General features: G+C 66.9%; 103 protein-coding genes and 5 tRNA genes. 46 read left to right on the forward strand and 62 right to left on the reverse strand.

The window, feature by feature from the left end:
- Positions 1-88: 88 nt before the first annotated feature.
- Both BST44_RS30410 and BST44_RS13105 read right to left on the reverse strand, forming a co-directional pair.
- The gene (locus BST44_RS30410) at positions 89-226 is read right to left on the reverse strand and encodes a hypothetical protein (protein WP_167380198.1); all 138 of its coding nucleotides are present in this window, start codon (positions 224-226) and stop codon (positions 89-91) included.
- A 297-nt stretch (positions 227-523) separates the two neighbouring features.
- Positions 524-727: a cold-shock protein gene (locus BST44_RS13105; protein ID WP_007166408.1), complete on the reverse strand. Its 204-nt coding sequence runs from the start codon at positions 725-727 to the stop codon at positions 524-526.
- Positions 728-1,069: 342 nt separating this feature from the next.
- Between BST44_RS13105 and BST44_RS13110 the strand changes: the two genes are divergently transcribed.
- Positions 1,070-1,882, forward strand: coding sequence for a DUF732 domain-containing protein (locus tag BST44_RS13110; RefSeq protein WP_083177551.1), 813 nt, complete (start codon positions 1,070-1,072; stop codon positions 1,880-1,882).
- A gap of 48 nt (positions 1,883-1,930) precedes the next feature.
- Here BST44_RS13110 and BST44_RS13115 read toward each other — a convergent pair whose 3' ends face one another.
- From BST44_RS13115 to BST44_RS13125, 3 genes are all read right to left on the reverse strand, one after another.
- The gene (locus BST44_RS13115; RefSeq protein WP_142274480.1) at positions 1,931-2,791 is read right to left on the reverse strand and encodes a DUF4383 domain-containing protein; all 861 of its coding nucleotides are present in this window, start codon (positions 2,789-2,791) and stop codon (positions 1,931-1,933) included.
- Between the two features lie 169 nt (positions 2,792-2,960).
- A tRNA-Thr gene (locus BST44_RS13120) sits at positions 2,961-3,035 on the reverse strand.
- A gap of 28 nt (positions 3,036-3,063) precedes the next feature.
- The gene (locus BST44_RS13125; RefSeq protein WP_083177553.1) at positions 3,064-3,780 is read right to left on the reverse strand and encodes a hypothetical protein; all 717 of its coding nucleotides are present in this window, start codon (positions 3,778-3,780) and stop codon (positions 3,064-3,066) included.
- A 157-nt stretch (positions 3,781-3,937) separates the two neighbouring features.
- Here BST44_RS13125 and phoP point away from each other — a divergent pair, with 157 nt between their 5' ends.
- Together phoP and BST44_RS13135 are read left to right on the forward strand one after the other, a co-directional pair.
- Positions 3,938-4,657 carry a two-component system response regulator PhoP gene (gene phoP, locus BST44_RS13130; protein ID WP_007166403.1) on the forward strand — a complete coding sequence of 240 codons (720 nt, stop codon included), beginning with the start codon at positions 3,938-3,940 and terminating at the stop codon, positions 4,655-4,657.
- Positions 4,658-4,698: 41 nt separating this feature from the next.
- Positions 4,699-6,141 carry a sensor histidine kinase gene (locus BST44_RS13135; RefSeq protein ID WP_083177554.1) on the forward strand — a complete coding sequence of 481 codons (1,443 nt, stop codon included), beginning with the start codon at positions 4,699-4,701 and terminating at the stop codon, positions 6,139-6,141.
- On the opposite strand, the gene BST44_RS13140 is transcribed toward BST44_RS13135, so the two are convergent.
- The 10 genes from BST44_RS13140 to BST44_RS13185 all read right to left on the reverse strand — a co-directional run bounded on the left by BST44_RS13140 (position 6,129) and on the right by BST44_RS13185 (position 15,141).
- Positions 6,129-6,533 (reverse strand): HIT family protein, encoded by a 405-nt coding sequence (locus BST44_RS13140; protein WP_083177555.1) that lies wholly within the window; start codon positions 6,531-6,533, stop codon positions 6,129-6,131. The two genes, BST44_RS13135 and BST44_RS13140, sit on opposite strands and share 13 nt — an antisense overlap.
- Positions 6,534-6,570: 37 nt before the next feature.
- A complete protein-coding gene (locus tag BST44_RS13145) occupies positions 6,571-6,990 on the reverse strand; it encodes a ketosteroid isomerase family protein (protein WP_083177556.1) in 420 nt (139 codons plus the stop codon).
- Positions 6,991-7,006: 16 nt separating this feature from the next.
- Complete coding sequence (locus BST44_RS13150) at positions 7,007-9,061, reverse strand: FAD-dependent oxidoreductase (protein WP_083177557.1); 2,055 nt, start codon at positions 9,059-9,061, stop codon at positions 7,007-7,009.
- A gap of 22 nt (positions 9,062-9,083) precedes the next feature.
- Positions 9,084-10,211, reverse strand: coding sequence for an NDMA-dependent alcohol dehydrogenase (locus BST44_RS13155; protein ID WP_083177558.1), 1,128 nt, complete (start codon positions 10,209-10,211; stop codon positions 9,084-9,086).
- 142 nt (positions 10,212-10,353) lie between these two features.
- Entirely contained in the window at positions 10,354-10,893 is a 540-nt protein-coding gene (locus BST44_RS13160) for a hypothetical protein (protein WP_083177559.1), read from the reverse strand.
- Positions 10,893-11,102: a ferredoxin Fdx gene (gene fdx / locus BST44_RS13165; RefSeq protein ID WP_167380199.1), complete on the reverse strand. Its 210-nt coding sequence runs from the start codon at positions 11,100-11,102 to the stop codon at positions 10,893-10,895. The genes BST44_RS13160 and fdx overlap by 1 nt, the downstream gene beginning before the upstream one ends.
- Before the next feature lie 6 nt (positions 11,103-11,108).
- On the reverse strand, positions 11,109-12,464 hold the full coding sequence (gene cyp51 / locus BST44_RS13170; RefSeq protein WP_083177561.1) for a lanosterol 14-alpha demethylase: 1,356 nt from the start codon (positions 12,462-12,464) through the stop codon (positions 11,109-11,111).
- Positions 12,461-13,288, reverse strand: a complete 828-nt coding sequence (locus BST44_RS13175; protein WP_083177562.1) for an SDR family oxidoreductase — start codon at positions 13,286-13,288, stop codon at positions 12,461-12,463. Before BST44_RS13175 ends, cyp51 begins: the two co-directional genes overlap by 4 nt.
- Complete coding sequence (locus tag BST44_RS13180) at positions 13,289-14,506, reverse strand: cytochrome P450 (protein WP_083177563.1); 1,218 nt, start codon at positions 14,504-14,506, stop codon at positions 13,289-13,291.
- A complete protein-coding gene (locus tag BST44_RS13185; RefSeq protein ID WP_083177564.1) occupies positions 14,503-15,141 on the reverse strand; it encodes a TetR/AcrR family transcriptional regulator in 639 nt (212 codons plus the stop codon). The genes BST44_RS13180 and BST44_RS13185 overlap by 4 nt, the downstream gene beginning before the upstream one ends.
- 210 nt (positions 15,142-15,351) lie before the next feature.
- Between BST44_RS13185 and BST44_RS13190 the strand changes: the two genes are divergently transcribed.
- From BST44_RS13190 to purD, 5 genes are all read left to right on the forward strand, one after another.
- Entirely contained in the window at positions 15,352-16,818 is a 1,467-nt protein-coding gene (locus tag BST44_RS13190; RefSeq protein ID WP_083177565.1) for an aldehyde dehydrogenase, read from the forward strand.
- 18 nt (positions 16,819-16,836) lie between these two features.
- On the forward strand, positions 16,837-17,586 hold the full coding sequence (locus tag BST44_RS13195) for an SDR family oxidoreductase (protein WP_083177566.1): 750 nt from the start codon (positions 16,837-16,839) through the stop codon (positions 17,584-17,586).
- A complete protein-coding gene (locus BST44_RS13200; protein WP_083177567.1) occupies positions 17,583-18,440 on the forward strand; it encodes an NAD(P)-dependent oxidoreductase in 858 nt (285 codons plus the stop codon). The genes BST44_RS13195 and BST44_RS13200 overlap by 4 nt, the downstream gene beginning before the upstream one ends.
- Positions 18,440-18,874: a carboxymuconolactone decarboxylase family protein gene (locus tag BST44_RS13205; protein ID WP_083177568.1), complete on the forward strand. Its 435-nt coding sequence runs from the start codon at positions 18,440-18,442 to the stop codon at positions 18,872-18,874. Before BST44_RS13200 ends, BST44_RS13205 begins: the two co-directional genes overlap by 1 nt.
- A gap of 99 nt (positions 18,875-18,973) precedes the next feature.
- Positions 18,974-20,242, forward strand: coding sequence for a phosphoribosylamine--glycine ligase (gene purD, locus BST44_RS13210; protein ID WP_083177569.1), 1,269 nt, complete (start codon positions 18,974-18,976; stop codon positions 20,240-20,242).
- On the opposite strand, the gene BST44_RS13215 is transcribed toward purD, so the two are convergent.
- Together BST44_RS13215 and BST44_RS13220 are read right to left on the reverse strand one after the other, a co-directional pair.
- Positions 20,239-21,822, reverse strand: a complete 1,584-nt coding sequence (locus BST44_RS13215; protein WP_083177570.1) for a gamma-glutamyltransferase family protein — start codon at positions 21,820-21,822, stop codon at positions 20,239-20,241. The two genes, purD and BST44_RS13215, sit on opposite strands and share 4 nt — an antisense overlap.
- Positions 21,823-21,898: 76 nt before the next feature.
- The gene (locus BST44_RS13220) at positions 21,899-22,816 is read right to left on the reverse strand and encodes an alpha/beta hydrolase (protein WP_083177571.1); all 918 of its coding nucleotides are present in this window, start codon (positions 22,814-22,816) and stop codon (positions 21,899-21,901) included.
- Positions 22,817-22,889: 73 nt separating this feature from the next.
- Between BST44_RS13220 and BST44_RS13225 the strand changes: the two genes are divergently transcribed.
- Entirely contained in the window at positions 22,890-23,552 is a 663-nt protein-coding gene (locus tag BST44_RS13225) for a TetR/AcrR family transcriptional regulator (protein ID WP_083177572.1), read from the forward strand.
- Here BST44_RS13225 and BST44_RS13230 read toward each other — a convergent pair.
- Complete coding sequence (locus BST44_RS13230; protein ID WP_083177573.1) at positions 23,486-24,232, reverse strand: DUF429 domain-containing protein; 747 nt, start codon at positions 24,230-24,232, stop codon at positions 23,486-23,488. The genes BST44_RS13225 and BST44_RS13230 overlap by 67 nt on opposite strands.
- A 44-nt stretch (positions 24,233-24,276) precedes the next feature.
- On the opposite strand from BST44_RS13230, the gene purB reads away from it, so the two are divergent.
- Positions 24,277-25,695 carry an adenylosuccinate lyase gene (purB, locus tag BST44_RS13235; protein ID WP_083177574.1) on the forward strand — a complete coding sequence of 473 codons (1,419 nt, stop codon included), beginning with the start codon at positions 24,277-24,279 and terminating at the stop codon, positions 25,693-25,695.
- Positions 25,692-26,939: a cytochrome P450 gene (locus BST44_RS13240; protein WP_083177575.1), complete on the forward strand. Its 1,248-nt coding sequence runs from the start codon at positions 25,692-25,694 to the stop codon at positions 26,937-26,939. The genes purB and BST44_RS13240 overlap by 4 nt, the downstream gene beginning before the upstream one ends.
- Before the next feature lie 51 nt (positions 26,940-26,990).
- On the opposite strand, the gene BST44_RS13245 is transcribed toward BST44_RS13240, so the two are convergent.
- Positions 26,991-27,611: a hypothetical protein gene (locus BST44_RS13245; RefSeq protein WP_007166379.1), complete on the reverse strand. Its 621-nt coding sequence runs from the start codon at positions 27,609-27,611 to the stop codon at positions 26,991-26,993.
- 64 nt (positions 27,612-27,675) lie between these two features.
- Here BST44_RS13245 and BST44_RS13250 point away from each other — a divergent pair, with 64 nt between their 5' ends.
- Positions 27,676-28,563 (forward strand): phosphoribosylaminoimidazolesuccinocarboxamide synthase, encoded by an 888-nt coding sequence (locus BST44_RS13250; protein ID WP_007166378.1) that lies wholly within the window; start codon positions 27,676-27,678, stop codon positions 28,561-28,563.
- Positions 28,560-30,713 (forward strand): S9 family peptidase, encoded by a 2,154-nt coding sequence (locus BST44_RS13255; RefSeq protein WP_083177576.1) that lies wholly within the window; start codon positions 28,560-28,562, stop codon positions 30,711-30,713. The genes BST44_RS13250 and BST44_RS13255 overlap by 4 nt, the downstream gene beginning before the upstream one ends.
- 64 nt (positions 30,714-30,777) lie before the next feature.
- Here the strand turns inward: BST44_RS13255 and BST44_RS13260 are convergent, their stop codons facing one another.
- Complete coding sequence (locus BST44_RS13260) at positions 30,778-32,397, reverse strand: DHA2 family efflux MFS transporter permease subunit (RefSeq protein WP_083177577.1); 1,620 nt, start codon at positions 32,395-32,397, stop codon at positions 30,778-30,780.
- Between the two features lie 238 nt (positions 32,398-32,635).
- The gene (locus BST44_RS13265; protein ID WP_244184807.1) at positions 32,636-34,249 is read right to left on the reverse strand and encodes a DHA2 family efflux MFS transporter permease subunit; all 1,614 of its coding nucleotides are present in this window, start codon (positions 34,247-34,249) and stop codon (positions 32,636-32,638) included.
- Between the two features lie 134 nt (positions 34,250-34,383).
- On the opposite strand from BST44_RS13265, the gene BST44_RS13270 reads away from it, so the two are divergent.
- Positions 34,384-35,088 (forward strand): DUF2334 domain-containing protein, encoded by a 705-nt coding sequence (locus tag BST44_RS13270; protein ID WP_083177579.1) that lies wholly within the window; start codon positions 34,384-34,386, stop codon positions 35,086-35,088.
- 48 nt (positions 35,089-35,136) lie between these two features.
- On the forward strand, positions 35,137-36,804 hold the full coding sequence (locus BST44_RS13275; protein ID WP_083177580.1) for an FAD-binding dehydrogenase: 1,668 nt from the start codon (positions 35,137-35,139) through the stop codon (positions 36,802-36,804).
- A 20-nt stretch (positions 36,805-36,824) separates the two neighbouring features.
- Here BST44_RS13275 and BST44_RS13280 read toward each other — a convergent pair whose 3' ends face one another.
- On the reverse strand, positions 36,825-37,463 hold the full coding sequence (locus BST44_RS13280) for an MBL fold metallo-hydrolase (protein ID WP_083177581.1): 639 nt from the start codon (positions 37,461-37,463) through the stop codon (positions 36,825-36,827).
- Between BST44_RS13280 and BST44_RS13285 the strand changes: the two genes are divergently transcribed.
- The 3 genes from BST44_RS13285 (at position 37,440) to purQ (ending at position 39,146) form a co-directional block, all read left to right on the forward strand.
- The gene (locus BST44_RS13285) at positions 37,440-38,174 is read left to right on the forward strand and encodes an ATPase (RefSeq protein WP_083177582.1); all 735 of its coding nucleotides are present in this window, start codon (positions 37,440-37,442) and stop codon (positions 38,172-38,174) included. The genes BST44_RS13280 and BST44_RS13285 overlap by 24 nt on opposite strands.
- Before the next feature lie 61 nt (positions 38,175-38,235).
- Entirely contained in the window at positions 38,236-38,475 is a 240-nt protein-coding gene (gene purS / locus BST44_RS13290; RefSeq protein WP_046184307.1) for a phosphoribosylformylglycinamidine synthase subunit PurS, read from the forward strand.
- On the forward strand, positions 38,472-39,146 hold the full coding sequence (gene purQ, locus BST44_RS13295; RefSeq protein ID WP_083177583.1) for a phosphoribosylformylglycinamidine synthase subunit PurQ: 675 nt from the start codon (positions 38,472-38,474) through the stop codon (positions 39,144-39,146). The genes purS and purQ overlap by 4 nt, the downstream gene beginning before the upstream one ends.
- Positions 39,147-39,294: 148 nt before the next feature.
- Here the strand turns inward: purQ and BST44_RS13300 are convergent, their stop codons facing one another.
- Positions 39,295-39,762 carry a hypothetical protein gene (locus BST44_RS13300; RefSeq protein ID WP_083177584.1) on the reverse strand — a complete coding sequence of 156 codons (468 nt, stop codon included), beginning with the start codon at positions 39,760-39,762 and terminating at the stop codon, positions 39,295-39,297.
- Positions 39,763-39,876: 114 nt separating this feature from the next.
- Positions 39,877-40,695 (reverse strand): Rv0792c family HTH-type transcriptional regulator, encoded by an 819-nt coding sequence (locus tag BST44_RS13305; protein WP_083177585.1) that lies wholly within the window; start codon positions 40,693-40,695, stop codon positions 39,877-39,879.
- A 143-nt stretch (positions 40,696-40,838) separates the two neighbouring features.
- Here BST44_RS13305 and BST44_RS13310 point away from each other — a divergent pair, with 143 nt between their 5' ends.
- Positions 40,839-41,246 carry a VOC family protein gene (locus BST44_RS13310; RefSeq protein ID WP_083177586.1) on the forward strand — a complete coding sequence of 136 codons (408 nt, stop codon included), beginning with the start codon at positions 40,839-40,841 and terminating at the stop codon, positions 41,244-41,246.
- Here the strand turns inward: BST44_RS13310 and BST44_RS13315 are convergent.
- From BST44_RS13315 to BST44_RS13345, 7 genes are all read right to left on the reverse strand, one after another.
- Positions 41,243-41,698: a cupin domain-containing protein gene (locus BST44_RS13315; RefSeq protein ID WP_083177587.1), complete on the reverse strand. Its 456-nt coding sequence runs from the start codon at positions 41,696-41,698 to the stop codon at positions 41,243-41,245. The genes BST44_RS13310 and BST44_RS13315 overlap by 4 nt on opposite strands.
- Positions 41,699-41,701: 3 nt before the next feature.
- On the reverse strand, positions 41,702-43,156 hold the full coding sequence (locus BST44_RS13320) for a dihydrolipoyl dehydrogenase family protein (protein ID WP_083177588.1): 1,455 nt from the start codon (positions 43,154-43,156) through the stop codon (positions 41,702-41,704).
- A gap of 27 nt (positions 43,157-43,183) precedes the next feature.
- Complete coding sequence (locus tag BST44_RS13325) at positions 43,184-43,864, reverse strand: haloacid dehalogenase type II (RefSeq protein ID WP_083177589.1); 681 nt, start codon at positions 43,862-43,864, stop codon at positions 43,184-43,186.
- 146 nt (positions 43,865-44,010) lie between these two features.
- Complete coding sequence (locus BST44_RS13330) at positions 44,011-45,057, reverse strand: zinc-binding dehydrogenase (RefSeq protein ID WP_083177590.1); 1,047 nt, start codon at positions 45,055-45,057, stop codon at positions 44,011-44,013.
- 140 nt (positions 45,058-45,197) lie between these two features.
- On the reverse strand, positions 45,198-45,872 hold the full coding sequence (locus BST44_RS13335) for a TetR/AcrR family transcriptional regulator (RefSeq protein ID WP_083177591.1): 675 nt from the start codon (positions 45,870-45,872) through the stop codon (positions 45,198-45,200).
- On the reverse strand, positions 45,869-46,558 hold the full coding sequence (locus BST44_RS13340; protein ID WP_083177592.1) for a TetR/AcrR family transcriptional regulator: 690 nt from the start codon (positions 46,556-46,558) through the stop codon (positions 45,869-45,871). The genes BST44_RS13335 and BST44_RS13340 overlap by 4 nt, the downstream gene beginning before the upstream one ends.
- Positions 46,559-46,635: 77 nt before the next feature.
- Positions 46,636-47,508: an alpha/beta fold hydrolase gene (locus BST44_RS13345; protein ID WP_083177593.1), complete on the reverse strand. Its 873-nt coding sequence runs from the start codon at positions 47,506-47,508 to the stop codon at positions 46,636-46,638.
- A 189-nt stretch (positions 47,509-47,697) separates the two neighbouring features.
- On the opposite strand from BST44_RS13345, the gene BST44_RS13350 reads away from it, so the two are divergent.
- The gene (locus tag BST44_RS13350) at positions 47,698-49,395 is read left to right on the forward strand and encodes an MOSC and FAD-binding oxidoreductase domain-containing protein (protein ID WP_083177635.1); all 1,698 of its coding nucleotides are present in this window, start codon (positions 47,698-47,700) and stop codon (positions 49,393-49,395) included.
- 69 nt (positions 49,396-49,464) lie between these two features.
- On the opposite strand, the gene BST44_RS13355 is transcribed toward BST44_RS13350, so the two are convergent.
- Both BST44_RS13355 and BST44_RS13360 read right to left on the reverse strand, forming a co-directional pair.
- Entirely contained in the window at positions 49,465-50,262 is a 798-nt protein-coding gene (locus tag BST44_RS13355; protein ID WP_083177594.1) for a family 1 encapsulin nanocompartment shell protein, read from the reverse strand.
- On the reverse strand, positions 50,259-51,269 hold the full coding sequence (locus BST44_RS13360) for a Dyp-type peroxidase (protein WP_083177595.1): 1,011 nt from the start codon (positions 51,267-51,269) through the stop codon (positions 50,259-50,261). The genes BST44_RS13355 and BST44_RS13360 overlap by 4 nt, the downstream gene beginning before the upstream one ends.
- Positions 51,270-51,435: 166 nt before the next feature.
- Between BST44_RS13360 and BST44_RS13365 the strand changes: the two genes are divergently transcribed.
- Positions 51,436-52,692 carry a M18 family aminopeptidase gene (locus BST44_RS13365; RefSeq protein ID WP_083177636.1) on the forward strand — a complete coding sequence of 419 codons (1,257 nt, stop codon included), beginning with the start codon at positions 51,436-51,438 and terminating at the stop codon, positions 52,690-52,692.
- A 17-nt stretch (positions 52,693-52,709) separates the two neighbouring features.
- Here the strand turns inward: BST44_RS13365 and BST44_RS13370 are convergent, their stop codons facing one another.
- Both BST44_RS13370 and BST44_RS13375 read right to left on the reverse strand, forming a co-directional pair.
- Positions 52,710-53,078 carry a DoxX family protein gene (locus BST44_RS13370; RefSeq protein ID WP_083177596.1) on the reverse strand — a complete coding sequence of 123 codons (369 nt, stop codon included), beginning with the start codon at positions 53,076-53,078 and terminating at the stop codon, positions 52,710-52,712.
- A 48-nt stretch (positions 53,079-53,126) separates the two neighbouring features.
- A complete protein-coding gene (locus BST44_RS13375; RefSeq protein WP_083177597.1) occupies positions 53,127-53,576 on the reverse strand; it encodes a nitroreductase family deazaflavin-dependent oxidoreductase in 450 nt (149 codons plus the stop codon).
- 417 nt (positions 53,577-53,993) lie between these two features.
- Here BST44_RS13375 and BST44_RS13380 point away from each other — a divergent pair, with 417 nt between their 5' ends.
- The 5 genes from BST44_RS13380 to BST44_RS13400 are packed head-to-tail and all read left to right on the forward strand — an operon-like array spanning position 53,994 to position 59,347.
- Complete coding sequence (locus BST44_RS13380) at positions 53,994-54,416, forward strand: hypothetical protein (RefSeq protein ID WP_083177637.1); 423 nt, start codon at positions 53,994-53,996, stop codon at positions 54,414-54,416.
- Entirely contained in the window at positions 54,413-55,942 is a 1,530-nt protein-coding gene (locus BST44_RS13385; RefSeq protein WP_083177598.1) for a multicopper oxidase family protein, read from the forward strand. Before BST44_RS13380 ends, BST44_RS13385 begins: the two co-directional genes overlap by 4 nt.
- Before the next feature lie 43 nt (positions 55,943-55,985).
- Positions 55,986-56,333 carry a VOC family protein gene (locus tag BST44_RS13390; RefSeq protein WP_083177599.1) on the forward strand — a complete coding sequence of 116 codons (348 nt, stop codon included), beginning with the start codon at positions 55,986-55,988 and terminating at the stop codon, positions 56,331-56,333.
- Between the two features lie 49 nt (positions 56,334-56,382).
- On the forward strand, positions 56,383-58,692 hold the full coding sequence (gene purL, locus BST44_RS13395; protein ID WP_083177600.1) for a phosphoribosylformylglycinamidine synthase subunit PurL: 2,310 nt from the start codon (positions 56,383-56,385) through the stop codon (positions 58,690-58,692).
- 19 nt (positions 58,693-58,711) lie between these two features.
- The gene (locus BST44_RS13400) at positions 58,712-59,347 is read left to right on the forward strand and encodes an Rv0804 family intramembrane glutamic endopeptidase (protein WP_208619790.1); all 636 of its coding nucleotides are present in this window, start codon (positions 58,712-58,714) and stop codon (positions 59,345-59,347) included.
- Here the strand turns inward: BST44_RS13400 and BST44_RS13405 are convergent.
- Positions 59,329-60,528 (reverse strand): MCE family protein, encoded by a 1,200-nt coding sequence (locus BST44_RS13405; RefSeq protein WP_439330720.1) that lies wholly within the window; start codon positions 60,526-60,528, stop codon positions 59,329-59,331. The genes BST44_RS13400 and BST44_RS13405 overlap by 19 nt on opposite strands.
- Positions 60,529-60,562: 34 nt before the next feature.
- On the opposite strand from BST44_RS13405, the gene BST44_RS13410 reads away from it, so the two are divergent.
- The 3 genes from BST44_RS13410 to purM all read left to right on the forward strand — a co-directional run bounded on the left by BST44_RS13410 (position 60,563) and on the right by purM (position 63,784).
- Positions 60,563-60,952, forward strand: coding sequence for a sterol carrier family protein (locus tag BST44_RS13410; RefSeq protein ID WP_083177602.1), 390 nt, complete (start codon positions 60,563-60,565; stop codon positions 60,950-60,952).
- A gap of 139 nt (positions 60,953-61,091) precedes the next feature.
- Positions 61,092-62,618, forward strand: a complete 1,527-nt coding sequence (purF, locus tag BST44_RS13415; RefSeq protein WP_083177603.1) for an amidophosphoribosyltransferase — start codon at positions 61,092-61,094, stop codon at positions 62,616-62,618.
- Positions 62,619-62,689: 71 nt separating this feature from the next.
- Positions 62,690-63,784, forward strand: a complete 1,095-nt coding sequence (gene purM / locus BST44_RS13420) for a phosphoribosylformylglycinamidine cyclo-ligase (protein WP_083177604.1) — start codon at positions 62,690-62,692, stop codon at positions 63,782-63,784.
- A gap of 61 nt (positions 63,785-63,845) precedes the next feature.
- Here the strand turns inward: purM and BST44_RS13425 are convergent, their stop codons facing one another.
- Positions 63,846-64,031 (reverse strand): DUF3073 domain-containing protein, encoded by a 186-nt coding sequence (locus tag BST44_RS13425; protein ID WP_083177605.1) that lies wholly within the window; start codon positions 64,029-64,031, stop codon positions 63,846-63,848.
- A gap of 144 nt (positions 64,032-64,175) precedes the next feature.
- Positions 64,176-65,270: a CAF17-like 4Fe-4S cluster assembly/insertion protein YgfZ gene (gene ygfZ, locus BST44_RS13430; RefSeq protein WP_083177606.1), complete on the reverse strand. Its 1,095-nt coding sequence runs from the start codon at positions 65,268-65,270 to the stop codon at positions 64,176-64,178.
- A 99-nt stretch (positions 65,271-65,369) separates the two neighbouring features.
- Between ygfZ and BST44_RS13435 the strand changes: the two genes are divergently transcribed.
- Positions 65,370-66,242, forward strand: a complete 873-nt coding sequence (locus BST44_RS13435) for an aminodeoxychorismate lyase (RefSeq protein WP_142274485.1) — start codon at positions 65,370-65,372, stop codon at positions 66,240-66,242.
- 241 nt (positions 66,243-66,483) lie between these two features.
- Here the strand turns inward: BST44_RS13435 and BST44_RS13440 are convergent, their stop codons facing one another.
- From BST44_RS13440 to lmeA, 8 genes are all read right to left on the reverse strand, one after another.
- On the reverse strand, positions 66,484-67,998 hold the full coding sequence (locus BST44_RS13440; RefSeq protein WP_083177608.1) for a sensor domain-containing protein: 1,515 nt from the start codon (positions 67,996-67,998) through the stop codon (positions 66,484-66,486).
- A 142-nt stretch (positions 67,999-68,140) separates the two neighbouring features.
- Positions 68,141-70,516, reverse strand: coding sequence for a hypothetical protein (locus BST44_RS13445; RefSeq protein WP_083177609.1), 2,376 nt, complete (start codon positions 70,514-70,516; stop codon positions 68,141-68,143).
- Positions 70,517-70,633: 117 nt separating this feature from the next.
- Positions 70,634-71,311 carry a heme-binding beta-barrel domain-containing protein gene (locus tag BST44_RS13450; protein WP_083177639.1) on the reverse strand — a complete coding sequence of 226 codons (678 nt, stop codon included), beginning with the start codon at positions 71,309-71,311 and terminating at the stop codon, positions 70,634-70,636.
- A gap of 169 nt (positions 71,312-71,480) precedes the next feature.
- Positions 71,481-71,783: a DUF1416 domain-containing protein gene (locus tag BST44_RS13455; protein ID WP_083177610.1), complete on the reverse strand. Its 303-nt coding sequence runs from the start codon at positions 71,781-71,783 to the stop codon at positions 71,481-71,483.
- Between the two features lies 1 nt (position 71,784).
- Entirely contained in the window at positions 71,785-72,627 is an 843-nt protein-coding gene (locus tag BST44_RS13460; RefSeq protein WP_083177611.1) for a sulfurtransferase, read from the reverse strand.
- A gap of 35 nt (positions 72,628-72,662) precedes the next feature.
- A complete protein-coding gene (locus BST44_RS13465; protein ID WP_083177612.1) occupies positions 72,663-73,133 on the reverse strand; it encodes a DUF4395 domain-containing protein in 471 nt (156 codons plus the stop codon).
- A gap of 107 nt (positions 73,134-73,240) precedes the next feature.
- Positions 73,241-73,405: an Ms5788A family Cys-rich leader peptide gene (locus BST44_RS31525; RefSeq protein WP_369332977.1), complete on the reverse strand. Its 165-nt coding sequence runs from the start codon at positions 73,403-73,405 to the stop codon at positions 73,241-73,243.
- Between the two features lie 14 nt (positions 73,406-73,419).
- Positions 73,420-74,232, reverse strand: a complete 813-nt coding sequence (lmeA, locus tag BST44_RS13470) for a mannan chain length control protein LmeA (protein ID WP_083177613.1) — start codon at positions 74,230-74,232, stop codon at positions 73,420-73,422.
- Between the two features lie 175 nt (positions 74,233-74,407).
- On the opposite strand from lmeA, the gene BST44_RS13475 reads away from it, so the two are divergent.
- The 6 genes from BST44_RS13475 to pstB all read left to right on the forward strand — a co-directional run bounded on the left by BST44_RS13475 (position 74,408) and on the right by pstB (position 80,165).
- Entirely contained in the window at positions 74,408-75,184 is a 777-nt protein-coding gene (locus tag BST44_RS13475) for a winged helix-turn-helix transcriptional regulator (RefSeq protein WP_083177614.1), read from the forward strand.
- Positions 75,181-76,092: a mycothiol synthase gene (gene mshD, locus BST44_RS13480; protein ID WP_083177615.1), complete on the forward strand. Its 912-nt coding sequence runs from the start codon at positions 75,181-75,183 to the stop codon at positions 76,090-76,092. Before BST44_RS13475 ends, mshD begins: the two co-directional genes overlap by 4 nt.
- A gap of 166 nt (positions 76,093-76,258) precedes the next feature.
- Entirely contained in the window at positions 76,259-77,386 is a 1,128-nt protein-coding gene (gene pstS / locus BST44_RS13485) for a phosphate ABC transporter substrate-binding protein PstS (RefSeq protein WP_083177616.1), read from the forward strand.
- Between the two features lie 46 nt (positions 77,387-77,432).
- Positions 77,433-78,464, forward strand: a complete 1,032-nt coding sequence (gene pstC / locus BST44_RS13490; protein ID WP_083177617.1) for a phosphate ABC transporter permease subunit PstC — start codon at positions 77,433-77,435, stop codon at positions 78,462-78,464.
- Complete coding sequence (gene pstA / locus BST44_RS13495; RefSeq protein WP_083177640.1) at positions 78,461-79,375, forward strand: phosphate ABC transporter permease PstA; 915 nt, start codon at positions 78,461-78,463, stop codon at positions 79,373-79,375. Before pstC ends, pstA begins: the two co-directional genes overlap by 4 nt.
- Positions 79,376-79,388: 13 nt before the next feature.
- On the forward strand, positions 79,389-80,165 hold the full coding sequence (gene pstB / locus BST44_RS13500) for a phosphate ABC transporter ATP-binding protein PstB (RefSeq protein ID WP_007166324.1): 777 nt from the start codon (positions 79,389-79,391) through the stop codon (positions 80,163-80,165).
- A gap of 16 nt (positions 80,166-80,181) precedes the next feature.
- On the opposite strand, the gene phoU is transcribed toward pstB, so the two are convergent.
- The 5 genes from phoU to BST44_RS13525 form a co-directional block, all read right to left on the reverse strand.
- On the reverse strand, positions 80,182-80,850 hold the full coding sequence (phoU, locus tag BST44_RS13505) for a phosphate signaling complex protein PhoU (protein ID WP_083177618.1): 669 nt from the start codon (positions 80,848-80,850) through the stop codon (positions 80,182-80,184).
- Between the two features lie 57 nt (positions 80,851-80,907).
- The gene (locus tag BST44_RS13510) at positions 80,908-82,908 is read right to left on the reverse strand and encodes an LCP family protein (protein ID WP_083177619.1); all 2,001 of its coding nucleotides are present in this window, start codon (positions 82,906-82,908) and stop codon (positions 80,908-80,910) included.
- Between the two features lie 225 nt (positions 82,909-83,133).
- A complete protein-coding gene (gene dusB / locus BST44_RS13515; protein WP_083177620.1) occupies positions 83,134-84,267 on the reverse strand; it encodes a tRNA dihydrouridine synthase DusB in 1,134 nt (377 codons plus the stop codon).
- 5 nt (positions 84,268-84,272) lie between these two features.
- Complete coding sequence (locus tag BST44_RS13520; RefSeq protein WP_083177621.1) at positions 84,273-85,295, reverse strand: acyl-ACP desaturase; 1,023 nt, start codon at positions 85,293-85,295, stop codon at positions 84,273-84,275.
- A 177-nt stretch (positions 85,296-85,472) separates the two neighbouring features.
- The gene (locus BST44_RS13525; RefSeq protein ID WP_083177622.1) at positions 85,473-86,078 is read right to left on the reverse strand and encodes a TetR/AcrR family transcriptional regulator; all 606 of its coding nucleotides are present in this window, start codon (positions 86,076-86,078) and stop codon (positions 85,473-85,475) included.
- 67 nt (positions 86,079-86,145) lie between these two features.
- Between BST44_RS13525 and BST44_RS13530 the strand changes: the two genes are divergently transcribed.
- Positions 86,146-87,195 (forward strand): oxygenase MpaB family protein, encoded by a 1,050-nt coding sequence (locus BST44_RS13530; protein ID WP_083177623.1) that lies wholly within the window; start codon positions 86,146-86,148, stop codon positions 87,193-87,195.
- Positions 87,196-87,201: 6 nt separating this feature from the next.
- On the opposite strand, the gene BST44_RS13535 is transcribed toward BST44_RS13530, so the two are convergent.
- From BST44_RS13535 to BST44_RS13545, 3 genes are read right to left on the reverse strand one after another with little or no spacing between them, the layout of a single operon-like run.
- Positions 87,202-87,402: a zinc transporter Slc39a7 gene (locus BST44_RS13535; protein WP_083177624.1), complete on the reverse strand. Its 201-nt coding sequence runs from the start codon at positions 87,400-87,402 to the stop codon at positions 87,202-87,204.
- A 13-nt stretch (positions 87,403-87,415) separates the two neighbouring features.
- Entirely contained in the window at positions 87,416-87,805 is a 390-nt protein-coding gene (locus BST44_RS13540; protein ID WP_083177625.1) for an ArsR/SmtB family transcription factor, read from the reverse strand.
- Positions 87,806-87,851: 46 nt separating this feature from the next.
- Complete coding sequence (locus BST44_RS13545) at positions 87,852-88,352, reverse strand: nucleoside deaminase (RefSeq protein ID WP_083177626.1); 501 nt, start codon at positions 88,350-88,352, stop codon at positions 87,852-87,854.
- 91 nt (positions 88,353-88,443) lie between these two features.
- Here BST44_RS13545 and BST44_RS13550 point away from each other — a divergent pair, with 91 nt between their 5' ends.
- The 3 genes from BST44_RS13550 (at position 88,444) to BST44_RS29565 (ending at position 92,393) form a co-directional block, all read left to right on the forward strand.
- Complete coding sequence (locus BST44_RS13550) at positions 88,444-89,343, forward strand: class I SAM-dependent methyltransferase (protein ID WP_083177627.1); 900 nt, start codon at positions 88,444-88,446, stop codon at positions 89,341-89,343.
- A 309-nt stretch (positions 89,344-89,652) separates the two neighbouring features.
- The gene (locus BST44_RS30100; RefSeq protein WP_023900268.1) at positions 89,653-90,108 is read left to right on the forward strand and encodes a Het-E N-terminal domain-containing protein; all 456 of its coding nucleotides are present in this window, start codon (positions 89,653-89,655) and stop codon (positions 90,106-90,108) included.
- A 257-nt stretch (positions 90,109-90,365) separates the two neighbouring features.
- Positions 90,366-92,393 carry an NACHT domain-containing protein gene (locus BST44_RS29565; RefSeq protein ID WP_142274481.1) on the forward strand — a complete coding sequence of 676 codons (2,028 nt, stop codon included), beginning with the start codon at positions 90,366-90,368 and terminating at the stop codon, positions 92,391-92,393.
- Positions 92,394-92,405: 12 nt separating this feature from the next.
- Here BST44_RS29565 and BST44_RS13565 read toward each other — a convergent pair whose 3' ends face one another.
- From BST44_RS13565 to BST44_RS13590, 5 genes are all read right to left on the reverse strand, one after another.
- Complete coding sequence (locus BST44_RS13565; protein WP_083177641.1) at positions 92,406-93,809, reverse strand: tyrosine-type recombinase/integrase; 1,404 nt, start codon at positions 93,807-93,809, stop codon at positions 92,406-92,408.
- A gap of 253 nt (positions 93,810-94,062) precedes the next feature.
- Positions 94,063-94,722, reverse strand: a complete 660-nt coding sequence (locus BST44_RS13575; RefSeq protein WP_083177629.1) for a recombinase family protein — start codon at positions 94,720-94,722, stop codon at positions 94,063-94,065.
- A 94-nt stretch (positions 94,723-94,816) separates the two neighbouring features.
- Positions 94,817-95,689: a hypothetical protein gene (locus BST44_RS13580; RefSeq protein ID WP_083177630.1), complete on the reverse strand. Its 873-nt coding sequence runs from the start codon at positions 95,687-95,689 to the stop codon at positions 94,817-94,819.
- Positions 95,690-95,887: 198 nt separating this feature from the next.
- On the reverse strand, positions 95,888-97,162 hold the full coding sequence (locus BST44_RS13585) for a DUF3631 domain-containing protein (protein WP_083177631.1): 1,275 nt from the start codon (positions 97,160-97,162) through the stop codon (positions 95,888-95,890).
- Positions 97,163-97,229: 67 nt separating this feature from the next.
- Complete coding sequence (locus BST44_RS13590) at positions 97,230-97,439, reverse strand: hypothetical protein (RefSeq protein WP_083177632.1); 210 nt, start codon at positions 97,437-97,439, stop codon at positions 97,230-97,232.
- A 466-nt stretch (positions 97,440-97,905) separates the two neighbouring features.
- Here BST44_RS13590 and BST44_RS13595 point away from each other — a divergent pair, with 466 nt between their 5' ends.
- Positions 97,906-98,391, forward strand: coding sequence for a hypothetical protein (locus BST44_RS13595; RefSeq protein ID WP_142274483.1), 486 nt, complete (start codon positions 97,906-97,908; stop codon positions 98,389-98,391).
- Positions 98,392-99,080: 689 nt separating this feature from the next.
- On the opposite strand, the gene BST44_RS13600 is transcribed toward BST44_RS13595, so the two are convergent.
- Positions 99,081-99,350, reverse strand: a complete 270-nt coding sequence (locus BST44_RS13600; RefSeq protein WP_244184808.1) for a DNA-binding protein — start codon at positions 99,348-99,350, stop codon at positions 99,081-99,083.
- Positions 99,351-99,567: 217 nt separating this feature from the next.
- Between BST44_RS13600 and BST44_RS13605 the strand changes: the two genes are divergently transcribed.
- Positions 99,568-100,743 (forward strand): hypothetical protein, encoded by a 1,176-nt coding sequence (locus BST44_RS13605; protein WP_083177634.1) that lies wholly within the window; start codon positions 99,568-99,570, stop codon positions 100,741-100,743.
- Positions 100,744-101,099: 356 nt separating this feature from the next.
- Here BST44_RS13605 and BST44_RS29570 read toward each other — a convergent pair whose 3' ends face one another.
- Both BST44_RS29570 and BST44_RS13610 read right to left on the reverse strand, forming a co-directional pair.
- Entirely contained in the window at positions 101,100-102,170 is a 1,071-nt protein-coding gene (locus BST44_RS29570; protein WP_132160400.1) for a hypothetical protein, read from the reverse strand.
- 779 nt (positions 102,171-102,949) lie between these two features.
- A tRNA-Lys gene (locus BST44_RS13610) sits at positions 102,950-103,025 on the reverse strand.
- Between the two features lie 124 nt (positions 103,026-103,149).
- Here BST44_RS13610 and BST44_RS13615 point away from each other — a divergent pair.
- The 4 genes from BST44_RS13615 to BST44_RS13630 all read left to right on the forward strand — a co-directional run bounded on the left by BST44_RS13615 (position 103,150) and on the right by BST44_RS13630 (position 104,551).
- Positions 103,150-103,222 (forward strand) — tRNA-Glu (locus tag BST44_RS13615).
- A 29-nt stretch (positions 103,223-103,251) separates the two neighbouring features.
- Positions 103,252-103,328, forward strand: a tRNA-Asp gene (locus BST44_RS13620).
- Between the two features lie 26 nt (positions 103,329-103,354).
- Positions 103,355-103,431 (forward strand) — tRNA-Phe (locus BST44_RS13625).
- 247 nt (positions 103,432-103,678) lie between these two features.
- Entirely contained in the window at positions 103,679-104,551 is an 873-nt protein-coding gene (locus BST44_RS13630) for a HipA domain-containing protein (RefSeq protein ID WP_224113137.1), read from the forward strand.
- Positions 104,552-104,758 lie beyond the last annotated feature (207 nt).

The following is a 104,758-nucleotide window of genomic DNA, read 5'->3' on the forward strand; positions in this document are numbered from 1 at the left end:
GGAGCGGGCGGCCCCCCGCCCGCTCCGGTACCCCCACCTGGACAGTAGCCGGGGTGGGCCGAACGCCGCGCCGGGGCGGTCAAGTCATCTACGACGTTGTCGCAGCGGCGGGATCGTTATTGGGGCGGTCGGAGAACGTCGGAAGTTGCACCGGCTCGCCATCGCCGCTGGCGGGTGAGGCGACCTCGGGCTCGTAGCGATGCGAGAACAGATCGGACGATGTCATGGAACGGGGTCCTCAAGTTGGTTCGGCTTCAGCCCGATGCCGTCGGCTGGGGTGAAGGGCGATCGATTCGTAGCTGTGCTCATCTGCACAGATATTTGGCTACGGGGCAGTGCTAACACGAACTGCTCTCACCAATCTACACGCCGGCGCTCTCCGGGACGTCTCGACGAGCGGCCGGCGGCGTCCAGCAGCCGCTGAAACCGCGACCGTGCGCGCACCGGAGGAGAAGGCCGGACCCCTGAACGCGTAGTGGGCTGGTGGGATCCACCCACCAGCCCACATGGAGTACAACTCGCGCTAGACGGCCGTCACTCCGACCGCCTGCGGGCCCTTGGCGCCCTGCTCGACATTGAACTCGACTCGCTGGTTCTCCTCGAGCGACCGGTAGCCGTTGCCCTGGATTTCCGAGTAGTGGACGAACACATCTGCTGCGCCGCCATCCGGAGCGATAAAACCGAAGCCTTTTTCGCTGTTAAACCACTTCACAGTTCCCTGTGTCATACCTTCAACTTCTCTCATTTTGAACGGATGCCGACGGGCATCCCCGCCAAAGCGTAGCACGTGCCACCCTATCGGCCCGTAATAAACTGGGGCAGAACGGGTTCAGCGCCTTTTGCGAGGCTGCGATCAGGTGGTCGGTCGTGCGGTCTCCAAGGGCTTCGGGCGCCGCGCGCCATCCGCTGCCAACGCGGCAGCCGGCGCAGGGTGGGACCCCGCGCCGAACCGCACGAACCGCAGCGCGGTCCCGGGAGCCCCCGACCGGATTCAGCCCGCTAACGCACGTCTCGTGGCCGGTACGGCCGGGGCTTGTGACATCGTCGGGACGGGCTCAAACTGGTTGATATGCGCGACCGCGAGACGATCGATGCCGAATTGCGGCGCATCGCTCTTGGCCGCCGCTCGGTTCGCGACGGCGGTGGCCCTTCGTCCCGGGAGCTCGACGAACTGCTCGACGAGCTCCTGGCGCACACCACAGGGTCGCCCCTGACGCATCCGAACGTCTGCGAACCCGAGGTCGGCACCGGCACCTTGCCGCGCCGCGCCAAAGCCGTCCGCAAACCTCGCCGTCGTCACGGTGTACCGCGTCAGTTGGGCCTTCTCGCGGCGCTGCCGCTGTCTCTGGTCGCCGTCGCCGCCGCGGGGCTGGTGATGTTGGGGACGCCCAACCGGGATTCGTCGGCGCAGCCGGCGGAAACACCGCCCTCGGTTGCGCCGCCCAAACCGATTGCGCCGCCCAAACCGATTGCGCCGCCCAAACCGGTTGCGCCGCAGGCACCCGCTTCGCGGATTGCGGTTGCCGACGCGGCGTTCATCGCCGCGCTGAAGCACGAGGGCGTGCCCCTTCCCAGCCAGGAATACGCGATGACCCAAGGCCACGCGGTCTGCGACTTCCTGGCGCAGCGGCCCAATTTCGCCGACGCGGTCGATTTCGTCCAGCGATCGTCGATCTGGGACGCCAATCAGAGTGCCCAAGTCACCGCGGGGTCGATCGTCGCGTACTGCCCCCAGTCGCAGCCCGCCACCTCGGACGCCATCGAGCCGGCGTATCAGAATGCTCTCTCCGATCTGCAGGCCATCGAGGGCCAGTTGCAAGGCATCCAGGGGGACCTGCAAAACATCCGCGGTGATCTGCAAGGCATTCCCGGCCAGCCCTGACCCGCGATGGTGTCCTTCAGCGCGGCCGCACCGGGAACGTGCGGCGTTTCAGCGGCAACGGATCCAGACGACGACGCCGACGGCGGCCGCCAGGATGGTCAGGGCCACGGCCACCGCAGCGGGTGATGGCACCGCGGCTGCTGCCCGGGCCGCGAAGTGATTCCGGTGCGCCGAGCGCTCGACGCCCGGAGCCGAGGACGCGTTCGTACCCTGGCCGCCCGGCGGCTCGACAACAGCGCCAGGTGAGCGCCCGACGTCGACCGGCGGGCTTGCCTCTGCGGGCGCCCGCGAACGTGGCGACGGGGTGTGACCGGCTCCCGGCGCCGCCGGTGATGATCCTGGCAGCGTCGCCGGAGCGGGGATCGGGGGTCCGGCCCCGGGCTGAGGGGCCGCATCCGAGGGCTGCTGCTCATCGCGGTCGCGTCCCCGCCGCGGCACCCAGGCCTCGTCCCCCAACTCGTCGGGAATCAACCACATCAGGAGGGCGAAGTTGACCACTCCCAATAGACCGTGCAGCACGATGCCGGCCGCGTGGAACCCGAAAAGCGTCGGGGTTGCGCGCGCCGTGGCAACGGCGCCGATAAACAACAACAGCGTGTAGGCCACCGCGCTGAGCGCGGTGACGGCCACCGCCGCATGGCGCTTGCCGACGGCCGCGATGGCGGCCACCCCGAATGCCAGCAGCATCGCGCTGTGCGGCGCGGTCGATGTCAGGCCGAGGATGGGAGCGCCGGTGGGTCCGGCGTTTGGATGCAGGGCGGCCGAAACCAGCCCGCCAATGCCGAAGGCGCTCACCAGCAGGCCCTCGGTCAACAGCATCCACCGCCCGCTGCGGAAACGCCCCGGGTCCATCCGGACCCTGCGCAGATCCGACGTCACCCCGGGAACGGGCCCCGCCGTAACCGGCATCGCGCGACCTCCCGAACAACAAGACTTCTCTTATAGGGCTACCCAGTGCGGGCCGCGCTATTCCCGGTCGCGCCGGACTTCGGTCAGCGGGTAGAACGCTCGGTTGCACCGGGGGTGGTCGCGCGCGGGAGGGGCGGCGCCTCCGGGAGCGGCTGCGCGACAGGACGAGTGGAGCCCCCTGTCAGGATTGAACTGACGACCGCTCGCTTACAAGGCGAGTGCTCTACCACTGAGCTAAGGAGGCGGGGTCGAACCGGGTCAAGCCTAAACGGTCATTCGCCGCTGTCGATCACGCGCGTTGAGCGCACCGCACGCGACGCGGGACGCCGCCGGCCCGGCAGCGGGATGCGGTCGGCGATGTTGCTCAGCGGGTTGACCACCATGGTCAGCGCGACCACGGCGTCCTGCAGCGTGGCGATCGCGGGCTCCAGCGCTTCCATCCCGGGCGTCAGCCGCGCCAGGGTGTCCGCGACGTCGGCGAGCTGGTCCAGCGGTCCGTTCTTCGCCGTCAGCTTGTCGACCAGGCCGCCGTCGCTGAGCAGCCGATCGGCCAGCCCGTCCTCGGCCAGCAGCCGCTCGATCAATCCGTCTTCCGCGACCAGCTGATCGGCCAGGCCGCCGGGCTGCAGGGTGCGATGCAGGCCGCCGCCCTCCGCGGTGAGCCGATCCAGCAGGCCGCCGTCCGACGTCAGCATGTCGACTACCCCGCCCGGACGCAGCAACCGGTCGATCGGCCCGTCCGGCGCGACCGCCCGCCCCAGTGGTGCGTCGTCGTCCAGCAGCCGGGCGAGCCGGTTGGCGCGCACGATCGCGTCGTCGATGCCGAGCATGGACGTCATGGCGGTGGTTCCGGCCGCTCCGCCGTCGCCCAGCGCTCGCTTCGCGATGCCGACCGCCGCGCTCGCCACGGTCAGGCTTGCGTCGGCGGCGGCCAGCCCGGCGCGTGCGGGAGCGGTTGCCGCTGAAACCATCCGCATCGCGAAGTTCATTCTTCGAGTCTATTCGCGACGCGCGAATGTCGAAGTGCGCAGGTCCCGGGCGGATGGGGTAGTTCCTGGCAGACTACTATCAGACTGTTGGCACCAGGCTTTCAGGAACCACACAATAATTAAATAGGTAACGTACAAGAAGGACAGAAGCAAACCCATGACAGCGGCAACCCCAAACGAAACAAAACCGGAGGCTCGCGTCCTCGTAGTCGATGACGAGGCGAACATCGTCGAGCTGCTCTCGGTGAGCCTCAAGTTCCAGGGGTTCGAGGTCTACACCGCCACCAACGGCGCCCAGGCCCTCGACCGGGCCCGCGAAGCGCGCCCCGACGCGGTGATCCTCGACGTGATGATGCCCGGCATGGACGGGTTCGGGGTGCTGCGGCGCCTGCGGGCCGACGGCATCGACGCTCCGGCGTTGTTCCTGACGGCCCGCGACTCGCTGCAGGACAAGATCGCGGGCCTCACCCTGGGCGGCGACGACTACGTGACGAAGCCGTTCAGCCTCGAAGAGGTGGTCGCCCGGCTGCGCGTCATCCTCCGGCGCGCCGGCAAGGGCGGGGCGGAACCCCGCAGCGCCCGCCTGACCTTCGCCGACATCGAACTCGACGAGGAGACCCACGAGGTGTGGAAGGCCGGCCAACCGGTGTCCCTGTCGCCAACCGAGTTCACGCTGCTGCGTTACTTTGTGATCAACGCGGGCACGGTCTTGAGCAAGCCCAAGATCCTCGACCACGTGTGGCGCTATGACTTCGGAGGTGACGTCAATGTCGTCGAGTCCTACGTGTCCTACCTGCGGCGCAAGATCGACACCGGAGAAAAGCGCCTGCTGCATACCTTGCGCGGAGTGGGCTACGTCCTGCGGGAACCGCGCTGAGCGCGCGACCGGTCACCAGCGCTAGCGAAGAAGCCCGCCCCATGGCCAAACAGCATCGACGTGGATTGCCGCTCCGGGTGGGCCTGGTCGCCGCCACCCTGGTGCTCGTGGCGTGCGGCCTGGCGGTCTCGGGCATCGCGGTCACGTCGATCCTGCGGCACAGCCTGGTCAGCCGGATCGACCAGACGCTGCTCGACGCGTCGCGTGGCTGGGCGCAGAACCCGCGCCGGCAGTCCGCGCCGCCCTACGAGGGGCCCGACCCGGGCCGGCCGCCGTCGAAGTTCTACGTGCGCGGCGTCGGCACCGACGGCACCCCGTTCACGGCCATCAACGACCGTAACTCCGAGCCGGCGTTGCCGCCCAACAACGATGTGGGCCCCAATCCGACGACACTGCCGTCGGTCAACGGGTCCGACATCCAGTGGCGCGCGGTGTCGGTGCGCGGCCCGCACGGCCTGACGACGGTCGCCATCGACCTGTCCGACGTCCAACACACGGTCAGCGCTCTGGTCTGGTTGCAGATCGGCATCGGGGTGGCGGTGCTGGTCGTGGTCGGCATCGCCGGCTTCGCCGTGGTGCAGCGCAGCCTGCGGCCGCTGTCCGAGGTCGAACAGACCGCGGCGGCGATCGCCTCCGGCCAGCTGGATCGCCGTGTCCCGGAACGGGATCCGCGCACCGAGGTGGGCCGGCTGTCGCTCGCCCTGAACGGAATGCTTGCGCAGATCCAGGAGGCGCTCGCGTCCTCGGAGTCGTCCGCGGAGAAGGCGCGCGGGTCCGAGGAACGGATGCGCCGGTTCATCACCGACGCCAGTCACGAGCTGCGCACCCCGCTGACCACGATCCGGGGCTTCGCGGAGTTGTACCGGCAGGGCGCGGCGCGCGACGTCGCCATGCTGTTGTCGCGGATCGAAAGCGAGGCCAGCCGGATGGGACTGCTGGTGGACGACCTGTTGCTGTTGGCCCGCCTGGACGTGCAGCGACCGCTCGAGCACAACCGGGTCGACTTGCTGGCGCTGGCCAGCGACGCCGTGCACGACGCGCAGGCGATGGATCCGGGACGCACGATCACGCTGGAAGTGGTCGACGGCCCGGGCATCCCGGAGGTGCTCGGCGACGAACCGCGGATCCGGCAGGTGCTGAGCAACCTGGTCGCCAACGCCTTGCAGCACACTCCGGAGGCCGCCGACGTCACGGTTCGCGTCGGCACCGAGGGCGACGACGCGGTGCTCGAGGTGGCCGACAAGGGACCCGGCATGACGGAGCAGGACGCGTCGCGGGTGTTCGAACGGTTCTATCGCACCGACTCGTCGCGGGCGCGCGCGAGCGGCGGGACGGGGTTGGGACTATCGATCGTCGACTCGCTGGTGCGCGCGCACGGCGGCGCCGTCACGGTGACGACCGCGCCGGGGGAGGGCTGCCGTTTCCGCGTCACGCTGCCGCGCGTCAGCGAAGTGCCGGCGCAGGAACCGGCTCACGCCAATTGAGCAAGCGCCGCCTTGATCTTGGCCTGCGCCTCGTCCAGCGATTCCGGTGACGGGTTGCGGTCGACGTTGGCGAAGCCGAAGTCACTCAATCGGCGGGTGGGGAACACGTGCACATGCAGGTGGGGCACCTCCAGCCCGGCGATGATCACCCCAGCCCGCTCGGTTTTGAAGGCCTTGCACACCGCCTTGCCGATCAACTGACTCACACCCATGATCCGCGCGAACGCAGCGGCGTCGACGTCCTGCCACTGATCGATCTCGGCCCGCGGCACGACCAGCGTGTGCCCCTGAGTCATGGGCTCGATCGTCAAGAACGCGACGACGTCGTCGTCCTCGTAGACGAAGCGGCCGGGAAGTTCACGGTTGATGATCTTGGTGAAGATCGACGCCATGGCCCCAGCATAGGGGCGGGGGCGGGGAGGGCCCGCGTCAGTCCTCCTGCCCGAACTCCATGACGTCGAGGTTCCAGTACCCGCGCATGTTGGTGATCAGCCCCGCTTCGTTGACCTTGTAGGTGAACACCCCGCGCACCTTGCTGGTCACGCCGCCCTCAAACTTGCTCTGCAGCACCAGAATATGAGCGATCTCGTCGGGTGAGCTCGACGGGAAAGTCTCTTCGCACGTGATGGTCAGCTGGTTCTTGGCGATGTTGTTGTCAAAGAACTCGCCGACGGCCGCCCTGCCGCGCACGCCGGTGCCGTCGGGGTTGGTGACCGACTTGCCGATGGGGTCTTCGATGACGACATCATCCGTCATCAGCGCCAGCCAGCCGTCCCGGTCTTTGCCTTGCGCGCAGCGCCATGACGACTGCGACGCGGTCAGTGCCGGGGATGGAGCGGTTTGGGTCATGATTTCTCTCCTGTCACTAGATTGCGCACGCGGCGCGCGCGCCTTCCTCGGTGGCCTTGCGGATCAGCCCCAGCCCGGTGCAGTCGCCGGCGGCGTACACCTGGGCGCCGGGCAGGGCGGCGATCAGCTCGTCGAACAATGTGGTGTCGGGCTCGACCGTGCCGGCCAGCACGACGCTGTCGGCCCGCAGCTGCCGGGTGGTGCCACCGGCGGGGGTGAACACCACCGCTTCGGTGGTGAGCCGCTCCACGGTCGCCCGGACGTGCACCGTGACGCCGAGCCGGTCGAGGCGATCCATCTGTTCAGTCTTGCGTTTGTTGCCCACTTCAGGGGCGATGTCCTTGCCGGATTCGAGGATCGACACCAGCCGGCTCCGGCTCGCCAGGAACTCGGCGAGTTCCAGGGCGACCAGGTCGCCGCCGACGATCGCGACCCGGCGTCCGACCGGCATCCAGGCGCGGCTGGCCAGCCGGACCGCGGCCGGGCGTACCAGCCGCTGCCGCCAGCCGGCAAGCGCCGACGCGCCCAGTCGCTGCCAAGCCGGTGCGCCGGATTCCGCTCGGCCGCCGAGCATTTCGCGCAGCCCGCGTCCGGTGTGCACGTGCGGTAGGTCCGACCCGGGCATCGCCGGCACGGTGACGCGGCCGCCGGTGGCCACCACCACCGCGTCCGGGGCGGCGTCGACGATGTCCCGAGCAGAGACGGCATGGCCCACGTGTACTCGCGCGCCGCTGAGCTTGACCTCGTCGCGCAGGTAGCGCAGGAAGGGCTCGTTCTCCGGGTGCAGGACCGCCGCCCAGCGCAGCGCCCCGCCCAGCGCGGCGCCACGCTCGAAAAGCGTGACGCGGTGGCCCCGTTCGGCGGCGACCCGGGCCGCCTCCAGCCCGGCGGGTCCGCCGCCGATCACCACCACACGCTTGGCGCGCCCGGCGCGAGCCGCCGACAGCTCGCGCTCTTTGCCGGTGCGGGGATTGACGGAGCAGTCGACGGAGAAACGCTGTTCCATTGCGTCGATGCAATTTTCACAGGAGATGCACCGGCGGATCCGCTGCGCCTGCCCATCTCGCAGCTTGCGCGGCAGGTCGGGGTCGGCCAACAGCGGGCGCCCCATGGCGATGAAATCGGCGCGTCCGTCGGCCAGGATCCGCTCGGCCCGGGCCGGGTCGTGGATCCGGCCGACGGCTATCACCGGCACGTCGACCACCTGCTTGACCGCCGCCGCGGCGCCGACGTTGAGCTCGTCGCCGTCGTCGGCTCCGTTGACCATCCCGGTCACCAGCCGATCGATGACGCCGCCGCTGACGTGGAACGCATTGACGCCCGCGGCCACGAAAGCCGGTGCCAACTGCGCGGTGTCGAAGATGGGCCGGCCGCCGGCGACCCGCTCGTAGCCCGAGATGCGCAGCGTGATCGGCACGGCGTCGCCGATCTCGGAGCGGATCGCGGCCAGCGCATCGAGTACCACCCGGGCCCGGCCGCGCGCCGAATCGCCGCGGTAGTCGTCGGTGCGCCGATTGCGTTGCGGGGCAAGGAAAGAACCCAGCAGCATGTAACCGTGGGCGGCGTGCAGCTCGATGCCGTCGTAGCCGGCCTCGACGGCACGCCGCGCGGCGGCCTTGAACAGATCGAACACCCCGGACAGCTGTTGCCTGCTGATCTCGGCCGACGGGCGCCCGGTCAGGTAGGAGGGGATCACCGACGGACCCACCGACGTCACGCCGAAGATCTCGGGTCCCAGACCGTCGGGCCCGGCGTGCACGATCTGGGGCTGGATCTTGGCGCCGTGCTCGTGGACCACCTCCACGAGCGCCCGGTGCGCGCCGACCGCCTCGTCGGTGGCCAGGTGCAGGCCGCCGGGCGTCTCAGGGTGGTGATGGTCGATTCCGGTGGCGCCCACCGTGATCAGGCCGACGCCACCCTCGGCGCGCGCGGCGAAATAGTCGCGGGTGCGCTCGGACGGCAGTCCCTCGGGCGTGCCGTACATGGTCTCCATCGGAGACATGACGACGCGGTTGCGCACCGTCATGGCGCCGATCCGTCCCGGCGCCATCAGGTGACCGAACCCGGTCACTCGCGAATCGGTGGGTGGGGAGTTACCGGTCGGCGTCCGTGTACCGGATGACGCCGCGAATGTTCTTGCCCGTCAGCATGTCCTGGTAACCCTCGTTGATCTGCTCAAGGCGGTACTGGGTGGTGACCATGTCGTCCAGGTTCAGCTTGCCGGCCTTGTACATCGACAGCAGCTGCGGGATGTCGTATTGCGGGTTGCCGCCGCCGAAGATGGTGCCCTGCAGGTTCTTTTGCATCAGGGTGAGCATCGCCAGGTTCATGTTGACGTTGGTGTCCAGCAGGCTGCCGATGGCGGTCAGCACGCAGGTGCCGCCCTTCTGGGTGATGTTGAGGTAGTTGTCGACGTCGGCGCCGTGCAGCTCACCGACCGTGACGACGACCTTGTGGGCCATCAGGCCGTAGGTGACCTCCATGATGCCCATCAGCGCCGCGTTGATGTCGGGATAGACGTGGGTGGCACCGAATTTCAGCGCCTGATCCCGCTTCCATTCGACCGGGTCGATCGCGAAGATGTAGCGGGCACCGGCGTTGACGGCGCCCTGCAGCGCCGCCATGCCGACCCCGCCGACACCGACGATGGCGACGTCCTGGCCCGGGCGGATGTCGGCGGTGCGGACCGCGGACCCGTAGCCGGTGGTGACGCCGCAGCCGACCAGGGCGGCCACCTCGAACGGAACGGACGGGTCGATCTTCACCACCGAGCTGCGGTGCACCACCATGTACGGCGAGAACGTGCCCAGCAGCGTCATGGGGAAGACGTTCTGGCCGCGGGCCTGGATGCGGAACGTGCCGTCCGATACGGCGGCCCCGCCGAGTAGGCCGGCCCCCAGGTCGCACAAGTTGCGCATGCCGGCCTGACAGGTCGGGCACTGCCCGCAGGACGGAATGAAGGAGAGCACCACGTGGTCGCCCGGGGCGATGTCCTCGACGCCGGGTCCCACCTCGGTGACGATGCCTGCGCCTTCGTGCCCGCCGAGCACCGGGAAGCCGGCCATCGGGATTCCGCCGGTGACGAGGTGATGATCGGAGTGGCACATGCCCGCCGCTTCCATCTGGATCTTGACCTCGTGCGCTTGCGGGTCGCCGATCTCGATTTCCTCGATGGACCAGGGCTGGTTGAACTCCCAGATCAGTGCGCCTTTTGTCTTCACGATGGATCTGACCCCATTTCGTCTTTGAATCGATCAGAGCTGCCCGGCCCCTTCATGCCGGTCAACTTGGTGACGGGCGCCACAGGCGCCCTTGTCGCGTCAGCATAGCGCGTGCAACAAATCAAATGCTTGGTTGGTCCGCTCACCAGATCGGCGCCGGGGCCTGGCCGAGCGGGTAGTACCCGGGCAGCTTCTCGCCGGCGATGCTGCGCTCGATGCGCTTCTGCATGCCGGCGGACAGGTCACCCGACTCGATGAGGGTCGCGAACATCTTCGCGACGTGACCGAAGTCGAAGAAGTCTCGCTGCCATTCGATGAGGTTGTCGGCGTTGAGGCGGAACCAGCTGCCCCCGATGCCGTAAATCTCGTCCTGGGTGCCGTCGGACTTGTTGACGATCTGCTTCCAGAAACCGACGATCTCACCCTGCTTCTCGTCGATGAGCACCTTTTGGTACTCGTACACCCAGTTCTCCAAACCCTCCATCTCCAGGCCGAGCGCGATGTCGCGGATCTCGTCGACGCCGACGCACATCACGTCTTCCTTGGGGCCGATGTTCCAGCCGTAGGTGGCGTCCTGGGCGTAGAAGTCTGCCAACGGCCGCCAGTCACCGGCCTTCTCACAGTCCTTGTTGGCTTGCAGCCACCGATCGACCCATGCCTCGAGTTCGTCCCGCGACGCCATTATTGGTCTTCTTTCTCTCTGATGAACAGTGCATGCGTTGGGCACATCTCGACCGCGCGTTCGACTTCCTCGCGGGCGTCTTCGGGCGGTTCGGGGTCGAGGACCTCGACCTTGCCCCGCTTGGGCACCCGGAAATAGTCGGGCGCCTCCAGTTCGCACATGGCGTGGCCCTGGCACAGATCCAGGTCGGCTTCCACTCGGTAACCCATGATCGGTCAGGCTTTCCGCTTGCGGTAGCGCACCTTCGCCGGCCGGGCGAGTTGGACGACCATCTTGGAGTGGTCGTTGTGATAGCTGTCGGCCGGCTGCGCCATCTCGAATTCATACTCGCGCAACAAAACCGAGAAGATGGCCTTGATCTGCATCTGGGCGAAAGCGGCTCCCACACAGCGGTGCCGCCCCGCGCCGAACGGAATCCAGGTCCACCGGTTGACGATGTCGGCCTGTTCGGGCTTGTTGTAGCGATCGGGCTTGAATGCGTCCGGATCGGGAAAGTCCTCGGCAATCCGGTTCGAGATCGCGGGGGACGCCGCCACATAGTCGCCCGCGTGAATCGGGAAGCCCTCGACCTCGAACTCGCCCTTGGCGACTCGCATCAGGATGATCAGCGGCGGATGCAGGCGCAAAGTCTCCTTCACCACGTTGTCCAGCTGTGGAATCGACCGCAGCGCGTGGAAACTCACCTCCTGGCCGTCGGCGTACAGCTCCTCGAGCTCGGCCAGCACCTCGGCGTACACGTCGGGGTGGCGGATCAACTCGATCAAGGTCCACGCCGAGGTTCCCGAGCTGGTGTGGTGCCCCGCGAACATCAACGAGATGAACATCCCGGTGACCTCATCGGCGGAGAACCGGGGATTGCCGTCCTCGTCCGTGATCGAGACCAGCACGTCCAGCATGTCGCGGTCGGACTTGTCCTTCGGCGGGTTGGCCAGCCGCTGGTCCATGATCTCCTGCACCAGCGCGACGAGTTTGACGCGCGCCTCGTCACGCCGTTTGAAGCTCTCGATCGGCAGGTAGGGATCGACGTAACACAGCGGGTCGGTGCCGCGTTCCAGCTCGTGGTAGTACTCGGCGAAGCGGTGGTCGAGCTGTTCACGGAACTTCAGCCCGATCAGGCAGGCCGTCGAGGTGTAGATGGTCAGTTCCGCGAAGAAGTCGAGCAGCTCGATCTCGCCTTCGTCGCCCCAGTTGGCGATCATCTTCTTGACCTCGCCCTCGATGGTGGCGGCGTGGCCCTTCATCTGCTCGCCGCGCAGCGCGGAGTTGTGCAGCATCTCCTTGCGCCGCTCGGGGCTGGCGTCGAACACCACGCCCTTGCCGAAGATCGGCGTCATGAACGGGTACGCCTCGGCCTGGTCCAGATCCTCGTCCGCGGAGCGGAAGAAGAATTCGTTGGCGCCCGCGCCGGACAGCAGGATGACGTGTTTGTCGACGAGCTGGAACCAGCCGACATCGCCGCACTCCTCACGGACGCGTTGCATCAAACCGATCGGGTCCGTGCGGAATTCCTCGAGGTGGCCGTGCTCTTCCTCGCCGCCGGAAACTCGCGGCACGATAGCGGTGGTCGTCATTGTCCCGGCATCCCTTCCTCGCCCAGGGCCAGCTTCTGGCGATCTTTCTTGTCGGCCAACGGGGCTTCGGGCTGCAATTCCATGTTCGCGATGAAGCCACCGCGCGGTGTCTCGGCGACGAACGTGATGGCTCGCGCCAGGTCCGCCGCGCGCAGGAAGTAGTCGTGGCGGGCCTGGCCCCACTTGGCCCAGTCCTCCAGCGCCGGGCCGATCTTCTCCGCCGGCAGGCTCCAGCCCATCGAGGTCTTCGTCGGGCCCGGGTGCACGATCGAGGCCCGCACGCCGGTGCCCTCGAGCTCCATCTGAAAGTTGGTGACCATCGCGACGAGCGCGGCCTTGGCGGCGCCGTAGGCGCCCATGTGGGGGCGCTGGCGCAGGGCGACGTCGGAGCCGACGAAGATCAGGTCGCCGCGCCGCCGCTCGAGCATGCCGGGCAGGACGGTTGAGGCCAACCGGAAGGCGCCGACGAGGTGGATCTGCAGCTGGGACTCGAACTCGTCGCCTGTGATCTCGGCGAGCTTGCCGAAGTAGGTGTCGCCCGCGCCGGCCACCAGCACCTCGACCTCCCCGAGCGCGTCGACGGCCTGCGCGACAAAGGATTTCACCGAGTTCGGGTCGGTGACGTCCAGGTGGAAGCCGACCGCCTCGCCGCCCTCGGCGTTGATCTTGCCGACGATGTCGTTCAGCTTCTCGACGCGACGGGCGCCGAGGGCGACCGGGAAGCCGTGCGCCGCGAGTTCGATCGCGGTGGCCTCACCGATGCCGGACGAGGCGCCGGCCACGATCGCCGGACGGCGCTCGGGCAGGGGATCAAAGCGGGGCATTCAGCGGACCTCCACGGTCATGGGCAGGTGAGCGAATCCGCGGACATTGCTGGAGTGCACGCGGACGGCGTTGGCCTCGTCCACCTCAAATCCGCGGATTCGCTTGAACAACTCGGTGAGCGCGACCCTGGCTTCCATCCGGGCCAGGTGCGCGCCCAGGCAGAAATGTGCGCCACTACCGAAACTCAACAGCTTGGGGCCGATTTCGCGCCCGATCAGGTAGTCGTCGGGATTGTCGAAGACCCGCTCGTCGCGATGGCCCGAACCGGGCAACAGCAGCAGCACGTCGCCCTCGGGGAGGGTGGTGTCGTAGAGGGTGAGCTCCCCGACCACGGTCCGGGCCAGGATCTGGCTGGAGGTGTCGTAGCGCAGCGTCTCCTCGACCCACAACGGCACCCGGGACAGGTCGTCGTAGACGGGGGTCAGCTGGTCGGGGTTCTTGTGCCCCCAAAAAGCGGCATTGGCAAGCAGTTTGGTGGTCGTCTCGTTGCCGGCGATCACCATCAGGAACATGAAGCCGAGCACCTCGTCGTCGGTGAGCCGGTCGCCGTCGATCTCGGCCTCCAGCAGGGCCGAGGTCAGATCGTCGGTCAGCTCCTTGCGTCGCTCGGCCACCATCCCCTGGTAGTAGACGATCAGGTTGATGGAGGCCTCGACGGCCTCCGGCGGGACGTCGGTGACGCCGTCCGCGCGGTGCATCACCCCGTCGGCCCAGGCCCGGACCTGATCCCGATCCGGCTCGGGGACGCCCATCAATTCGGAGATGACGTCCATCGGCAGCTTGCCGGCGAACTCGTCGACATAGTCGACCGTGGCGCCCTGCGCCTTTGCCAGCATGGCATCGAGATGCCGCGTCGCTATCTCGGTGACCCGCGGCTCGAGTTCCCGAATCCGCCTGGGGGTGAATCCTTTTGACACCAGCGTCCGCAGCCTCAGGTGGGCGGGATCGTCCATCGCCAGGAACGACATCGTCTTGGACGCATGCGGGCCGCGCGAAGCCGGATCCAACGAGACGCCGTACTTGTTGGACAGCGTCGTGCTGTTGCGGAATCCCTGCAGCACATCCCGGTGCCGTGATAACGCCCAGAACTTCAGCTCCTCGTTGCGGTACAGCGGGGCCTCGTCGCGAAGGCGCTGGTAGTACGGGTACGGGTCCTCGTGGAAGTCATAGTCGTAGGGATCGAGGACCAACTCGTGGTCGCCAGCATGAACGGTCATTCGGTGGTCGTCTCCTGGCTCGTCTCTTTCGCGCCGGTGAGGATCAGCCGCACCACGTAGGTCAGCCGGTCGGCGATCTCGCGGTAGGTGAATTCGCCGCTGCCGGCCTGGACGAGCGCCCCGAAGAAGGACATCTCCAGCGCGGACACGGCGGTCGGGTCGGCGTCGGGCCCCATGGCCGAGGTGATCCGGCGGTGGATCTCGGCGCCGATCCGGTCGCGCGCGGCCCGCACGGCGGGCTCGGCGCCACCGCTGAGCAACGCCGTCGTGCATGCGGCGCTGACCTCGGGCTCGTCGGCGACCACCACGGCCAGGTGGCGCAACACCTGCTCCACCCGCTTGGGCATCGGGTCGTTGACATCGGTGAAATAGGGGACCTGCCGCACCAGGTCGAGGTAGACCTCGGCGATCAGGTGGTTCTTGGACGAGAAGTAGGTGTACGCCGTCGCCGGGGCTACCTTGGCGCGGGCCGCCACGGCACGCACCGTCAGGTCGGCGTAAGACTTCTCGCGCAGTGTCTCGATGCCGGCCGCGAGCACCTTGCGGAAGGTCTCCTCCTGGCGGCGGTTGCGCGCCGGCCGACCGGCCTGCTGTTCGGCCTGGGACGTCGTCGCCACCAGTGCATCGCTGGACACATGTCCAAGCTAACGGACCCGGTCGGGTGGAAGCAACCCCGATCGCCATATCTGCCCGTTAAAGTGCTCTTTTCCGCCGTACGGCGCCCCCGGGCGAGATCGACCCTTGCATCGCCGACGGCGCGGCGGCTAAGGTTCCACCTGGCAATATCGGACAACTGTCCATTGATTTCGCGGGCTCGAATCGGTGCGTGTAGACGGGAGCGGGAGATGGCCTTACTGGCCGACGGCGTGAGTGCTCTGTTCATCGACGGCAAGATGTCGCCCGGGGCGGCCGGTACCTTCCCGACGATCAACCCGGCGACCGAGGAGGTGCTCGGGGCCGCGGCCGACGCCGACGCCGACGACATGGGCCGCGCCATCGACGCCGCGCGGCGGGCGTTCGACGAGACGGATTGGTCGCGCAACACCGAGCTGCGGGTGCGGTGCGTGCGGCAGCTGCGCGAGGCGATGCAGCAGCACCTCGAGGAGCTGCGCGACCTGACCATCGCCGAAGTGGGGGCGCCGCGAATGCTCACGGCGATCGCCCAGCTGGAGGTCCCGGTCAACGATCTGGCCTTCGCCGCGGACACGGCCGAATCCTACGAATACAACCAGGATCTCGGCGAGGCGGCGCCGATGGGTATACCCACGCGGCGCACCATCGCGCGTGAGGCCGTCGGCGTCGTCGGCGCGATCACCCCGTGGAACTTTCCCCACCAGATCAACCTGGCCAAGATCGGTCCCGCGCTGGCGGCCGGGAACACCGTCGTCCTCAAGCCCGCCCCCGACACCCCGTGGTGCGCCGCCGTGTTGGGCGAACTCATCGCCGACCACACCGACTTCCCGCCCGGCGTGATCAACATCGTCACGTCCAGCGACCACGGCGTCGGGGCGCTGTTGGCGAAAGACCCCCGGGTGGACATGATTTCGTTCACCGGCTCGACCGCCACCGGTCGCAGCGTGATGGCCGACGGCGCCGCCACGATCAAGAAGGTCTTCCTCGAGTTGGGCGGCAAGTCGGCGTTCATCGTCCTCGACGACGCCGACCTGGGGGGTGCGGTCGGCGTGGCAGGGTTTTCGGTCTGCATGCACGCCGGGCAGGGGTGTGCGATCACCACGCGGCTGGTAGTGCCGCGGGCGCGCTACGACGAAGCCGTCGCCATCGCGGCCGCAACGATGGGGGGCATCAAGGCGGGCGACCCCACCGACCCCGGAACCATTTGCGGGCCGGTGATTTCCGCACGCCAGCGCGACCGCATACAGGGCTACCTTGACTCGGCCATCGCCGAGGGTGGGACGTTCGCCTGCGGCGGCGGGCGGCCGGCCGACCGTGACGTCGGTTTCTTCATCGAGCCCACCGTGATCGCTGGGCTGGGCAACGACGCCCGTTGCGCGCGCGAGGAGATCTTCGGCCCCGTCCTGACGGTGATCCCGCACGACGGGGACGACGACGCCGTGCGCATCGCCAACGATTCGCCATACGGGTTGTCGGGCACCGTGTTCGGCGCCGACCCCGCCAGGGCGGCGCGGGTCGCGGCGCGGGTCCGCGCGGGCACGATCAATGTCAACGGCGGCGTGTGGTACTCGGCCGACGCACCCTTCGGCGGCTACAAGCAGTCCGGAAACGGGCGCGAGATGGGCCTGGCCGGCTTCGAGGAGTACCTGGAAATCAAGACCATCGCGACAGCGGTGTAACCGAAGGAGCTTCGCAGCATGAGATTCGAGAACAAAGTCGCCATCGTCACCGGGTCCGGTGGCGGCATCGGCCAGGCGTATGCCGAGGCGCTGGCCCGCGAGGGCGCAGCGGTCGTCGTGGCCGACATCAACGCGGAGGCCGCCGAGGGGGTGGCCAAGCAGATCTCCGCCGACGGTGGCACGGCGATCAGCGTCCCGGTCGACGTGTCCGACCCGGCGTCGGCCAAGGCGATGGCCGATCGCACGCTGGCCGAGTTCGGCGGCATCGACTACCTGGTGAACAACGCCGCCATCTTCGGCGGCATGAAGCTCGACTTCCTGCTCACCATCGACCCCGAGTACTACAAGAAGTTCATGAGCGTCAACCTCGACGGCGCGCTGTGGTGCACGCGCGCCGTCTACAAGAAGATGGCCAAGCGCGGCGGCGGGGCGATCGTGAACCAGTCGTCGACCGCGGCGTGGTTGTACTCGAACTACTACGGGCTGGCCAAGGTCGGCGTGAACGGCCTGACGCAACAACTTTCCCGTGAGCTGGGTGGCCAGAACATCCGGATCAACGCGATCGCGCCCGGACCGATCGACACCGAGGCCAACCGCACCACCACCCCGCAAGAGATGGTCGCCGACATCGTCAAGGGTCTTCCCCTGTCGCGCATGGGGACTCCCGAAGACCTGGTGGGAATGTGCCTGTTCTTGCTCTCCGACGAGGCGTCGTGGATCACGGGGCAGATCTTCAACGTTGACGGCGGGCAGATAATCCGGTCATGACGAACGACCTGAAGCTTGGGTACATCGGGCTGGGCAACATGGGCGCCCCGATGGCCACCAAGATGACCGAATGGCCCGGCGGGGTGACGGTTTACGACATCCGGGCAGACGCGATGACCCCCCTGGCCGAGAAGGGCGCCGGCCTGGCGGACAGCGTCGCCGACGTCGCCGCCGCCGACATCGTCCACGTCACCGTCTTGGACGACGCACAGGTGCGCGAGGTCGTCGGCGAACTCGCCGCCCACGCCAAGCCCGGCACGGTCATCGCCGTGCACTCGACGATCAGCGACACCACCGCTGCGGAGCTGGCCAGTGAGCTGAAACCGCGGGGCATCCACGTCGTCGACGCACCGGTCAGCGGCGGCGCGGCCGCGGCCGCCAAAGGGGAGCTCGCCACGATGGTGGGCGCCGACCGCGAGGTGTACGAGCGGATCAAACCGGCGTTCAAACACTGGGCGGCCGTGGTGATCCACGCCGGCGAGCCGGGGGCGGGCACCCGAATGAAGCTGGCCCGCAACATGTTGACGTTCACGTCGTACGTGGCGGCCTGCGAAGCCATGAAACTGGCCGAGGCGGCGGGGCTGGATCTGCAGGCGCTGGGCCGGGTGGTGCGCCACACCGACGCCCTTACCGGCGGCCCGGGGGCGATCATGGTCCGCGACGACATGAAAGACCTTGAGCCAGGGCATTTCCTGTACCAGCCGTTCATGCACACCCGGGGCCTCGGCGAGAAGGACCTGAGCCTGGCCCTGGCACTGGGCGAGTCGGTGTCGGTCGACCTGCCGCTGGCCCGGCTCGCGTACGAAGGGCTGGCGGCCGGCCTCGGGGTACCCCACACAGAGAAAGAGACATGATGGACGAACTGCGCCGCAAGGGCCTCGAGAAGATGAACGAGGTCTACGGCTGGGAGATGCCCAACATCGAGGGCGACGCGTACTTCGACCTGACCGTCGACCACCTGTTCGGCAGCATCTGGACGCGACCGGGATTGTCGATGCGCGACAAGCGCATCATGACGCTGACGGCGGTGACCGCGGTCGGGAATCGCGACCTGGCCGAGATCCAGATCAACGCCGCCTTGCTCAACGGGGAACTCACCGAGACCGAGTTGAAGGAGATGGCGGTCTTCCTCACCCACTACCTCGGGTTCCCCCTGGGTTCCGCGCTCAACGGCGCCGTCGACGCCGTCGTCGCCAAGCGCAAGAAGGCCGCGGCGAAGGGTAGCGGAGAAGACAAGAAGGCCAACGTCGACGCCGCCGTCAACATGCACCGGGGCAAGGCCGACTAGCTTCGGCGAGGAGACACAAAATCGCACGTTCCGAGGCGGAACCGTGCGAGTTTGCGTCTGCTCGCGGTGGTGACGGACCGCCCGCTAGAGTGACGTGTCGTGCGAGTCCTGGTGATCGGTTCCGGTGCCCGAGAGCACGCGCTGCTGCTGGCACTCCGGCAAGACCCGCAGGTCACGGCCCTATTCATCGCTCCCGGCAACGCCGGCACCGCCCGGGTGGCCGAGCAGCACGACGTCGACGTCACCTCGGGCTCCGATGTCGTCGCACTCGCCCGCGAGGTCCGGGCCGACCTGGTGGTGATCGGTCCCGAGGTGCCGTTGGTGCTCGGGGTGGCCGACGCGCTGCGAGCCGCCGGCATGGTCTGCTTCGGTCCCAGCAAGGATGCCGCCCGCATCGAGGGATCGAAGGCGTTCGCCAAGGAGGTCATGGCCGCGGCCGGCGTGCGCACCGCGGCCAGCGAAACCGTGGACAGCCCGGCCCATTTGGATGCCGCCCTGGACCGGTTCGGTCCCGCGGCCGGTGACCCGGCCTGGGTGGTCAAGGACGACCGCCTCGCCGCCGGCAAGGGCGTGGTGGTGACCGCGGATCGCGGCGTCGCCCGGGCGCACGCCGCCGAACTGCTCGAGGCGGGCCACCCGGTGCTGCTGGAGTCCTATCTGGACGGTCCCGAGGTCTCGCTGTTCTGCGTGGTCGACGGCGAGACCGTGGTGCCGTTGCTGCCGGCGCAGGACTTCAAGCGTGTCGGCGAGGGCGACACCGGCCCCAACACCGGCGGCATGGGCGCCTACGCGCCGGTGCCCTGGCTTCGAGACGAGGTGTACCGCGACATCGTCGCCAACGTCGTGGAACCCGTTGCGGCCGAGCTGGTCCGGCGCGGCAGCCCGTTCTGCGGGTTGTTGTACGTCGGCCTTTCGATCACCGCCGGCGGCCCCGCCGTGGTCGAATTCAACTGCCGCTTCGGCGATCCCGAAACCCAGGCCGTCCTGGCGCTGCTGGAATCGCCGCTGGGGCAACTGCTGTACGCGGCAGGCACCGGCAAACTGGCCGACTTCGGCGAACTGCGCTGGCGGGACGGGGCGGCCGTCACGGTGGTGCTGGCGGCAGAGAACTATCCCGGGCGTCCCCGGGTCGGGGATGTCGTCACCGGCGCGGACGCCGAGGGGGTGCTGCATGCGGGCACGGCCCGTCGTGACGATGGTGAGGTGGTGTCGTCGGGCGGCCGCGTCCTGTCGGTGGTGGGCATCGGCGCCGACCTCGCCGCAGCGCGGGCGCAGGCATATCAGCTCATGCGGTCGATCCGCCTGCCCGGCAGCCACTTCCGAGGCGACATCGCGCTGCTGGCCGCGGAGGGCAGGATCAGCGTCTAGATGCCGGCGGCCTGGCCGTCGCGGCGGGGATCGCTCGCGGCAAAATAGCCGCCGTCGAGACGCCAGATCGCCTGGCAGCTGCCGAACTGGTTGTAGTCGTCGACCGCCACCAGGTCGTGACCGCGGCGGCGAAGCTCGTCGAGCGTCGCGACCGGAAAACCCTTCTCGCAGGCGACCTGCAAACCCTGCACCCACCGGAACCGGGGACCGTCGCACGCGGCCTGCGGGTTCTGGCCGTAATCGGCGATGCGCACCATCACCTGGGTGTGGCCCTGCGGTTGCATCGTTCCGCCCATCACGCCGAAGCTCATCACCGGGGCGCCGCCTTTGGTGACGAAGCCCGGGATGATCGTGTGGTAGGGGCGTTTGGCCGGGCCCACCCGATTCGGATGGCCTTCGGCCGCTACGAAATTGGCGCCGCGGTTCTGCAGCGAGATCCCGGTGCCCGGCACCACGACGCCGGATCCGAACCCCATGTAGTTCGACTGGATCATCGACACCATCATGCCCGCGGCGTCCGCGGCGGTCAGATACACCGTTCCGCCGGCCGGCGTGCCCGCGGACGCCGGCTTCGCCCGACCGCGATCGATCAGGGCCGCGCGCTGCCGTAGGTATTCGGCGTCCAGCAGCTCCTGTGGGCGCAGCGGCATGTGCTCGATGTCGGCGACGTAGGCCTGCGCGTCGGCGAATGCCAGCTTCACCGCTTCGATCTGCAGGTGCACACTGTCGGCGGAATCGACTGGAAACGAGGCGATGTCGAAGTGCTGCAGGATCCCCAGGGCGATCAGGGCCACGATCCCGTGGCCGTTGGGCGGGATCTCGTGGACGGTGTACCCGCGGTAGCCGCCGCTGATGGTGCCCACCCAGTCGGCGCGATGAGCGGCCAGGTCGCTGGCCCGCATGACGCCCGCGCTGGCGAGCGAGTGCGCCTCGAATCGGGCGGCCAGCTCTCCCCGGTAGAACGCTTCGCCGTTGGTCGCGGCGATCTGCTCGAGCGAGGCGGCCTGCTCGGTCAACCGGAACGGTTCACCGGGTTTGGGCGCCCGGCCGGCGGGCATGAACGCGGCGGCGAAGCCGGGCTGCTTCTCGAACAGCGGAATCTGCGCCGTCCACTGGTCGGCGACGATCGGTGAGACCAGAAAGCCGTTGTGCGCGTAGCGAATTGCGGGTTCAAAGAGTTTTTCGAACGGCAGCCTGCCGAACTTGGCGTGGAGTTCGGTCCATGCGGACACCGCGCCGGGCACCGTGACGGCGTTCCAGCCGACCGCGGGAACGCCGCCGCCGCCGAAGTACTCCGGTGTCCAGGCGGCCGGCGATCGCCCGGACGCGTTCAGACCGTGCAGTTGCCGGCCGTCCCACACGATGGCGAAGGCATCCGAGCCGATGCCGTTGGAGACGGGCTCTACCACCGTGAGGGCGATGGCGGTGGCGATTGCCGCGTCCGCCGCGCTTCCTCCCTCGGCGAGCATCCGCAGGCCCGCTTGGGCGGCCAGCGGTTGTGACGTGCACACGACGTTTTCGGCCAGGACGGGCTTTCGCGGCCAGGCATACGGAAAGGTCCAATCGAAAGGTGCGGTCACCTTCGCGAGGGTAGCGCCGGTGTGACGCTCGGCGCCCAGCGCCGCGCTCCCGTGACGTTCGATGCGCCGAGCGCAGTTAGGCCGTCAGCAGCGGTGCCATCCAGGTCAGCTCGGCCGGCAGTTGCGAACTCCAGAACTGCCCGTTGTGGCCGCCGGGCGAGAAGCCGCCCGCCGGCGGATGGGGCAGTTGCGCAATGAACTGCTTGGTCGCGGCGTAAAACGGATCGCTGTCGCCGCAATCGACCCGGATGGGGATCGACGCCAGCGCCGGCATCCCGAACACCGAATTCGCCGCGAAGTCGTCGGGCCCGTCGAACGCGCCGGGTGCCGCCGCCCCCGAAGAGAGCCACAGTGCGGGACTGACCGCGCAGATCGCCGCGGTGCGTGCCGGACCAAGCCGGCCGCCGAGGAGCAACGCGCCGTAGCCGCCCATCGACCAGCCGAGAAACGCGACCCGGGAGGTGTCCAGGTCTTGGCCGCCCAGCATCGGGATGAGCTCGTCGAGCACCATGGCACCGCTGTCCTCCCCGGACGCCCTCTTGTGCCAATAACTGCCGCCGCCGTCGACGGCGACGACCGCAAACGGTGGCAGGCCCGCGTTGACGGCCTGGGCAAGACCCTGTTCGACGCCGCCGGCCATCACCGTGGACGCGTCGCTGCCCTTGCCGTGCAGCGCGATCACCGGTCGCAGCGCCTTGGTCTGACCAGGGGGACGCGCGATGGCCCAGTTGGTGTTGATGCCGCCGCGCGCCGCCGAGACGAACGAACCCGTCACCATCGTGGGCGCCGGCTGGCCGGGGGGAGCCGGCTCGCGGGGGGCGGCCGGCGGCGGCGCGAGGGGCGCCCGGGTGCCGGGCGGCGACAACGGCGTGGCCTGAGAGGGTCGGGGTTTGAGGAGGATGTCCAGCGCGTACGTGCCCATCGCGCCCGCGGCCGCGCCCGCGCCGAGGCCCAGCAGGGCGCGGCGGCTCATGTCGGGCATGCGGGCCATCATGCCATGTCGGTCCGGCGAAGCGTTTGGCCGAAATGGCAATGGAGTACCACTTTGACTGGCACGATGGCTACTCGTGACGGCAGCAGTCACTCCCAAGGGAGAACGTCGACGGTATGCGCTCGTGAGCGCCGCCGCCGAGCTGCTGGCCGAGGGCGGGTTCGAGGCGGTGGGTCACCGCGCGGTCGCCCGACGGGCCGGACTACCGTTGGCGTCGACCACGTATTACTTCTCCTCCCTTGACGATTTGATCGCGCGCGCCGTCGAACACATCGCGATGATCGAGGTGGCGCAGCTGCGGTCGCGGGTTGGCGCCCTCTCCCGCCGGCGCCGCGGACCCGAAACCATCGCGGAGGTGTTGGTCGACCTGCTCGTCGGGGACGTGTCCAGCCCGGGACTGAGCGACCAGTTGATCTCGCGCTACGAGCGGCACATCGCGTGCACCCGGCTGCCCGCCTTGCGCGAGACCATGCGGCGCAGCCTGCGCCAGCGCGCCGAGGCGGTGGCCGAGGCCATCGAGCGCTCGGGCCGCACGGTGCACATCGAGCTGGTGTGCACGCTGATCTGCGCGGTCGACGGTTGCGTGGTGTCCGCCTTGGTCGAGGGCCGTGACCCCCGCGCGGCGTCGGTGGGCACGGTGGTCGATCTCATCGACGTGCTCGCCCCGATAGATCAGCGCCCGGTCCGCGCGGCGGGCAACGACGGCGTGACGATGTACCCGGTGGCGAAGTCGCCGTAGATCGTCACGTCCGCCGGGCGGCGCTGCGCGAACAACGCCACATAGGCGCAGACCACCGCGTCGACCGGGTCCTCTGCGCGCCGCAGTTCGCGTTTGCGCTGGGCGGTGGACACCCGCATGCGCAGCCGAGCCCACTCCTCATGCCCCGCCACGTGCAAAGGCACCTCGGCGTCCGCGAGCTTTTCGACGCCGTCCATCAGCACCAGCAGCTCCGATTTGAGCTGTGCGACGCCCCGCCCGTGCTTGGCCTTGTACTTGAGCGTTCGCGCCAGCCGGAACAGCACCACGGTTGCCGGATGCGGGTAGACCTCGATGGCGCGCCGCAAAGCGGGCGATCGCGGGTCCATGTCGAGCCCCATCGCCCGCGCCAATCGCGCCGCGCGTGGCCCCTGGGCGAACTCCGGTTTCGTGGTGTTGGTCGGGTGCGCCCCGGCTTCGAACCTGCGGAAGTCGCGGTTGAGCGCCGCTTCGGCCGGACGCTGGCCGGTCGGGTTGGTCACCACCAGCGGCGCGTCGAAGGCGACCAGGCAATCCCTGCGCACGTAGGGGGACAACGCGGCGAGCACCGCGGCGTCGTCACCGGCGGCACCGACGCGCACGAGGCGGCCCCCGCCGTCGACGACCGCGATCCCCGTGGGATTGCGCCCGGCCCAGGCCAGATCGACGCCGGCGAAGTACACGTGCCTACGGTATGGCGCCGGGGCCGATCGTAAGCTCTATATCTGTGAGCATTCCCAACGTCCTGGCCGCCCGCTACGCCAGCGCGGAAATGGTCGCGATCTGGTCGCCGGAGGCCAAGGTCGTCGCCGAGCGCCGGCTGTGGCTGGCGGTGCTGCGGGCGCAGGCGGAGCTCGGGGTGGACGTTCCGCCCGACGCCATCACCGACTACGAGCGGGTGCTCGAGGACGTCGACCTGGCCTCGATCGCGGAACGCGAACGGGCGCTGCGTCACGACGTCAAGGCCCGCATCGAGGAGTTCAACGCGCTGGCCGGTCACGAGCATGTGCACAAGGGGATGACCAGCCGCGACCTGACCGAGAACGTGGAGCAATTGCAGATCCGGCGGTCCCTGGAATTGGTCTTCTCCCATGGCATCGCGGTGGTGGCGCGGCTCGCCGAACGGGCGGTGGCCTACCGCGACCTGGTGATGGCCGGACGCAGCCACAACGTCGCCGCGCAGGCCACCACGTTGGGTAAGCGGTTCGCCTCCGCCGCGCAGGAGACGTTGATCGCGCTCACCCGCGTGCGCGAGTTGATCGACCGCTATCCGCTGCGCGGCATCAAGGGTCCGATGGGCACCGCCCAGGACATGCTGGATCTGCTGGACGGCGACGCGGCCAAGCTGGGCGAGCTCGAGCGGCGCGTGGCCCAATTCCTGGGCTTCGCAACCGTTTTGACCAGCGTCGGGCAGGTTTACCCGCGCTCGCTCGACCACGACGTAATCTCTGCCCTGGTGCAGCTCGGGGCGGGGCCGTCGTCGATGGCCCACACCATCCGGCTGATGGCCGGGCACGAGCTCGTCACCGAGGGATTCGCGCCGGGCCAGGTCGGCTCGTCGGCCATGCCGCACAAGATGAACACCCGCAGTTGCGAACGGGTCAACGGGCTGCAGGTGGTGCTGCGCGGTTACGCCTCGATGGCCGCCGAGCTGGCCGGCGCGCAGTGGAACGAGGGCGACGTGTTCTGTTCCGTGGTTCGCCGAGTCGCCTTGCCGGACAGCTTCTTTGCCATCGATGGGCAGATCGAGACCTTCTTGACCGTACTGGACGAGTTCGGCGCCTACCCTGCGGTGATCGCCCGGGAGCTGGATCGCTACCTGCCGTTCCTGGCCACCACCAAGGTGCTCATCGCCGCGGTCCGTGCCGGCATGGGACGCGAATCCGCGCACCATGTCATCCGCGAACACGCGGTCGCGACTGCCCTCGACATGCGGGAACGCGGCACGGAGCCCGACCTGCTGGACCGGCTGGCCGCCGACGAGCGGCTGCCGCTGGACCGGGCGGCGCTGGACGCCGCGCTGGCCGACAAGAACGCGTTCATCGGCGCCGCCGGCGACCAGGTGGACGAGGTGGCCGGGATGGTGGACGCGTTGGTGAGCCGCTACCCGGACGCCGCCAAGTATGCCGCCGGTGCGATCCTGTGACGCTGGCCGGCGCGCTCGCGGGGATCGACTTCACCGACCTGGACAACTTCGCCCACGGATTCCCGCACGACTTGTTCGCCATCCACCGGCGCGAGGCCCCGGTTTACTGGCACGAGCCGACCGATAACACCCCCGACGGCGAGGGCTTCTGGTCCGTCGCCACGTACGCGGAAACCCTTGAGGTGCTCAAGGATCCGGTGACCTACTCGTCGGTCACCGGCGGCAGCCGGCCGTACGGCGGCACGTTGTTGCAGGACCTGGCCATCGCCGGTCAGGTGCTCAACATGATGGACGACCCGCGCCACTCACAGATCCGGCGACTGGTCAGCTCCGGGTTGACACCGCGCATGATCCGGCTGGTCGAAGACGATCTGCGGGCCCGGGCGCGCCGGCTGCTGGACGAGGTGGTGCCCGGCGAGCCCTTCGACTTCCTGGTCGACATCGCCGCCGAGCTGCCGATGCAGATGATCTGCATCCTGCTGGGAGTGCCCGAGTCCGAGCGACATTGGCTGTTCGAGGCCATCGAGCCGCAGTTCGACTTCGGCGGTTCGCGCAAGGCGTCGTTGTCTCAACTGTCGGTTGAGGAGGCCGGGTCGCGGATGTACGAGTACGGCCAGCAGCTGATCGCGTCGAAGCGCGCGGAGCCGACCGACGACATGTTGTCCGTCGTCGCCAACGCGATGGTCGACGACGCCGACGCGCCGTCGCTGACAGATCTCGAGCTCTACCTGTTCTTCAGCCTGCTGTTCAGCGCGGGCGCCGAGACGACGCGCAACGCCGTCGCGGGTGGTCTGCTGGCGCTGGCAAGCCATCCGGAGCAACTCCGGGCGTTGCGCGCGGATCTCGACGTGCTGCCGACGGCCGTCGAGGAGATCGTGAGGTGGACGTCGCCGTCGCCGTCCAAGCGGCGCACCGCCACTCGCGACGTGACGCTCGGCGGGCGGTCGGTCCAGGCGGGACAGAAGATCCAGATCTGGGAGGGATCGGCGAACCGCGACGCGGCCGTGTTCGAGCGTGCCGACGAGTTCGACATTTCCCGAAAGCCCAATCCCCACTTGGGTTTCGGGCAAGGAGTGCACTACTGCCTGGGCGCCAACCTGGCCCGGCTGGAACTGCGCGTGCTCTACGAGGAGCTGTTTTCGCGGTTCGGCGCGGTCCGGGTTGTCCGGCCTGTCGAATGGGCTCGCAGTAACCGGCACACCGGCATTCGCCACCTGGTCGTGGAGCTCCTCGAGGTGCGGTGACGGTCCGGCGCGCCGATGTCGAGCCGAGCCCGGCTCCTCGGCCACGCGGTGCTACAGCCGGCCAATAGAGATTCCGGCCGCCCGCAATTCGAGCGCGGCCAGGGCACGGATGGTGAGCGGATCCTCGCGGCGCCACCCGCCGACCGGGTCCGCGCTGACCGCGGCGAGCTTTCCCGGCGGCCGATTCGTCAGTGCCCGCAGAGCCAGGAGTTGCTCGCCGGCCGGGGTCGCGGCCAACGCGGTCACCGTCAATTTGCGCCGAAAAAATCGTAGCCGCAGCAGGAGCCACGGAACGTCGGCGACGAGGATCGGGACGGCGGCGATGGCCATCGCCAGCAGGACCGCGAGCCAGCTGGCCGTGGAGTCCAGGTCGTGGCCTGCGCCCGCGAGATCCAGCGCAGCCTGGCTGGCCGAATTCAGGGGCTGGCTCAGCGCGTCCCCCACCAAAGGGATGTGCTGGGTGCTGTGGCCGGCCGACGCCAGATTGCCGGCGATGCCGTGCGCGCCGTTCTCGACCTGCCGGCCGGCGTCGGCGATCGTCGACACGGCGTCGTAAACCGCCAGGCCGACGAGCAGCCAGGCAGCGGTCCACAGGGTGACGGCGAAGTCGCTGAGCAGCTGGACCATCAGCCGGCCCGGTCGGGTGGAGTAGGGCAAAAACCGCGGGGTCATAGTCTCGATCCCAGCACAGCTCCCGACACAAGTCCCCTGATCGGGCGACCGATAGGCTGACCCGATGCGCCCTGCACTGTCCGACTACCGGCACCTGGCCAGCGGCAAGGTCCGCGAGATCTACCGCGTCGACGACGAACATCTGCTGCTCGTCGCGACCGACCGGATCTCGGCGTACGACTACGTGCTCGACAGCACGATCCCGGACAAGGGCCGCATCCTGACCGCGATGAGCGTCTTCTTTTTCGGCCTCGTGACCGCCCCCAACCATCTGGCCGGTCCGCCGGATGACCCGCGCATCCCCCAGGAGGTCCTGGGCCGCGGGTTGGTGGTGCGGCGGCTGGACATGCTGCCGGTGGAGTGCGTGGCCCGCGGTTACCTCACCGGGTCGGGGCTGCTGGACTATCAGGCGACCGGGAAGGTGTGCGGTATCACCTTGCCGCCCGGCCTGGTCGAGGCCAGCAAGTTCTCCGAACCCCTGTTCACGCCGGCGACCAAAGCCGCGCTGGGCGACCACGACGAGAACATCTCGTTCGACAGGGTGATCGAGCTGGTGGGCGGGGTGCGCGCCAACCAACTGCGCGACCGCACGCTGCAAATCTATGTTCAGGCCGCCGATCACGCCCTGACGAGGGGAATCATCATCGCCGACACCAAGTTCGAATTCGGCACCGACGCGGGTGGCAACCTGCTGCTGGCCGACGAGATCTTCACGCCGGACTCCTCGCGGTACTGGCCTGCCGAGGACTACCGGGTGGGTGAGGTCCAGACGAGCTTCGACAAGCAGTTCGTCCGTAACTGGCTCACCGGCCCGGAGTCCGGCTGGGATCGCCACGGCTCGCAACCGCCACCACCGCTGCCCGACCACATCATCGAAGCCACCCGCGACCGCTATATCGATGCCTACGAACGCATCTCCGGCCTCAGCTTCGGCGACTGGATCGGTGCATGACTTCGACCGCAGCCCCGGTACCACCCGTCGCCAAGCGGCAGGACACCCGGCGCGAACATCACGGCGACGTCTTCATAGACCCCTACGAATGGCTGCGCGATAAGTCCGACCCCGAAGTCATCGCCTATCTCGAGGCCGAGAACGACTACGCCGAGCGGATGACGGCCGACCTCGAACCGTTGCGCCAGAAGATCTTCGAGGAGATCAAGGCCCGGACCAAGGAGACCGACCTGTCGGTGCCGACCCGGCAAGGCCAGTGGTGGTACTACGCCCGCACCTTCGAGGGAAAGCAGTACCGGGTCCAGTGCCGATGCCCGGTGAGTGGTCCCGACGACTGGGATCCGCCGATCCTGGACGAGGACAACGAGATACCCGGCGAGCAGGTCCTGCTCGACTCGAACGACGAGGCGCAGGGCCACGAATTCTTCGCACTCGGCGCCGCCACCGTCAGCTTGGACGGCAATCTGCTGGCCTATTCGGTCGACACCGTCGGCGACGAGCGATATACGTTGCGCTTCAAGGACTTGCGCACCGGCGAGCTGTATCGCGACGAGATCGCCGACATCGGCGCCGGGGCCACCTGGGCCGCGGACAACCGGACCGTCTACTACCTGACCCTGGATGCGGCCCACCGGCCCGACAAGGTCTGGCGCTACCGGGTGGGTTCGGGTGAGCCGTCCGAGCTGGTGTATCACGAGGCCGACGAACGGTTTTGGCTCGGCGTGGGGCTCACCCGCAGCGAGGCCTACGTCCTCATCGCGTCGGGATCGTCCATCACCTCCGAGTACCGCTACGCCGACGCCGCCGATCCGCAGGCGCGCTTCACCGTCGTTCTGCCGCGGCGCGAAGGTATCGAGTACGCGATCGAGCACGCCGTGGTGGGCGGTCAGGACCGATTCTTGATCCTGCACAACGAGGATGCGGTGAACTTCACGCTGACCGAAGCGCCGGTCAGCGACCCGACCCGGCAGCACACCCTGATCCCGCACCGCGACGACGTCCGGCTCGACGGGGTGGACGCCTTCGCGGAGCACCTGGTGGTCAGCTACCGCCGGGAGGCGTTGCCCCGGCTCCAGGTGTGGGACATCGATCCCGATGGGGGATACGGTGAGCCCGGGGAGATTTCGTTCGACTCCGAGTTGATGTCGGCCGGCCTCGCCGGCAACCCGAGCTGGGATGCGCCCAAGCTGCGGATCAGGGCGGGGTCTCTGGTCGTTCCGGCGCGGGTATACGACGTCGACTTCGCCACCGGCGAGCGCACCTTGCTGCGCGAGCAACCCGTGCTCGGCGGCTACCGCATCGCCGACTACGTGGAGCGGCGTGACTGGGCGCTGGCGGCCGACGGTGCCCGGATCCCGGTGTCCATCGTGCACCGCGCGGGCATCGAATTCCCGGCGCCGGCCTTGCTTTATGGCTACGGCGCCTACGAGATATGCACCGACCCCAGCTTCTCCATCGCCCGGTTGTCGCTGCTGGACCGCGGCATGGTTTTCGCCATCGCCCACGTCCGCGGTGGCGGCGAGATGGGCCGGCCGTGGTACGAGCACGGCAAGCTGCTGGAGAAAAAGAACACGTTCACCGACTTCGTCGCGGCGGCAAAGCATCTGGTCGACACGGGAGTCACCCGGCCGCGTCAGTTGGTGGCGCTGGGTGGCAGCGCGGGCGGTCTGCTGATGGGGGCGGTCGCCAACCTGGCGCCGGACCTCTTCGCCGGGATCCTTGCTCAGGTGCCGTTCGTCGACCCGCTGACCACCATCCTCGACCCCGCTTTGCCGCTGACCGTCACCGAATGGGACGAGTGGGGAAACCCGTTGCGGGACAAAGAAGTCTATCGTTACATGAAGTCCTATTCCCCCTATGAGAACGTCGAGTCCAAGCGGTATCCGGCGATCCTGGCGATGACCTCGCTGAACGACACCAGGGTCTACTACGTGGAGCCCGCCAAGTGGGTGGCGGCGTTGCGGCACGCGAACGCCAACGGCAGTCCGATCCTGCTGAAGACCCAGATGAACGCCGGACACGGCGGGGTAAGCGGTCGCTACAAGGCGTGGCAGGAAACCGCGTTCCAGTACGCCTGGTTGTTAGCCGTCGCCGATGGCCACCGTGACGGCGGCGCCGAGGAAGACGATCCCGGCGGTCCGCCGCGCTAGCCGCGTCGTCATCGCGTGCCGTGCCCTTGCGGAATGCGACATCCCGTCCGAGCTACCCAGCCGGCTAATCGCCGGTCGTGTGGCTAGGCACCTTCTTTGGCAGAAACGACGCCGGAATTATCGTCAGCGCCACCAACGCGACGGCCAGCACGTAAACCACTGTGTAAGCATGGGAAAGACTATGCATAAGGTTATCCGCGAAATCGGGGCTAAGCGTTTGCCGCGGAATGGCGGACGGATCGATCGGCTGTCCGCGGCGAGCGGCTTCGTCTTGCGATGATGCCAGCTGATTCGCAGTGGCGATGTACCCGTTGTGATTGAACTCGTTGGTCAGTATCACCGCCATCAGAGCGGCGCCGATCGAGCCGCCTACCTGCTGGTTGACGCTCATCAGCGTCGTCCCGCGGGCAATCTGCTGCGGCGCCAGCGACTGCATGAGCGCCGCATTGAGCGGCGTCGTGGTGAGGCCGATGCCCAGCCCCATGATCGTCAGCCCGGCCAGGAGTGTCGGCTGGTAGGCGGCCTGCTTGGCCACTCCTAAGGTGAAGAGACCGAGACCGGCGGTCATCAGCACGAGGCCCACCACCACGATCTTTCCGGGTCCTCTTTTGTCCACGAATGCACCACCGAGGGGCATGGTCACCAGGGCGCCGACTCCCACCGGCATCATGTGCAGCCCGGCCTGCATCGGCGTCTGGTGCAACACCACCTGGAAATAGCTCGGGACCAGCAATCCGGCGCCGACGAATGCAACGGCGAACACCAGCAAAGTCACATTTACCTGTGCGACCACGCGGTTCTTGAACAGCCGCAAGTCGATCAGCGGGTGATCCGCTCGATACCAAGCATGCAGGACGAACGCGACGATCAAGGCCAGGCCGATCAGCCCCGGCACCAACACATAGCGGTCGGCGACTGTTCCGCGCCCCGGGATGGACGACACCCCGACCAGCAGGGCGGCCACGCCGGGCGAGAGCAGCAGCACGCCGACGAAGTCGAACGTCTCGGACGGCGCCGGGCGATCTTTCGCGAACATCACCGCCGCGAGGGCGAGCGCGCCGAGCCCGATCGGCAGGTTGACCAGGAAGATCCACTTCCACCCGTAGGCATCGATAAGCCAGCCACCCAGGATGGGGCCGCCGATGGGGCCGAGCAGAATCGGGATACCCCCGATCGCCATGAGGCGGCCGACGCGCTTCGGACCCGCCTCCCGAGTCAGGATCACAAAACTCAGCGGCAGGAGCATGCCTCCGCCGATGCCCTGCACTACCCGAAAGATGATGAGGAGCAGAATGCTCGGTGCCACCGCGCACAGCAGCGAGCCCAACGTGAATATCAGGACCGATCCCATGAAAAGCCGTTTGGTGCCGAAGCGGTCGGCTGCCCAGCCGGTTATCGGGATCACGGTCGCAAAAGCCAGCATGTAGCCGGCGATCGTCCAGGAGACGATGGCCTGGGTCGAGCCGAATTGTGCGAGAAAAGTGCGCTGAGCGACGAGGACGACGGTGTTGTCCAAGATCGCCATGATGCAGGCGAGCCCGCATACCCCGGCGATGCGGAGCAGCGCGGCGTCGAGCTTGTCGGGAGGCTCCGGTCCGCCAGCGCCTGATTGCTCGGTGGAAGCGGCGTCTGCTGGAGCGCCGGAAGTGGCGGAATAAGCCTTCTGCATGGTGCTGCCGAGCATAGCTATACCCGTACCCGTCCGCGGACGCTTTTAGGCGTTTGGTTCCGTCGGTGGCCTTTTGTTGCTGGCCAGGCGGGTGACCGGTGGTCGGATCGATAAAATTGGTCGTGGCAAAGCCGGCGCGATGAACGGCCCGACACCGCCGGCGCCGATCGGGGATGCGGGCGGGCAGATGTCACTACTCCGAAGCCGCCTGCGGACGGCCGTCGCACGGGTTGTCGCTGGCCAGCGGCGCACGCTAATCACCCGGTTGCGAAATCGCGGGCTTTTTCGGAAGAAATGATGCGGGGATAATCGTGGACAAGACCAATACGACCGCCACCAAAAATACTGCCGTATAGGCATGAGAAAGATCTTTCAAAAGATTCATCGGAAAGTCGGGGGCGAGCGCCTGCCGGGGCACGGCCGAGTTATCCACGGGCAACTTGAGCCGGGCGGCGTTTTGTTGCAGTACCGCCATTTTGTTGGCGGCGACGATATTCTCGCTCCGGTTGAACTGATTGGTCAGGATCATCGACATCAGCGCGGTGCCCACCGATCCGCCCACCTGATGGCTGACGCTCATCAGCGTGGTGCCGCGCGCGATCTGGTGTGGGGCCAGGGCCTGCACCGCGGCGACGGACAGCGGCATCATCGTGCAGCCCATGCCGAGCCCCATGATCGCCAGGCCGACGAGCAGCGTGGGCAGGTAGTCGGCCTGCCTGGCGACGCCGACGGCGAAGGTGCCCAGACCGGCGGTGATCAGCGCGATGCCGACCAACACGACCTTGCCGGGGCCCCGTCTGTCCACCAGCGGCCCGGTCAGTCGCATGGTCAGCATGGCGCCGAGCCCTTGCGGGATCATGCGCAGCCCGGCCTGCATCGGGGTCTGGTGCCACACCTGCTGGAAGTAACTCGGAAGCAGGAGGCCGGCGCCGAAGAAGGCGGTGGCGAAGACGAGCATCGTCACATTCGCGTGGGTGAGCACCGGATTGCGGAACAGCCGCAGGTCGATCAGGGGATGCTCGGCGCGGCGCCAGGCGTGCGCGACGAACGCCGCGATCAGCGCGAGCCCGGTGGCCGCGGGGACCAGCACGTGCCGGTCGGCAACGGTTCCGCGGCCCGGCACGGTCGAGACCGCGAACAGGAACGTCGCCAGTCCCGGAGAGAGCAGGAGCACGCCGACCAGGTCGAAGGTTTCCGACCGGGCGGGGTAGTCCCGGGGGAAGATGACCGCGGCCAGCGCGATCGTCACGACTCCGATCGGCACGTTGATCAGAAAGATCCACCTCCAACTCGAAGTGTCGATGAGCCACCCGCCCAGGATCGGACCGGCGATGGGGGCGAGCAGCATGGGGATGCTCAGGATCGACATCAGGCGGCCGAGTCGGCGGGGGCCGGCCTCACGGGTGAGGATCATGAACCCCAGCGGCAGCAGCATGCCGCCGCCGACACCTTGAACTATCCGAAAGATTATGAGCTGCAGAACATTAGCGGCCAGTGCGCAGAGCACCGAGCCCAGTGTGAAAGCCAGGACCGACCAGATGAACAGTCGTTTGGTGCCGAACCGGTCGGCCGCCCATCCGGTTATCGGGATTACCGTCGCCAATGCAAGCGTGTAGCCGGTCATCGTCCACCCGACTACCGCCTGGGAGGACCCGAACTGGTCGATGAAGGTGCGCTGCGCGACGCTGACGACCGTGACGTCGATGATCGCCATGACCGTGGCCAGGATGCACACACCGGAGATCCGCAACAGTCCGGCGTCCAGCCTGTCGGGGTAGTCTCGCCCGTCGTCGTCCAACGCTGGGGCGTAGGGCAGCGGGGTTTCGGCCGCTGCGTAGGGGGCCTCATCCATGGCGTTGCTTAGCATATCGAATCGATCGCTTCGACCGGCTGTGGCGTGCGCTTTCCGTGCCTTTGGCGGTGTTCTGGCGAGTCTCGTTATACGCCTGCCGTCTGCGTGTCCTTCACCGTTGCGACACCTGAGATCGTCAAACTGCGAGTGTGGCTGGAAAATTGATCGTCTCGGTCTCGGGAATCGGGGAACGCACCCTGACCGACGTCGAGGCGTTCTGCGCGCAAATGGATGCCCGCAACGTTCCGGTGTCACTGTTGGTGGCACCCCGACTCAGTGGCGACTATCGGCTCGACCGCGACCCGCACACGGTCGAATGGCTGACCAACCGGCGGTCCGGCGGCGACGCCATCGTTCTGCACGGCTATGACGACGCGGCCACCAAGAAGCGCCGCGGTGAATTCGCGATCCTGCGCGCCCACGAGGCCAACCTGCGCCTGATGGCCGCCGATCGGGTGCTCGAGCACCTGGGACTGCGCACGCGGCTGTTCGCGGCGCCCGGCTGGGTTGTCTCCCCAGGAGTTGTCAAGGCATTGCCCGACAACGGATTTCGACTACTCGCCGATCTGCACGGGATCACCGACCTGGTTCGGCACACCACCGTGCGTTCCCGCGTGTTGGGCATCGGGGAAGGCTTCCTCACCGAACCGTGGTGGTGCCGGATGGTGGTGTTGTCCGCCGAGCGGATCGCCCGGCGCGGCGGCGTGGTGCGGGTGGCCGTCGCCGCTCGCCACCTGCGCAAACCGGGCCCGCTGCAGGCGATGCTGGACGCCGTCGATCTGTCCTTGATGCACGGCTGCGCACCGACGGTGTACCGGTGGCGGCGCGACAAGGCGATCCTCGACGCGGCCTGACCGAGCGTCTCCCCGACTCGTCCCGCGCGGGCACTACCCTGGTCCGACATGAGCGAATCTTCGGCCGCGGGGTTCGGCGCGGACGCCATCATCGTCGGGGCGGGGCTCGCGGGTCTGGTGGCCGCCTGCGAACTGGTGGACCGGGACCTGCGAGTGCTGATCCTCGACCAGGAGAGCAGCGCGAACCTGGGTGGGCAGGCGTTCTGGTCGTTCGGCGGATTGTTCTTCGTCGACAGCCCCGAACAGCGCCGCCTCGGGATTCGCGACAGCCACGAACTCGCCCTGCAGGACTGGCTCGGCACCGCGGCGTTCGATCGGCCCGAGGACTACTGGCCCCGCCAGTGGGCGCACGCCTACGTGGATTTCGCGGCGGGGGAGAAGCGTCGTTGGCTGCGTGACCGGGGGCTGAAGATCTTCCCGTTGGTGGGCTGGGCGGAACGTGGCGGCTATGACGCACAGGGGCACGGCAATTCGGTGCCCCGCTTCCACATCACCTGGGGCACCGGGCCTGCCCTGGTCGAGATATTCGCCCGCCGGCTGCGGGACCGCTCGACGGTTCGCTTCGCGCACCGCCACCAGGTCGACGAACTGATCGTCGAGGGCGGCGCGGTGGCCGGCGTTCGGGGCACGGTGCTGGAACCGTCGGCCGCGCCGAGGGGCGTGGCGTCGTCGCGGACGCCCGTGGGACAGTTCGAGTTTCGGGCACCCGCGGTGATCGTTACCAGCGGTGGCATCGGCGGCAACCACGAGCTGGTGCGCAAGAATTGGCCGAAGCGGATGGGTCGCATACCCGAGCAGTTACTCAGCGGGGTGCCTGCGCACGTCGACGGCAGAATGATCGGCATCTCCCAGCAGGCCGGTGCGCGGGTGATCAACCCGGACCGCATGTGGCATTACACCGAGGGCATCACCAACTACGACCCGATCTGGCCGCTGCACGGGATCCGCATCATCCCCGGCCCGTCGTCGCTCTGGCTCGACGCGACCGGCAGGCGGTTGCCGGTGCCGCTCTACCCCGGGTTCGACACCCTCGGCACGCTGGAATACATCACCAAGTCCGGGTATGACTACACCTGGTTTGTGTTGAACGCCAAAATCATCGAGAAGGAATTCGCGCTCTCGGGCCAGGAGCAAAATCCCGACTTGACCGGGCAGAGCCTGCGCGAGTTGCTGCGCAACCGCGCGCGCTCCGGACCGCCGGGGCCGGTGCAGGCGTTCGTCGACCGCGGGGTGGACTTCGTCAGCGCGCGGTCGCTGCGGGAATTGGTGACCGCGATGAACAAAGTGCCCGGCGTGGCGCCGCTGGACTACGCCACGGTGGAAGCCGAGGTGACCGCCCGAGACCGCGAGGTGGCCAACAAGTTCAGCAAGGACGGCCAGATCACCGCGATCCGCGCCGCCCGCGGTTATCTCGGCGACCGGCTGGGCCGGGTGGTCGCGCCGCACCGGCTGACCGGCCCCAAGGCGGGACCGATGATCGCGGTCAAGCTGCACATCCTGACCCGAAAGACGTTGGGCGGCATAGAAACGGACCTGGCCGGCCGGGTGCTGAAGGCCGACGGCACTCCGCTCAACGGGTTGTACGCGGCCGGTGAGGTGGCCGGATTCGGCGGGGGTGGTGTACACGGCTACCGCGCCCTGGAAGGAACGTTCCTGGGCGGCTGCATCTTCTCCGGGCGGGCAGCCGGTCGCGGCGTTGCCGACGACGTTGCCTGACGCGGTCGGCGGGAGGGTCGTCAGAACCGGACCGCGTCCTCTTCGGGAAGCACTTGAAAGTCGGTCGTGGTCATCTCGGTCAGCCGGCCGTAGTAGATGCCCCGCGCGTCCGGGGCGACGATCCCTTGGTGGATGGGCACCGCGCGCGCCGGCGCGACCGCGCGCAGATAATCGACCGCTTCGGAAATCTTCATCCACGGGGCGGCCGCCGGCGTCGCCAACACGTCCACCGGTTCGTCGGGCACGAACAGCGCGTCACCGGGATGCATCAGCCTCGCGCGGTGGTCGCCCTCGTCGACCAGGAACGAAATGTTCTCGATCACAGGGATTTCCGGGTGGATGACGGCGTGCTTGCCGCCGACGGCGCGGACCGTCAGCTCACCGATGCGCAGCTCGTCGCCGACGTGCACCGCCTGGCACGGCGCACCGAGCTGGGCGGCGGTCTGCGGATCGGCGTACAGCGGGGCGTCCGGGTTGGCCTCGAGAAGCGCCGGCAGGCGACTGCCGTCGACATGGTCGGGATGCTGATGGGTGATCAGGATGGCCGATAACCCCGTGATGCCCTCGAAACCGTGCGAGAACGTTCCGGGATCGAAGAGCACACGGGTGTGGTCGAATTCTGCGAGTAGACAGGAATGGCCGAAATGCGTCAGCTGCATGATTACGATTGTGCCCCGACGGGGGTGATGCCGATGCGGGTGATCCTGGCGACCATGGTGGTGGTCGGCGGCCTCGCGGTGGCGCTCATCGCCGTGGTGCCCGTCCATGCAGATCCACAAGCCTGCCCGCCCGTGTGTGACCAGATCCCCGACTCCGCGTGGATCCAGCGACGCTCCGTGCCGCTCGACCCGGTGTACAACTGGCCACCGCTGGCGGGTGTGGCGACGCAGCTGACCGGGGCGGCGTCCGGCCCCCGATTCCGCTTCGAGGAACTCTGCGCCACACCCGCGGTGCCGCGGGACCCCCGCGACTGGGCGGTGGTGGCACGCGCCACAGTGCCTCACCCGGACGGGCAGTGGCAGCTGCAGGCTCAGGTCCTGCACTGGCGCGGCGACACGGCCAGCGGCGGCGCCATCGCCACGTCGGTGTACAGCGGCGCCGTCGCCGCGCTGCGCTCCTGCCAGCAACGGGCTCCGCAGCAGTCACCGTCGATCACCAGCGACGAAGCGAACCGGATGGCCGCGGTGATCAGCGGTCCGGTGATCATGCACACCTATTTGCTCGCTCACCCCGCCAGCAGCACGCTCAGCGAGCTCACGCTCTGGTCGGTGGGGCCGCCGCAGGTGCCTTGGCCGGCAATGGCGGACGACCCGGTGCTCAACGCCATGACCGCGCCGCTGTGCGACGCCTACATTGCCTCGTGCCCGTAACGGCCGAGCTGCAGCTTCGCCGGTAGAGTTGGCGCGGAGACAGACTTGAGGAGGAGCGCCGGTGGGCCGGGTAGTCGTTCATGTGATGCCCAAAGCGGAAATTCTCGATCCGCAGGGTCAGGCGATCGTCGGCGCGTTGGGCCGGCTCGGTCACCCGGGGATCTCAGATGTCCGACAGGGCAAGAGGTTCGAACTCGAAGTGGACGACACCGTCGACGATTCGGTGCTGGCCGACATCGCGGAAACGCTGTTGGCGAACACCGTGATCGAGGACTGGACGATCAGCCGGGAGACCCAGTGACGGCGCGCATCGGCATCATCACCTTTCCGGGCACCCTGGACGACGTCGACGCCGCTCGCGCGGCGCGGCGCGTGGGCGCCGAGGCGGTCAGCCTGTGGCACGCCGACGCCGACCTCAAGGGCGTCGACGCCGTGGTGGTGCCCGGCGGATTCTCCTACGGCGACTACCTGCGGGCGGGGGCGATCGCGAGGTTCGCGCCGGTGATGGGCGAGGTGGTGGCGGCCGCGCACCGTGGCATGCCGGTGTTGGGCATTTGCAACGGGTTTCAGGTGCTGTGTGAGGCCGGGTTGCTGCCGGGGGCCCTGACCCGAAACGCCGGGTTGCACTTCGTCTGCCGCGACGTGTGGCTGCGTGTGGCGTCGACGTCGACCGCTTGGACGTCGCGTTTCGAGCCCGACGCGGACCTGCTGGTGCCGCTGAAGTCCGGCGAAGGCCGCTACGTCGCCCCCGCTGATGTCGTCGAGGAACTCGAGGGCGAGGGCCGGGTGGTGTTCCGCTACCACGACAACCCCAACGGATCGCTGCATGACATCGCCGGCGTCAGTTCCGCGAACGGTCGTGTGGTCGGGTTGATGCCGCATCCCGAGCATGCCATCGAAGCGCTGACGGGGCCCTCCGACGACGGGCTGGGTCTGTTCTACTCGGTGCTGGACGCGGCGCTGTCCGTCTAGGCACATATCCGTTTGCTGGGCGGCGACGGGCGGCATCGTGATGTCCCGACTGCCTTCTGCCCCTAGGTATTACGGGCCCGTCGGGCTGCCGGCGCACAGCGGAGACGTCGCCAGCCCTGCCGTCGGGGAGACGGCGGAAGTGCCCGGATCAGCCTGCGTCGCGCAGCAACGCATCCGCCGTCGGCAGCTCAACGACGGGGCTCAAGCCGGCGAATAGGTCGGTCGCGTCGGCGAGGATGCGGTCGACTAAGGCCGCGAAAGCGTCGAAGGAGACGTTTTGTCGGATCCAGTGCGACCTGCGCGCCACCACACCGATCCGGTGTGGGTCGGAAGAGCCGTGCACGATCGCGGTCACCTCCCGATCCTGGCGGTTCCACGTGTCAGCGAAATGCACCAGCCAGGAGCGCTCGGTGGCGGGAAAGAAGCAGCCCGGAGTCACCCGAACGATCAGCACGTCACCGTGCGCGGGCGAGATCTCGAGATGGACGTGCAGGCGCCGCGGGTGGGCGCTGGTGACGAAGAAGTATTCGCCGTCGTGGTGTCCACGGAAATAGCGTCGCCCGCGGGTGCGCAGGTAACGTTCGACCAGGTTCGCGCACATGGGCTCGTTCGTCATGAAAACATGCTGCGGCCAGTGGCTTTGCGGATCCTGGGAGGCAGGCCAGGAGTCACCGAAGAATCTGTTGAGAATTCCCTGAGCGGACGGCTGGTATGGGTCCATACCCCGACGTCAACGCCGCTCGACGATGCCCGCGCCCGGCGGCGGCATGGTCCGTGGCAGCGTCACCGAGAACCGGTAGCGCTCGGGGCGGTAGTGGAACTCGACGACTTCGAGCGGCTTGTCGTCGCTGCCGTAGCTGATTCGTTCGAGCACCAGCACGGGCGAGCCCAACGCCAGGTTCAACGCGCCGGCGACCTCCACCGAGGCTCCGGCCGCGTGAATGTCATACGTGGCGCGGGCGACGGGGACGCCCAGTCGGCGCTCCCACATCGTGTAGGTGCTCTCCATCGCCCGCGCCGGTTCCGTGTCGGACACGCTAGACAGCAGCGGCTCGACCGCCTTTCCCAGTCCCGGCGGTAGGTAGGCAATCATCAGCGCCAGGGGTACGTCCCCGTCGCGGATGCGGCGGTGGATGCACAGAACTTTGGACAAACCGAGCGTGTCGGCTACATGTTGCGGTGGCTCCTCGACGCGGTGCGACAGGACATCGACGCGGGGAGTGATCCCGGAGCTCGCCAGGACCTCGGTGATCGTGCGCACGCCGGAGCCCAGTTCTTGTCGCACCGGGTTGGTCACGAACGTGCCCAAACCTTGGCGCCGCACCAGCCAGCCTTGCCGCTCGAGGAGTCCTACTGCGGCACGGACGGTTACCCGGCTCAGGCCGGAGCTATCGATCAGTTCGCGCTCGCTGGGCAGGCGTCCGCCGCGCGGCACGCGCTGCTTGACGATCGCGGACTTGAGCGCGTCGGCGAGCTGGGTGCTCGCGGGCACGCTGCCGCGCCGAACCCGCAGGTCGGCGGACGCGAGATCAAGCGACCGGTCGGTCATAAGACGTATTAAAACGTCTGGTCAGCACACCGTAAAGGCCGGCGTTCTCCGAGCCGCCGCGCCGGGCCCGCGACCGTCGCGCGCCGACACTCGGATTACGCTGGGAGCAAATGACTTTCGCCTAGTCGCAGGAGAGTTCGAACGTGGGGTTGACGGTGGAACGGATCGACCATGTAGTGCTGAACTGCAACGACGCCGAGGCGACCGCCGCGTGGTACGAGCGAGTGCTCGGTATGCGGCGAGAGGTGTTCGGGCCGTCCAACCGGATCGCTTTGCGCTTCGGGGAGCAGAAGCTCAACCTCCGGCCAGTCGGGGCGCTGGCCGACGACCCCGAGTGGGTCACCGGATCGGTCGAAGCCGCCGGCGCCGCAGACTTGTGCTTCATCACCCGCGGCAGCCCCGACGAGGTGCGGGCCCACCTCGTCGAGTGTGGAACGGACATCGTCGCGGGGCCGGTGGCCCGAACCGGCGCCCTGGGCCCGATGACCTCGCACTACTGCCGCGACCTCGACGGCAACCTGGTCGAAATCGCTGTCTATCGGACGGATTAGAGCGGGTACAGCGCAGGGAGATTCACCACGACCGCCTCCTGGGTGCTGCGCGCGATGACGACCTCCGCCGGTGCGTCCGGGTCGGGGTTCTCCTCTCGGTGCGGCAGATACGGCGGGATGAAGACGTAGTCGCCGGGCGAGGTCGAGATGCGGACCTCCCGAGCGCCGTCGTGAAAGACGAATTCCGGGTGGCCGCTGCGTACGTAGATGGCGGTTTCCGAGTCGCCGTGATGGTGGTTGGCGGAGACGGTCGACGGCATTGCGTGTGTCTCACCCATCCACAGCTTTTCGGCACCGACCGACGTGCCACTGAGCGCGGCGAAGCGACGAAGCCCCTCCGATTGCGCGGTGTCGGGGCTGATGCCCGACGCCTTGACGTGGTGCACCCGGTTGCCGGCAGCTTCCGATGCCTTCTCGTCGAAATCGGGATGGAATCCGTCGTTGGTGGCCATGCGTCAATTATGGTCCGGCGCGTCCCGATACGCCTCGAGGAGCCGCAGCCACAGCTCGCTGACCGTTGGGAAGCAGGGCACGGCATGCCACAACCGGTCGATGGGCACCTCGCCGGCTACGGCGATGGTGGCGGAATGGAGCATTTCGGTGACCCCCGGGCCCACCAGGGTGACCCCGAGCAGGTGCTCCCGATCGAGATCGACCACCATCCGCGCCCGGCCGGTGTAGCCGTCGGCGTAGAGCCTGGCCCCCATCACCGCGTCGCCGATCTGGACGTCGACCGTTCGCACCCGATGCCCGGCACGCTGGGCCTGCTCGGCCGTCAGGCCGACGGCGGCTGCCTCGGGATCGGTGAAGAAGGCCTGTGGCACGGCATGATGGTCGGCAGTGGTCGCATGGCGGCCCCACGGTGCGGTGTCCAACGGCTTGCCCGCCGCCCGCGCGCCGATCGCGGCCCCGGCGATGCGGCCCTGATATTTGCCCTGATGGGTCAGCAGGGCCCGGTGATTGACATCGCCCGCGGCGTAGAGCCACCCATCCTCGACGGCCCGCACCCGGCAGGTGTCGTCGACGTCCAGCCAGCTGCCCGGTGTCAGCCCGATGGTCTCGAGGCCGATGTCGTCGGTGAGGGGAGTCCGGCCAGTCGCGAAAAGTACTTCGTCGACTCGCAATTCGGAACCGTCGTCCAAATCGAGGATCGCCTGTCCGCCATCGGCCCGGCGCAGCGCCCGGACCGATACACCGCCCCGCACGTCCACGCCCATCTCGGCAAGGCCGCGGCCGATCAGCTCGCCGACGAATGGCTCCATCCGCGGTAACAGGCCCGATCCCCGCGCGAGCAGCGTCACCCGAGATCCCAATCCCCGCCAGGCCGTGGCCATTTCGACGCCGACACCACCGGCGCCAACCACGGCGAGGTGCTGGGGGACGTAGCTGCTGTCGGTGGCCTGGCGGTTGGTCCACGGTCTGGCTTCGTCGATGCCGGGTAAATCGGGCAGGGCGGGCCGGCTTCCCGTGCAGACCACGACCGCGTGCCGCGCGGCCAACACCGACGTCTCACCGCTGGCAGCGGTGACAACGATCCGCCGGGCGCCATCCAACCGGCCGTGGCCGCGCACCAGGGTGGCTCCGATTTCGCTTACCCAGTCGGCCTGGCCGCTGTCGTCCCAGTCGCTGACATAGCGGTTGCGGCGGCCGAAGACGCCCGCCGCATCGATGGGGCCGCTCACCGCCTCGCGCGCGCCGTCGACGCGGCGGGCGTCGGAGACGGCAATCACCGGACGCAACAGGGCTTTGCTCGGCACGCAGGCCCAGTAAGAGCACTCGCCGCCGACGAGTTCCCGCTCGATCAGCGCGACGGTCAGGCCGGCCGCCCGGGCGCGCTCCGCGGCGTTCTGCCCGATCGGGCCGGCGCCCAGCACGAGCACTTCGTAGGCGGTCTCGTTATCGGCTGCCATCGTCGACGATCCTCTCGGTGCTTTCACTCAGTCGGCTATGAGTCTTGCGGCCAGCTCGCGCATGTCGTCCACCACGATGTCGGGTTGGGGCAGCCCATCTACCGGTAAGGGCGGGTTACCGGGGCGGGTGATCAGCGCGGCGCCGAAACCGACCTTCTGGGCTCCGAGGGTGTCCCACACGTGGGCGGCCACCATCATGCAGTCGGCCGGCGTCACCCCGAGCGCATCGCACGCGTAGCGGTAGACGGCGGGCGAGGGCTTGAAGGCGCGGCAGGCGTCGACGCTCAATTGCCGTTCGAAGAATTGGGCCAGCCCGGAACTCTGCAACGCCGTGGGCCCGTCCGGGTTGGGCGGTGAATTGGTCAGCGTCACCAGGCGAAAGCCGTTGTCCTGCAGTCTGGTGAGTCCCTCCGCGGCATCCGGGTGCGCCGGCATGGTGAGCAGACCGGTCTTCAGGCGGTGCAGGTCATCGTCGGTGACGTCCACGTGGTGGATATCGCCGACCATGCGCAGCACGCCTTGGGCGAGCGTGGAGAACTTCACGTAACTGTCCGCCAAGGTCGCGGACATCGAGTACATGACCAGCTGGGCGAACCACTCGCGAAGTACCCGCTCGTCGCCGAACAAATCGATGAAAAGCGGTGCCAGGGAGTCGATATCGACCAACGTCTCGTTGACGTCGAAAACCAGGACGGACGGTCTGGGCATCGCTGAGCCTCGATCTTCTTCAGTGCGGGACTATCCGGCCGAAAGTACCCGGTCAGACACAGGCCAATCACAGCCCTCCCCGGGGCCGCAACCAACCCGCCATCCCGGCCGGCCTGGCACCCTCGGGGCGACGCCGACGGCCTCGCTCATTGCAGCACGACGACCATCTTGCCGCCGGCCTCACCCGCTTCCATCACGCGGTGCGCCTCATGTATCTGGTCGAACGAGAAGACGTGGGACGGCTTGGCCTCCAGCGCGCCCTGCGCCACCTGCCACGCGATTTCTTGCAGGGGGACGTCCGACAGCGGAAAGCCAGGGGTGCCAAAGACGAAGCTGCCGAAGAAATTCCAGTTGACGCCGCTCGCCATGCGCAGCAGCGGGTTGAAATCCCCGATGGGTGCGAGTCCGCCGAGCCATCCCGCCAGGCAGGCCGTTCCGCCGCGGCGCAGCAGGTCGAGCGAGTCCAGGATGGTGCTGTTGCCCACCAGGTCCAGGACGGCGTCGACCTGTTTGGCCTCGGCCAGGTGGTCGGCCAGGTCGCGCCTCTCCAATTCGGTGCGGGATGCGCCGAGTTGCTCCAGCATGGAGAACCGGCCGCGGCTCCGCGCGGTGGCGATGACCGTCGCACCCGCGGCGACGGCCAGCTTGAGTGCGGCCTGGCCCAACGACGAAGTTGCGCCGCGCAGCAACAGCGTCTGCCCGGCGGTCAAGCGCAGGTTGCGGAAGAGACACGTCCAGGCGACCGCGTAACTCTCCGGCAGCGCAGCCAAATCCGACCAGGGCAGGTCGGATTCGATGAGGGCGACGTTCGCCGCGCGCACGCGGGTGTATTGCGCGTAGCTGCCGTTGACGGTCCGGCCCAATCCGCCCATCAACGCCGCGACCTTGGCGCCCACCGGAAACTCGCCGCCCGGACAGGAGTCGACGACGCCGACGCATTCGATGCCGCTGACTTCTGCGGCTTCGGCCCATTCCCCCCGGCGCATGTGCAGCTCGGCGTGGTTGACGCCGAAGGCCTTGACTTCGATCACCACTTCGCCGTTTTTGGGCAGCGGCTTCGGAATGTCGCCGTAGACGAGCCGGTCCACGCCGCCGAAGCCCTCGAGAATGATCGCGCGCATGGTTTCACCGCCGGGCCGCTCGCGCACCCGTGCGGGCGCGGTGGGCAGCCGCGCTGCATCGGTGGTGGACATGTACCGCTCCTCCCAGATGGCTTTCGGGCTTCGAACTCGACGTGCGGAGCGGAATCGAGGATCTTCCGCGGACGTTATTGGGCTAGCCAACCCAATCATTATGGGCTAGCCATCCCAATCTGTCCAGCGGGTCAGTGGCGTCACCCGGGTCGGGATGTGCGGCGGCGCCGCGTCGGAGTGGCTCGGCCCTTGCGCGGTTCCGTCGTGAACGAGCGGACGTAGTCGACGGCGGCGTTGACGGCTGATCGCAGGGGTTCCGGATCGCCGGTGGCGTAGGTCAACATCGCACCGCCCTGGTGTGCGACCACCAGCGATACCGCGAGGTGTCGCGGGTCGGCGTCGGGGCGCAGATCGCCGCGCCGGCGCATCGCAGCAAGGCCCGTCTCGAACAGCTCGATCCATTGGTCATAGCCCGCCGAGAGGTCCTCATGCATTTCGTCGTCGGCGTCGATGAGCTCACCCGCCAGGGAGCCGTACACACAGCCGCCTACGCGATATACCGCGTCGATGTCGGCGACGCAGGCGTCGGCCCATGCCCGCAGCGCGTCGATCGTGTCGAGGTCACCCAGCTCCGGCTGGGTGTGGAAGGCGCGCACGTCGTCGCGGCGGGCGGCGACGACCTGCCGGGTCAGATCGCGTTTGTCCCGGAAGTAATGGGCGACCTGCGAGCCGCCCACACCCGCCCGGCGCCGGACCTGTTCGACGCTGGTGTTGGCGACGCCACGCTCGAACATCAGCTGCGCGGCTGCTTGCACGATGCGCGCGCGGGTCGCCAGTCCTTTGCGGGTGAATCGACCCGGGCCGTCGGCGCTCATGGCGGGGTCGGCAGGCGGCGCCGGGGACGCCGGGCGGGTCTGGGAGTCCGCTCGCCGGGATCAGTGGCGAAGCTGCGCAGGTAGTTGACGGCGAAGCGGACGGCGTCGGCGTGGGGCCATTCCGCCCGGTAGGTGAAGGCCAAGGTGCCGCCGCCCTGATGGGCGGCGACGATGACCATCGCCAACCGCCGCGGGTCGGCGTCGGCGACCAGGGCGCCGTCGTCCTTCATGCGCTGGATCGCCGCCTGGAGCAGCTCGACCCACTGCCAGTAGCCGGCGGCCAACGTTTCGCGCGTCGCGTCGTCGGACTTGGCCAGTTGCGCGGCCAGCGCGTGGTAGGTGGGCGTGCCGAAGAATCCGATGCGCCTGAGATAGCGCATGTTCAGGTCGATCCAGCGCTCGAAGTCGTCGAAGGAAGTCAGGCCCCCCAGCTTGGGCTGACGGTGAAAGTCGAGCACCACCCCGATCTGGCGCCTCAGGACCGCACGAATCAGAGCGCTCTTGTCGGCGAAATAATGGGCCAGCTGCGAACCGCTGACCGATGCCGCTCCGCGGACGTTCTCCATGTTCGCCGCGGACAGACCCTCGGTGACGATCAGCTGGGCGGCCGCTTCCACGATGCGATCCCGGGTGGCACGCCCCTTGGCGGTCAACCGTTGTTCGTCCCGAACATCGGGATGGGCCATGGCGTCAGGCTAACCCGCGGGCGCCCCGAACTATGGGATATCCAACCCAATGACGACGGCGGCGCCGTCCGACCCGGTCAGGGTTCCGTGTCGTCCGCGTCGAGGAAGCCGCGTATCAGCGCGGCTACCTCATCGAGCGCGGACTCCAGCAGGAAGTGCCCGCCGTCGAGCAACCGTATCTCGGCGCCGGGCAGGTCGTCGGCGAACGCCTCGGCACCGGCCGGGCCGAAGATCTCGTCACCGCGGCCCCAGACGGCCAGCAAGGGTACCTGGCTGGCGCGGAAGAATTCGTGCAGGCGCGGGTAGAGCGGCGCGTTGGTTGCGTAGTCCCGCAACAGCTTCAGCTGGATCAGGTCGTTACCCGGTCGCGAGATGAGCGCGTAGTCGTGGTGCCACGATTCGGGGTCGACGAGGGTCTCGTCGGGAACGCCGGTGACGTATTGCCACCGGGTGGCATCCAGGGTGAGGAACTGCCGCACCGCGGCTTCGGTCTCGGGTGTTTGTTCGCTTTGGTAGGCGCGCACGATCTTCCAGAAACTGTCGACGAATCCCGCGTCGTAACCGTTGCCGTTCTGGCTGATGATCGCGGTGATCGCCGACGGCTTACGCAGCGCGAGTCGCCAGCCGATCGGCGCGCCGTAGTCCTGGACGTACATCGCGTACCTGCCGACGCCGAGCGTGTCCAACAACCCGGCGGTGAGGTCGGTCAGCGCGTCGAAGGTGTAGTCGAACTCGCGCACCGACGGGGCGTCGGAAAGCCCGAAACCCAGGTGATCCGGTGCGATGACGTGGTAGCGGTCGGCGAGCGCGGGAAGTAGGTGCCGGAACATGTAGGAGCTGGTCGGGAATCCGTGCAGCAGGACCAGCGCGGGCGCGTTCGGGTCGCCCGCTTCGCGGAAGAAGAGCCGGTGACCGTCGACCGTGGCGTATCGATGATGGACAGGCGGCATGGCGTCACTCCTCGGTCGTCGCCCGGCCAACGCGACGCGTCGGCGGACGTTCCGCTCCCGGATTTTTGGGTTGTACAACCCAGTATGCACCAGAATCCCTCGGTGCAACAGTGCCGCCTCGTGTTGCCCTCGGTGGCGCGGCGGCATATTCTGGGTCGGCCATCCCACTGGGGTTCCGGAGGTGACATGGTGGGCAAGCTGATTTCGGTGAATGTCGGCATGCCCAAGAACGTTCGGTGGCATGACAAGACGGTGTACACGGGGGTGTGGAAGACGCCGGTCGAGGGACCGGTCATGGCGCGCCGCCTGAACCTCGACGGCGATGGCCAAGGCGACCTCTCCGGTCACGGCGGCGAGCAGCGCGCCGTCATGGTCTACCAGAGCGAGTCCTACGACTTCTGGAAAAGCTACCTGGGTCGCGACGACCTTGTGCCCGGTCACTTCGGTGAGAATTTCACGATCGCCGGACTGCCCGACGACGACGTGTGCATCGGCGACCGGTATCGGATCGGCGAGGCCGAGTTCGAGGTCACCCAACCCCGCGTCACCTGCTTCCGCGTCGGTCTGCGGCTGGACGAACCCCAGATGCCCAACCTGCTTGTCTCCCAACGGCGCCCGGGTTTCTATTTTCGGGTGGTCACCGAGGGTCGGGTCCGCGCCGGTGATGACGTCGTGCGTACCCATCGGGGTCGCCACGAGCTGAGCGTGGCCGACGTCGATGCGCTGCTGTACCTGCCGGACCGCGACCTCGATCGACTCCGCAAGGTCGTCGACGTTCCCGCGCTGAGCCCCGGCTGGCAGCAGTCGTTCCGGGACATGCTGGAAGCGCAGCGGGAATCGACGCTGCCGGCGGCGCGACCAGCGTGGGAGGGATTCCGTCCATTGCGTGTCAGCGCGGTGCGCCGGGAGAGCTCACAGGTGATGTCCATCCGGCTGGAGGCCGTCGATCATGCCGCGCTCCCGCCGCCGCTCCCCGGGCAGTACCTGACGGTGCGAATTCCCGGCGCGGGCGCGCCCCCGCCGCTGCGCAGTTATTCCCTCTCCGCCGATCCCGCCGCCGGGTACTACCGCATCAGCGTCAAACGGGAAGAGCGGGGTTTGGTGAGCGGGTGGCTGCACGAGCACATCGACGCGGGCTCGGTCATCGAGGCCGCCGCCCCGCGCGGCGAGTTCTACCTCGCCGACGGCGCGGGCCCGGTCTTGCTGATGTCGGCGGGGATCGGCATCACACCGGTGTTGGCGATGTTGCATGCGCTCGCGTCGGCGCGCAGCGCCCGCGAGATCTGGTGGCTCCACACCACCCGCAACCGCGAAACGCAGCCATTCGCGGCAGAAGTCGCGCGCTTAGTGGGGTCGCTGCCGCGCGCGCACCAGTCGGTGTTCTACACACAAACGCAGGGCCGGTTGGGCCGGCAGGCCATCGCGGCACTGGGCCTGCCGGTCGACTCCATCGCATACCTCTGCGGTCCAACGCAATTCATGGCCGACATGCGCGTGGCGCTCGCCGCGGAGGGCATCGCCCCTGAGCGAATCCATAGCGAACTCTTCGGCGCGCTGCCGCCGATCAATCCGGGAATCGTCGACGGCGCCCCCCGCACACCACCGCATCCGCCGGCGGGACTTCCGGGAACGGGTCCGTCGATCACGTTCGCGCGCAGCGGGTTGACGGTGAATTGGTCGTCCCGATTCGGGAGCATCCTGGAGCTGGCCGAAGCCTGCGACGTGCCCACCCGGTTCTCCTGCCGAAGCGGGGTCTGCCACGTCTGCGTCACCGGCGTCGTCACCGGTCGAGCCACCTACCGCCAGCAGCCGCTGGAGCCGCCGGAGCAGGGGACGGTGCTCATCTGCTCGGCGGCCCCGGAGACAGATCTGGTGCTCGATGCGTAGTGACGACCCGGTGTGAAGCGGCGATTCGCGCTGGCCGCCCCGTCGGCAGCCACTGGTCGGCAGTCGTTCCTAGGAGCTCAGCGGGACCGCCGCCTCCGCGGTGTAGCACAGGAATGTCAGCGTCTCCTGCAGATATAGCTGCACGGTGTCCGCATCATGGCTGGTGTAGCCGATCGAGACGTCGGTCCCGAGCTGCAGGTCGAAATCGCCGCCGCGGGTGGTCAGCACGAACGCCCCGTCGATGGCCGGTGCCCAGATGATGTCTCCGGGCACCAGCCGGTCGATGTGCTCGAGGATCGGATAACCATGCTCGGTGGTCTCGCTGACCTTCGTGTAGACGTCCGCGGAGAGCAGCACCGAGTAGGGACCGTCGACGCCGGCGAGGCGCAATTCGGAGATCGCCTGTGTGATGACATCGGGAATCTCGCGCGGATCGGCCGGCAGGGTCAACGGCTTGTTCGAGCTGGCGGAGCGGATGCCCTCGATCGAGGCGGCGGCGTAGCCCTCGAAGATCGCCCGGTCCTCCACGAACGCCAGTTTCTTGGCGGCCGCCTTGACCGGGTCCCAGTCGGAGTCCTGCGCGCCACGCTCGACGTTGTCGATCTCGTACCGCGAGAGGGTGAAGGGGACCCGCAGCCGGACAAGGGGTTTGCTTGCCCGCAGGTGCGCCTCAACGCCGTCGGAAGGTGATGCCACGTCGACCAAGCGTCCGGTGCTGACCGCTGCGGTGACCGGGCCACCCGGCCCGCTGACGTCGACCACCCGCCGCCCGGCGATATGGCGTTTGAAGGTCCGGGTCGCCTCGGTTTCGATTTCGTCCCAAGCCGCTTCGGTGACCGGTGCCAGGTCGCGGTAGAGGTTGTTCATGAAGTGGTTCCTTTCAGGCTGCCGATCGAAAGTGAGCCGTCCTGTGCAACAGACGTTTCCGCCACCGGCGTCGCGGGCAGTGGCGGTGGATCATCGAGAAAGTCAACAGTGGGGGAGAAGAACAAGCCACCGGTGATCGCGGTCGAGAACTCGAGGATGTGGTCGGTGTTTCCGGGCGGATCCCCGAGGAACATGTTGCGCAGCATCTGTTCGGTCACCCGCGGAGTGCGGGAGTAGCCGATGAAGTAAGTGCCGTACTCGCTTTTGCCGAGCTCGCCGAACGGCATGTTGTGCCGCACGATCTTCAGCTCGTTGCCGTCGTCGTCGGTGATGACGTTCAGGGCGATGTGGGAGTTGGCCGGCTTCTCGTCGTCGTCGAGTTCGAGGTTCTCCAGCTTGGTGCGGCCGATCACCAACTCCTGCTCGGTGACCGACAGCGAGTTCCACGACGACATTTCGTGCAGGTATTTCTGCACGTGCACGTAGCACGAGCCTTCGAATTCGGGGTCCTCGGCGCCGATGGAGGTGGCGCTGACGGCGATTGGGCCGTCGGGGTTTTCCGTGCCGTCGACGAAGCCCAGCAGGTCGCGGTTGTCGAAATAGCGGAATCCGTGCACCTCGTCGACGACGGTGACGGCCCCGGCCATCGACCTCAGGATGCGGTCGGCCAATTCGAAACACACGTCCAAGCTCTCGGCCCGGATGTGACACAGCAGATCCCCGGGTGTGGCCGGGGCGGTGTGCCGCGGGCCCTTCAACTCGACGAACGGATGCAACTCGGCGGGACGCGGCCCGGAAAACAAGCGGTCCCAGGCGTCCGATCCGATGGAGGTGATAGCCGACAACCGTTTCGGCGGCTCGCGGAAACCGATTGCGCGCACCAGTCCGGAAATGTCGGGCAGCGCGTCGTGCACCGTCGCTTCTCCGCCGTCATTGATGGTCAATACCAGGAACACCGCCGCAGGCGTCAACGGCTCGAGGATCGGCTGTGGCTGGACGGGAGGCACATGGGCGACCCTAGCGTGGCGACGGCGAGCGCCGGAAGGGCGCGAGCGAGGAGGCGCGCAATCGGACCTAGCGTGGCGACGGCGAGCGCCGGAAGGGCGCGAGCGAGGAGGCGCGCAATCGGACCTAGCGTGGCGACGGCGTGCGCCGGAAGCCATGATGATGAACATGTCGGCCAGCGCCGCAGGCCTCTGCGAATTCATTGACGCTTCTCCGTCGCCGTTTCATGTCTGCGCCACGGTGGCCGCACGGCTGACCGCTGCCGGGTACACCGAACTGAGCGAGGCTAAACGCTGGCCGGACGAACCGGGGCGCTACTTCACGGTGCGGGCCGGCTCGCTGGTCGCCTGGAACTCCGACGGGCCAGACGGCCCGTTCCGGATCGTCGGCGCACACACCGACAGCCCGAACTTGCGGGTCAAGCAGCATCCGGACCGGCTGGTCGCCGGCTGGCGCGTGGTGGCGCTGGAACCGTACGGCGGAGCCTGGCTCAATTCATGGCTGGACCGCGACCTGGGCATCAGCGGACGATTGTCGGTGCGCGACGGCGCCGGGATCGAGCAGCGGCTGGTGCGGATCGACGACCCGATCCTGCGGGTACCGCAGCTGGCCATTCACCTCGCCGAGGACCGCAAATCCCTGACCCTGGACCCGCAGCGCCACGTCAACGCGGTCTGGGGCGCCGGCGCCGACGCCGGCGCGTTCGTCGACTTCGTCGCGGAGCGCGCCGGGGTCGCGCCGGCCACCGTCCTAGCCGCCGACCTGATGACCCACGACCTCACCCCGTCGACGGTGATCGGCGCCGACGCCGACCTGCTCAGCGCTCCCCGGCTGGACAACCAGGCGAGTTGTTACGCGGGGATGGAGGCCTTGTTGGGGGCCGAGCCGCGGGGCCTTCTGCCGGTGCTGGTGCTCTTCGACCACGAGGAGGTCGGCTCGTCCTCCGACCGCGGCGCCCAGTCCGACCTGCTGAGCACCGTGCTGGAACGGATCGTGCTCGCGGCGGGCGGCAGCCGGGAAGACTTCCTGCGCCGGTTGCCCGGATCGCTGCTGGCCTCGGCGGACATGGCGCACGCCACCCACCCCAACTATCCGGATCGGCACGAGCCCGGCCACCTGATCGAGGTCAACGCCGGGCCGGTGCTCAAAGTGCATCCGAACCTGCGTTACGCCACCGACGGACGTACGGCCGCCGCCTTCGCGCTGGCCTGCCTGCGGGCCGGAGTCGGGCTGCAGCGCTACGAGCACCGGGCCGACCTGCCGTGTGGGTCGACGATCGGGCCGCTTGCCTCGGCGCGCACCGGCATCCCGACCGTCGACGTGGGCGCCGCGCAGCTGGCGATGCACTCCGCGCGCGAGTTGATGGGCGCTCATGACGTGACCGCCTACTCCGCGGCGCTGAACGCGTTCCTTTCGCCCGAGTAGGCGTCAGGATCTGCGGACTAGACGAGCGCGGCGTGGGTGATCACCGCGAGCGCGAAGGTCGCGCCGTTGAGGGCGAGCAGGAATCCGGCGAAAGCGAACTGACCGGAGATGTCATGGGCCAGTACATGGGTGTACATCGCGCAGACAAAGAAGACGGTCAGCCCGGCCGCCGCGGCGATGCCGATCACCGGGAGCCACAAGCCGGCGATGAGCCCAAGGGCGCCCAGCGTTTTCAGGGTGCCGATGGGAAACCTCAGCCAGGACAGTGGCACCCCCGCCCGCTGCATGGGCGGGATGATGGGCGCGAAGTGCAGCAGCGCGCTCACTCCGGAAAAGCCGTCGAAGGCGATGGCGATCAGCGTCAGGACAAGGTATGCGGTGTGCATGGTGCCGGCTTTCCGTGGGTGGTCGATCGGTAGGGGAATCGTCTGGCGTCAATTCGCCGGGATCGGATCCAATCGGAAGACGGCGATCTGCCCGGCCAGCGCCTCGACTTCTTCGGGGTCACCTCGACGCACCAGTCCGGAGCGTTTCAGGAAGCCCACACCGACCGGCACTTCGGTCGGATATTCCCGCAGCACGGGCCGCGCCTGCTCGGCCGTCAGCTCAATTATCCTGACCCGCCGAATCTTTCGGCCCTTGCGGAGCGTTCCGGCACCGGCAGCGCGCGCGTTACGTGCCCAATCGGCACGCGGGAATCCCGCCACGGCGTACAGCTTTCCGTCCAGCGTGAAGGGTGTCATCGGCGTGCTGCGTGGCCGGCCCGTCTTGCGGCCGGGCACGGTCAATACCATGGGAGGCCCCGTGGGTATGCCGAGCTTCTGCATTGCGATCATGAACTTGTTCATCGGCTTGAGCCAGCGCGGCGGCTTCGGGTCGGACACCGCTCCTCCTTGATGTGTTCCGTTGTGGCGGTGATGGGATCGGTTGGTACTCGGGCCCGTCGAGGCTGCCCGCCGACGCCCAACATGCTCTCTTTTGATGCCGGCGGTGCCCGCTGGCAGCCCGTAATCCAAGGACGGATCGGCGGCGCCGAAAGTTACACGCGCACCTGTAACTTTCGGCCGCGCCGCCTCGTCGTCATCCCTGAGCACGAGTTTCCCAGGGCCATGACGAAGGAGAATCATGACGGGCGCCAAGCCGTACGCAGGCACGCGGTCTCGCGAAGCCAACCGCGGAAGCGCGGCCGATACGCATTCCGCGCAAAAGATCGGTCGAATCCCCTCGCCCACGACGTGCTTCGCCAGACGGCGGCGCGGGCGCTACGCCGCGCCGCTCCGTGGCCGAGCCGGTTTACCGCGGTGACAGCTCAGATCCGGCGCGGCCGGCGCTGGGCCCGTGTGACCGCGCGTGCGACCAGCGCGACGTTGGCGCTCCTGGCGGTGGCTCAGGCCGCGTTCGCCGGCAGTTTCCTGGGCGGGCGATACGACGCTCTGATGTTGCACTCGGTCGGCGCCAAGGTGACCACGGTGCTCTCCGTCGTGCAGGTGGTGGCGCTGGTGGCCGTGAGCAGGACCGGGGGGCCGCGGTGGCCGGTCGCGGCCGGGGCGCTGGTGACGGTCCTCTTCGTCGCCGAGTTCGCCTCGGGGGAGCTGAGGTTGACGGGCCTGCACGTGCCACTCGGGGTGCTGTTGATCGCCGGAATCTTCCGGCTGACCGCGTCGGTGTGGCGGTTGCCGCTGACCGAGCCCGATCGCCCACAACAGCAGGACGTGGTCCGGTGAATCGGCGCAACGCGTTGCGGCTGGGTGCGGCCGCGGCCGGCATCGGGGTCGTCGGCGCAGGCTGGCCGCTGGCCGGCGCGCTGCTGGGTGGGACGGAATCGGGTCGGCTCCTGCGCAGTCAGGCCAGATTGCCCGCCCGCTATCAAGTCCCGCTACCGATCCCGGCGCAGTTGGCGCCGGTGGCCACCGACGCTCACACGGACACCTTCGAGATCACCCAGCAGGTCACCCGATTGCGCATCCTGCCCGAGATGACCACGACGGCATGGACTTACAACGCGAGCTTTCCCGGCCCCACCATCGTGTCGCGATCCGGCCGACGGACCGTTGTGCGGCACCGCAACGCGCTGCCGGTGCCGGTGGTGGTGCACCTGCACGGCGGGCACACCCCCGCGGACCATGATGGGTACCCGACAGATTTCCTCCTGCCTTACACCGGACAGCCGTTCGCCGACAACATGGCGCGCAATAGCGTCGTCGGACAGCGCGAATACGTGTATCCGATGAATCAGCGGGCCGCAACCTTGTGGTACCACGATCACCGCATGGGCTATACCGGTTCCGCTGTTTGGCGCGGGCTGGCCGGATTTCACCTCGTTCGTGACGACGAGGAAGACGCGTTCCCGCTGCCCCGTGGCCGTCGAGACATCCCGTTGATGATCACCGATCGTGCATTCGCCACCGACGGCTCGTTCCGGTACCCGGCTGCCGAACGCGGCGGCGTAACGGGCGAATACATGAACGGCGTCCTCGGTGACGTCATCCTCGTCAATGGCGCGCCGTGGCCGGTGCTGCAAACCGATCCAGCGCGCTACCGCCTGCGACTCCTGAACGCATCCAACGCCCGTCGCTACCGGCTGCAGTTGGATCCGCAGCCGCCCGGCGGATCGGCGCTGGTGCAAATCGGCAGTGACGGCGGGTTACTCGCGCGGCCGGTGGGCCACGACTTCATCGACATCGCTCCGGCCGAACGCTTCGAGGTGGTCGTCGATTTCGGTCGCTACCCACGCGGGGCGAGCGTGCGCCTCGTCAACCTGTTGGGTGCCGAGAGCACCGCCGAGGTCATGCGGTTCGATGTCGTCGGCACCGACCGTTCCGATGATTCCGCCATCCTCGAGCGGCTCAGCACCGGCGCGACGGATCTCGACCGGCACCAAGCCGTGGCCACCAGAACGTTCCTCTTCCGCCAGGACCGAAGCGGCGTCTGGACGATCAACGACCTGCCGTACCAACCGGGCCGCGCGCTCGCGCGCCCGACGATCGGCACCACGGAAATCTGGCGATTCATCACGGAGTTTCATCACCCCGTCCACGTGCACCTGAACTCCTTCCAGGTGCTCTCCCGCAACAACCGCGCGCCCGGCAGGTTCGACAACGGCTGGAAGGACACCGTCGACGTCCGCCCGGCCGAGGCCGTCGAAGTGCTCACCCGGTTCACCGACTACACCGGTTCCTACCTCCTGCACTGCCACAACCTCGAGCACGAGGACATGGCGATGATGGCCGACTTCCTGACCACCGATTGAGCTTCCTTTCGCCCGAGCCGTCCGGGGCCCAAGGTCTGGCGGTATGGCGCTCACCGTGGAGATGATCACCTTCGACTGCAGCGATCCCGCCGGGCTGGCCGGGTGGTGGGCCGAGCAGTTTGGTGGGACGACGCAGGAGTTGCTCGCCGACGAGTTCACCGCGGTGTCCTTACCGGAAGGGCCCCGGCTCGGGTTCCAGAAGGTGCCCGACCCCACGCCCGGGAAAAACCGCGTCCATCTCGACTTCGGTGCCGCCGACGTCGACGCCGAGGTGTCCCGGCTGACGGCCGCCGGGGCCACCGAGGTCGGGCGCCACGGGTTCGGCGACGACTTTCGCTGGGTGGTGCTGGCCGACCCCGAGGGCAACGTCTTCTGCGTGGCCGGCCAGTAGCGCCGCGGCGGCCCGACAGAGGCGACGGGGCCGCCCTAGACTGTCTGGCGTGACTGCCTCCGGGACGAACGCCCGCACCCAGGCGATCGACACCGTCGAGAACGCCGCCGCCAGCCCTGACGAGCCGCAGCCGTTCGCCGAGCTGGGCCTCAAAGACGACGAGTACCAGCGGATTCGCGAGATCCTGGGCCGCAGGCCGACGGACAGCGAGCTGGCGATGTATTCGGTGATGTGGAGCGAGCACTGCTCGTACAAGTCGTCGAAGGTCCATCTGCGCTACTTCGGCGAGACCACTACCGACGCGATGCGCGCCGGCATGCTGGCCGGGATCGGCGAGAACGCCGGCGTCGTCGACATCGGGGACGGCTGGGCGGTCACCTTCAAGGTCGAATCGCACAACCATCCGTCCTACGTCGAGCCCTACCAGGGCGCGGCGACCGGCGTCGGCGGGATCGTCCGCGACATCATGGCCATGGGCGCCCGACCGGTCGCCGTGATGGACCAGCTGCGGTTCGGCGCCGCCGACGCGCCCGACACGCGCCGGGTGGTCGACGGGGTGGTCCGCGGCATCGGCGGCTACGGCAACTCGCTGGGGCTGCCCAACATCGGGGGCGAAACCGTCTTCGATGCCTGCTACGCCGGTAATCCATTGGTGAACGCGTTGTGCGTGGGTGTGCTGCGACAGGAGGATCTGCACCTGGCCTTCGCCTCGGGCGCCGGCAACAAGATCATCCTGTTCGGGGCTCGCACCGGCCTCGACGGCATCGGCGGGGTGTCGGTGCTGGCGTCGGACACCTTCGATATCGGAGACGGCGGGGGACCGGCGCGCAAGAAGCTGCCTTCGGTGCAGGTGGGCGACCCGTTCATGGAAAAGGTGCTCATCGAATGCTGCCTCGAGCTGTATGCGGGCGGTCTGGTGATCGGCATTCAAGACCTTGGTGGCGCGGGATTGGCCTGCGCGACATCGGAATTGGCGTCCGCGGGGGACGGCGGGATGGCGGTCCAGCTCGATACCGTCCCGTTGCGGGCCAAGGACATGACGCCCGCGGAGGTGCTCTGCAGCGAGTCGCAGGAGCGGATGTGCGCCGTGGTGGCGCCGGAAAACGTGGACGCCTTCATGGCGGTGTGCCGCAAATGGGAGGTGCTGGCCACGGTGATCGGCGAGGTCACCGACGGTGACCGGTTGCGGATCACCTGGCGCGGGGAGACCGTCGTCGACGTGCCGCCCCGGACCGTGGCCCACGAGGGGCCGGTGTACCAGCGGCCGGTCGCGCGGCCCGAGTCGCAAGACGCCCTGAACGCGGACCGGTCAACGAGACTGCGGCGGCCGGCGACGGGGGAGGAGCTGCGCGCGACTTTGCTTGCGCTGCTGGGTAGCCCGCACCTGTGCAGCCGCGCATTCATCACCGAACAGTACGACCGCTACGTGCGTGGCAACACCGTCCTGGCCGAGCACGCCGACGGCGGCGTGCTGCGCGTCGACGAAACCACGGGCCGCGGCATCGCGCTGTCCACCGACGCGTCGGGGCGCTACACGCTGCTCGATCCCTACGCCGGTGCCCAACTCGCGCTCGCCGAGGCCTACCGCAACGTCGCGGTCACCGGCGCCACCCCGGTCGCGGTGACCAACTGCCTCAACTTCGGCTCCCCGGAAGACCCCGGCGTGATGTGGCAGTTTTCGCGGGCGGTGCGCGGACTCGCCGATGGATGTGCGGCGCTTGGCATTCCGGTGACCGGCGGCAACGTCAGCTTCTACAACCAGACCGGTTCGGCGGCGATCCTGCCCACACCGGTGGTCGGGGTGCTCGGCGTCCTCGACGATGTCGGCCGGCGCATCCCGACCGGCCTGGGCCGCGAGCCGGGCGAGACCCTGATCCTGCTGGGCGACACCCGCGACGAATTCGACGGCTCGGTTTGGGCGCAGGTGACCGCCGACCATCTCGGCGGGCTGCCGCCCGCGGTCGACCTGGCGCGCGAAAAGCTGATCGCCGAGGTGCTGAGCGCGGCGTCGCGCGACGGGCTGGTCTCCGCCGCGCACGACCTGTCCGAGGGCGGACTGGCGCAGGCCGTCGTGGAGGCGGCCCTGGCGGGCGAAACCGGTTGCCGCGTCGTACTTCCCGAGGGTGCGGACCCGTTCGTCGCCTTGTTCTCCGAGTCCGCCGGCCGCGTGCTGGTGGCGGTGCCGCGCACCGAGGAGAGCCGATTCCGTGCGATGTGCGAGGCGCGGGGACTGCCCGCGGTGCGCATCGGCGTGGTCGATCAGGCCTCGGACGCGGTGGAGGTTCAAGGCCTGTTCACCGTGTCGCTGGCCGAGCTGCGCGAAACGTCCGAGGCGGTTCTGCCCCGCCTCTTCGGATGAGCCGTAGCGGCGAATCGCAATGAGCGACGGCGGTTTCGTCCGGGCTCGTGCGTTCACGCTGGCCGCCGCCCTGGTTGGCTGGAGCTTCGTCGGTCCGCGCCTTCCGATCGGATGGCGGGTCACGTTGCAGGCCGGCGCCGCCGGGTTGTTGGCGCTTGTGACGCGTGCGCCGCTGGGCTTGTCTCCGCCGCGGCTATGGGCGGGGCTGCGGCTGGGGTCCGCGGCCGGTGCGGCCGCGGCGGCCGCGATCGCCGCGACGACGGCCGTGCCGTTGGTGCGGACGTCGATGGCCGACCGGGAGCCGCCCGGATCGGTGCCCGGCTGGTTGCTGCTGCGCATCCCGGTCGGGACCGTCTGGTCCGAGGAGGCCGCTTTCCGCGCGGCGCTGAGCACCGCCGCTGCGGGTGGGTGGGGCACGTCCGGCGGAAGGTTGTTGCAAGCGGCGAGCTTTGGGCTGTCTCACATCGCGGACGCGCGGGCGGCGGGTGACCCCGTGCTGGGAACCGTGCTGGCGACGGGCATCGCGGGCTGGCTATTCGGTTGGCTCGCAGACCGTTCCGGCAGCCTCGCCGCGCCCATGCTGGCTCACCTGGCCATCAACGAGGCAGGCGCGATCGCGGCGCTGGGCGTGCGGCGTCACGGGTTGATGGTGTAGTCGCCCAGCTGGCGGCCCCACACGTGTTCGGTGAAAAGTGGTGACCCGAGTTCGAAGTGGTTGTACGGAGCCATGCTCGCGCCGGTGTCCATCACCAGAAACGGAGCCGGCCACAACTCCCGGGTGATGGTCTGCCAGCAGCCCGGCCGGCCACCGGGACCGCCCCTGGCGTTGGTCCGCGGCAGATTCTCCGGCCAGATGTATGGATTGGGTGCCCCGGCGATCGCGCCCGCCGCGTGGGCGCCCAGCGAGTAGCCGTTGTCGCCCAGGGCGTTGTGGATCTTGGGCCCGACCTCGTTGAAATTGCGGATGGTGCAGAAGATTTCCGGACTGTATTCGTCGAGCAGCTGACTGGAGCCGACCAGGTCGGCGGCGCCCCGCGCCAGGTACGGTCCGGCGCGCCCGAAGACGTCGGCGCCCGCGCCACCCAGTCCGGCCGCCGCCAGCAGCGCCGCGTCCAGATCGGCTCGCCGGCGGTTGAGCGTGCGCGCCGCGGTCACCGCGTGCTCGAGCGCGTCCCAAAGGTCGGGTGAGGCGCGGGCGTAAGTCTCACCGAGGGCGGCCAGGCGACCAATGTCCGCCCGCAGCTCGGGCATGCGCGGGTTGACGTCGTCGAAGATCGCGTCGCCGTTGACCAGAGAGGCGCCGAACTTCTCGCCCGATCCCGTCAGGGCTTGTGCGGCCGCGCTGAGCGTCAGGTTCACCTTGACCGGGTCGATTTTCTCGGCAATGGCGATGAGCGTCTCGAACACGGTGTTGAACTCGGTCGTCACCGCCGTCGCGTCGATGACGGTCGACGGTGTGATCGGTTGCCGCGCGGGCGCGGGCGGCGAGCTCAACGCGACGTATTTGTTGCCGAACACCGTGGTCGCCTTGATGGCGGCCGCCACGTTGGCCGGGATCGCCTTGACATACCGCGGGGTGATATCGAGCACCACCTTGGCGGCGGGTTCGCCGTCGCGGGAGACCTCGGCAATGCTCGCCACCCGGCCGATCTGGACCCCGTTGTAGGTCACCTTGGATCCGGGGTCCATCACCAGGCCGGCGCGGGCGGCGACCATGGTCAGCTTCGTCGTCGGCGTCAGCTCACCCCGGAACTGTAGGTAGAGGAGCGACCCGACCAAACCCACGATGACGACCGTCACGAGGCCGACGGTCTTGTACGGTGGCCCGCGCCGCATGCGCCGACGCTCCATGAGTCTGAGACCCTAGGGTATGGCCGCCCGTCAAAAGGCAGATCCGGCAAAGACCCGGCGGGCCGTGCTGGCCGTCGCCGGCTGGCTGCGGGACGAATCGCGCCCCGCGCCCGACCGCGAAAGCCTCGGCGCCGCCGTGCGGCTCACCGCGCGCACCCTGGCCGAGGTGGCACCCGGCGCCAGCGTCGAAGTGCGGATTCCGCCGTTCGTCGCGGTGCAGTGCATTCCCGGGCCCCGGCACACCCGGGGCACGCCGCCCAACGTGGTGGAGACCGATTCACGGACGTGGCTGCTGCTGGCTGCCGGATTGGTGCCCTTCCACGAGGCGAAGGACGCCGGTGCGCTGACGCTGTCCGGCTCCCGGGCCGGTGACATCGAACACTATCTGCCGTTGTTCGATGTCAGCTGAATAGTAACCGTGAACTGCAGGTTTAACCTCGGTGGAGGGAATATTCGGTGCCCAACACGCGCTGCTAATTCGCGGTCGCGGGCATCGGACCCGTAGACTCCGTTACGTCACCAACCGTTCCCCAGGGAGCCGCCCAATCGTGACCGTCGGAGAACCCGAGCAGGATCTGAACTCGCCCCGTGAAGAGTGTGGTGTCTTTGGGGTTTGGGCCCCTGGCGAGGATGTCGCAAAACTCACCTATTACGGCCTGTACGCCCTGCAGCACCGGGGGCAGGAAGCCGCGGGTATCGCCGTCGCCGACGGCTCTCAGGTCCTGGTCTTCAAAGACCTGGGCTTGGTCAGCCAGGTGTTCGACGAGCAGACCCTCGCGGCGATGCCGGGCCACGTCGCCATCGGCCATTGCCGCTACTCCACCACGGGCGACACCACGTGGGAGAACGCGCAGCCGGTGTTCCGCAACACCGCCGCCGGCACAGGTGTTGCTCTGGGACACAACGGAAATCTGGTCAACACCGCCGACCTCGCCGCCCGCGCCCGCGACGCGGGGCTGATCGCCCGGCGCTGCCCCGCGCCGGCGACGACGGACTCCGACATCTTGGGTGCGCTGCTGGCCCACGGCTCGGCGGATTCCAGCCTCGAGCAGGCAGCCCTGGACCTGTTGCCGACCGTCCGCGGCGCGTTCTGCCTGACGTTCATGGACGAGAACACGCTCTATGCCTGCCGCGATCCTCATGGGGTGCGCCCACTTTCGCTCGGACGGCTGGATCGTGGCTGGGTGGTGGCCTCCGAAACCGCCGCACTCGACATCGTGGGCGCGTCGTTCGTGCGCGACATCGAGCCGGGCGAGCTGCTGGCGATCGACGCCGACGGGGTGCGCTCGACGCGCTTCGCCAACCCCACCCCGAAGGGCTGCGTCTTCGAATACGTCTACCTTGCCCGCCCGGACAGCACGATAGCCGGCCGATCCGTGCACGCCACCCGGGTGGAGATCGGTCGCCGGCTGGCCCGTGAATGCCCGGTGGACGCCGACCTGGTGATCGGGGTTCCGGAGTCGGGCACGCCCGCCGCCGTCGGGTACGCGCAGGAGGCCGGGATTCCTTATGGGCAGGGCCTGATGAAGAACGCCTATGTCGGGCGGACGTTCATCCAGCCGTCCCAGACCATCCGCCAGCTCGGCATCCGCTTGAAACTCAACCCGCTTCGCGAGGTCATCCGCGGCAAGCGGCTGATCGTCGTCGATGACTCGATCGTGCGCGGCAACACCCAGCGCGCGCTGCTGCGCATGCTGCGCGAGGCCGGCGCCGTCGAAGTCCACGTGCGGATCGCGTCGCCGCCGGTGAAGTGGCCCTGCTTCTACGGCATCGACTTCCCGTCGCCGGCGGAGTTGATCGCCAACGCCGTGCAAGACAAAGAGGAGATGCTCGAGGCGGTGCGGCACGCCATCGGCGCCGACTCCCTCGGCTACATCTCGCTGCGCGGCCTGGTCGCCGCTTCCGAGCAACCCTCGTCGCGGCTGTGCACCGCCTGCTTCGACGGCCAGTATCCGATCGAATTGCCCGAGGAGACGGCCTTGGGCAAGAACGTCATCGAGCACATGCTCGCCAACGCCGCCCGCGGCGCCGGTCTCGACGATCTGGCGCCCGACGAAGTCCCGATCGTCCACTGACGGACGTCCGGCGCGCCCCTTCCCAGACGTTTGATAACGGCGGTCGGCGGCGCCCGGTAGCCTTTATCGCGATGACGGATCCCGGAAAAAGCCCCGGACGAAACCCGGGCAGCCACGGCATCACCTACGCGTCGGCCGGGGTGGACATTGAGGCCGGTGACCGAGCCGTCGAGATGTTCAAGCCCCTGGCGACCAGGGCCACCAGGCCCGAGGTGCGCGGCGGCCTGGGCGGGTTCGCCGGCTTGTTCGCCTTGCGCAACGACTACCGCGAACCGCTGCTCGCGGCGTCCACCGACGGCGTGGGAACCAAGTTGGCGGTCGCCCAGGCGATGGACAAGCACGACACCGTCGGCCTGGACCTGGTCGCGATGGTGGTCGACGACCTCGTGGTCTGCGGCGCCGAGCCGCTGTTCCTGCAGGACTACATCGCGGTGGGCCGGACGGTGCCCGAGCGGCTCAGCGCGATCGTGGCCGGCATCGCCGAGGGATGCGTCCGCGCCGGCTGCGCTCTGCTCGGCGGGGAGACCGCCGAGCATCCCGGGCTGATGGAACCGGACCACTACGACATCTCGGCCACCGGTGTCGGGGTCGTCGAGGCCGACGACGTGCTGGGCCCCGATCGCGTCAAGCCCGGCGACACGATCATCGCGATGGGCTCCTCCGGCCTGCATTCCAACGGGTACTCGCTGGCCCGCACGGTGCTCCTCGAGATCGACCGGATGAACCTGGCCGGTTATGTGGAGGAATTCGGCCGCACGCTGGGTGAAGAGCTGTTGGAGCCCACGCGGATCTATGCCAAGGACTGCCTGGCGTTGGCGGCCGAGACCCATGTCCGCACCTTCTGCCATGTCACCGGCGGCGGGCTGGCCGGCAACCTGCAACGCGTCATCCCGCACGGACTGGTCGCGGAGATCGACCGTGGGACGTGGACCCCGGCACCGGTTTTCGCCATGATCGCCCAGCGTGGCCGGGTGACGCGGGACGAGATGGAGAAGACGTTCAACATGGGCGTGGGCATGGTCGCGGTCGTCGCGCCCGAGGACACCGACCGCGCCCTGGCCATCCTGACCGCCCGGCACTTGGACTGCTGGGTCTTGGGGACCGTCTGCAAAGGCGGTAAAGAGGGGCCCCGGGCAAAGCTCGTCGGGCAGCACCCCAGGTTCTAGAAGGCGGCAGCCGCGCTAGCGCCGGACCGAAGGGGACGGGACAGGCACGGCGGCTTGAGTCTTAGCGGCGCCAGTCGTCGCTGTCTGCCCAGGAGTCGGCGACACCGTCGTCCTCCATTTCGGCGGAGTCGTCGGCACCCGTTCCTGCCAGCTCTTGCTGAAGCCGCTGGAAGTCGGTCTGCGGAGAACTGTATTTGAGTTCTCGAGCAACCTTGGTCTGCTTTGCCTTAGCCCGGCCGCGGCCCATGGGGGAACCCCCTCGCGCAATAACGGAGCGGCCCGAATCAGGCGGCTCCGATCTCCTGGTGTCGTTATTGTCCTGCCGACAGTTTACCGTGCCTTACGGTTGGGCGTCGGTGCCCCCTGCCGCTGTGGCGGACGTCATTCAGAATTATCTCGCACCGCCGCGCAACCGTTCGACGGCCAACCGTCCCGCACCGATCTGTTCCGTGGGCGGCAGCGAATCGGCGTCGATTACCGCAGCCACCGAAGCCTGCGGGCCGGTCGCCAGCTCGATGTCCGCCGGCACCCCGCGCTTGATGAGCGCCAGGGCCGCCGGCCCGAGGTCCACGTGATCCACCACGGTGCCGAGGCGGCCGACCGCGCGACCGCCGGCGAGCACGGGGTCACCCGTCGCGGGCCGGTCGACCGAACCGTCGAGGTGCAACAGCACCAGCATCCGGGGCGGTTTGCCCAGGTTGTGCACCCGCGCGACGGTCTCCTGCCCCCGGTAACAGCCCTTGTCGAGATGGACGGCGCCTTCGCCGGGACCGCCGATCCACCCCACCTCGTGCGGAATCGTGCGCTCGTCGGTGTCGACGCCCAAACGTGGGCGCAGCGCCACCACCCGATGCGCTTCGTACGCCCATACCCCGGCGGGTCGCACGCCCGCCCGCACCAGACGTTCTTGCCAGCCGGCGGACTCGCCGCGCGGAACCACCAGATCCAGTTCGATCTGGCCGGCGGGGCCGCCGGGCATCCGTCGCACAAAGCCCCCGCCGGCCAGGGGAATCGCCGTCAGCTCGGCGGGCAGGGCGTCCACGCCGAGCGCGTCGAGCACCGCCCGGTCGGACAGGCGCGGGCCCAACAGCGAAAGCACCGCCATGTCGGCGGCGGCCGGGGCGACGTCGGACCAGAAGACCATCTTGCGCAGGTAGTCCAGCAGCGGTTCGCCGCGCCAGGGTTCGGTATCCAGGTAGGTGGTGCCGCCGAGTTCGGTTTGAATCCAGTGGTCCTCAACGCGGCCCTGACCGTCGAGGCTGAGGTTCTGTGTGCTGGCGCCCTCGGCGAGGTCGCTGACGTGCTGGGTGGAGATGCTGTGCAGCCACTTCTGGCGATCGCTGCCGGTCAGGGTGAGGACCGCGCGGTGCGAGCGGTCCACCACGACCGCGGCGGTTTCGGCCGCGCGCTGCTCGCCCAGCGGATCGCCGTAATGCCAGACGGCGCCCGCGTCGGGTCCGGCGTCGGGTGCAGGAACTGCGTTCACACGTCAACTCTACGGATTTGGTACTCGCCATGGCCGTCGACCGTGCGGCCGGCCGCACGCTCGCGGCTAGGCTTTACCTCCATGGCAGGCCAGGCGGGTGTGATCGTCACGCTGGACGGCGCGGTTCATCCGCCGGATGCGCCGCTGCTGCACGCCGACGACCTGGCGGCGGTTCGCGGTGACGGCATCTTCGAGACGCTGCTGGTCCGCGACGGCAGGCCCTGCCTGGTCGAGTCCCATTTGCAGCGGCTCACCCAGTCCGCCCGGCTGATGGACCTTCCGGAACCGGACCTGCCGAGCTGGCGCGGTGCGATCGAGGTGGCCACCCGGCAGTGGGTCGCGGGCACCGCCGACGAAGGCGCGATGCGCCTGATCTACAGCCGCGGCCGGGAGGGCGGGACGGCGCCGACCACCTACGTGATGGTCACCGCCGTCCCGGAACGGGTGACGGCCGTTCGGCGTGAGGGGCTGGCCGCGGTGATGTTGGACCGTGGACTGCCCGCGACCGGTACCGACGCGATGCCGTGGCTGCTGGCCGGGGCCAAGACGCTGTCCTACGCCGTCAACATGGCCGCATTGCGTCATGCCGCGCACCGGGGCGCCGGCGACGTGATCTTCGTCAGCTCGGACGGCTACATCCTGGAAGGCCCGCGCTCGACGGTGGTGATCGCGACCGACGACGAAGCCGGGGCGGGCGGGAACCCATGCCTGCTGACGCCGCCGCCCTGGTATCCGATCTTGCGTGGCACCACGCAGCAGGCCCTCTTCGAGGTGGCCCGGGCCAAGGGGTACGACTGCGACTACCGCGCGTTGCGGCCGGCTGATCTCCGTGCCGCGCAAGGGATTTGGCTGGTGTCGAGCATGACGCTGGCGGCCCGCGTGCATACCCTCGACGGCCGCCCGCTGCCCCACTCTCCGCTGGCGGCCGAATTCGCCGCGCTGGTCGACTCGGCGATCGTCAGCGATCGCTGAGCGCTGAATTGTGTTGTCGGCTTGCGGAATCGCGGGTACGGTCGGCCGTACACAAGAAGGGAGGTGGTCCGAGAATTGATAGCTTCATGGACATGTGAGGTGGCTGCGCGCTAGCTGCAGTGGCTCGGAAGAGCTGGCGATTCACGCGCGCTAGCGAATTTCCCGCAGTCACCCGGCCCCCGAGCTTCCGGTTTGTCCAACCAGGAGCCTTGCTCGGGGGCCGCGCCATGTCCGGACGCGGTTACTGGCTCACCTTCGCGGCGATCTGCCCGGCGAGTTTGCCCGCTTGACCGGTCTCGGCGTCCGGGCCGCACAGCAACAAGTCGACGACCACACTCGACACCGCGTGCAACGCATGGTGGCAGATCCGGGTGCCGTCGGCCTGCGTGCGCTGTTGATAGATCTTCGGCACGGTTCCGGTGACCTCGCCGAACTTCCATTCGCTGGACTTGCCGTTGAAGGTCAACGTGATCGATTGACCCGCGCATGCCCTCCACCTGTCCGCGGATGCCTGCACGAACGCGGTCGCTTTGTCGGGCGACGAAAACTGCGCGACCGCTTCGTAGAGGCGGTGAACTTGGTTCTCGCCGGTCGTGTGCACCGCTTGGCCGCTGACCCCGGTGTAGCCGTCCGCCCCCTTGTAGGCGGATTCTTCGATGGGCTCGAAGACGCCCTTGCAATCCGGATTCGACAGCGTCGGCCTGAAATTGCGCAGCTGCATGGCTTTCTCGGAGGCCACCAGGTTCGGATCGCCGACGATCGCCCCGACATCGGCGGGGCCGAGCAGGTAGGAGTCCAGCGTCGGCGCATTCCCGGCGGCCGGTGCGCCGGGCGCCGCCGCAGTCGGCGCGCCGCCGGCCTTGGGGGAGGGCTTCGTCTTGCCGCCCTGGGCGGCTAACACCGCGACGACCGCGATCACGGCGATCACCGCCGCGGCCGCCCCGCCGATGATCAGCAACCGCTTGCTGGACCCGCCCGCCCCGGCCGGTACGCCTGGCGCGGCGGACGGGACGCGGGCCGGCGCAGGGGCGGCGGGTCGGGGTGCGTCCGGTGGCGCCTGCGGCTTGCCGGCGGCTGCCGCCATGCCCGGCGCGCCGTCCTTGGCTTCGATCTCGGCCAGCACGTTGTCGATCTCGGTGCGGGTGCGGTAGGTGACGTCGTGGCGCAGGCGCAGCATGCGCAGCAGCTGGCCGATATCGCCGCGGGCGCTGGGATCGTCACCGTCCTCGTCGAGGCCCTGCCTGAGTTCGATCAACAGCTGGGTCTGCTGCTGCGGGCTGAGCTCTTTTTCGGCGAGGGTGTTGCCCAACCGGGTGATGTAGCCGAACGGCACCGGGGGCTCGTCGGGCAGCGGGTCCGGCAGCGGCACCGGCTTGCTTTGCAGCGCGTGCACCGCGGTCACGAGTTGGATGCCGGCGTCGACCGTCGGTTCGCGGTAGTCGATGATCTGCAATGCGGCAAGGGGATTCACGCGCATGCTGTCGATGTCGCCGATCCGGACGGGCAGGATCGGCCGGTTCAGCGCCCTCGCGTAGCGCAACTCGGCCTGACTCGGCTTGGATTGCAGCCAGTTGTTGGACAGCGCCACGATGAACACGTCGCACGACCGGATCTGCTCGAGAATCTTGTTCCACCAGGACTCGCCGCCGCCGAGCTCTTGGTCGAACCAAACCTGCTGCTGACCGCGCCGAAGCGCGGTCGTCAGGGCGTCGACCGTCGCCCTGTCCTGGCTCGAGTAGCTGATGAACAGCGGCATGACGGTCTCCTACGGGGAGGCGTAGCAAACATACGGGCGTAATGGGCGCATGCGGCTATTGGGCATGCGCCGATACCGTATCAGTGTCGGGCCGCATCGGACGGCGCAAATTCGCGGCTGCTCGGGGCGCGGCGGCCGAAACTCAAGGGTGGCCACCGTCCACCGGCGATGCTTCTTCGGGCGGGTGGAATTCGGCGTAGCGGCGCGCGAATTCGTCGCCGGGAACCGGCCACTGTTCGCCGGTGGATCCCCGGACCACCCAGTCGCCCTCCACCGCGGTCGCCGGGCCCTCCAAGGTGTTCACAGTCTCGCCCGGGCACGCCGGCCGTGCTTGCACCCGGCCCTTTCGCCGCCAGCGCCCGTCGCCGGCCGGCTCGTAGGTGTCGCGGAAGATGTCGTCCCGAACCGACCACACCTTGCCGTCTTCCTGAATGGCCCAGTCGCCCGCGTCGGCGCGCATCGTGTGTCCCGAGTCCGACGTCCATGTCCATGGGGCGCTTCGTTGTTCGGCGCTCACGGTGCCCACCCGGTTAAAGGACTGCCACAGCGGACGCGACCGGAAGCCCAACTGGCGCAGGCTCCACAGCGTGCCGGCCAGGCTGCGCACCGCGGCGTTGAGCAGCACCGGGTCGCTCTGCACCACCGACCAGTCGACCAGCTTGTCGTGGATCTTGTGTGAATCGTCGCGCGGCGAACCGTATTTCCAGCCGTTGCGGCGGTAATAGCGGCACCAATCCTCGTGCTCGGCGCGGGCCATGCTCATCGCCGAATACCGGTCGAAGCCCATCAGGCCGAGTTGCTCCAACGGCGGCAGGTCCGCCATCTCGTTGCCGGACAGCTGCGCGGGCGGGCTGCCCCAGGTATTCCAGGTGTGGCCCGCGATCTGCTCCACCATCCACAGCGCGTTGCGCACCTGGCGCCGATTGGACCCGCGGTAGAACTCGTTGAGTTCGGCCCACGGCAGCGCGGCCGGCGACCGCGGCGCTTGCGCGTCGATTGTCGAGACGTACCGCTCGTGGATCAGCCTCGCCGCCCTCTCCCACGCGTCCTGCACCTGGCCCTCCTGGGTGTCCAGCACCAGCGAGTAGGACTGCAACCGGCCGACGACCTGGATCGAGTCGTCACTGATGCTGGTGTTGAGGTCCGAGGCATAGATGGGCATGTCGGGGAAGCGGGCCGCCAGCCTGGCGGCGGTCGTCGCGGCGTGGGAGTCCACGAAGATCACGGCGCTGGTAGCCGGGTCGGCCTCGCCGATCAGCTTCAGCATGGTCGGCACCGTGGGCGCCTCGGCTGTCGCACCGATCGTCGGTCCCTCCGACACGAATCCCGCCTGCTGCCGGTAGAACTCGTGATCCGCCAGGTACTCCTGGGCGTCCCTTTCGACCAGCGTGAGCGCGGGCAGCGGCACGGCGCCGGGCGGGGTGTAGAAGTCGCGCTCCAGGGCGCGCTGGGTCAGGTCCGCGCACAGCGCAAGGGTCAATTGGGAAGTGCCGCAGACGAATACGAGCGTGGTCCGGCCCGTGGCGATGATGCCGTCGAGGAGCCTGCCCGCGGTCACCTCGTACTTGCCGACAACGTCGGCCGCCCATCGAGTGTCCGATCCGCCGAACTGCTGGGCGCGCCAGGCCTGGGCCAGCCAAGGGTCGTCCATCCGCACGATGAGAGGCAGCCGCCGCTTGTGGGCGACCTCGTCGAGCCGGCGGCTGATCAGGTCCAGCCACATCAGGTTGATCGCGGGGTCGGGCGCCATCAGGTAGAGCCGGGACAGGCGCCGCCACAGCCGCAGCGACACCAGGGTGGACGGGTTGTTGAAGTCCACCAGCACCACCCGCGCGCCCTGCCTGCGGGCCCGCTGCACCCGGTCGTCGCTGGCGCCGGTGATGACCACCAGCGTGCCGCGCCGGTCGAGCGTCCGCGCGACCGCACTGATCATCGACTGCGTGTCGCCGTCGACGCCGACGATGGCCGTCACGGAATCGGCCAAATTGGCGCGCAGCCGGTCCACCTGGGATCGAAATACGCCGACCACGACGCCGCCCAGCCCGGTGAAGATCGCCGACAGTGCCGCGATCCGCGCCAGCTCCAGACCGACCGGAGTGGGATTCGGGCAGGTGCGTCCGCCGACCGAGAAGTCGCCGGTTCCGCCTTTGACCAGACTGGCCGTGGCCATCAGCGGGGTGAAGAGCGCCGGGTGGTTCGCGTCGTGGCAGCCCCAATAGGAGGTGAGGCCCAGGACCGCCGTCAAGGGCACCAGGGCCGCGATCAGGCTGAACGAAACGCCCACCACCCGGTGGCTGCCGCCCGAGCGCAGGGTCAGCACGGACGCCCAGATCAGCACGGCCACCACGATCGCCAGCGTCGGCATCGACCCGGGGCGGCCGAACCACCCGAGGGTGGGCGGCAGCGCGTCGATGAAGGCGGGCCGCAAGTCCAGCGCGGCCAGATACGCGATGAGCAGCAGCGCGACCGCGGTGACGCCCCAGCGCAAGATGGGCGAGGGAACCCTGGTGGGACGCATCCGCCGATCTCCCTTCGCGCGGTATCGGCTGCTCGGACGTCGAACAGTACACGCAAAAGATCGGCCGAAGGCAATGGTTCCGGGGCCGAGTTGCGCTGGCGGGCAACGGGTCGGCGGTTATCCGGCGTAGCGCGACAGCCGCGCCGAAAGGTGGGGGACCAGGCCGCCGTCGGCGTCCACCCGTTCCTCGACGTAGGCCAGGTCGCCCTCGACGATGCCGTAGAGCCGTTTCGCGCCACCGACCAGCACGCCCGACCGGCTGCGGGCCAGCGCGTCGGTCACCAGCTCCCACGAAGACGGGGTGCGCGGCCGTCCGTAGAACAATTCGACGTAGCCGGCTGAATGGGCCAGCAGCAGTTCGATGGCCTGCGATTCGCTGGGGTCGTCGGGGTCGCTGACAAAGCGCCAGAAGCCGGTCTCGCGCAAGCCCCGTTCCAGGTAATCGCCCGTCTCGCCGAGCCGCCACGAACGCGATTCCCAATTCAGATAGTCGCCGCCGTCGTGTGAGACCACGATCTGCTGGCCGAAGCGGTAGTCCCCGTCGTGCCCGCGGCCCTCGCCGTGTCCCCGCCACACCCCGACCAGCGGCAGCAGCGCCAGCAAGGCGTCGTTGAGGTTGGCACCCTCACGCAGGTTGGCGGTGTCGGCGGGAAGCGGCAGGTCGTCGAAGGCGGGGATGTTGCGGCCGGCCGTGACCTTGGCGCGCTCAGCGGCGGCTGCCACCGCACGATCGCCGGAGCTCGCGGAACTCGGTGGTTCGTCGCCGCGTCCCCCGCAAGCGGGAGGTACCCCCACTGGATCGTCGCCGGCGCGGGTCACGATTCGTCGGTGATGAGCCGGTACAGCGTGTACAGCGCGAACCAGGAGATCACCACGACCGCCGCGACCAGCATGATCTCGAAGAAGAGCACCACGGGGACAAGTCTATTCGCCCCGTGAGTTCCCGGTCAGGCCAGCCGGGGTCTCAGGCGATCTTGACGTCCACCTCGTGGATGCCCGCACCCGAGGGACTCACCACGGCATTCCCGTTCCCGGCCGCCGACAGGGCCCGCAGCGTCCAGGATCCGGGCGCCGCGAAGAACCGGAAGTCACCGGTGGCCGACGCGACGACCTCGGCTGTGAACTCGTCGGAGGAGTCGAGCAAGCGGACGAACGCGCCACCCACCGCCTGGCCGTCGCCGTTCACGACGCGGCCGGTGATCACCGTTTCCTTTTCCAAGTCGACGCTGGCGGGCAACGTCACTCCTTGCTTCGGCGCAGAGCACATATCAGCTTCCCAACTCGATCGGGGCACCCACCAGGGAGCCGTATTCCGTCCAACTTCCGTCGTAGTTCTTGACGTTTCTGTGGCCGAGTAATTCCCGGAGCACGAACCAGGTGTGCGACGAACGCTCGCCGATTCGGCAGTAGGCGATCGTTTCCCTGGCGCCGTCCAGACCGGCGTCGGCGTACAGCTTGGCCAGCTCCTCATCGGACTTGAAGGTCCCGTCCTCGTTGGCGGCCCTGCTCCACGGCACGTTGATCGCCCCGGGAACATGGCCCGGCCGTTGGCTCTGCTCCTGCGGCAGGTGCGCCGGCGCCAGGATCTTGCCGGAGAACTCGTCGGGCGAGCGCACGTCGACCAGGTTCTTGGTGTTGATGGCCGCGATGACCTCGTCGCGGAAGGCGCGGATGCTGTTGTCCGGTGCGGCGGCGGTGTACGAGGTGGCCGGCCGGCTGACCGTGTCCCTGGACAGGGTGCGACCGTCGAGTTCCCACTTCTTGCGGCCGCCGTCAAGCAGCTTGACTTTCTCGTGGCCGTACAGCTTGAAGTACCAGTAGGCGTAGGCGGCGAACCAGTTGTTGTTGCCGCCGTAGAGGATCACGGTGTCGTCGTTGGAGACGCCGCGTTCGCTGAGCAGCTTCGAGAATTGCTGCGCGTCGACGAAGTCCCGCTTGACCGGGTCCTGCAAATCGGAACGCCAGTCCAGCCTGATCGCGCCGGGGATGTGGCCGGTGTCGTATGCGCTGGTGTCCTCGTCGACTTCGACGAAGACGACACCGGCGGCCTGAGGATTGCTGAGATTGCTCTCGGCCCAGTCCGCGGAGACCAGGACGTCGGAGCGTGCCATGCGGGGGATCCTTTCGATCGCTTGCTATGAGCGGGTCATGCGGTGCGCGCGGCGCCTCGGAAGCGCGCGACCAGGGGATAGAGCTGGCAGCCCAGGCAGATGCCGAAGGCGGCGTTGAGGAAGGCCGCGACCAGCGCCGCGCCGGTGGCGATGACGCCGACCAAGAAGGCGCCCGCGGCGAACCCGACCACACCCGCAAGCGCGAAGATCAGGCCGACGAGTTGGGCGAATTTCAACGGTGCGACGGGTTCGCGCTCCTGGACGGGGGAGAGCCGGGGCGCGACGACCCGCGCGAACACGCGCCCATACGGGTGTTTGCGCGGGCCGCCGACGGCGCCGACGGCGAAGATGACGGCCTGCACGCCCAGGACGATCGCCGCCGCCGGCGCGCTGGCGACCGACACGGCGAGCGTGCTGACGAGGACGGCGGTGGTCACCCAGGCGGCGAACCGCGGGCCGCGCACGTCGACGGTGTCTGGCTGGGTGGTGATGTTGCTGCTCGGCACGGTACTACTCCTGGGTACGCCTGTTGCCTGGGGAACGAACGACGGGAGACTTGCCTCGGTGACGTTCCGGGGCTGCTCCGAGTGCTTACGCGAAAGCGCGCGGCAACTCAGCAGCTACAGCAACAGCGACAGCAACAGCCCGCGACGCGGCACAGATCGACTGCGCGGCGTTGCGTGAGCAGAGGCTCAAGGCGGGCTAGCACGTCGGCAAGCTTACCGAACGACGGAGAGCGATCAAATCCGGCGGCGGTTGCCGCGCGGCCGGCGGGCACGGGCGGCGGCCGGGTTACGACTGCTTGAAGCGATCCAGGTCGACGGTCACGCCGTAGCTGATGCCCTCGATGATGACGTCGGAGCCGCGCGCCCCCTCGGTCTTGGGTGCCACCCCGAACGGGAGCCGCTGGTCGGGCACCCTGGTGGCGAAGGCGTGCAGCACCGCCTCCCGCCTGTCGTCCGGAACGGCCTGGTCCGCGGTGTCCGCGCCGGTCAGAACGCCGGTCGGGGTGATCACCAGGGTCGCCTGGTCGTCCGGGGCGATGGAGAGGTCCACGGAGACGCTGACCCGGTGCTCGAAGTTGGCCGAGTGCGGGGTGCCGCTGAACACCAGCCCGTGGCTGCCGGAGATGCCCGACGCGGTGACACCGCCGGTGGCGGTGTTGGTCTCCCTCGGAGGGGCCTCCACCATCAGGTCGCTGATCCCCATGTAGCGGCCCAGGTGTGTCGAGTCGATGATGATCCGGCTCTCCAATTTGCCCACCGGCAGCTTGGCATCGGGCCCGATCAGCCAGGAGGACTGGCTCAGATCGACGGAATACATCGTGGCTTCCAGGGTGGCCTTGCCGACCGTCGCATGGTCGACGGCGTTGGCCTTGATCTCCAGCTGGTTGTAGTGGTCACGCATCGCCTGGGGGATGAACGGAAACGCCACGATGGCCACGAACGGGTCGGACTTCAGGCCGGCCACTTTCCGGACGCTGCTGGACAGCCGGTATTCGGCGTAGATGCTGCTTCCATAGTCGACGGCCACCGCACCGAGCGCCAGCACGGCCATGGCGATCACCGCGGCCGCCACCGCGATCAGCATCTTGCGCACCCGCACATTGTCGCGTAACCCCTGCCCGTGGGGCGGCCGACCGCCCGCGTGGCGGGGCTCACACTGCTTCGTCACCACGCAAAAATGGCAGGTGGCAAGTTATCGTTAGGTGGCCTGGCAACTAACGCGTCGTGGCGTTGCGAATTGTGAAGATGCCGTTCCCCCGAGCTGGAGGGGCTAGTTGGAGCTATTACTGCTGACCTCGGAGCTGCATCCCGACCCGGTCCTGCCGTCGTTGTCGCTGCTGCCCCACACCGTCCGGACGGCTCCGGCCGAACCGTCGTCGTTGCTCGAGGCCGGGACGGCGGACGCGGTGCTCGTGGACGCGCGCACCGACCTGTCGTCGGCGCGCGGTCTTTGCCGCCTGCTCAGCACGGCGGGGCGGTCGGTCCCGGTCCTGGCCGTCGTCAGCGAGGGTGGCCTGGTGGCGGTCAGCGCCGACTGGGGGCTGGACGAGATCCTGCTGCCGAGCACCGGGCCCGCCGAGATCGACGCGAGGCTGCGGCTGGTGATCGGTCGCCGGGGCGGCCTCGCGGACCAGGAGAGCGCCGGCAAGGTCAGCCTGGGCGAGCTGGTGATCGACGAGGGCACCTACACCGCGCGGCTGCGCGGCCGCCCGCTAGACCTGACCTACAAAGAGTTCGAGTTGCTCAAGTACCTGGCGCAGCACGCCGGGCGCGTGTTCACCCGCGCGCAATTGCTGCACGAGGTGTGGGGATACGACTTCTTCGGCGGCACGCGCACCGTCGATGTGCACGTGCGTCGACTGCGCGCCAAACTCGGACCCGAATACGAGGCATTGATCGGCACCGTCCGTAACGTCGGGTACAAGGCCGTCCGGCCGGCCCGCGGCCGGGCGCCGATCTCGGGCCCCGCTGACGACGAGGCCGCCGAGGACGTCGGGTCCGACTCCGAAGATCTGCAAGAGCCGCTGGGCGACCCGTTGCGCAGTCAGTGACCGCGCCGGTTTGGCGCTCGACGCTGACCGCGGACGAGCGGCGGCAAGTGCGCGAGTTGGTCACGGCAACAACGGAATTCGATCGGGTGGCCCCCGTCGGTGAACAGGTGCTGCGCGAACTCGCGCACGACCGCACCGGGCATCTGCTCATCAGCGAGGCCGACGGGGTAGTCGGCTACCTCAATCTCTCGCGCGACGCGGATGCCCCGATGGCGGAACTCGTGGTGCATCCACGGGCGCGGCGGCGTGGTTTCGGGACGGCGTTGGCGCGTGCGGCGCTCACCGAGACCACCGGGCGCAACCGGTTCTGGGCGCACGGCACTCTCGAGCCGGCCCGGGCCACCGCGTCCGCACTGGGCTTGGTCCCGGCGCGCGAGCTGCTGCAGATGCGCCGGACGCTGCGAGGCGCCGATGACCTGGCCCGCCCCGTGCCCGGCGTACAGATCCGCACCTACGCGGGCACCGCCGACGACGCGGAGCTGCTGCGCGTCAACAACGCCGCCTTCGCCGGGCACCCCGAACAGGGCGGGTGGACCGGGGTCGAACTGGCCGAGCGTCGCGATGAACCATGGTTCGACCCGGCCGGGTTGTTCCTCGCGTTCGACGCGTCCGAAGCCGACCAGCCGGGCAGACTGCTCGGCTTCCACTGGACGAAGGTGCATCCCGACCAACCCGGCCTCGGGGAGGTCTACGTCGTGGGCGTCGACCCGTCGGCGCAGGGCCGGGGCTTGGGGAAGATGCTGACGGCCGTCGGCATCGAGTCGTTGGCGCGCCGGCTGGCGGACTCGGCCGAACCGACGGTGCTGCTCTACGTGGAGTCGGACAACCTCGCGGCGGTGCGCACCTATCAGCGCTTGGGCTTCAGTACCCACAGCGTCGACACCGCCTACGCCCTCGCTTCCGGCTGACAAACGTGCAGACAGCGGGTCCGGGCCCCCGCCTTTCACCTCTACTTGCCAGCAGAAACGTCGCCGCGGCCTGCATCGGAACATATTTTCGCCGCGACCTGGCAACCTTTTGAGAGATGGCCGGCGGTGCACACGCGGGTCCGGACGCGTCAAGGAAGCGAGATCGGTGAGGCTGCACAGGGGAGGAAGGGCGCTGGCCGCGCTGGCTTTGGCGCTGGTCGTCGTCAGCGGCGCGTTGACCGGTTGTGGCAGCGATCAGAACCGCCGCGGCGGGTCGCCGGCAGCCGTGTCCGGGCCGACCGGCACGGCGGGATGCGGCGGCAAGAACAAACTGACGGCTGAAGGCTCGACGGCTCAGCAGAACGCGATGGCGCTGTTCAACCAGGTCTGGGGCCGGTATTGCCCGGGTAAGAGCGTGGCATACAACCCCACGGGTTCCGGGGCCGGCCGTGAGCAGTTCATCGCCGGCCACGTCGACTTCGCGGGCGCCGACTCTCCGCTGGCCGCCGACCAGATCGGTCCGGGCGCCGCGCGCTGCGACGGCAACCCGGCGTGGGACTTGCCACTGGTCTTCGGGCCGATCGCACTGGTTTACCACTTGGCCGAGGTGCCGGCGCTGGTGGTCAGCAGTGACGCGCTGGCCAAGATCTTCAGCGGGAGGATCACGGCGTGGAATGACCCGATCCTGGCGGCCCTCAATCCCGGCGTCGCGCTGCCCGGCACCAGGATCACGCCGATCTACCGGACGGACTCGTCGGGCACCACCGACAACGTGCAGAAATATCTCACGGCTGCGGCACCGCAGAGCTGGATCAAGGGCGTGGGCACCGAATTCCAGGGCGGGGTCGGCGAGGGGGCCGCGAAGTCGGCCGGGGTTGTCCAGGCCGTGCGGGCCACCCCGGGAGCCATCGGGTACGTCGAGAAGGGCTTTGCCGACCAGGGCGGCATGCCCTACGCCCGAATCGCCACCAACAAGGGCGTGGTAGTCCCGCTCACCAACGAGACGGCCGGACAGGCCGTCAAGGCCGCCAACTTCATGGCCGACGGCAACGACTTGGTGCTTGACCTCAACCCGGTGTACACCTCCCAGGACCCGGGTGCCTACCCGCTGGTGCTGGCGACGTACGAGATCGTGTGCTCCAAGGGCTCCGATTCCGATACCGCCGCCGCGATCAAGTCGTTCCTGACGGTGGCGGCCGGCAGCGGGCAGACCGATCTTGCATCCGCCGGCTATGTGCCGCTGCCCGATAAGGTCAAAGAGCGACTTGTTGCGGCAATCAACGCCCTGCAGTAACCAAGCCGCCCGGGCATAAGGAGCGACAAACTGTGCCGGGACCACAGTGACCACGCCAAACCCGAACGATGCCGGCTCGGGCGCGACCGTTGCCGCGCCCTTTCCCGAGTCGCCGCTGATACCGATCAACCCGTGGGGGCATGCACGCCCTCATGTCGGGGATCGGGCCTTCCGCTGGCTCGCCCACGGATCGGGCGTGTTGATCGTGGCCGTGATCGGGGCGATCGGCGGATTCCTGCTGCTGCAGGCGGTCCCCGCCTTGAAGCGCAATCGCGAGAACTTCTTCACCTACGGCGGGAACTGGGTCACCACCGACACGTCGGCATTGCACTTCGGCATCTCCGACCTGCTGAAGATCACCGTGTTCGTGTCGGCGTTCGCGTTGGTCCTGGCGATGCCGGTCGCGCTGGGCGTCGCGATCTTCATCACCCAGTACTCGTCGCGGCGCGCGGCCGGCCCACTGGCCTACGCCGTCGATCTGCTGGCCGGGGTCCCCTCGATCATCTATGGCGCGTGGGGCCTGTATGTGCTGGCGCCGCAGCTGCGGCCCGTCGCGACCTGGCTGAACCGTTCCATGGGCTGGTGCTTCCTGTTCGCCGACGGCAACGCGTCGGTGGCCGGTGGCGGCACCATCTTCACCGGGGGTGTCGTCCTGGCGGTGATGATCCTGCCGATCATCACCGCGGTCACCCGCGAGGTGTTCATCCAGACACCGCAGGAGCAGGTCGAGGCGGCGCTTTCGCTCGGCGCCACGCGTTGGGAAGTGGTGAAGACGATCGTGCTGCCGTTCGGCCGGTCGGGATACATCAGCGCGGCAGTGCTGGGCCTCGGGCGCGCGATGGGCGAGACGGTCGCGCTGCTGATCATCTTGCGGGGGACGCAGGCGGCGTTTGGCTGGTCGCTGTTCGACGGCGGTTCCACGGTCGCGACCAAAATCGCGGGGGCCGCGGCGCAGTTCAACGATCAATACAAGGCGGGCGCATACATCGCCGCGGGGCTGGCGCTTTTCGTGCTCACATTCCTGGTCGACGCGCTGGCCCGCGGTGCCGCCGCCGGGACGCGATGGGGCACCCGATGACCTCGATGCTGGACCGCCCACTGAAGCCGCGCACCTTGTCGAGGCCCAGCCGGCGCCGCCGGACCGCCGATCACCTTGCGATGGGGCTGGTTTCGCTGTCGACGGTGATCGCGGTGACGCCCTTGCTCATGGTGATGTACTCGGTGATCGCCAAGGGATTCAAGGCGGTCACGTCGACCGTGTGGTGGACGCACTCGCAGGCCGGCATGACGGGTTTCGTGGCGGGCGGCGGCGCGTACCACGCCATCGTCGGCACGGTGTTGCAAGGATTGGTATGCGCGCTGATCTCCATCCCGATCGGCCTCATGCTCGCCATCTATCTCGCCGAATACGGTGGCGGCACCCTGCTGGGCAGGCTGGCCACGTTCATGGTGGACATCCTGGCCGGAGTGCCCTCGATCGTGGCGGCCTTGTTCGTCTACGCGCTGTTCGTGACGACGTTGGGGCTTCCCCGGTCCGAGTTGGCGGTCTCGCTGGCGCTGGTCCTGTTGATGCTTCCGGTGATCGTGCGGGCCACCGAGGAGATGCTGCGGATCGTGCCGGTGGATCTCCGTGAGGCCAGTTACGCGCTGGGCATCCCGAAGTGGAAGACGATCGTCAGGGTCGTGCTTCCGGCCGGGATCTCGGGCATCATCACGGGCATCATGCTGGCGGTGGCCAGGGTGATGGGGGAGATGGCCCCGCTGCTGATCCTCGTCGGCTACGCCCAATCTATGAACTTCGACATCTTCAGTGGATTCATGGGGACGCTGCCCGGCATGATGTACAACCAGACCAGCGCCGGCGCCGGCGTGAACCCGGTCCCCACGGATCGGTTGTGGGGTGCCGCCCTAACCCTCATCCTGGTGATCGCCACCATCAACATCGGGGCCCGAGTGATAGCGAAGTTTCTTGGCGCGAAAACGTCATAGGCAGGAGCAGTAAGTGGCCAAGCGGTTGGACCTCAAAGCCGTCAACATCTACTACGGTTCGTTCCACGCGGTAGGGGATGTGACGCTGTCGATCCTCCCCCGCAGCGTGACGGCGTTCATCGGCCCGTCGGGCTGCGGCAAGACGACGGTGCTGCGCACGCTCAACCGGATGCACGAGGTGGTCCCCGGCGGCCGGGTGGAGGGCAGCGTGCTGCTCGACGACGAGGACATCTACGGCGCCGGCGTCGACCCGGTTGGCGTGCGCCGCGCGATCGGGATGGTGTTTCAGCGGCCGAACCCGTTCCCGGCCATGTCGATTCGTGACAACGTGGTGGCCGGTCTGAAGCTGCAGGGCGTACGCAACCGCAAGCTGCTCGACGAGACCGCTGAATACTCGCTGCGGGGCGCGAACCTGTGGGATGAGGTCAAGGACCGGTTGGACAGGCCGGGCGGCGGGTTGTCCGGGGGTCAGCAGCAGCGCTTGTGCATCGCGCGGGCGATCGCCGTGCAACCGGACGTGCTGCTCATGGACGAGCCCTGCTCGGCGCTGGACCCGATTTCGACGATGGCCATCGAGGAGCTGATCAGCGAGCTCAAGCAGGACTACACCATCGTCATCGTCACCCACAACATGCAACAGGCGGCGCGGGTCAGCGACTACACCGCGTTCTTCAACCTGGAAGCCGTCGGGAAGCCGGGGCGGTTGATCGAGGTCGACGACACCGAGAAGATCTTCTCCAACCCCAGCCAGAAGGCGACGGAGGACTACATCTCGGGCCGGTTCGGCTAGCCCGCACGCGGTTCGCTTACTGCGAGGCGGGTTTCGTTTCCTCTTCGGGCAGCTTGCCGGTCGCCTGGAAGATGACGCGCCTGGCCACTTCGACGGCGTGGTCGGCGAAGCGCTCGTAGAACCGGCCCAGCAGGGTCACGTCGACGGCGGCCGCCACACCGTACTTCCATTCGCGGTCCATCAACACCGAGAACAGGTGGCGATGCAAATCGTCCATCGCGTCGTCCTCTTCGCGGATCCGGGCGGCTTTCTCCGGGTCGCGCGACATCACCACCTCTTGCGCGCTGTTGCCCAACTCGACTGCGACACGGCCCATTTCGGCGAAGTAGCCGTTGACCTCTTCGGGCAACGCGTGCTGGGGATGCCGCCGGCGGGCGATCTTCGCGACGTGCAGAGCCAGCGCGCCCATCCGGTCGATGTCGGCCACCATCTGAATCGCGCTCACGATGGACCTCAGGTCACCGGCGACCGGTGCCTGCAAGGCCAGCAGCACGAAGGCGCTTTCCTCGGCTTGGGCGCTCAGCGTGGCGATCTTCTCGTGGTCGGAAATCACTTGTTCGGCCAGCACCAGATCGGCCTGCAGCAGGGCCTGCGTGGCCCGCTCCATGGCGATGCCGGCCAGCCCGCACATCTCGCCCAGCCGCTCGGACAGCTCCGAGAGCTGCTCATGATAGGCGGTCCGCATAGGGCCAAGCCTACGTTCTCGCCGGCGAAAAGGGTGGCGGAGCGCCGCCAAAAGCGCTTACTCGCAGGTGGTGTCGGCCGCGTTGGTCACCGTCAGGTCCTCGGGCAGCTTCGCCGGGGCGCTGCCGGAACCGCGTTCGATCTGCAGGCTGATCGACGAGCCACTCGGCTGGGGAGTGGCGACCGACTTGAAGTCGGGCCCGAGCACCACCTGGACGACTTGGCCGTAGCCGGAAACCCGCTGCACCTTGGCGTTGGCGAAGGAGGACGCCACGGTCGCCGCGGCCTGCTCGTTGCCGGGCGAGAACAGCACGGTCGTCGTGTTCACCGCACTCGGATAGTCATCGGGCGTCATCACGTTGAAGCCGTCCCGTTTCAGCTGGCTGGTCGCGGTGGCCGCCAGGCCGCTCTGGGTCGTCGCGTTGGAGACGCGCACCGTGACGTCGCCGGGCGTGGTCGTGGTCACCTGTTCGTGGCGAGCCTCCGGGGCGGCGGTGGGGGCCGGCGTCTTCTTGGTGGCGGGCGCCTTCGTCTGATCCGACTTCTGGTCGGAGGTTCCCAGATTCTGTGCGTTCTGGTCGTTTTCCTCGGGCAGCGGGTCGTCGTTGATGATGGCGTCGAACAGCGCCCGCATGTCGGCCATGCGCGGCGGTTCGTCGCCGTTCTGGTCGGTTATGCCGGTCGGGACGGTGACGAACGTGACGTGGCCGGCCGCCATCCCCTGCAGCGACTGGCCGAGTTGGATCAAGTCTTTCGACTGGACGTTGTCGACGACGGTGTCGCTGATGAACATGTTGACGACGTTGTTGAGCTTGTTCAGGTCGAGCAACGTGTCCTCGGAGATCAACGAGCGCAGCAACGACGACAGGAACAACTGCTGGCGTTTGATCCGGCCGTAGTCCCCGTTGGTCTCGGTGGTGACCTGGCGGGCCCGCACATAGTTCAGGGCGGTCGGGCCGTCCAACACCTGGCGGCCGCCGTGGTCGAGCACCGTGCCCAGCTCGTAGTCGTGCAGCGCGGATTTCGAGCACACCTCGACACCGCCCAGGGCGTCGACCATCTTGGCGAACCCGGCGAAATCGACGGCGATGAAGCGATTGATGCTCAAACCGGAGAGCTTCTGGATTTCCTTCACCAGGCATTTGGGGCCGCCGAACGCAAACGCCGAGTTCAGTTTGGTCTCGGTGTAGACCATCTTCGGACCCCAGGTCTTGGTCTTCGCGTCGTAGAGGGGCCCGTACTTGCCGGTGTCCGGGTTCCACGCCTCGCACTGGATCGGGGTGATCGCCAGGTCGCGGGGGAACGACACTGCGACCACGCGCTTGCGGTTGGCCGGGATGTTGACCAGCATCACGGTGTCCGACCGGGCGCCGCCCGCGTCTTCGGTGTCACCGGCGCCCATGTTGGCGTTGTCACCGGCGCGCGAGTCCATGCCGACGATCAGGAAGTCTTCGTCGCCGTACTGTCCGTTGCGGTCGCGAATGTCATCCGATCCCTGGTCAAGGGCGCTGACGGTGTTGAGCCGGGCATTCTTCGACGTGCTCCATTGCCACGCCCCACCGGTCATGGCCACGGCGAGAACGGCGAGCAGCGCCGCCACCGAGCGCGCGGCTAGCAGCACCGGGCGGCGGCGGTGCCCGGGTCTGCGCTCGTCGGCGCCGACGGCCTCCCCAGCAGTTGCCCCCAGGTCGGGCAGCTCCGACACCATGTCGAGGGAGTAGGCCAGGTCCTCGATCACCTGGGTTTGCTGCAGCTCCACCGGCAGCCCGGAGCCGGGCTCGGCGGCGCCGACGTCCGGTTCTGCGCGGCGGTGACTGGACCGGCCCGTTGAGGGGGCTCCGAGCTTCGCGATCAGGTCGGCGACGCTCACCCCGCCCCCCGTGTGGCATCCCGATCCTTCGTCGCCGGCTACCCGAGGCGGCGCGGGTTCGACGGCGGTGTCGCTCTGCCAAAGGTGGAGGCTGTAGTCGGACGGCGGCTCCGAGAACCGCTCCCATGGGGCGGCTCCCAGCGCCGAGCGCCGAGCGTCGGGAGTGGCGTCGCCCTCGGCGTCACTCATGTCCTACCGGCCTCCGAAGCTCTGATGCGGATATCAAAGTGTCCGTGCGCGATGTCGCCTCAGCGCCTGGCGTTATGGGCGCTGCGGGTGGTGCCACCCGTGGGTCGCACTCCTTTGTCGCGCTCGGGCGGGGGCGCGTTACCGATCCACCGTTGGAACGCGCAAATGCGAGCAAGGCCCACATCGTACTGAGTTATCGGTCCGGACGCGATTTCGAGCGGTCGATCAGCCGCCGGAGTGCATCACATCGGCGCCCGCCGGCACGCTGCAGTCGTCCGGGTCGGTCAGCCAGCCTTCCGGCAGCGCGACCCGGGCGGGTGAGCCCTGCCGTCCCCGGGGACCGCTCGCGGCGTCGGGGAAGGGGACGGTGACGTCCAATTGGCTTAGCAGAGAGTCGAGTTCGTCGAGCGTCTTGACCATCGCCAGCGCCCGGCGCAGCTCCGAGCCGGCCGGAAACCCGTGCAGATACCAGCCGATGTGCTTGCGGATGTCGCGCATGCCCTTGTCCTCGCCGAAGTGCGCCGCCAGCAATTGTCCGTGCCGGCGGACGATGTCGGCCACCTCGCCCAACGTGGGCGGGGCGGGGGCCGGGCTGTCGGTGAACGCGGCGGAGAGCTCGGCGAAAAGCCAAGGTCGCCCCAGGCAGCCGCGGCCGATCACGACGCCGTCGCACCCGGTGGTGGCCATCATCGTCAGCGCGTCGCTGGCGTCGTAGATGTCGCCGTTGCCCAGCACCGGAATCGTCCGCACGTGCTGCTTGAGCAGGGCGATCTGCTCCCAATCGGCGGTTCCGGAGTAGCGCTGCGCCGCCGTGCGGGCGTGCAGCGCCACCGCGGCGGCGCCCTCCGATTCGGCGATCCGGCCGGCATCCAGGTGCGTGTGATGCTCGTCGTCGATGCCGACGCGGAACTTGACCGTCACCGGGATGCGGGCGCCTTCGGTGGCGCGCACCGCCGCCGCGACGATCTGCCCGAACAACCGTCGCTTGTACGGCAGCGCCGCCCCGCCGCCGCGCTTGGTGACTTTGGGTACCGGACAACCGAAATTCATGTCGATGTGATCGGCCAGGCCCTCGTCGACGATCATCTTGGCGGCGGCGTAGGTGGTCGCCGGATCGACCGTGTAGAGCTGCAACGAGCGCGGAGATTCGTCCGGGGCAAACGTTGTCATGTGCATGGTGACCGGGTGCCGCTCGACGAGTGCGCGCGCCGTGACCATCTCGCAGACGTAGAGACCGCTGACCGTGCCGACCTTCGACCGCTCCAGCTCACGGCACAGCGTGCGAAATGCAACGTTGGTCACGCCCGCCATCGGGGCCAGCACGACCGGGCTGGCGAGCGTGAGTGGACCGATGCGCAAGACCGCTACCGGCGGCTCATCGCAAGCTTGCCGGCGGTCTGGTGCAGCTCGAATGCGGTCGTCTTCTTGCCGGTGCGCGCTTCACGATCCAGTTGGCGCTGCTTGGATATCTCGAACTTGTCGCAGGCCTGCTCGAGTTCTTTGATCAGTAGGGCGAGGTCGTCGCGCATCGCGGCCGCCTCGCCGGTGAAATCATCACGCTCGAAGATGCGCCACTTCTTCAGCACCGGCATCACGACATCGTCGAGGTGGATGCGGGGGTCGTAGACGCCCCCGACGGCGATGAACACGGCCTTGCGCCGGAACTCGGGAACCTGGTAGCCCGGCATCTGGAAGTTGCGCAACACCTTGTGCAGCTCTTTCATCGCCTGATTGGGCGCGATCTCAAACCCGGCCTCGCTGACATCGCGGTAGAAGATCATGTGCAGGTTCTCGTCGGCCGAGATCTTGGCCAGCAGCTGGTCGGCGATGGTCTCGTTGCAGGCTTTCCCGGTGTTGCGGTGCGAGATCCTGGTCGCGAGCTCCTGGAACGTCACGTAGATCACCGAGTCGAACAGGCTCTCGGCGAACAGATCGGCCCGCACCTGTTGGTTCTGGCCCGGGCTGAAGCCCCGGTTGACCACCTCGATACGCAGCTTCTCCAGTTCGACCGGGTCGACCGCGCGGGTCACCACCAGGTAGTCGCGCAGCGCGATCCCGTGCCGGTTCTCCTCGGCGGTCCACCGGTTGACCCATTGGCCCCACGGGCCATCCAAGCCGAAGTTCATCGCGATCTCGCGGTGGTATGACGGCAGGTTGTCTTCCGTCATCAGGTTCTGCACCATCGCCACTTGGGCGAGGTCGGAGAGCTTGCTCTCCTCGGGGTGCCAGTCCTGCCCGCCCAGCGCGTAGAAGTTCTTGCCGTCCGACCACGGGATGTAGTCGTGTGGGTTCCAGTCCTTGTGCATGCTCTCGTGCCGGTTGAGGCATTTCTCAACCACCGGCTCGAGCTCGTGCAGCAGCTGTAGGTTTGTCAGCTCGGCTGACATACGGCCTCCAGTTATCTGTGTCGACGGGTAGCAGTCAATATATCTGTGTACTTCAGTAGCATCAAGCTGCCTGGCCGCGCGCCGTATAACGGTTCGGTTTCACCTTCGGGGCGGCCCGGACGCGGCACCCAACCCTCAGGTTTGCCGCCGTACCGCGGTCGCTAAACAGCCGCTCAGCTAGCCCAGATCCGGGGTGGGCACGTATGGCGCCGCGGTGATGTAGAGCATGTTGACGCAGTAGTCGATGAATTGCTTGCGACTCGCCCCGAGCTGCCCGTTCAGGTACGCGGTGAACAGGCTCGACAGGCCGCCGATCAGGCTGGTGGCGATCATCTTCTGCAGCACCGGGTCACCGATGCGGGACAGCTTCCGCTGCAGCAGGGCGATGAAGTTGGGCATCCATTCCGCGCCCGACCGGGTCAATACCGGCTCGACCGCCGGCGCCAGCAGCAGCACGCGCCCGCGGACCGGGTCGTCGACCATCAGCTCGACGAACTTTTCGACGGCTTCCCGCGGAGTATTCGCCGAGGTGAGCGTGGTCATCGCGCGCGTACAGACGTCGTCGTAGACGGCGCGCACGAACTCGTCGCGGTCGGCGAAGCTTTCGTAGAAGTAGCGTTCGGTCAGCGCGGCTTTGCGGCAGACGGCGCGCACGGTCAACGCCGGTCGGCCGTCGCCGCCGAGCAGTTGCACACCGGCGGCGATCAGGTTGTCGCGGCGGAGGGCGAGGCGATCCCCCAAGGGGACGCCGGTCCAACGGCCCCGTCGTTGACCGGACTGCACATCGCTCCTAAGCTGAAAAATGACAACGCATGTAGTCAGTTTTGCAGATACCCACAGGAATCCAATAGTGACTCAACATACGTCCGCACCCCGCCCGCCGACCAGCGATGAAGCAGACGGCGATACGGCCGCCCCGCCCACGGCAAACGATTCGGTCGGGGTGGCCGGTGGCTGCCCGGTGTCACCACTCGGTTACGACGCGCCACCCACGCCGCTGGGCCCTGAGTCACTGACGTGGCGGTACTTCGGGGATTGGCGCGGCATGCTGCAGGGCCCGTTCGCGGGATCCATGCAGAACATGCACCCGCAGTTGGGCGCCGCGGTGGAGCAACACTCGACGTTCTTCCGGGAGCCCTTGCCGCGGGTGATGCGGTCGCTGTACCCGATCGGCGGGGTGGTCTTCGACGGCGACCGTGCTCCGACGACGGGCGCCGAAGTCCGCGACTACCACACCGACATCAAGGGCGTCGATGACCAAGGGCGTCGGTACCACGCGCTGAACCCCGATGTCTTCTATTGGGCACACTCCACGTTCTTCATGGGCACAATCCTGGTGGCCGAACGGTTCGGCGGCGGTTTGACCGAGGCCGACAAGCGCCAACTCTTCGACGAACACATTCAGTGGTACCGGATGTACGGCATGAGCATGCGTCCGGTGCCCAAGACCTGGGAAGAGTTCCAGGTCTACTGGGATCACATGTGTCGCAACGTATTAGAGGACAATTACGCGACGCGTGCGGTTCTCGACCTGACGATATATGACGAGCTGCCGATCGCTCCCTGGCTTCCGGACTGGCTGTGGGGCGGCCTGACCAGGCTGTCGCGGCCGTTCTTCGTCTGGCTCACGGTCGGCCTGTATCACCCCGCCGTTCGCGAGCGGTTGGGCTTTGAGTGGACCGATCGCGACGAGTGGCTGCACCGGCGCTTCGGCAGCCTGGTGCGGCTGATCTTTGCGTTCGTGCCGCCCAGGTACCGCAAGCACCCGAGGGCCCGCGCCGGCCTCGACCGCGCATCCGGCCGCATCCCCGCCGACGCGCCGCTGCCGCAGACGCCGGTGCGCAACCTGCCGCCGCCGGACCGCCGGGGCGATCCGAGCCACTACTGCCCCAAGGTTTAGCGCCCTCTAGTGGGCGTGACCGTGGACGTCCTCCAGGCCGGCCTGGTGCACGTGCTGGTGGCTGTGCTCGGTGCCGTCGCCGTGGCTGTGGGCGTGTTCGTGCTGAACGTGCTCGTGTTCGTGGGCGGTGTGGGCGTGCGCGTGGCTGACGTCGCCGTGCTCGTGGTCGTGCGCGTGGGGCGCGTCGTGGGTGTGCTGCGCGGTCATTGTTGTCGTCTCCTCAGGTAGATGCGCTGTGTCGATCGCCGACGGCTTTCAGGCCGCCCGCCGCCTTGCGGTGGTGACCGGGCACGCCCGGACCGGCGTGCTCGGCGTTGAAGACGGCGTCCATGACGAGCTGTCGCACGTGGTCGTTCTCGAGGCTGTAGAAAATGGTGGTGCCCTCCCGGCGGGTGCGAACCAGTCGCGCCATTCGCAGCTTCGCCAGGTGTTGAGAGACCGAGGGTGCCGGCTTGCCCACGTGCTCGGCGAGCTCATTGACCGACATTTCGCGGTCGGTCAGCGACCACAGCACCTGGACGCGAGTGGCGTCGGCCAGCATGCGGAAGACCTCCACGACCAGGTTGGCCTGGTCGTCCGGCAACCGGCCTGGGCTATTATCTGCATGCATACGCAAATACTAGTCAAGGCCCGGGGCTGCCGGCAACGGGCGCTTTCTAGGGAGCCGGGACGACCGTGGACCGGCGCTGGCCACCGTTGCGCTCGTTCCAAAGCCGGTAGACGTCCACCGCGCCGTCCTGAGGCTGGTAGCGCATCGGCAGGCGCCGCTGGTCCCAGCGCTTGGCGAATTCGTCGTAAAAGGTGGACACCTCGAAATACTTGCGGTCGTCGAGGTAGTACTGCTCGTAGGCCTCGCGTGTGATCAGGAAGATGACTTCCTTCGGTGAGCAGTAGTACAGCGAGCCCAGGCACATCGGGCAGGGATGGGCCATCACGTAGATCGTGCTGTCGACCAGGTGCTCGGTGCCCAGCTTCATGCACGCCTCGCGGATGGCCAGGATCTCCGCATGGGCGGTCGGGTCGTTCGTCTGCGCCACTTTGTTGGCGCTCTCCGCGAGTACCTCGCCGTCCTGGACGATCACGGTCGCGAACGGGCGGCCGCCGTCGGCGACGTTGTGGCGGGCGAGGTCGATGGTCCGCTGGGCGAAGTCGGTCACAGGTCGGAGGGTAGTCCCGCGGAGGGCGGGATCGGCGCTGTGATAGTGACTAGATTGTCTATTTGATTTCGGGATCGGGATGAGGAGCAGCATGGCGCGCACCGACCGTGATCGCTGGGACCTGGCGACGAGCGTGGGCGCGACGGCGACGATGGTCGCCGCCCAGCGCGCCCTGTCCTCGGACGCGAAGTTGATCGACGACCCGTACGCGGCCCCGCTCGTGCGCGCCGTCGGGATCGAGGTCTACGTCCGGCTGGTGAACGGCGAGATCCCGGCGGGCGGCACCTCCGAGTTCGATCCGCACCGCATGGCGCGGGGGATGGCTTGCCGCACCAGGTTTTACGACGACTTCTTCCTGGAGGCGGCGCGGAGCGGCATTGGCCAGGCGGTGATCCTCGCGTCGGGGCTTGACGCCCGTGCCTACCGCCTGGCGTGGCCGGCGGGCACCGTGGTCTACGAGGTCGACATGCCGGAGGTGATCGAGTTCAAGACCCTGACCCTCGAGGGCCTCGGCGCCGAGCCGACCGCCGAACGGCGCACCGTCGCGGTCGACCTGCGCGACGACTGGGCCACCGCGCTGCGCGACGCGGGATTCGATCCGCAGGCACCGTCGGCGTGGAGCGCCGAAGGGCTGCTGGTGTATCTGCCGGAGACCGCCCAGGACGGGTTGTTCGACAACATCACCGCCTTGAGCGCGCCGGGCAGCCGCCTGGCCTTCGACTTCGTACCCGACACCGCCGTTTTCGCCGATCCGCGCTGGCGCGCGCACCACGACCGGATGAGCGAACTCGGGTTCGAAGTCGACTTCAACGACCTCGTCTACCACGGCGAGCGCAGCCACATCGTCGACCACCTGAGCCAGCGCGGCTGGCAGACCTCATCGCAGACCGTGGCCGAACTGCACGCCGCCAACGGCTTCGCCTATGCCGACGACGAGGTCGCGCAGGCCTTTGCCGATGTGACCTACAGCCGCGCGGTGCTCGGCGGATAGCAGCAGCCATCCCGTCGCAGCCGAAACGCTTTGGTGCCCCCACTAGGACTCGAACCTAGGACCTGCGGATTAAAAGCCGCTAGGTGGAACGCACTTGCCGTCGCTGCATTGTCCGGCAGTGATCCCGCAGCGGCCACAGAAAGCGCTTCTGAACTGGGCAGAAAGGGTAGTCACGGTCTAGCAGGTGCTGTGTCGCGCGTTCGCCCTGTTCGGCACGTCGCGGAAAGTCTGCTGACACGCTGCTGACAAGTCCGCCGCGCCGCGCTGAAATTGGCAGGCACTGTCATGGGCCTATGGCACGATCGATGCGTGGACCCGCTCACAATTGTTGTTGCAGCTGTTGCTCTCGGAGCGCAGGAAGGCGTACGGGAGACGGTGGCGGCTGCCGTCAAGGACACCTACGCCGGGCTCAAGCGGCTCATTACGGACCGCTACAAGGGCGTCGACCCCACCGGCGTCGAGAACAAGCCAAGCTCCGAAGCGAAGCGGGCCTCGCTGGAAGAAGACCTGAAGGATGCAGGCGCAGAGCAGGACGCGGACCTCTTGGCTGCGGCGAAGGCGGTCATCGAAGCCGTCCGCGCGGACAATCCCCAGGCGGGAGAACCAATTGGGGTCGACCTGGAGAGGATCGAAGCGGAAGCGCTTCGTATCCAGAATGTGCAATCGACCGGTGGGGGAGTTCGCGTTCGCGATGCAAAGGTCGCCGGGGCTATCGATATCAGCGGTGTGTCGTCGGGCCAGACGGGACCACCGGCCACCCCTTAGCGGGCGCGGCAGCATCTGAAGGTTCTGCTGCCGCGCCGTTAGTGCATCTAAGCGGTAACACTGTTGGCCGTGATCTCAACGTCACTCTGGGCAATCCATCGGTCTACGAAACGATGGGGCGGGACGCGTACCTTGCTCGGGCTTTAGAAGATTCGGATTCACGGATCGAACGGCGACGGGCTGGTGCGGGTCTCGACGAAGCTCAGGTTGCGCGGATTCAGCACCTCCTACCTCAGGTACCTCACCAGTTGAGAGGGTTGTCGAGCGGTCAATTCATCGTTCTGACAGGCGCATTGGGAACTGGCAAGTCGGACATAGCCGAGGGCTGGATTCGTAGTGCGGCAGAGTTGGCGCAGAGCGATCCCGATGCTCCGTTACCGGTTTGGGTTGCCATAGACGACCTCGAGTCCTCGCTAGAGGTCCACCTCCAGCGCGAAGTCGGTGTACTGGCGCTGGAAACTGTCGGCGCAGATATCGTCATCGACGGCCTAGACCAACGCGCAGACCGTGCCGAAAGGACCATTGGCTACGCGGATTCGCTTACACGACGGTGGCCGCGTTCGCGCGTTGTCCTGACATCCCGTGCAACACACAATGTTCGCGACAGCGTGGTGATCCGAGTCGACCCAATGCCGAAGTCTTATGGTCGGAAACTGGTGAGCTTGGTGGCCGGTACAGCACAGGTCGGCGACCTGCGACCTGAAATCGAGGAAGCTCTTGAACGGCCTCTGTTCGCCTTATTGATCGGACAGCAGGCCAGTTCGGGCGAACTCACCACGATGACGGAAGTCATTGAGGGTGTTGTCCGCAAGGTCGTTGGGAGGGAGGACAAGGACCTTTATCCCCACCTACGGCAATTGGCCATCCGAACAACAACGACTGCACGTCCCGTCGACCCCGAGAGCTTTGTTGACTTCGATGTGGCTTCCAAGCTTCGAGATTCGCCGTTCCTGACAACGACAGCGCACGGTTTGTCATTCTCGTTGGCAACCTTCGAGCAGTGGTTTGCTTCGCGGGCCGTGCTCGAAGAGGCTGTTTCACTGGACGACATTCTGGTGGACCTGCCGTCGTTCGACCGATGGAAGTACGTGCTGTCAATAGTGCTCGCGTCTGGTGAACCATCACGAGTAGATCCAGTGATGGCGCGCATCGCGCGTTGGAACCCTGGGGCAATTGGATGGATCATCAACGAGACTGAAAGCGCAGGACTAAACCGATACAGGGAAGATTCGTCAGATTCCCAGCAGCAGATGGGTTACCGCCTGCGGTTTGCACTTGAGGCGATGCTCGACGGTCTAGGGCCACTGTCCGCGGCCTTCACACCTTTTGCAACTACCGGCCTCGACTCGTTGGAGCACTTCTCCCTTGGGCTCGAATACGGCGGTGAGAGGGTCAGCACTACATGGCTCATATCGAACCAGGTCCCAGATAACCCCCTTCCGCCACTAATTGACGCATCGGTTGAGGTATCCACCAACCGTTGGTTCTCTATCGAAACAGCCGCAATGCCCGCTTCGCGGAACTGGGTGTGGGCTGCTGCGCGAAACATCTTGGCGGGCGACCTAAGCGAGTGTCTAACGTCGGTCGCCATCCGCATAGCCAGCCAACATGACGGTGTTGTGCGGCGCGAGGTGGAAGATCTTCGGCGAAGGAATGTAACTGACCCAACGGATCTCGACGACATCGGTCGCGGCTTATATGGCAGTATCTACCCGCTGCCTGACGTTATGCCGGGTCGGAATGGCTGGCCCGGGTTCTCGCTGGAATCCGTGGCGAAACGAGTCCGCGCCGTCATCGAAGCCGCGATCCAGTGCTACATCGAGCTTTGCGATAGTGTTGCGCCAAACTTCGGAGATACGTTGGCACACAAGGGAATGATGCCTTTCGAGTATTATGCTGATATGTCCTACGGGGGTTCGGGTAGCGGTGGACCGTTCTCATTAGGACCTGCCGAACCAGGAATCCGTTGGCTTCTCCGACCGATTGGGACGCCGCTCCCGAACGGTCAGCGGCACGGCAACAACGCAGTGAACATCACGATCAACGATGAGACGCGGTCAGCCGAAATCCGAGACGACAAGCAAGCTTTTGGTGATGCGTACTTTGAGTACATCGCTAACACGCCTGGCCTGAAACCATTCTCGGATTCGTTCTCGATCTCCACAGGTCGATTCGACATCATCGACAAGAAGCCAGCCACGCACATCGCGGTAGGTTGGCTATGGGACGATCTCAAGAACCTGAAGTGGGTGTCCGGCCTGAAGCCGAACGACAGGACAGAGTAGACGGTGGGTTATTCATCCCGCCGAACGACGCTTCAACGGAACAATTTTGGTGCTGGCGCCTGCTGTTCCCCGGCCTACCTTCGGCGCCACCAGTTCGTCTTCGGTGATGTAGTCGGCGTAGGTCGATAGCGTCAGTACGAAACTGGAGTGTCCCAGCCACTTCGACACCTGCATGTAGTGCTCCCCGGCGCTCAGGTTCATGGTGGCGAACGTATGCCGCAAGTCGTGGAACCGTACGGATCCTAGGCCGAGTGCCGCGCAGGCGGGCTGAAGGTAGTTGTCGTACAGGTTGTCGGCCACCACTGGCTTAGCCCAGTCAAACGCCGAGCGGCTGCGCCGACCAGGAAATAGCGGCGCGTGCGGTATGTGATGCCTCTTGCCGTTGGTGTCGCGCAGCTTGCCGGCGAACGGGTGAACCTTAGTCAGGTGGTCGCGTAGCTCGTCGGTCAGCCACGGCGCGAGAGGCACTACTCGATCCGTTGAGGCGTCGCTTTTCGGCGTGCCTTCGACCCACTCAAGCGGAGCGGTTGCCTCTGAGCCCTCAGGCCTTGCCCGCTTCATGGTGCGGACAATCCGGATACTGCCGACCGTTCCGGGGATATCCGATAGCGACACATCGCCAACCTGCAGACCCTGGAGCTCTGCGGCCCGGACTCCGGTATGCGCCGCGAACAGCACGGCCAGCGCGTACACCGCGTTACCCTTCTCGCGAGCGATCCATTCATGCACCGCCGCTACCTGATTGGCGGTCAGCGGGTGATGTGCGAACGGCTGTGTACCTGTGGCGGTCCTGCGCTTAGTGGTTCGACGCGGGCCAGGAAGCACCGGGTTGGATGTCAAGGCACCGTCCCGTACGGCCACATCGAGTATCCGTCTAAGCGTTCCGACGATGTGCTTGACCGTCTTCGGGCTGCGGTGCACAACCGGGGCGGGGGAGGCGGGGCGGCTCGGATCGGCCTTCCCTCGCGTGACAAAGCTGCGCCGCTCATGCGGGGCGAAAAGTCTTGCCCGAAAGCTGTCGACATCTGCAGCGGTGATGGCCGCGACAGGCTTGCTACCGAACACCGGCGCGATGTGCGTGCGGTACAGCTTCTCGTAGCCTTCGATGGTCGTCGGCTCCATCTGCCCCACGAGGCTGTTCAGGTACTGCCGGGCATAGGTGCCCAGCGGCGTGTTCGCCTTCGCCTTGACGCTGCTGGGATCGATACCCTTCGCGCCGTCTAAGGCATCCTCCACCTTCCTCAGGCGTGCCTTCGCCTTACGCTCGGTGTCGAACGTCTCGGACGTCTGCCTTGTCTTGCCGGTCGGTGCCCCGAACTCATCGCGCACGGGCTCACGCCAGACCACCTGATAGCTGGTCGTCGGATTGCCGTACTTGTCGAGCTTGCCGGTCGTGCGCTTCCTCAGATACGCCATCACTCCACCTCTTCCTGGCCGTTGGTGGCCATCCCGTTGCATGTCGGCTCTGGCCGTGGTGCTCTCCCGATGACTTGATACGGGTCTACTTCGAGTAGAAGCAGAAGCGTGCGTCCGTTGTCGCAATCCACATCAGCCTGTCTGCCCGAGTCGAGTACGCGCAGTACGGTCCCCGTGGTGCCAACGGGCAACGGGTTAGGGTCATTCGGCATAGTGCCTGTGATCCGTACGCGGTCACCTGGTTGCACGGTCATCACGCCACACCCTCACGTTCGAGCACGCCGCGAACAGTGCTGTAACTCCATGTGTTGCTACGCGGGGCGGCAATGCCGGCAACATCGAGAGCCTTCGCGATGGCCTTGGTTCCCAAACCGCCACTGCGCAATTCGACGATCCGGTCAACGGTGCAGCGGTCGATAGTGGAAGGCTTGCCGAGCTGCTTTCCGGCCTGCCGGGCCTTGATGAGACCTTGCTTGGTGCGCTTCGAGATGAGCTCGCGTTCTTCCTCAGCGACTAGCAGCCTGGCGTGCGCGACCAGTTGAGACACTGTGTCGCTATCGGTTCCATCCAGGCCAACGATTCGCCAGCCTTCGGCTTTGGCGTCGGCCACAAGCTTCGCACCGTCTGCCATGCTGCGGCTGGAGCGGTCAAGAGTGTTGACTACCAACACGTTCGCGATACCGGCCTGGATAGCCGTCACAGCGGCAATGCGTCCGTACAACTTATCGGTCTTGCGACCGCTCATGACATCGACGTGCAGGCCGACCAGCTCGAAACCGTTGGCAGCGCAGAACTGCTCAACTTGATCCCGTTGCGCCTCAAGACCGTAACCGTTTTCGGCCTGCCGGTTGGTCGAAACGCGTAGGTAGCCTATTGCTCTCGGCGCTGGATAGCCGGCGTTTGCTGTGCTCATGTTCTCTCCGGGTGTCGGTTGTGGCGAATGACGAGCGTCACCCACCTCACCGAATACTTATAGCCGACCGCTCTACCTCGAAAGATGGCTCGAATTAGGGCCTGCGGTACTTCCTGTGACCCCGACCGCCGTCCTCTATCGCTCGCTGCTCGAACACGCCAGCTTGCCGGTTCGCTTCGTTCGCCAGGCGCATGGCGAACTCGCCGGTGATGTGCACCTCGCGTGGCTGCTGGCGCTTCTCGCGGTCGAATTCGCGCGACCTGCCCTGTCCTAGCGGCCCGCCATCCCAAGATGACTGGGGCTGCTCATCAGCTGGCCAATCGGCGCTAACGCTGCTACTGCCTTCCGGGCATGTCCGCGCGCGCAGTGTGTCCGGTTCGGGTGCGGGTTGGGTGTGCAGGGTCGGTGGTCGGCCTAAGGACGCAACGTCACTTTGGGTGAAAGATTCGGTGCTGTTGCCGGCTGAATCGCCGTAACCTAAAGCGTCATTAGGCCTTCCGCCAATGCTGTCCCATACCTGCTCGAAGGGCGATGGCTGTTCGCCCTGGGACAGTACAACTTCCGCTGGTGGCTTTAGGCCAGCGCGGTCCAAGCTGTTTTGGATGGCCTTCAGTTGCACATCGGGCGGCTTGGTGTCGTCAAAGGCGAACTCAATGAGCTTTCCCATCAGGCGGTTTGAAGCGTTCTCCACGCGGATGCGCGCAGCCTCCTTGACCCTCTTGGTCGCGCCACCATGGGTCCGGCATACCGTGCTACCGTAAATCGCAAACTTTCGGCACCGTTCGCCCCGGCTGTTCGTTGCCACACACCTCCTCTCCGGGTTATCAGCTAGGAGCGTGTCCTGCCGATTGGGCAGTTCGATGGCTTCAGAGTTTGATGCATCGGGTGGAATGACAGCCGGAAGGCAGTCGCTCTCACGGATTTCTTCGGCCTCTACGTCGATGATGTTGTTCTCGTCATGGTTCATCGCGCCAGTCCCTTCTTGGCAGATCGCGGTCGTGCATCTCTGGTCCGTTGGTGTTGCGGGTGCCGCATCCTGGCGCAAACCGCCGCCAGTGCCGCCAGGCAGCGCGTGCTCTGACTTGGGGTTTGCGGAGCTTGTGGATCTTGCGGATTGTCGGCAGAAGGCGAAGACGGGCCTCTGCGGCGGCTCAAACTTCATAAGTTAAAACTCAACTTTCGTGCTCTTGAGAATTGATTCATCATCGATGTGGTGCCCGTTGTTGGCGGCGGGTGCTTGTGCTTGGGTTTCGGCTTCAGGTTCCTTGACGTACCGAGACCAAGCATCCTCGAATGCGGCGAGGTAGTAGCCCCTGCTGTTGGCGTCGGTACTCCACCAGATGTTGGTGCTCTTGATTCCGTAGGGCTTCAGCAGTTGCGATAAGTCCCTAGAGCCAAGCGGAGTTCCGTCACGGCGGTAGCTTTTCCAGGGTGATTCATCAAGGCTCTCAAGCATTTTGAGGAGTTGCGGCGTCTTAAGAGCTGGTTTGGTGTTCTCTTTCATGAGGGATTCGCCCCTCTTAGAGAGGAAGATTCGGTGGAGGTCGGCCAGCAGTTGCACGCCGGTGCTGGTCGGCTCCCCCATGTCTCGCAGATCCGCAAGTGCCGCAAGTGCCGCATTGTCGCAGGTCAGAGGCCAGTGACCGCCCGCAAACGATGCGCACGCCAGCAATGCTTCCCAGCAGTCCGCCGCCCGGTCGGCAATCCCTTCCGGCATGTCCGGCCACGCGACTACGTATTGGTTTCCGTCCCAGAGTTTTTGCTTGACCTGCAGTGCCCATTGCGCAAGACGGGCGCCGAGAAGCGCGGCTTTGGGTTCGTCCTCCCGAATGCGCCAGGGCTTGACCGTCTCGCCAGAGGCGCGGCGCTTCATTGACACCACCACGGCGCGGCTCATGATGGTGTCCGGAAGATCGTCCAAGCCAGCAAGACCCACCGCGCCGTAGGCGGGGAAATCTACAACCTCCACATTGCTGCCCTGCACCACGCACCGAGAAGACGTTCCGCTTCTGCGGTGTCCGGCATTGATCACGCCACGAATGTCTTCATGATCTCCGGCTTTGGGGCCGAAGATGGTGTCTACCTCATCAACCAGCAGCGTGGGCCGGTTCTCGGGTTTGTCGCCGAGTTTGCGAATTAGTGCCGCTGCGCTCATGTTGAGGGCAATGAAGCCGCGCAATACGAGGTGCTCACTGACTTCCAGCGCGCGGGTTTTGCCGCTGCTGGGTTCTGGTGACTTGAAATAGATTCGTGGTGTGGAGTCCCACAGTTCCATGAAATGTGTGTGCGCGATCCACAGCGTGTGTGCGTGCCGCATGTGTTCGCTGGGATAGATCACGTAGCGGGATAGAAATTCATCGATTTCATCCAGCAGTTCCGCGCCGTCGATTTGCTTCTCAGTGTCGTGGGCGACATTGGCGTTTGCGTCCGGTAGATTCATGTCATCTTCCTTCTCGAGGCCGCCCGATGTCCGTCAACGCAATTGGGCGGTCTCGCTTTTTAATGGCTCAATCAGCCAGTCGGTCGCCGGTAAGCCACGCCTCAACATCGTTGTGGGCGTAGTAGATCCGACCGTTGATCTTGGTTCTCTTCAGCGGCTTGCTACCTACGTACGCAGCGCTAACCACTGAGTTTTCGGTGATGTGTTTCAAACCGCGTGCATGTGCGATGGCGACTACTTCGGCGCGGTCATAGAACTGTTGTGTTGGTGCTGGCATTTCTTCTCTCCGATGGTCTGCCGGTTGGGCCAAACGTTCGCCAACCTGCGGCAAATCTGACGTTAGCCGACGAACGTGGGCAAAGCAGCAGGTCGACGCCGGAACATGTTGGCAGTCAGCGTGATTCAGCAGCCATAGCGACCATAGCGGTCAATGCGGCAGTTCCAAGGACGGAAGATTGGTAGCTTCCTACAGGGACCGTTAGGGCATTTCCGGCCCTGTAATCGGGGGTTAGGGCAGTGCAGGGTCTGCTTTCACACAACCGCAACGTGGGTTGCCAAAGCGACCACGACCCCGCACCCCACCGGAATTCGCCGCTGAACCACAACGGCCCCCCAGCGCGGAATCGGCCTAATCACGACTGGAGTATCGACTTGACACCTGCTCGCTGCCTTCGGCTTGGGCGTTTGTGGCTTGTGTCGTGACCCTTACATTTATTATCGGTTGAGCAGCAGGGGAGGAAACGATGACCGAACAGGCGAAGCTTGGCACTCAAGCGATCGGCGCAGCTGGTGAGTTATTTGTGCAGTACCACCTGATAAAGCGTGGGATCGATAGTGCGCGACTCACTACTGACTCGGGGATCGATCTGGCGATGTACGTACCGGGAACCCGGGAGGCGCACACGATCCAGGTCAAGGCAACCAACAACAACTACGCGATGGGCCCCAAGGAGCCGCCACAGGTTTGGTGGCCATTCCCGGTGACCTGCAAAGCCCAATGGCTTGCGGTGGTCGATTTGCCGCGCGATTTGGTGTGGCTGCTGCCAATCGATGATGCGTTGCGCGAGGCGCGAGGCAAGGATTCGGCCGGCACCACAACCCTGATGTGGTACATCGGGGAGAAGCCAAAAGGGGCGACCAAAGTTCGGGCAGAGGCCGATTTCGATCAGTACCGTCTGAGCACCGTAGTCGATCGACTGCTCGGTGACCGAACACCGCAGTTGCCATGAGACAGGTTGCCGTGATCGAGATTTCAGGCGGAGAATTTCGGCAGGCAAACACCTAGACAGTCGCGCCGGGCTGCGCGTTAGACCACGCAAAACTCCTACTCGCGAACTCGTTTCGGCTTATGTGACGCCCTGGCATCGTCGGGTTCTACTTCGTATAAGACATAGCCGTGTTCGTAGTAGCTGCCCGGTTCCCGGTTCCAGCAGTGTGCTACCCGGTGACCGTCGCCGCCACCAACTGGGCAGGTGCAGACTCCGCGACCACCGGGTACACGGTCGCTATACCTACAGTCAGCAAATTGCTGCAAATGAGATATCCAAAGCCAGTGCGGTAGTACAGCATCACTGCGCGGGACCCAGTTGTCTTCAGCGTCCCAACGGTTTATTGCTTCTATGCGTGACGGGCCGAGGTGCCGCCCGTGAACGTGGTGAGTCTTGCAGTACTTGCACCAAAACTCCAGCTGGGAGCCATCTTTGGTACGCCAGGCGTGAACTACCGGATAGCGCTCAACCTGTCGATTCAGGTCATCAGCTAAAGCTTCGATTTGGTCGCGTTCTGCCACCGTATAGTCGACGCGCACCCCGGCGGCTTGGTTAGCCTCATGGATTCTTTCCCATGTTTCGTTAAGTTGATGCATTACGATTCCTTTCATTCGATCCAATTGCTCTCGTAGTGGCGTATTGCTATGGCATCACAGCGCCTCTACCAAAGCGTCAAGCGATTCCCGGCCCCAATAGGCTTTGCGCCCTACGATCTTCGGACGGGAAAGCTTGCCGGTGTAGTAGGCGTGGTACTTGACCGTTTCGACGGTGGCCGCAGTGAAGCCAAGAGAGTTTAGGTACCTGACGGCCTCTTGCAGATCGAGGTACTGAGTGAAGGACGCGGTTCGTGTCATGATCGTAATGTGCTCTCTGATAAAGCCTTCCGAAATCGGCTGCGGCACTCGGCCGCTGATGCCCATGATAGCCCACCCCAGCCCGCGCGTCCGGTCCGAAATTGGGTGATGCGCACTGAATCTCAGTGCGCTATAAGTGGTTTCAGCGGGCGGCGGCATGGACCGCGTAAGTTCCTGTACGGCGTGAGTCGGCACCTAGCGCAGGCGCGGCTGAGAGTCCTTTCAGTCCGGGCCGCGCTTGCGAGCCTGGTGTTACAGAACAACTTTGGAAAGGCTCGCACAAATGAGTGCTCTTACGACTCCCCGAATCAACCCCGATGTCTTGCAGTCGCTTTTGCATCTGTCGCCGTACGGCGCGGAAGGCGGTTACGCCACTGAAGGCGACGTGCTGGTCAATACCACCGCTGACGGCGTAGACCTAAATGTCATCTGGGACGAAGTCGCGGCAGTGGTGAGGGCTTGGAACGCCGAACGTAGTGCTCTGACACGCCTTCTGACGTTCAACACGACTAATACCGCCGACGCCATCCCGCAAAGCAGGTCCAGCGATAGCTTCGAGGAAGCATCCGAGTTCGGTGAGCCCGAGTCCATCCGTCCGCCAGCTGATTACGCGCTCATGGGCTACACGTTCAAGGACTATGACAAGGCGTCACGCTGGACGTGGAAGTACCTGAGGGACTCTACGGCCGAGCAGGTTCGCGCCGTTGCCAACTATGCGTTGGAAGCCGACAACAAGCTGACCACCGGCACCATCTTGCAGCGCCTGTTTGATCCCGCGCAGACCTCAAACGAATGGGGCCACACGGTTTACGGTCTCTATAACGGTGATTCGATGGTTCCGCCCGCGTATCTGGGCAAGGATTTCACCACAGGTCATCAGCACTACCTGGTATCTGGTAGCGACACTATCGACTCCGGAGACCTGGAAACCGCCATCCGTCAGGTCACCGAGCACGGCTACGGGACCGAACCCAACTCAAAGCTTTTGGCGTTGATGAACCCGGCCCAGGCCGAAGTGGTGGCATCGTTCAAAGCTGGGGTGCAGAACGCGCCGGACATCATCGCCAAACACGACTACATTCCCAGCGCTGGCGCTCCCGCCTACTTCTCACCCGACGAGATCGTCGGCCAGGTGGCACCGGAGTCGTACAACGGCCTCAAGGTGCAAGGCTCCTACGGCCCGGTATGGGTGATCCAATCCGATTTCATCGCTGAGGACTACTTCGCCGTGGTCGCAACCTACGGAGCCAACAGCCCTGACAACGCCATCGGCTTTCGCGAGCACGTGCAGACCCAGTATCGAGGTCTGCGAAACATTCCCGGCCGCGTTCCTGGCTACCCGATCCAGGATGCATTTTTCCAGCGCAGCTTTGGTGTGGGTGTGCGCCGTCGCGGCCAGGCTTGCGTGACGCAAATCAAGGCCAGCGGTAATTACACGGTCCCGGTGATCCCGAGATGACACCCTCAGATTGGTTGCAGGCCAACCTGTCCGCGGTGATCGTTGCCGTGGCGACGGCCAACGCTGTCCTAGCCGGCGTCGAGAACCGTACTGCTAGTACAACTGCGCTTCAGGAAGGTTCACAGGATGCCGGGAGTATCTGACTACAACCCCCGGCACGCGATGGACATGGACGCCCTTGACGCTGAGGCATCGGAATTTTCGTGGGGATCGGGCCTCGAGCCTAAGGAACTCAGAGGTGCTCCGCCGTCTGAAGGTGGCCGGTATCGCGGTACCGGTCCGCCGTGCGAGAAGCACATCAAGGTGTCCAACAGACCCCGTTAGAATTACTTGTCCGTTAGGGCCTCGGTTTCCCTTTATTTTCCAGCTGCTTTAGGTGGCGAAGCGAAATTTGGGTTCGCGGCCCAGGAATCTAGAATATCTATAACGAAGCGACGTAGTTCATCGTATTGGTGGATTAGCGCACTTTTAGTAAGATTAGCTTTATTTCTCAGGTTGCCGTGCGCGAGGTCGCTGCGCGTGCCGTAGGCTTTGTCAAAGTATTTCTTCGGTGCCAGGCCGTCATAGGTTCCAGGTAGGCGATCAGCAAGCTGAAGTCCATATCTACGGACAGAATTCATTTTGTTGTTCTGAAGAAGCTTTTTAACCTCTTCTTTCGTGTCTTCATCGAATTGCGCAAGGCCGTCAGCTATCGGCTTTAAAGCGTCAAGGAGCCCAGACAGATGAGCGTGTTCTTCTCGATACGGAATTAAGGCCTCGACAGCGGTGACTGTCAGAATGTATTTTGCCTCCGGATTCGGGTCACCCAATCCCGCATGGACCAAGTCCCAGGCAAGGCGTAGCTGCTCCGGCCACGGCGTACTATGCTGGTGCTGAGCCTTCGTGATCAGGTTCGGCAAATCGCCTAAGCCCGACAGGCCAACCGCTTCATACGCAAAGTAGACGAACCGTGGTTCGCGGGGGTGCACCGGAAAAACCAGCAATCCCACGCGGTCTCTATACGCGCGATCATCGTCACTTATGCCGACACTGTACCGAATATGTAGTGGTACATTGTCGAGTGGGTTCAAATTCTCTTCATCATCGTCACCGAAATCGCATGCTATCGCAAGCTGCGCAAATATCCAGGTAGCAATTTGACGCCATTTACGTCCCGCAATCAACGCTGTGTCAAAATCTGCGTAGGCGCTTCCCCATAAGGCAAGGCTAGTGCAATTTTTGATCGTCTTTGACCCTAAGGTGGATGTCAAGCAAACGTACTCTTGCGCATCGCTTAGGATGTACGTTCCGTCAGATACGTTAAAACGGCTGTTGCTTGTGATGTCGAAACGGTTGCGGAAGGCGTAGCTGCCCGCGGGCGCAGAATCCGCTAGTCCGACTGGAGATAAGACATACGCTTGGCCTTCGAACTGGGTGCCTCCCGTCACGGCACGAGATTCTATTCCGGCAGGCTTAGATGCGTAAGGGGCTCCTGGGCAGCATCGCCGGTTGCAGCCGTACCAGCTCTAGGGCTTCCAGTACGGCCGGGTCGTCGGGCTCGTACCCCCTTCAGCACGAATTGCCTCGCGCCTACTTCGTCCGTGTTCGGGTAGACGCAGGATGCAAAGTCGGCTCCATGTCTAACTGGCCCAGCCCAAGGCGGGGCACTGTGAAGTTGTCAAGGTGCGGAAAACGCGCACCCTCACACCGAACGGTGAAAGGTGGACCGCGTTCTCGCGCGTGCCTCCCGAAGGGCCGTGACTTCAACGCCGGACTGTTTGCGTTCCGCTTGGCCGTGCTGCTCTCGTGGGCCGACTCAATCGGTCGCGCGCCGTTTTCCTGCGCCCTAGTGCCGTCGTCAGCGGCACGCCGAAACCATTACCCATAAGTAGCTATCTGTCACATCAATGCCGCTTTCAGCCCTTTAGAAGCCGTTAACGATAAGCGCGTGCCGTTTGCTGGCGTTGGTAGCGGACCTGGCTACGAAAGCCGCAACCCTCCGGCCTGCGGTAACTACGGGGCATGGTGCGGGTGTGACAGCTGTGATCGTTGCCAGGGGACGGGGTGCTTCGTTCTGCCCCTTTCAGCGGCTTGCCTTGCCCGCGTCGGCTTCAGTCGACGTGAGTCACCTGACTGCTGACACGATGCTGACGCTGACTGCCGGGCCATGCCGGGAAGGCCGGTTGTCGGTACTGCGCGGCAAATGCCCTGACTTGGACATTTGCCTTGGTGCCCCCACTAGGACTCGAACCTAGGACCTGCGGATTAAAAGTCCGTAGCTCTACCAACTGAGCTATAGGGGCCGCGGAGATTCAGGATACTTGGACCCAAAAGACGGCTCGTTTGAGGATTGGGCCCGCGGTGACCTAAGCTGACGTGGCTCCCAACGAAACCACGTTGCGAGTACCCCGGAGTGATTCGGTTCTGGCCCCCATCGTCTAGTGGCCTAGGACGCCGCCCTTTCACGGCGGTAGCACGGGTTCGAATCCCGTTGGGGGTACGCGACGCGGTGACGCGGAGCAGCAGCAAGGCCCTGTGGCGCAGTTGGTTAGCGCGCCGCCCTGTCACGGCGGAGGTCGCGGGTTCGAGTCCCGTCAGGGTCGCCAAATCGGCGAGGCACACCATGCCTTCCGGCCAGGTAGCTCAGTCGGTACGAGCGTCCGCCTGAAAAGCGGAAGGTCGGCGGTTCGATCCCGCCCCTGGCCACCAAGTATCTGTGCATTTCAGCGCCCCTTTTCGCTCTGTCTACGAACTCGTCATCACCGATTCGGACTCGGCGATGGGGCCAATATGGGGCCAAAAACGAGGTGCCGTCGCTGCCAACTCTGTATCGGATCCGTCCCCCTCGACTCTCCGCTGTCTTCGAGCGGAGCCCTACGCGACATGCGCGTGGCCAGTGGCGATTGCACTAGCACCTGCGAGGCACAATTGCGTCGTGCCCGTTCGCTGGTCAGTCGTGGCTGCCGACGACTGGGCTGTCGCTGGCCTCGAGAGCCAGGGCCAGCATCCGCACGACTGGCTCAAACATCCGTCGAGAGAGCGTACCTGGCTGTTCAAACCCGCACGGCCAGAGCGCGATCGTTCCCTCGGGGAAGACACTGTGGAGAAGCTCGGAAGCGAGATGGCTCGGCTGGTCGGAGTGCCGGCGGCCACGGTCGAACTAGCCACTCGGGGCGGGGTGCGTGGCGCATTGGTTGAAGACGTGCGATTGCCAGAGTGGGAATTGCAGGCAGGGCAGGCGCTAATGCCAGAGGTGGTTATCGATTACGACCCGACTGATCCTGAAGCGCGCGGATACAATGTCGGCTCTATCAGGCAGGCACTCACACGGTTTGGATCACCGCCAGGCTCATCGATGCCTACGTCGTTTCGGGCTTTCGATGCGTTCGCAGGATATCTCCTGTTTGACGCGTTGATCGCGCATGGAGATCGCCACGACCGCAACTGGGCCGTCCTTGTGCCGCCGCCGGACGTATCCGAGCCCTCTTTCGACCACGCAGCTAGCCTCGGCTTTACGTTGAGCGACGAACTGCGCGCCGAGCACTTACGCGACGGAACAGTGATGAAATGGGCAGAACGTGGGCACGCGAGCCGATTTGAGCATCGCAAGGGCACGCGTTGGCAGACACTCGTGGACCTGGCAGGCGACGCCATCAGACTCTGTGGACCGAGCACCCGCGAGTACTGGCGTGAACGGATACTGTCGCTTGAACGGCGGACCGTTGAGGACCTATTTGCTTCTGCCCCAGGGATGACGGAGACTGCGCACCGTTTCACGGTCGAACTCGTCAAGATTAATCGAGAGAGGTTGCTCGATGTCCTCGCCTGAATTGCTGTTATCGCGGACGTCAATGGCCACGCGACGCTTCGCTGTCGCATGGCGGAACCGGCGGCGACGCTTAAATTACGCCGGTGGCCGTACTAGACCACGGTGCCAAAGGCTATCGATTCCAGTACCTAGTTGCGTCCAGCAGAGTGGTGTACGAGCCGGTGATGACCGGCGTGTCGTAGCCGGATGAATGAAGGTCATCGCGTG

This window comes from Mycobacterium scrofulaceum (genome assembly GCF_002086735.1).
GTDB lineage: Bacteria > Actinomycetota > Actinomycetes > Mycobacteriales > Mycobacteriaceae > Mycobacterium > Mycobacterium scrofulaceum.

What these genes read in the sequence shown, in the direction of transcription:
- BST44_RS30410 (WP_167380198.1), bottom strand. Translation starts at nt 226, where the DNA reads ATGACATCGTCCGATCTGTTCTCGCATCGCTACGAGCCCGAGGTCGCC.
- BST44_RS13105 (WP_007166408.1), bottom strand. Translation starts at nt 727, where the DNA reads ATGACACAGGGAACTGTGAAGTGGTTTAACAGCGAAAAAGGCTTCGGT.
- BST44_RS13110 (WP_083177551.1), top strand. Translation starts at nt 1,070, where the DNA reads ATGCGCGACCGCGAGACGATCGATGCCGAATTGCGGCGCATCGCTCTT.
- BST44_RS13115 (WP_142274480.1), bottom strand. Translation starts at nt 2,791, where the DNA reads ATGCCGGTTACGGCGGGGCCCGTTCCCGGGGTGACGTCGGATCTGCGC.
- BST44_RS13125 (WP_083177553.1), bottom strand. Translation starts at nt 3,780, where the DNA reads ATGAACTTCGCGATGCGGATGGTTTCAGCGGCAACCGCTCCCGCACGC.
- phoP (WP_007166403.1), top strand. Translation starts at nt 3,938, where the DNA reads ATGACAGCGGCAACCCCAAACGAAACAAAACCGGAGGCTCGCGTCCTC.
- BST44_RS13135 (WP_083177554.1), top strand. Translation starts at nt 4,699, where the DNA reads ATGGCCAAACAGCATCGACGTGGATTGCCGCTCCGGGTGGGCCTGGTC.
- BST44_RS13140 (WP_083177555.1), bottom strand. Translation starts at nt 6,533, where the DNA reads ATGGCGTCGATCTTCACCAAGATCATCAACCGTGAACTTCCCGGCCGC.
- BST44_RS13145 (WP_083177556.1), bottom strand. Translation starts at nt 6,990, where the DNA reads ATGACCCAAACCGCTCCATCCCCGGCACTGACCGCGTCGCAGTCGTCA.
- BST44_RS13160 (WP_083177559.1), bottom strand. Translation starts at nt 10,893, where the DNA reads ATGGCGTCGCGGGACGAACTCGAGGCATGGGTCGATCGGTGGCTGCAA.
- fdx (WP_167380199.1), bottom strand. Translation starts at nt 11,102, where the DNA reads ATGGGTTACCGAGTGGAAGCCGACCTGGATCTGTGCCAGGGCCACGCC.
- cyp51 (WP_083177561.1), bottom strand. Translation starts at nt 12,464, where the DNA reads ATGACGACCACCGCTATCGTGCCGCGAGTTTCCGGCGGCGAGGAAGAG.
- BST44_RS13175 (WP_083177562.1), bottom strand. Translation starts at nt 13,288, where the DNA reads ATGCCCCGCTTTGATCCCCTGCCCGAGCGCCGTCCGGCGATCGTGGCC.
- BST44_RS13180 (WP_083177563.1), bottom strand. Translation starts at nt 14,506, where the DNA reads ATGACCGTTCATGCTGGCGACCACGAGTTGGTCCTCGATCCCTACGAC.
- BST44_RS13190 (WP_083177565.1), top strand. Translation starts at nt 15,352, where the DNA reads ATGGCCTTACTGGCCGACGGCGTGAGTGCTCTGTTCATCGACGGCAAG.
- BST44_RS13195 (WP_083177566.1), top strand. Translation starts at nt 16,837, where the DNA reads ATGAGATTCGAGAACAAAGTCGCCATCGTCACCGGGTCCGGTGGCGGC.
- BST44_RS13200 (WP_083177567.1), top strand. Translation starts at nt 17,583, where the DNA reads ATGACGAACGACCTGAAGCTTGGGTACATCGGGCTGGGCAACATGGGC.
- BST44_RS13205 (WP_083177568.1), top strand. Translation starts at nt 18,440, where the DNA reads ATGGACGAACTGCGCCGCAAGGGCCTCGAGAAGATGAACGAGGTCTAC.
- BST44_RS13220 (WP_083177571.1), bottom strand. Translation starts at nt 22,816, where the DNA reads ATGATGGCCCGCATGCCCGACATGAGCCGCCGCGCCCTGCTGGGCCTC.
- BST44_RS13245 (WP_007166379.1), bottom strand. Translation starts at nt 27,611, where the DNA reads ATGACCCCGCGGTTTTTGCCCTACTCCACCCGACCGGGCCGGCTGATG.
- BST44_RS13250 (WP_007166378.1), top strand. Translation starts at nt 27,676, where the DNA reads ATGCGCCCTGCACTGTCCGACTACCGGCACCTGGCCAGCGGCAAGGTC.
- BST44_RS13255 (WP_083177576.1), top strand. Translation starts at nt 28,560, where the DNA reads ATGACTTCGACCGCAGCCCCGGTACCACCCGTCGCCAAGCGGCAGGAC.
- BST44_RS13260 (WP_083177577.1), bottom strand. Translation starts at nt 32,397, where the DNA reads ATGCTCGGCAGCACCATGCAGAAGGCTTATTCCGCCACTTCCGGCGCT.
- BST44_RS13265 (WP_244184807.1), bottom strand. Translation starts at nt 34,249, where the DNA reads ATGCTAAGCAACGCCATGGATGAGGCCCCCTACGCAGCGGCCGAAACC.
- BST44_RS13275 (WP_083177580.1), top strand. Translation starts at nt 35,137, where the DNA reads ATGAGCGAATCTTCGGCCGCGGGGTTCGGCGCGGACGCCATCATCGTC.
- BST44_RS13285 (WP_083177582.1), top strand. Translation starts at nt 37,440, where the DNA reads ATGGCCGAAATGCGTCAGCTGCATGATTACGATTGTGCCCCGACGGGG.
- BST44_RS13280 (WP_083177581.1), bottom strand. Translation starts at nt 37,463, where the DNA reads ATGCAGCTGACGCATTTCGGCCATTCCTGTCTACTCGCAGAATTCGAC.
- BST44_RS13300 (WP_083177584.1), bottom strand. Translation starts at nt 39,762, where the DNA reads ATGACGAACGAGCCCATGTGCGCGAACCTGGTCGAACGTTACCTGCGC.
- BST44_RS13305 (WP_083177585.1), bottom strand. Translation starts at nt 40,695, where the DNA reads ATGACCGACCGGTCGCTTGATCTCGCGTCCGCCGACCTGCGGGTTCGG.
- BST44_RS13315 (WP_083177587.1), bottom strand. Translation starts at nt 41,698, where the DNA reads ATGGCCACCAACGACGGATTCCATCCCGATTTCGACGAGAAGGCATCG.
- BST44_RS13320 (WP_083177588.1), bottom strand. Translation starts at nt 43,156, where the DNA reads ATGGCAGCCGATAACGAGACCGCCTACGAAGTGCTCGTGCTGGGCGCC.
- BST44_RS13325 (WP_083177589.1), bottom strand. Translation starts at nt 43,864, where the DNA reads ATGCCCAGACCGTCCGTCCTGGTTTTCGACGTCAACGAGACGTTGGTC.
- BST44_RS13330 (WP_083177590.1), bottom strand. Translation starts at nt 45,057, where the DNA reads ATGTCCACCACCGATGCAGCGCGGCTGCCCACCGCGCCCGCACGGGTG.
- BST44_RS13335 (WP_083177591.1), bottom strand. Translation starts at nt 45,872, where the DNA reads ATGAGCGCCGACGGCCCGGGTCGATTCACCCGCAAAGGACTGGCGACC.
- BST44_RS13340 (WP_083177592.1), bottom strand. Translation starts at nt 46,558, where the DNA reads ATGGCCCATCCCGATGTTCGGGACGAACAACGGTTGACCGCCAAGGGG.
- BST44_RS13345 (WP_083177593.1), bottom strand. Translation starts at nt 47,508, where the DNA reads ATGCCGCCTGTCCATCATCGATACGCCACGGTCGACGGTCACCGGCTC.
- BST44_RS13355 (WP_083177594.1), bottom strand. Translation starts at nt 50,262, where the DNA reads ATGAACAACCTCTACCGCGACCTGGCACCGGTCACCGAAGCGGCTTGG.
- BST44_RS13365 (WP_083177636.1), top strand. Translation starts at nt 51,436, where the DNA reads ATGTCGGCCAGCGCCGCAGGCCTCTGCGAATTCATTGACGCTTCTCCG.
- BST44_RS13370 (WP_083177596.1), bottom strand. Translation starts at nt 53,078, where the DNA reads ATGCACACCGCATACCTTGTCCTGACGCTGATCGCCATCGCCTTCGAC.
- BST44_RS13390 (WP_083177599.1), top strand. Translation starts at nt 55,986, where the DNA reads ATGGCGCTCACCGTGGAGATGATCACCTTCGACTGCAGCGATCCCGCC.
- BST44_RS13400 (WP_208619790.1), top strand. Translation starts at nt 58,712, where the DNA reads ATGAGCGACGGCGGTTTCGTCCGGGCTCGTGCGTTCACGCTGGCCGCC.
- BST44_RS13405 (WP_439330720.1), bottom strand. Translation starts at nt 60,528, where the DNA reads ATGCGGCGCGGGCCACCGTACAAGACCGTCGGCCTCGTGACGGTCGTC.
- BST44_RS13410 (WP_083177602.1), top strand. Translation starts at nt 60,563, where the DNA reads ATGGCCGCCCGTCAAAAGGCAGATCCGGCAAAGACCCGGCGGGCCGTG.
- purM (WP_083177604.1), top strand. Translation starts at nt 62,690, where the DNA reads ATGACGGATCCCGGAAAAAGCCCCGGACGAAACCCGGGCAGCCACGGC.
- BST44_RS13425 (WP_083177605.1), bottom strand. Translation starts at nt 64,031, where the DNA reads ATGGGCCGCGGCCGGGCTAAGGCAAAGCAGACCAAGGTTGCTCGAGAA.
- BST44_RS13440 (WP_083177608.1), bottom strand. Translation starts at nt 67,998, where the DNA reads ATGCCGCTGTTCATCAGCTACTCGAGCCAGGACAGGGCGACGGTCGAC.
- BST44_RS13445 (WP_083177609.1), bottom strand. Translation starts at nt 70,516, where the DNA reads ATGCGTCCCACCAGGGTTCCCTCGCCCATCTTGCGCTGGGGCGTCACC.
- BST44_RS13455 (WP_083177610.1), bottom strand. Translation starts at nt 71,783, where the DNA reads ATGTGCTCTGCGCCGAAGCAAGGAGTGACGTTGCCCGCCAGCGTCGAC.
- BST44_RS13460 (WP_083177611.1), bottom strand. Translation starts at nt 72,627, where the DNA reads ATGGCACGCTCCGACGTCCTGGTCTCCGCGGACTGGGCCGAGAGCAAT.
- pstA (WP_083177640.1), top strand. Translation starts at nt 78,461, where the DNA reads ATGACCTCGATGCTGGACCGCCCACTGAAGCCGCGCACCTTGTCGAGG.
- phoU (WP_083177618.1), bottom strand. Translation starts at nt 80,850, where the DNA reads ATGCGGACCGCCTATCATGAGCAGCTCTCGGAGCTGTCCGAGCGGCTG.
- BST44_RS13510 (WP_083177619.1), bottom strand. Translation starts at nt 82,908, where the DNA reads ATGAGTGACGCCGAGGGCGACGCCACTCCCGACGCTCGGCGCTCGGCG.
- BST44_RS13520 (WP_083177621.1), bottom strand. Translation starts at nt 85,295, where the DNA reads ATGTCAGCCGAGCTGACAAACCTACAGCTGCTGCACGAGCTCGAGCCG.
- BST44_RS13535 (WP_083177624.1), bottom strand. Translation starts at nt 87,402, where the DNA reads ATGACCGCGCAGCACACCCACGACGCGCCCCACGCGCACGACCACGAG.
- BST44_RS13540 (WP_083177625.1), bottom strand. Translation starts at nt 87,805, where the DNA reads ATGCATGCAGATAATAGCCCAGGCCGGTTGCCGGACGACCAGGCCAAC.
- BST44_RS13550 (WP_083177627.1), top strand. Translation starts at nt 88,444, where the DNA reads ATGGCGCGCACCGACCGTGATCGCTGGGACCTGGCGACGAGCGTGGGC.
- BST44_RS13565 (WP_083177641.1), bottom strand. Translation starts at nt 93,809, where the DNA reads ATGGCGTATCTGAGGAAGCGCACGACCGGCAAGCTCGACAAGTACGGC.
- BST44_RS13575 (WP_083177629.1), bottom strand. Translation starts at nt 94,722, where the DNA reads ATGAGCACAGCAAACGCCGGCTATCCAGCGCCGAGAGCAATAGGCTAC.
- BST44_RS13580 (WP_083177630.1), bottom strand. Translation starts at nt 95,689, where the DNA reads ATGAACCATGACGAGAACAACATCATCGACGTAGAGGCCGAAGAAATC.
- BST44_RS13585 (WP_083177631.1), bottom strand. Translation starts at nt 97,162, where the DNA reads ATGAATCTACCGGACGCAAACGCCAATGTCGCCCACGACACTGAGAAG.
- BST44_RS13590 (WP_083177632.1), bottom strand. Translation starts at nt 97,439, where the DNA reads ATGCCAGCACCAACACAACAGTTCTATGACCGCGCCGAAGTAGTCGCC.
- BST44_RS13595 (WP_142274483.1), top strand. Translation starts at nt 97,906, where the DNA reads ATGACCGAACAGGCGAAGCTTGGCACTCAAGCGATCGGCGCAGCTGGT.
- BST44_RS13600 (WP_244184808.1), bottom strand. Translation starts at nt 99,350, where the DNA reads ATGGGCATCAGCGGCCGAGTGCCGCAGCCGATTTCGGAAGGCTTTATC.
- BST44_RS13605 (WP_083177634.1), top strand. Translation starts at nt 99,568, where the DNA reads ATGAGTGCTCTTACGACTCCCCGAATCAACCCCGATGTCTTGCAGTCG.